Here is a 115,343-nt window from a genome sequence, read left to right as displayed (position 1 = left end):
TCCGGACTGTGTTCGACAAAACGATCTTTGAATATGTCCGCGAACAAAGAATGCAAAAAGCGGTATGGCTGCTGGAGACGAATCGGATGAGGGTATGCGATGCGGCAATGGCGGTTGGATACAGCAACCCGAGCCAATTCGCTGCCGCCTTCAGAAAGCAATATGGCTGCAATCCAAGTCAATATGGGCAGCATCTTGAACGATAAAAACGGAATCCCTTACAAACGAAACGGACATGCATCGTCAACTGATGTATGTCCGTTTTGCCGTCCTTAATGGGTTGCCGAGCGTCTTCCTTGGGTAGAGGTGAGCTATGAATATATGTGATAATCATTATCATTCACAGAAAGGAGCACATAAGGATGGGAGTTAGAAAAGGGTTTATCTTCACATTTATTGTTTTGGCCATAGTGATGCTGACTGGCTGCTCCAAGAATCGGCAGCCATCGCTTAACCAGGAAGAGGCTCGTATATTTAAGCATCCGTTAGGCGAAGTAAGGTTGACCGAAACACCAAAAAGAATCGTGGCATTGGATTTCAGTTATACGGAAGATCTGCTGGCGCTGGGGATTACGCCGGTAGGCGTAGCGGATATTGATTCTCCGACAGGCTTTAACACCATGGTGAATATACAGCCTGGGTTGGGGGCCGAGGTTGTGGATGTCGGAGGCCGGCAGGAACCTAATCTCGAAATCATTGCCGAACTTCAGCCGGATCTCATTTTAACCAATGTGTATTTTGTTCAGAAGAACTATGAGAAGCTAAATGCCATTGCGCCGACCATGGTCTTTGATCCCTATCCGCCGGAAGGGAAGGAGCAGTACGAAGAAATGACGGAAACATTCCGTGTAATTGCAGATATAGTAGGCAAAGGGGATGAAGCCGAGCAGCAACTCAAGGATTTGCAAAAGGTGTATGACGAGGCCAAAGGGAGGCTGAAAGGCGCGAATAAAGCGGGAGCGAATGTTGTGTTCGCCCAAATGACACCTGGTCAATCGGGTCCTGCCGTATGGTTGTTCACTGGAAACTCCCAAGGTGCGCGAATCATGAAAGAAATCGGATTACATCACGTCTATCAGCCTCAGATGTTTGAACAACGAGGCGTGACGGTGACAACCGTAGAAGCGTTAATGGATTATCAGGATACTTCCTTGATTTATTTAAACACGGACAGTACAGGCGGACTGCGGAATCAACTGGAAGCCAATGCGTTATGGAACGAATTGGATTTCGTCAAACAGCAGCGTGTCTATGCGATAGATCGTCGGATTTGGGCGTATGGGGGACCAATCAGCGCCAAAGTGCTGGTCGGTGAGGTTGTCAAGGCGTTGACCGGGCAATGAAAGCGAATGTGAAGGCGGTCAGTGTGATAGGAGGAAGCGCCCTGCTTCTGGCGCTGCTCTTTATGTTTCATGTAACTCAGGGACAAGTAGATATCAGCGTATCTGATGTAATGCGTTCTCTTCTACTTGCGCAAGGATCGGCTGTTGATCAGGCCATATGGGGGCTGCGTTTGCCGCGGGCGGTTGCGGGCATGCTCTGTGGAGCAGCTTTGGCTGCCAGCGGCGTGTTGCTGCAGACGGTGCTGCGCAATCCGCTCGCTTCTGCAGGCACCCTTGGCATTAATGCGGGAGCTTACTTGGCAGTCGTAGCAGGAACGGTATGGAGTCCTTTTCTGCTTCACCGGTTTCCATTTGTTTTTGCTCTTGCTGGCGGCGTTCTGGCGGCCGGCATGGCTTACGTGCTGGCCGGGGGTTATCGGGCACCACCGATTCGTCTGGTGGTGTCCGGCTTAATTGTCACCTTGTTGCTGTCTTCGTTGACGAATATGATGCAAATTTTGTATTTGGAAGATGCCAGTCACTTGTTCGTGTGGGGCTCGGGTTCCTTGATGCAAAACAATTGGCAAGGCGTTCAGGTCACATGGCACTGGATGGTCATCGGGTTGGCGATTGTTTTTCTTTTCTCCAAATCCCTTGATCTGCTGATGCTTGGTGAGGAGTCAGCGACTTCCCTGGGGCAACGTACGGTTTGGACGAAGGTGGCGTTGTCTGGAATAGCCATTACACTTGCCGCGCTCAGTGCGAGCCTCGCTGGTCCTATCGGGTATATCGGTCTGCTCGCGCCGCATATCATTCGACTGACCGGCATTCGGCGGCACCGTTTGTTGATTCCCGCAAGCGCGATGCTGGGGGCAGGGCTTTTGCTCGTTGCCGATTCGCTGACCTCCATGTTACAGGCGACTTACGGCACGCTTCCTGTCGGAGCTGTGACGGCATTGCTTGGCGGTGCTTGGTTGGTCGTATTCGTAATGCGCGCACAAAAGAAGCGTCAAGGAATTGGCGGATTCGCCGGGACACCCCCGATGTCCGCAACTTCCAGATTCAGAGCGAGTAAAGCGCGAATGTTCACGGCCTGTGTCCTGCTTGGCTTGGCTTTGCTCGGCGTCACCCTATATGGATGCTTGCGTTCAGGACATTCCATGCTGACCCTCGAACGGTTTATCCAGGGGTTATTAGGCCATGGCGAACCATCGATTCATCATCTGGTGTGGCAATTGCGCTTGCCGCGTATGGCTGCCGCCTGGCTTGGCGGCGCGGCGCTGGCGGCAGCCGGCTTATTGATTCAGAGTGCCGTGCGCAATCCGATGGCCGATCCGTCAGTCATCGGGGTTACGTCCGGCGCAGGTGCGGGGGTGCTGGCCCTGTTGGTTGTATGGCCCTATGCGCCGGGATGGCTGATGGGGATATGTGCATTTGCTGGAGCGGTTATCATCTCCATTGTTATTTTCGCGGCTGCTTGGCGAAGCGGTCTGGAGCCCGGAATGTTGCTTCTGGCGGGGATCAGCATATCCGCGGTAGGTACGGCCGTCATTCAAATCCTGGTGCTGCGGACGACAAGCTTTACGGCTGCTTTCATCTGGCTTGCGGGCAGTACGTATGCGCGAGGATGGACAGATACGATTCCATTAGTCATCGTTTCTGCTCTTCTTCTTCCGATCGCCTGGTGGTTGGGGGAGCGTGTGGAATTATTGTCCTTTACCGACGAAGTTTCGACAGGGGTTGGACAACGCGTCAAGCGAGATCGATTGCTGACGGCAAGCCTGGGAGTAGCATTAGCTGCGGTCGTTGTAGCCACCGTAGGCACCGTCGGATTTATCGGATTGCTGGCTCCGCATGCGGCAAGACTGTTGACAGGAACGGCTCATCGCAGAATGATGGGGTTCTCCATGCTGATCGGCGCTTTGCTGCTGACAACGGCCGATGTGGCGGGACGATTGGTTGCTTTGCCGAAAGAAGTTCCTTCGGGATTGATGGTGTCGCTGATTGGAGCGCCATATTTGCTTTATTTGCTGTATCGAAACGGCCGTAGAGTCGGTTAATTGTGATGAAATGTTAATGCGAAATTCAGTTGCTTCTAGATCAATCAACCCTGCATGCCTGACATCGCAACCTTCTTTTCCCTGCTATTGATAAACGAGGGAGAACCAAGTACAATCGATGAGAATGGTTATCAATTTGATTGTGAAGGAAAGCAGGGTTGACGATGACATCGAACTTTACCGTTACAAATACAACGATACATGATTACTTTGATCAACTGACAGCATGGGTAAATGGCGGTACTCGCCATAGCCATTGGGAGCAAGAACTCTTGTTGCCCGCTCGTATGGGGAGTGGCGCCATCACGCGTATGCGGATTCGGTCCGGAATGGAAATTATCATTTCCGATCTGATCTACGAACAGGATACAAAGATAAGCATTCGGGAAGCCTGCCCGATCTTCGAGTTGAACTATTGCGTCAGCGGCGACATCTACTGCGAATGGAACAAGCGGGAAATACAGACGAACGGAAAAACGGGACATATTTGTTTTTTCCGAATTTGGCGAAGTGACGGCCGCATATTCTAATAATTGGCGGATATCGTTTCGACAACTAATAGAATTCTTCTTTAGGTTGATTGCTTATAATGGTATACTGTCACAAAGATCAGCCAGAAAGGGATCGATAACTTGGATTTACTTTTCAAAACGTCCAGCCCTAATCATGAGATATCCGTTTATGACACTACAGAGTTGTACGGTGAAAAAGGCAAGTTTCGAGTGTTGGAGTTTTCCAATAAAGCCATACAAGGTGCTATGGATTTGAATGATCCGGAACGTATCCTATTTGAATATCCGCGAGCTATTATACATCTAATTGAATGTAACACCCCTTCCTTCGAAAACGTATTTATCATCGGTCACGGGATTGGGACGATTGCTGGCCATTTTCCAGAGAAACGATTTAAGGTGGCGGAGCTAGATCACAAGGTGGTGGAGTTAAGTAAGAGGTTTTTTGGATACCGAAAGGATAATGTGAGCATTGGTGATGGCCGACAAATTCTTGAAAGTGAAGATCAACAGGCTTATGATTTTATTGTTTTAGATGCCTTTACTGAAAAGGGAACGCCTCTTCATTTGATCTCTAAAGAATTCTTTGTGATTTGCAGAGAAAAGCTCGATTCTTCGGGATTGATCGTTATGAACTTGTTCGGTAAAGGTGAAAATGACCAGCTCATGAATGCTATTCATACAACGCTAAGCGAGGAATTTGCGTATATCAAAGCATTTTCTCTACCGTCAGAAGGCATCGCCGACATTCAAAATATCATTCTCGTAGGCAGAAATAAGCCGATCGGGTTCCAAGCACGCCAAATGGCAGGCTTCACAGAGATCGAACTCGGGCAAGGGTATATCATTAGGGATAGAGGTCCGCAATGAACATTTTAGTCTTACATCATCTCATTACGCTCTGAGAACTAAACTATCGGGGGACGATAGTTCAAAATAAGGGAGCAGAATGCCACGGGCCGGCAGCTGTTCCTTTTTTATTGAAGTAACGGGGAGTTTAGTTGAATTAGGAATAGATAACAATATTAAAGAAAACTCGCCAAGTTTGCGGCGATACATAGGGCTTTTCTTCATGCAAGCGGGAAATCTGCTTCAAGATTTCGTTCAAGCAACGTCCCCAATCGTTGAGCCATGAAAGAAGGAGGGTGGGGCATTTCATTCTTGAACCACCATTCCACTACCCCTACGATAGCCGCTCCTAAAAATTGAAAATCAACCTCCTCGCCGTTAGTTAAGCCTCGATTACTCCCTTGTGATAAACCATTCTCTTTATTCTTTAACTCTTGGAGGAAAAACGTAAGGAATCGATTACGAAAAAAAGGGCCCCCTTTACTCGCTAGCATCGCGGAGAAAAATAAAGAATGACGCTCAAAATACTCGAACCATAACAACCCCGCATCCACATAATCGGCGTCGTCGCCTGTCGAATCGCAGATTTCCCGCATCTGTTCAATATGTTCTTCGATGAGTTTATCCAGAAGATCAAATTTGTCCATGTAGTGAAGATAGATGGTTCTTCGGCTGACATCTGCCCTGTCGGAAATATCTTGTATCGTAATTTGATCAAATTTTTTTTCAATCATCAGTTCAACAACAGCCATTTTTATGGCTTCTTGAGATTTGCGTATCCTTCGATCCATCGTTGACACCTGAGAAACACCAGCTTTCCTGAAATTAATACATAATTTCAAAAGAATTGTGAACTAATGCACGGAACCTGACTTTTTAATCATTGTAGACTTTTTATTTCTATTTATAATTATACATAGTTGTTACCTAATATTCTAGAGTGCATTATATGCGCATATAAGAGGATGGGTTTAATCATGATCACCAGCGAAAGGAGAACATTTTAATGAAAATTGCAATTATTGGAGCAACAGGGGGAACTGGAAGGAAAGTGATGGAACGAGCACTTGAATTGGGACATGAAGTTGTAGCCGTGGCTCGTCGGCCAGAAGTCATTACCCCCGCAGAGCGGATCAGCACCCGGAAGGGGGATGTATTCGATGCGTCGAGCATGGAAAAAGCCATAGCCGGTACTGAAGCCGTAATCAGTTGCATAGGCCCGCCAAGTAACTTCTCGCCGGATAGCGCCAAGAAGTGGCTTCTGAATATCAGGGCGGCAAAGAATGTTATGGCGGCAAACTTCTCACCGGGCACCGTCATGTCGGAGGGAATCCCGAATATACTTGCGGCCTGTCAGCGAGCTGGCGTTAAGCACCTAGTCATGCAGAGTGGCATTAATTTGAGCGACGGAAAAGAACTTTCTGCTGTCAATCGGTGGGCAGTAGACTTGATGCGCCGAATCTATTGGAAGGCGATCGAGGATAAGGCGATTGCCGAGCATGCAGTAATACGGAGTGATTTGGATTGGGTAATTGTACGAGCGTCAGTGCTTAAATACGCGGATGGCAATCTGAACTATACAGCAGGTCCATGGGCTCGCATCTCTCCACTGCGGCCGCTGCCCTTTGCAGACTGTGCCGACTGCCTTGTGCGGGCGGCGACGAGTGAGCCAGCATGGATCAAGAAGATCGTTAATGTTGGACGATAACATACAGGTGAGAGATAAGAGTCGGGTGAATCTCCGTCCGTTCCATGGCCGTGTCTAAATCGCTCAAAATGTTGACACTACCCCTTTTGAGGCGTTTTTGACGATGTATCGTCGACGACTGAACAAACAAAGAAACCTCCGATCCGGAGGTTATAATAATGAGTTTGACATAATTTGTCTGCTTTAACGATTTTTAGCGTTTCGTTGGCTCTACCCTTATTTTTCTAAGAAATTAATTTAACGAGTACGAAGGCAATATCGCAATATGATGCACATGATGTGCGCTTTAGCTGGCTCCCGGCTGCTTCTAGCCCTTAGAAAACGCAAAACTCAAAAGGACTTCTTTGATCGACCATAAATTTAGAGAGTCGCCTCGGAAAGCATCCGGCGGTTTTTATTATTTAGTCAATAAAATTCTGCTCATTCAGTTCTTAGCAAACTCTAATAAACCCGGTTGAATCGTTGCCGCGCGTACTTTAACGGACATAGCGGTAAATTTTCGGATATCCTCTCTGTGTTATAGTGATCCCAGGTCAACAAAACACAGGCCATTGAGCCAACAAAGGGAGGATACACACATGAAAAAAGCCAATAAAATGATCGCGACTTTTGCTCTGGGTTTATCCGTCTTCACAGGCGGCGCTATGGCGATCACACCAACAACACATGCCGCTACGGTAACGGCACCGGCGGCCACAACTGCGAATAAGATCATCACTACAGGCGAACGCTATATGGGCACACCATATCGATTTGGTTCAGCGTCGGGAAATACTCGAACTTTTGACTGTTCCTCGTTTACGCAATTTGTGTTTAGACAATATGGTATTAATTTGCCTAGATCGTCCAGCGAGCAATCGCATGTCGGTACGTATGTACCACGTAATCAACTGCAGCCCGGTGACTTGGTATTCTTTTATTCACCGATCCATCACGTAGGTATCTACATCGGTAACGGTAAAGTTCTACAGACTTACGGCAGTCCGGGAGTTACGATCTCGGATATGAGCAAAGGTTGGTGGAGCAATCATTACGCTACGGCACGCCGTGTATTGTAAGAAATAATGAAATCAACGTCACCTTAACGGGTGGCGTTTTTTCTTTGCAGATCATCACGCATAAGAAAGAAGATCCAGAGGTATGATACTTTTAGAACGAGCAGATCCACTGCGCAGAACCGACTCCAAAGGCTAGGAACGTAAGGGACGAGGCTCGTTCTTTTTGAGTTTCCCATGATATTCCATCCCGAAGTTTTAAATATACCTACGTATTCGTCGGAGCCTTGAAGCTGGATATATAGGGGCGTGACCTAGCAGATCAGTAAGGGGTCCCGCCAACAAAACGCGGAAAACGTACGCTAAGCATTCATATTATTTAAAAAGCCTAGATTCCTGTACGTCAATCGAATCCGCATCCACGGCAGCATCTATGACTTGTCGCCATATGAATATATGGAGGCGGTGAAGCAAGGTGCCGTAAAGCCGAAGCAGATAAAGCTGTGATTGGCCGCATGGGTGAAAAATGAAGCAATTTAAAGCAATTCCTTGATTGACATCGAATAAGAGGTTTGCAGAGCTCATCTCAGGTCAATATTTTAAAAATCGAGGGAGCCGCATTCCTGTTAAAATGGTTGGGGCCTCCAAACGTCCGATAACGACAAAGGGTGGTATGACAATCAAGGGAATTTTGTGTCATTTATGTAGAGACAACATATGAGGGGGTTAATCGACTTATAGACATATGTATAAAATACGGGTTTTGTGCATATGTCTTTGCGACCTCAAAAAACGCTTTTTCTTTTCTTGTGTACTGTCCACAAATTTAGTCCGTTTCGCGACACAAATTATGGTCTGTTTTATACATAAATATCACGACACAAATTTAGTCCGTTTTGGAACAATGATGTGTCCTTCTAAAAAAAACTAAGTATTGAAAACCGTTCCTCTTTTATAAGGAACGGTTCGTTATAACCTGATAAATTTATTATCTTTTGTTTAGGTGTCATTTCTTCCAATTTTCTACAAAATGATCTACCGCTGCCTGCTCAATAGCCAGCCCTTCCGTGTAACGCTCCATAAACAAGGCAAAGCCATTCACATCTGCGCTGTCAGGATAAACCTCTTGTCCTTCTGCATCATTGAACACTTTAGTGGTAAGGTAATCAGCCAAGCCCTCGTGCTGCTCCTTATTAACCATATAGGATGCCAAAATTGCCATCCCCCATGCGCCGCCCTCACCAGCCGTAGACATGATCGAAACAGGAACATTCAGTGCTGCGGCACACATTTTTTGACCAACTAGCGGCGTTTTGAACAATCCGCCATGCGCCAAAATACGGTCAATTGTCACATGCTCCTTCTGTGTCAAAATATCCATCCCGAGCCTTAGTGCAGCAAACGCGGTAAACAGATGTACTCTCATAAAGTTAGCCAGATTGAAGCGGCTTTCTGGAGAACGAACGAACAGCGGACGACCTTTTGCAAGCCCGGTAATGTTCTCACCTGAATAGTAGCCGTAGCTTAGCAAGCCGCCGCCATCAGCGTCTGCTTCCAGCGCTTTGTTGAACAGGACGCTGAATAACTGATTCATATCGGGTTTCAGTCCCATTGCTTCATAAAATTCACGGAACAAGCCGAGCCATGCATTAATATCGCTGGAGCAGTTGTTAGCAAGAACCATGCCGACAGGGCTGCCATCAGGTGTAGTCACGATGTCAATCTCAGGGTACACGGATATATCTTTATCCAGTACAATCATGGCAAAAATCGATGTACCTACGGAAATGCTGCCGGTACGCTTTTTGACACTATTCGTAGCGACCATGCCTGTTCCGGCATCTCCTTCTGGAGGACATAGCGGAATACCTGCTTGCAGGCTGCCTGATGGATCTAATAGTCGGGCACCAGCTTCATTGAGATATCCAGCATGTTCACCAGCAGTATAAACTTTAGGTAAAATATCTTTAAGATTCCACGGGTAATCTTTATCGGCAATTAATTTGGCAAACTGCTTCACCATCTCTTCATTATATTGCAATGCAGATTCATCGATTGGGAACATGCCAGAGGCATCCCCCAAACCAAGAGCCTTGCTGCCGGTCAACAGCCAATGAATGTAACCCGACAAAGTTGTAATATAATCTATTTTAGTGACATGCTCTTCATCGTTTAAAATCGCTTGATACAAATGTGCAATGCTCCAGCGTTGAGGAATTTTAAATTGGAATTTCTCGGTTAGCTCCGATGCAGCTGTACCCGTTGTGGCATTGCGCCATGTACGGAACGGAACCAATAGCTCCCCTGCTTGATCAAGTGCAATATAGCCCTGCATCATAGCAGAACATCCAATTGAACCGATCTTTTGCAGTGTTACGCCATAATTATTTTCAACCTCTTGCTTTAATTGGCGATAGGTTTCTTGCAACCCGTTAATCATTTCATTGAGATGGTAGGTCCAATAACCGTCGATCAATTGATTTTCCCACTCATAACTGCTGGAACCGATTGTTTCAAAATTGTAATCAATCAGTATAGCCTTGATTCGTGTGGATCCAAATTCGATGCCAAGCGAGGTTTCTCCCCTGACTATCGCTTGTTTAATATTTTGATCCATGATGGCTTTGCTCCTCCATTAAAATGTGAGTATAAGTTTTGGTTATCATGGTGTGATGATAGCACTTGTATCTTAGTTTGTCAATTAAACAAACTAAGTTTTTCAAACAAAGTAGAGCAAGTGCGAGCATAGGTTCAATGGCACATCGGCAACCTTACTTTCTAATTGGATGAGCCATGTTTTACCCTCGATTGGCATCTTGTTGTTCACATACATTCGTATTTAATATTAGAATTTGCGTCTTCTAATAATTCAACAATTGTTTTAATAGGATTCTTTTGTACAATTGCATGTTTCTGGTGAAAATAAACTACCGATCTTCTCAGAATTATATTTCTTAGTTAGCCATCTTCTGGTTAATGTGTATTTTATTTTTAATTCCTTTCGCCAATTAAACAATCGATTTCTTAAATCTTCAAACTGAAATCCATATTTACAAGTAAATGCTGCACTCATTGATTTATCTGACACTTGAAATTGTTTTAATATTTTCTCTAGTTCAAAATCACCTCTCGATCGCAAAATAATACGTCGTACTTGCGCTGAGTCCAGTCACCGTAAAGCTCTGAGACGTTCCTGCTATTGCAGGGGTTGGCTCTCGGGTTGCTTGGGTCGCACTCCACCCTGCATTTCAATCGATCTTCAATACTTCCCGCGCCTCTATGCTACTTACGAGGGATAAGATATGGTGCCATTCCCATTGCAATAACTTGATGCCCCTTATCATTTGGATGGATGGGCAGTGATCCGCTCAAGGCATCCTCAATTTTTCCATTTCGATATCCATAGATAAGATTCGCTTGTTTTCCTTCGAACCATGCATGAGCGGGAGCAATACTTACATCGTAACTTTGGGCGAGCTCTTTCGTTATACGATTAAGTTTGTCTACTGACTCAACAGCAAGAGGACTGTTAGGGAATGGGTTGTACTGCGTGCAGCAGATGATGCGGGCATGGCATCCTTTTTTTATTTGGGATACAATGGCACCTATGTTGCGTATATAGTTTGCTGCAATTTGTTTTGCGGCTAATGGCTGCTGATTTCGAAGTGAACTCAATGCTGCGTTTGCTAAATCCACGCCTCCGATCCATATCGAAACAACAGCAGCCTGCCGAATAACTGAAGCCCCCCGCCATATCACTGAATCTAACAGATCATCGCTGGTCCAACCAGGCCGAGCCATAACACAACAAGTAGCTTTATGGGAGCTTGAATTTAATGTAGATACGGTCAATTGGGGATACGCATTTGCAAAAGAGGAGGCGTTTTCCCCAAATGTGATAGAATCTCCAAGAGCTGCATAGATCATAGCAATATTACCAACTCCTTAATTTATCAGACATACAACACAAATAACCAAATGAAAGAACAATGCTGCTTATTCCTGCATTTCATCAAGTGCATCTTAAAGGTATAATATTGCAATTATGCTAAGGTTGTGTGGGTATTAATAAGTATTGATTCAATTAAGAGTGATATGTACTGTAACAAAGTTCTTGTCATTAGTCGGTTCGATGACCATCGAATTCCACGTGCTGAAAAGGAATATTGGACAACTTCGAATGGCTGCTCCCGGTAAAGATCGCAACGGCAATGAGCCGCTTATCCTTATTTCGATAAGCGGCTCTCTATAAGTTCAAATAAAATGGATGCTACAAGCTATCCCATTATTTGCGCGGATAACCTAACGGGTTTGTCTGTTGAAGTTATCTGATTCAAATAAACGATTTCATTCATGCAGCTGTTAGCCCGTTCCCGTTAGACCTTTTGGGCCATTAGATGATTAAGCATGTCTTCAAGCGGGACGGTAGCCAAAGCGATGGCCGTATCCGTTACACCGTAATAGATGTGCAAAATCCCTTCATCCAATACGCAGCCTGTTGGGAAAATCACATTCGGAATCTGGTAGCCGAACTTCTCATAATAGGTTTCCGGCTCCATAATGAAGTTGGACGTTCTGGCCAGCACTTTATTCGGATTGTCCAGGTCAAGCAGCATCGCGCCTACGCGGTAGATAGTGTTCTGGTCTACGCCGTGATACAGCAGCAGCCACCCATGTTCGGTACGGATTGGCGGCGTGGAACTGCCGATTTTTTTGCCTTCCCAATCGTTCTCCGCTTTGGCCAGCAGAACAGGCTCTTCCCATTTCACCAGATCGTCGGAGTACGTGATCCAGATAGCCGCTTGGTCAGTGCCGAACGCTTCGCCAATATATTCTTCAGGTCTGCGGAGCAGGACGTATTTGCCGTTTACCTTCTCAGGGAAAAGCACGTTGTTACGGTCGTTGATTTCAAGCGGCGTTGTAGTCGTCACATATTCCCAGTCGGTCAGGTTCCGGGAGGACATCAGGATCGAGCGTGTCAGCCAGTGCCCTTCTTCTTCTCCCCAGCCGTCTGGATAGGTCGGAATCGAACGCTCCGGAATTCCGGTGCCCGTCGGATAGTAGTTCATCGCACAAGGCCGCACCGCAATCGTCATGTAGAAGGTATCATCAATTTTGACCATCCGCGGGTCTTGAACACTGCCGTATGGAAATCCTAACATATCCGGGGTTACGACTGGCTCGTCTGTGACATGCGTAAAATGTACGCCGTCTTCGCTTTCCAGCAGGCCCAGGAAGTTTTTGCACGGGGTAAGCGAACCGGCGGTCCGTTCGATCATGTAATATTTGCCGTTATCTTTGACAACGGCTGGATTAAATACGGTAGCCAATCTCCATTCATATCCACCGGGTACTACGATGGGGTTTTCAGGATGTCTTGTAATTTTCATTGATTGTGCCTCCTTGATCCAATGCATCTTGGTCATGTTGAAATGTTATTATAATATCCCGAATATGGCGTTTCAGCGGCCCGAGCCATGAATGAAAGCTATTGATGCTGTTCCTTTAATGACGTTAACGCTCCACATCTCTAACGGCGTGATCCATAGCGCGAACAACATCCTGTTCGGAAGCCATCGGCGTATCCCCAGCTACAGTGTGCGCCAGCATCCCAGCGGCCGCCGCAAAAGCAACGGTTCGCTGGGGTTCGAACCCTTCTAGCTCTCCGTGAATGATCCCACTCGCAAAAGCGTCTCCGGCCCCGATCCGGTCATACACCGGGAACGTCAGAAGATCGGAATGGACAACAGCCCCTTCTTTAAAAAGATAGCCCTTCAAGCTATGACGGTTATCGCTTTGGATGGACCGGTGCGTTCCGGCGGCCGCCTGCAGACCGTAACGTTCGGCGACAGCCGGAATCAGCTCCGCCAGTTGCTCTTCCCTCGACGTGCGGCTTGTATGCAGCCCAAGCACATGGATCGCGTCTTTTTCGTTCATGAAGACGATATCCGCGAGACGCAGCATGTCTTCATAATGCGGCCTGGCTTTGGCGTAACCCCCGTCTCCCCACAAGCCCGGCCGGTAATTGCAGTCGAAAACCACCTTGCCGCCGCGCTCTTTTACCGCCCGGGCAAAAGCCTTCATCGCCTCCCTGACGTTATCGTTCATCGCCAGTGTAATACCGCAGAAATGTGCGGCATCCAGTTCGCCTGCGATTCCCTTAAAGTCGTAGGTTCCTGCCGGAGCCGTATTGAAGCTGCTTTCCTGGCGATTGGAGTAAGTGACACGGCCAGGTCTGAGTCCGAAGCCGTTCTCCAAGAAATACATGCCGATATACGCCCCGCCTCTAAGCACACGGTTAGTGTTTAATCCGAGCTTCCGCAAATAAGCTTCGGCCGCATCCCCCAGCGGGTTGTCCGGCAGCCTGGACACCAGGCGCCCATCGTGACCGTATCGGGACAAGGCCGCCGCGACATTGACCCCGGTTCCCGAAAAGGAGTAACTGAGCGTACTGCTCTGCGTTAAAAGATCATAGCCCGGCACCGTAAGGCGCATCATAACCTCTCCAAATGCCGCTATACGTTTAGGCATAATGGTCGGCCAGATTCATCATCATTCCATGCAGCTTCTGCACATCCCGGATGATCGTCAGACCAGTAGAAGCGTCGATGATAGAAGAATAAACGTGCGGAATCACCCGAGGCACTCCGGCCTCCAGCGTAATGCGCAAAATCGCTTCAAAGTTGTCCAAATCGATGCCGCCCGTCGGTTCCAACGCAAAACCGGCCTCTGCACAAGCTTTTGCAACGGCACGCAGCTCTTCTTCCCGTTGTAATCCTTGCGTCGGGAAATATTTCAGAGCGTTGCCGCCCATATCTCTAACCAATGCAATGGCCGCCTCGACAGGCACCACTGCAAGTTCCTTCTGTGCCGCGCTGACCGGACCCGTAGAGATGTTGACATAACCAGGCCTGCCTGTCGGCGAAACAAGGCTGTTAATCCAGCTGTCTCTACCGCCCAGGTTGGCGCGGGTAGCTCCTACCGCCGGAAACACTTGATTGATATGACTGCCCGGATAATGCTTGGCGATTTCCGCAACGACAGCGGCCTGCCGGTTATCGCCGGCGCCCAGACCGATGGAAACCGCATCGTCAATTTCCAAGCCGTAAGCTTTCATCGCTTCCACGGCTTCCGGCACCGTGCCGTAATCTTTGGATAAAACACCGACCAGCACATGCCCTTCCGCAGCTTCAAACACCTCCTTGGCGTTGGAGATGTTTTTGGCCAGAACATTTAAAGCCACCCGATGTTTGTAAAATCTTTTTGCTATCTCAGGCATGGTTAGAACCTCCCGTTAACTCCCGGATTCTGGATTCGATGATCATGATGTCGTCGCCCGCCAATGGACGGGGATCGATGTCAAAGTAGCCCTGTCTTATGCCGTAATCCCGGGTATAAATGGCGATGTCGCCGTTTTGAAGCTCCTCGTTCAACCGTTTGGCGCTGATCCCCGCCACCGCTTCGTCCACCTTGACGCGGCCTCTATAAATCGCCCGGCCCGCTTCATCCTGAACGATAGTCACTTCCAGACCGGGAATCCGGCTGAGCGGCATCAAAGCCTGCAAGGAAGCTTTCTCCTGCTCGCTGTTATCTTTTTTCACGGCATATTCATCCAACGCCTGGAGCAGGCCGAAAGTGGTTTCTTTGCCCACCTTCATGCTGCGGCCGATGCCGTGCAGCTGAACTTTCAACCATTCGATATAAGACCGCTTCCCGGCTACGATGCCGGAGGTCGGGCCCTCGATCGCTTTGGAGCCGCTGTAAATCGCCAAATCCGATACTTTTACATATTGTTGCAGGTCTTCTTCTGCCGCCGCATCCACGATGAGCGGAATCCCTTTACGTTGAGCGATTTCCCATGCCTCTTCCACGGAAATCATATTTTTTTGCACGGCATGGTGGGATTTCACATAAAGGATCGCCGCCGTCTTATCCGAAACGGCATCGGCTATGTGCTCGGCCCGTCCTTCATTCGCGTACCCGACCTCAACAACCTTGCCGCCGCCGAGGTAAACCATCGTTTCAACCGGAGCGCCGTATTGCACGTTATGACCCTTCAGCATGATGATTTCATTCTGTTCAATGGGTTCCTGATGCAGACGCACGCTTGTCCGACGGTCGCCCTTCGTGACGATCGCCGCAACGGACAACACAATGCCACTGGAAGCGGAATTAACGACAACCGCGGCTTCGGAACCGACATATCGGGCTACGTAATCGCCCGCTTTATCTACCAAATCCGCTATCTCCACATAGCTTTGTCCGCCTTGTCTCATCGCTTCCATAACGGTGTCCGTCGGTGCCGAAACGCCGAGAATGCTCATCCGCCCGCTTGCGTTGATAACCCGTTTCAGCCCGTATCTAGCATTTAATGAGTTTGTCACCTATGATTGCCCCTTTCGCTTCAATTCGCCGCACCGCCGTTCTCGTTTCTCCTTCCGAATCGATCAACGCGATCGGCCGTTCCTCCAGCCCGAACAAGGTCAGGTTGGCCCGGTCGCCGACTTGGATTCGCCCGAGCTCCGGCCGTTTCAGCCACTCGGCAGCCCGTACCGTCACCCAACCGATGGTTTGCTCGAGCGTGTAACCGAGGTAGAGGAATTTGCTGAGCAGGTTGGACATGCTGTATACGGGGCCATTCAGCCGATTGCCGCGATAAATGTCCGTGCTGATCGTGTTCGGGTCTATGCCATGCCGCTTGGCGGCTTCCGCTACCCGGAACGAAAAACTCGCCGTCCCGTGCCCGACGTCCAGATGAACGCCGCGGCGGACGGCTTCCCGAAGCACTTCCAGCGGTTTGCCGACTTCGTCAAACAGATTGTTGCTTTTTCCGTTCAAGTAGTGCGTCACCACATCCCCGCCGCGCAGCAGCGGCATTACTTCGCGGATATTCGGCGGCGCCGATCCGATATGGACCATCAGCGGCAGCCCTGTCCGCTCAGACAGCTCGCGGGCAATCAGCAGCGGTTGAATGCCGCTTTCCCCAACGACGCTTCGGCTGATTCTTGCCTTCAGACCGACGATGAGATCGGGATGCTCCGATACAGCCTGAAGCAGCTTGTCCCGATCGATCCACTCCAACCGGCTTAACTCGTCGACCCGCAGCAGTCCGATACGCGAAATGTTCAGAAAAGCCAGCAGCCGGGTATCCGCTTTCCGCCCGCCGGCGGCCAGATCACCGATCCGATCGGCGCCGCAGCTTCCGGCATCGACAATCGTTGTGACCCCCTGCTTAACCCCGATTTCATCGATTTCGTCGCCATAGGGATCAAACTCCGGAAAGGCGTGTACATGCAGATCAATCCAGCCGCTGGAGACATATGTACCGGGTTGCTCCCAAATCTCGCTTTCCGAATCCGCGCCGCAAGAAGCCGCGCCTCCGGGAACAATATCCGTAATGATTCCGGCGTTAATCGCCACATCCACTTCTTCTCCGCTCACCAGGCGGACACGCCGCAGTAATAAGCTTCGATCCATCGGCTTACCTCCTGCCTCAATGAGATAAACCTCTTTCGAGGTCTTTCAAAGATGAACGACCGCGTTTAGAGGTAGGTTTGCTTGTTATCATCTTATTTGTTGCTTACTTCTATAGTAATTCAGGAAACTGCGAGAAAATATCCAATAGAATTGCGATTCTATCCGCTAAATTGTAAATGATCGTACGACGCTCAATTCGGCGGAAAGCGTATCGGTCGCGCTGCCGCCGACCTTAACCTCGATCCGGCAAGGCTCGACGGCGAACTCCATGTTCCGGTTCCAGACAGCCAGCTCTTCATGCCCCAATTCCAAAGTAACGATTCGTTCTTCGCCCGGATGCAGGTTTACTTTGCGGAAGCCTTTTAATTCGGCAATCCGACGGGTAATTCCCGATTCAAGGGCGCGGATATATAGCTGCACGGTTTCCGCCCCGCGGACGGCACCGGTGTTTTTTACCTTGACGCTGATTTGGACCGTGTATCCTGCGGCAAGCTCCGCCGAAGAAACGGCCCTTTGCGAAAGCGTCAATTCGCTGTACGCAAAACGGGTATAGCTCAAACCGTATCCGAACGGATACAGCGGAGCCGAAGGCATATCGATATAGTTGCGGAGACGGTGCGCCGCCTTCTGGTTGTAATATACCGGCAGCTGCGCCGCGGAGCGAGGCAGCGAAACCGGCAGCCTGCCGCTCGGATTCACCTGGCCGAACAGAATCTCCCCAATGGCAAGACCGCCTTCCATGCCGGGGTACCAGGCGCATAGAAGAGCGTCCGCCAGCGGCTCCAAATCCGTCAGCTCCAGCGGGCGGCCCTGAATCATCACCGCAATGACCGGCGTACCGGTAGCGGCCACCGCTTCCGCAAGCCGCTGTTGCATGCCGCCCGGCCGCAGGTCGGCCAGATCCACGCCTTCGCCGCAGTCCATTTCGGACGGACTGCCTTCGGAAATGACGGCTTCCCCGTTGCCGTCAAAATCGCCGCCGAACTGGCGGGCGCTGCTTCCGCCCAGCACCAGCACGGCAGCGTCCGCTCCGGCGGCGAGCTCTACGGCCGCAGCCAGGCCGGTGCCCGACGTATCGCGGATGCCGCAGCCGAGCGCGTGCACGACCTCAACCCCGGATGGCGCCGCTTGGCGGATGCCTTCTAGAACAGTGGTTCCCCGCCCCTTGCGCTGCACGCTGGTATAATCGCCAAGCTGATTGTACAGCCGGTCCGCATTGGGGCCAATCACGGCGATTCTCCGCTGTTTGTCCGCCTTCAGCGGCAGAATCTCGTCCTCGTTCTTCAGCAGGACGACCGATTCCCGCGCGACCTGCAAATTCAGCCGACTCATGCGGTCGCTGCCGACAACAGCCAGCGGGCGCTGCTCATCGGCATACGGCCGGTCGAACAAGCCAAGCCTGAACTTGAGCGTCAGTACCCGGACCACGGCGCGGTCAATGTCCGGCTCGGACACAAGCCCTTGGGCAGCCGCCTCCTCTAGCGTCGTAAAGGCCTTGTCCCACAGGCTTAAGTCCACGCCGGAGGTCAAGGCAATCGCCCCTGCGCCTTCATGGCTTCCGGTCAAAGCCAACAGGCGGTCAACCGCCTGACCGTCCGCCATGACGATGCCGTCAAATCCCCACTCCTCCCGCAAAATGCCGGTCAACAGCTTGTCATTGGCATGGCACGGCACGCCGTCGATTTCGTTGTAGGCGGCCATAAAACCGGCCGCGCCGGCCGCGGCACCCGCTCGGGCTGCCGGGAGATGGATTTCGCGCAGCTCGCGTTCGCCGATATCCGCGGGTCCAGCGTTTCTCCCCCCCTGACCTGCGCCCTGCGCGCAGAGATGCTTCAGTNGCGGCCATAAAACCGGCCGCGCCGGCCGCGGCACCCGCTCGGGCTGCCGGGAGATGGATTTCGCGCAGCTCGCGTTCGCCGATATCCGCGGGTCCAGCGTTTCTCCCCCCCTGACCTGCGCCCTGCGCGCAGAGATGCTTCAGTACCACAGCAATGCGATCCGGGCCGGCCAATTTCTCTGCGCCTGTCCCCTGCATGCCGCGCACCGCGGCCGCCGTGAAGGCGGCGGCCAAATAAGGGTCCTCGCTGTAGCATTCCTCGGAGCGGCCCCAGCGGGGGTCGTGAAGAATATCCAGGGCGGACACCAGCCCGATATGTGCTCCACGGCTGCGGATTTCGGCCGCCACGTGGCCGTAAGCCTCCTCGAGCAGCTCCGGATTCCAGGTCGAGCCCGCACCCAGATTGACCGGCAGCATCGTACCGTCCAGCGCCTGATGCCCGTGCGGGCACTCTTCCGTCAGCAGTACGGGAATGCCGAGCCGCGAATGCTCGATCACATAACGTTGAATTTGGTTTGCCGCAACCGCGCTTTGTTCCGCGGTAATGCCGTTGGAATAGTCGACCCCGGACCAGGGGTCGCTGCGAAACAAACCGTATAAAGCGCCCATTCCGCCATACGCTTCCACTTCTTCTTTAAATGCATCCGTAATTCGGAACTCCCCGTTTTCCATCTTGTAAGCGTCCCAGCCGTACATGCGCTGATTCAACTGTCCGACTTTTTCCTTCAATGTCATGCGGGACAATAGATCCTGAACCCGTTCCTCCAACGGCAGTCCGGCCTGTTTGTATGTCTCCACCGTCCGCTTCACCCCTTCTCGGTTTTACTTGCGCGAAGTCCTCTATATTCCTTGGGCGTCAAGCCTGTAAACGATTTAAATACCGAAACGAAATATTTGTATTCCTTGTAGCCGACCTGATCGGCAATTTCAAACACTTTGTCGTGAGTCGTCGCCAGCAGCGCTTTCGCCTGCTCAATGCGCAGCTCGTTCATATATTCCGTGAACCCTTTACCGGTACTCTGTTTGAAAATATAACTGAAATAGCTCGGCGTGATCTTGAGCCAAGCTGCAACCTCCGAAGCCTTGAGATCGCTTCGATACTGATCGTTCATATAGCTTTTGGCTTTTTCGATAATCCAGTAGGAACGGTCGATGCCGTTTTTCTCGATCAGCGCGAGCAGTTCCGACATATCCCGGTTCGCCGCTTCCTCAAGCGCATGATACGAATTGTAGAGATTCAAATCCAGTGAAGGACGGCTGCCGTCGAGTCCGGTCATGCCGCTTTTTCTGAGACGCTGGCGAAGCAGCGCGAACAACTCCTCGCAGACGGCGACAACCTCCTGCAGCAGGTAAGCTTCCTTTTTAAAGAAATGAAACATATCGGACACTTCCGCTTTCAGTTCCTGTTCGCCCTGCTTGAACAACGCGGCGACCAGATGCTGCACCCGCGCCGATACATCCAGCACTTCCGGCCTGCGGCCTCCCTGCCATTTCGCTTCATAGGCGGCATTCAGTACGGGTTCATGCTCCAGCACGTAGTATTTCAGCCTGGACGCCGCTTCCGAACAGCGCTGAGCGGTCTCGTCCAAATGTCCGTACGGTTCCGACACACCGCAGTAGAACTGCAGTTGTCCCGGCGACGGCAAGGTATCTTGCCGCAGCAGCAAATCCCACTCCCCCTCGTCCATGAACCGGTCCGACACGGCCAGCGTGATCAGCAAATTTTCATGGTCAAAGATGGAAAAGGGGCGCAGCCCGGGATTCTCCAGCCGGCGGTGGAGCGTGTGAATCCATTGCTCCTGGATACGCTCGTACTGGTCGGGCCGCACAGCCTCATAAAGCTCATAGAAGCATGCCAACTGGCTGGCCAGAATCCGGAACTGGACGCCGTGCAGAGGCGGAGGCGCCATTTTTCCGTAGGCGATGCCGCTTCGGGCCATATTCGCCAGCCACAGCTTCACGTCCTGGTCTCCGCTTGTATTCCTTCTGCTTCTGATGCTTTCCACCAATTTCTGCACGACTTTGGTCAATTCTTCTACTTCCACGGGCTTCAGCAAATAATCGTTGACCCCGAGCCGGATGGCTTGGCGGGCGTAACCAAAGTCCTCGTATCCGCTAATAATGACCATCTGCGTATCCGGGTAACGCTGCCTGAGCTGTGCGGCAAGCTCCAAGCCGTCCATACCGTCCATCCGGATGTCCGACAGCAAAAAATCGGCCTGCTCCTGCTCCATCAAACGGAGCGCCTCTTCACCGTCATAAGCCTCGCCGATGACCTCGACGCCGAGCTCCTCCCAATCGATCGTGCAGCGCAGACCCATGCAAATGATCGGCTCGTCGTCCACGATCAGCATTTTGATCCGCCGCAGCTCCGCAGCTTCCTGTTTGCCCATGAGATGCCCTCCTAGCTTTCGGGCTCCGGCCCGGGAAGTCTTAAGCGGATTCCCGTACCTTCATCCGAGTTATGAATGATCTCCAAACCGTACTGTTGTCCAAAAAAGATGGTGACCCGCTCATGAATGTTAAGAAGTGCGCCGATGCGGCCCGCCGAACGCTCCATTTGCCTGCTCGCCAAAGCATGGCTGATTTCAAAAGCCCGATCCGGCGGCATGCCTTTGCCGTTATCGGTTACATCGATCCAAATTTCGTCTTCCGACCTGTAGCCGATCACTTCAATGATGCTGAAGGGTTTCTTCTTATCGATGCCATGTTTGATGAAGTTCTCGACCAGCGGCTGAATCGAAGCTTTGAGTGCGGGAGTCTCTTCAATCCCGGGTTCCAGATAAAGCTTGTACATCAGCTTGTCGCCCAGGCGAAACTGCTGCAAAGATAAATAGGTCTGAGCAAATTCGATTTCTTTGGCAAGCGTGGTCTGATAATTTCGGTTGCCTGCGCTGGAACGAAAAAATTTGGACAGCATCTCGATCATACGGCTCGATTTGTCCGCTTTTTCCAGCCGCGCCGTCCATCGGATCATATCCAATGTATTATACAAAAAGTGAGGGTCCATCTGGTTTTGCATCAGCTTGAGCTCGGACTCCCGTTCTCTAAGCTCCAGCTTGTATTTGTGCTCGATCAGCTCTTCAATGGTCGTGACCATCTCGTTAAATTTACGATTAAGCTCGGCAATTTCATCCTGGGAATCTATGGGAACCCTGGCGCTGAAATCGCCGCCGGCTACCCGTCCCGTCTCTTTCTTCAGCCTCAGAATCGGCCGGATGATCGTCAGGTTAAAGCCGAATAAAGCGACTAAAGCCAATAGAAGGATCGCGGTCAGTATAATCATCATGATGGCCTGGACGCCGCGCAGTTGTTCGGAAATATTCGCTTCTGAGACCATGGCGATGATTTTCCAATCCGTATTTTCCATCTGGTTGTACAAGACCAAATACCGTTTCCCCTGTACCTTATAGCTGAGGAAATCTTTTTTGCCGGAAGACAGCTTCTTCAGCAGCGTTTCATCCGGAACATAACCGCCCGGCATCGCGGCCTTGGAAGATAAGATCAGATTACCTTTCGGTCCTACGATAAACACGCCCCCCGCTTCCGCCTCCAGCACGCCTTTCTCCAGCTGGGAAGCGATGCTGGCTTCATCCAGCCTGATCGTCAGTTCGCCGAGCGGCTGAGTAATCTTAATGTATGAATTTAAGATGCGGATCATGGACAGCACCCGCACCTGACCATTCCAGGAGCTCTCCAGGGTGTGGCCTTCACTCCAGAAGATGCCGCCTTTTCGCCCGATGGCTTCTTCCTTCCAGCGGCTTTCATCGCCGGTGAACGGCTCGCCCATTTTGATCTGGTTCCCGTTATACCCCGTAATTTCGATAGAGCGGATATAACCTTTGGACATCAACTGGAAGGTCAGAAAGTTTTCAATATTGTTCTTGAGATCCGCTTTGAGCTCATTATCGAGCGGCGGTCCGGTCCTTAAGTAGCTCCGCATATCGGGACTTAAAATGAGGTAGTCGGCGATATCCTCAACCATCTTTGTCTGTTCTGACAGCTGGCTCGTCACATTATCCAGGTTGCGTCGGGTAGAGCTGATAAACTGCTCGCGTAGCACCTGATTGTATTTGTACTGCACAACGACGCCGACCCCTATCGTCGGCAAAATGACGAACAGCAGGAAGATGACAAGTGCCCTGCGTTTTAAGCTTAAGCTGCTCAGACGTCGGATGTAGCTTGTCTTCATGTCATCTCTCCTTTGCTGTCAGGACGCAGATTGATCAGCCTTTAACTGCTCCTGCCGTCATGCCTGTTACCAATTGCTTTTGCAGCAGCAGATAGAAGATAATGATCGGAATCAATGCGATGGTAAGCGCAGACATTTGCAGCGTATAGCTAGCGGTTTCGATACCGACGAAATTGGACAAGCCCAACGGCAGCGTCTTCAGGGCGTTGGATGTAATCAAAACGAGTGCAAACAAATATTCGTTCCAATTGTATATAAAATTCAGAATGATCACGGTAGCCATGGCCGGACGGGTAATCGGTAAAATGATGGACCAGAAGATCCGGAAGATGCCGGCCCCATCCATAACGCCCGACTCCTCCAGGTCTTTCGGGAACCCCCGCATGAAACCTTCCAGAATAAATACCGTCAGAGACAGGTGAAATGCTGTATATGGCAAAATGAGCGACAGATATGTATCGATTAGGCTCAGCTTTTGCATGATTAGAAAGATCGGAATCAATGTGGCATGAATGGGAATCAGCATACCAAGCAGAAACAGGCTGTAGGTTAATCCGCGCAGCTTAAAGGAAAAGCGGGCCAGGAAATAAGCGGCCATCGATCCGAGCAGCACAGTCACGATCAGTGAAGCAAAGGTGATAAGCAAGCTGTTAAAGAAATAAACGTTCATGTTGGCGATTCTCCACGCTTCCGCATAATTGGAGAACTCGAAGCCGGACGGCAGCGAGAACGGATTTGCCGCATACTCTTGCTCCAACTTAAACGAGTTTATAACCATCCAAAAAATCGGTACTATATTCATAATAGCGAACAGAATCAAAAATGTGTATGCGAATATTAGGAATAACGGAGACTTTTTCTTCATTCAACGTATTCCTCCTTTCCCTCTTAATCTTTCTCACGGGTGATCCGGTTGACGAAGGAAATGACGATAAGACTGAACAGCAAAATCATAATGGAAGCCGCACTGCCGTATCCGTAGCGTAAATTCACAAAGGCGCTGTTGTACATATAAATCGTCATGACTTCCGTCTGGTGAGCCGGTCCGCCGCCCGTCAGAACCTGTATGAGATCGAATACGCGGAACGAGTTGCTTATACTGTATACGATCGTGACCATTAAGGTGCTGCGGAGCATCGGAATGGTAATGAACCGGGTCTTCTTAAAGCCTGTAGCTCCATCCAGCTCGGCGGCTTCGTTGATCTCGTCGGGAATGTTTTGCAGAGCTGCCAGGAACATAACCATGTACAAACCGCAGTTCTGCCAAATATAAGCCGCGCTGATTGATAGCATCGACCATTTGGAATCGCCAAGCCAATTCTGCTGCCAGCTATCAAGTCCGAAAAAGGCGAGCAGATTGTTAAGCAGTCCGTATTCGGTGTTGTAAACCATTCCAAAAATCAGGGATACCATGACCGAGGAAATGACGACCGGCATAAATCCGATGGTCCGGAAAAAGCCGGAGCCCTTCAACCCGCGGTTCATCAGCAGCGCCAACAGCAGTCCGAGCGGAATTTGCCCGATCAGTCCGGTGATCATAATAATAACGTTGTTCTTGACCGACAGCCAAAAGGTATCGTCCTGCAGCATTTGGATGTAATTGTCCAGTCCGATAAATTTCATGGAACCAATACCGTTCCAGTTCATGAGCGAGTAGTAAAGCGAGATGCCTATCGGAACGATCGCGATGCTGAGATAAATCACCAGCGCCGGGAACAAGCCGATAAAGATGGCGTATCTGCTTCGTTTCAAGGTTTGCATCAGCAGTTCTCCTTTCGGTCAGCTTTGACTTTGAACAAAGAAAACCCGGTATGCGGGTTTTCTTTGCATCGGATTAAGCCTGTTTAACTGAGCATTAATTCGTAATGTTGTCCATTGCTTTTTGCGCATCCGCTGCTACTTGTTCAGGGGTACCGTGTCCTACAGTCAACGCCTGCAGGCCGTTTTGAATAACGTCCACCACCTGGGTCGGAATCATGCTGTCGAATACAGGAGCTGTTCCGTTGCTGGTCAGTTTAAGCAATTGTTTCAGATAAGGGTTCGCATCCTGGGGAATCTCCACTTTCGCCGGAACAACGACGCCGTTGCTGATCAATGCTTTATACAAATCTTCACTTACGAAATACTTAAGGAATTCTTCGGCTGCCGCCTTCTTCTTCTCATCCAAGCCGCTCTTGATTGCGATGCCGTACTGTACGACACCCGCGCTTTTTTTCGGATCCCCTTTACCGCCGTCCACGCTTGGGAACAGGGCAATGCCGAATTTGCTGCCGTCTTGGTTGTTCACGCGAATTCGGGCATCAACAGTGGAAGAGGAAATGTGCATAGCGGCTTTGCCTTGAATAAGATAATCCTGTCCTTGTACGGTGTCCATATTATTGGCATCCACATTAAAAGCTTTAAGTTTGGTCAGTTCGTCGATGACGCTGATGGCTTTCACGAATTCCGGATCGGTAAACTTGGCTTCCTTGTTCACAACCTTCTGCAGAAAGTCGCTGCCTGTAAAGCGGTCGCCGATTATCGACAGATAGGAGGACTGGAGCGGCCATTTCTCTTTGTTGCCAAGCGAGATCGGCGTAATGCCGGCGTCTTTCAGCTTTTTGACCAGATCGATAAATTCGCTGTAGGTTTTAGGAAACTCATTGTAGCCAACTTTGGCCAAAAGCTCTTTGTTGTAATAGACGATGTCTACAAACGTTTGTTTGGTCGGTACGGCATACTGATTGCCTTTCACATTGAAGCCTTTCAGTGCCGCTTCCGGCAGAATGGACTTCCAGTTGTCCAACAGACCGTTAATCGGCTCAAGCAGTTTGCCCTCTACCAATGGATCCATATCCGCCCCTGGCCAAACAACGTTGATGTCCGCCAAATTGTTTGCCGCAGCCATTGTACGGATTTTTGTTTTGTATTGCGCGGAAGGAACCTCGTCCGTCTTGATCACGATGTTCGGATGTTTTTTTTCAAACTCGGCAATTCTTGCCTTGTACACGTCATTGTCGATATTGGGCGTCGTCCATGGGTGCATCATGGTCAGCGTCACTTTATCGCCTACCGCCGATGCTCCGTTTGTACTCTCCGAACTTTTATTTCCGCAAGCCGCGCTGAATAAGGCAAGCAGGGAAACTAGACTTAAAAGAGTTACTTTCTTTCTTATCTTTCTGTTCTTCATCGTCAACCCTCTTCTCTAAAGTTTTTTTGTTTGTTTTCTCCGGCTCCAGATCATTGCTACTTTGTTTAGCGATCTGTTAGATTTAATTATAGAAGGTATGTCCAGCGGGCTATATCCCATAAATGTTTGATTATATCCGTAAATATTCAGTTAATTTATAAAAGGGGCTCCTTTTTTAGAAAAAAAACAATTTTAAAAAAACAAAATTAAAAGATCCTTTTCAAAAATATTGTAAATTTGTGCAACTTTTCATCATGTCTCTCCATTTCATAAAGTTACCCGCTTTGTTACACATAAAACAAATATCATCAAATAAATTCCATCTTGCTACTCCAACTCCCTATCGGCTTTCCGGCTGCTTTTTCACCACGCTTTTAAATCGCCTCAGTAAAAGAAGGCCTCGCCCCTTTTTAGGGGCGGGCCTTCTACTTCGCAATGCCGGCGTAGGGATATCCAGTGGGACACTGAATATCGAGATTTTGGTTACCTGCCCTTTTTTCTTTTGGTGCGATAAAAAGGAAGCCGTTAAGCGGGTAACAATTCCATCGGTCGAAGGAAGAAACGTTCCTGTCACGATGGCAATTCTCATCCAGCGCCTCCTTAGATCTTGTTGAAGCGATAGCCGGCACCCCGGATTGCTGCTATCCTTCTCGATTTTCGATCTGATTCGGTTGATGTACACCGTGACGGTCGTATTGTCGCTAATATAATCGAATCCCCAGATTCGTTCGAAGAGCCTTTCCTTGGAGAAAACGATATTGGGATTTCTGGAAAGAAACAGCAGCAGCTCGAATTCCCGGAGCATGATAGGCCATTTCCTTGTTCGCGCGATTCACTCTGCCTTTGCGCATAGACCACGCCATCTCTGCGACGCCAAGTCCTCGGCTCTCTCCGGTGAAGGCATGGGATTGCTGTATGACCATGGGCTCCGTGTTGCCTTTAGAATAACCTTGACCTTACCGCCAAAACGGTTAGGATCGGACATGTACATGAGGCCATTGGTGCCAAACAGCACAAGCGTCGGCTTCTCCGGAACGATGAGTATGGAATTGGCGTCGAATAGAATTGTTTCACGACACCGTAATGTGCAGTCGGAGCGATCAGATTTACTACGATTTCAATCGAATCGTCCTCCAGTATCTCTTCCATGGAGAGCGCTCTGATGTATGCTTTTTCGAGGTCTGTTCCACCTTGTCGGGATTGCGATCGCAACAACCGGCCACATCCAATATACGAAAGCGGTTAATCATTGAACTCAAATACGCCTCGCTAATCCTCCCACAGCCCACTACTGCAACTTTAACCGGTTTCACTGTGTCCATGCCCATCTTCCCTTCTAGATATATGTAGTCGCTGCCCGGGATTGAAAGGTCATCACTACGCCCCCTTCTTTCCAGGACTTGAACGCTACTGCTTCAGCCGATATGAAACAAAAGCCAGTTTACGGCTGTCCGGCGCCCACGAATTGACATTTATCGTTCCCTGACCGCCGAACAGTCGGGCAATCGTACGCGACGGTCCGCCGCCCGCAGGCATTAGACGCAGTTCCACCTGTTTATTAGCCGGGTGTTCTCCGGGAGCCACATCACCTTTGCGGTAAACCAGATAGGATACCCATTCGCCATCCGGGGACATATGCGGAAACCAACAATTGGCTTCTTCAAATGTCATTCGCTCCGGGTTTTTCCCGTCAGAACCCATGCGCCAAATCTGCATCAATCCGCTTCGTGTCGAATTAAACCATATCCAGCGACCGCAGATCGAAAATTCAGGTCCGTCATCCAACCCGGGAAGGTCAGTAAGCTGGATCTCTTCACCACCGCTCGCCGGAATAGTAAAAATATCATATTGTCCGTTTCTTTCCGCACAGTAAGCAAGAGTCGAGCCGTCCGGAGACCAACCGTGCAAATAGCTTGGACCGTTCGGCGTCACCAGTACCGGTACCCCTCCCTCAAATGGAAGAACGTATATTCTGGACAACGCATCCTCTTCCGTAAAATGGCTAATTGCGATTTGAGCGCAGTCGGGAGAAAGTACATGATCATTATTGCAGTCGATGGCAAATCCGGTCTCGATCTGCCTTATCGTTCCGGTATCCAGCTCGTAGGTGTACATAAGGCCGTTGCTGTTATACGCCAAAAATCGGCCGTCTTTCGTCCAGTTGGGAGCCTCGATGACCTCATCGAACTCCCGCAAAACAGTCCGTTCGCCTGTTATGATATCTATCGTTTCCAGAATGCTATAGGAATCCCTTTCTTTTATTAAAGCCCGAAGGGTTTGAATATCCATTTTTCGTTCTCCTTTGTTGTTTGAATGGGCATGTACTTTACTTTTCGATATCTAAAGATCCTTTACTTCATCTAAAGCTTTTGCCCTCCCTTGGGCAAGGCGCTGCACCAAATCGAGATTGTCGGCTCGGTTGTTGATGCTAAGCTCCAGTCCAAGCTGAGATCTCGTGTCCACGTAGCTGTAAGAACCTTTGGCAAAATAGCCAATATGGTACGGGAGCTCTGCTCCGATGTCGGCCAGAGTCCGATACATGGACTTGCGGTCATCCACGTACAAGCAGAAATGGAAAACTCCTGGTCCGTGTTGATCGAGAAAGGTTCTCCAGGGACTCGGAGATTCGGCGGGCTGCATAAGTTCCAGGATCAGATTCTCCAATTCGTACTTGGCCACCTTGCATCCAATGTATTCTACTGGTTTTCCATACGTATAGTGAAGCACTCCCTCCATCTTCAGTGTCTCGACAGTTGCCTGTTGAACGCCCAGCACTTTAGCCCAATTGGCGCTTGCCTGTTCCGCATCATGGACAACAAGGCAAATCTGTGTAAGCATTGGCATCGGTTGTGTCATCGTACTTCCACTCCTCTGGTTATAAATTGGATTAGAGCATAGCAAAGAATCCGGAAAACGAACCGGGATACCTTCATAAAGACTCTGTTATTTATGTTATCGTTAACACATCACATAAGAGATATGTGTTAACGTTAACACATTGGTGAAACAAGACCCGAAATCGAATGCCGAAGGCGAATCAATTCCAAAGTTCCTGCATCGTACGCCCGACTAGTCGCCATGCCATTCCCGCACCGTATGCCGATCCATCAGAAATGGGTCTATTCCGATCGTGCGGGATGAGGCTTTCGTGTCTTCCATTCTTCGTAGAAGCAGTTGCATAGTATGATCACCGATTTCTTTGAACGGTAGTCCGACCGATGTAATCGGCGGAGAGAGCAGGGCCGACAGCGTGTTGTCGTATCCGATAAGCGACAGGTCGTCCGGCACGCGAAGACCGCGTTCATACAAAACTTGCATCACGCCGCAGGCATAGATGTCTGAGGTCATAAAAATCGCCGTCGGAGGACGCTTCGCATCCAGTAGATCGCTAGCTGCCTTCCGGCCGGCGTCCACAGAATAGTCGGGCTTAACCCTTATCCACTCCTCTTGCGGCGTTATTCCTGCCTCGTTCAGAGCATCAAGGTATCCCTGGTAACGGTCCACTTCAACCTGATGTCCCAGCTTGGCGCCGATAAAAGCGATACGTCGGTGTCCTTTATTCACCATATGACGAACGGCGCTTTGCGAACTGGCGCGATCATTAACCACAATACGATCTACCAAGGGTATTTCATAGGTCCGTTCAATCATCACAACGGGTATATTTTTTTCGATCAATCGGTTGATTAAATCCTTTGAAAAGGCACGATTCGAGGTAATGATAGCTCCGTCCACACGGTGACCGATCAAGTCGTTGACCTGTTGCTCTTCCTCACCCAAGCCATTGTGGCTCGTAAGAGTCAGCACATGATAACCGCTGTTCGAGGCAGCAACATTGATTGCAGAACTGATCTCCATAAACTGCATGTTAGCGCTAAATAGCGTCAAATGCCCAATGATTTTGCTTTGACTGCTTTTCAGCCCCTGTGCAATCTTGTTCGGAATATACCCCATCTCTTTGATGATCCGCTCGATCTCCTTGCGTTTCTCTTCAGACACGTAACCGTTATTGTGCAGAACCCTGCCGACGGTTGCAAGAGAAACGCCCGCTGCTTTTGCTACATCCGCCATCTTGACATTCATATTAGTCTCCATGATTCCATGTGTTATCGTTAACATGTTATCAAACATTCCAACTTATGGCAACATGTTTAATTTTCGTATTCCTCACGTCAAACGGATTTCTTCGCTGCTGCGAAGGAAGCCCTATTTCTTTTGCACGATCTGGATATGGATCCCGCGTTGTTATAAAAAGCCGCAATTTATGCGACTTTAAAAGGACAATGTTTGTGTCGTTCGACAATCCATTTTTGCCCGGATCATGATAAGTCTTTCTGCCGCGGCTGGAAGAGATATTTGTATTAATGGAGCGTTTGCTGTTTGTGCTAATGTCCGTTTCGTATGGACGGATCGGAACGTACATTAGTCACTAACTGGGAGGTGACTACTGCAATGCAAATATCGAAACTTCTTTTAGCAAAAGGGACTAAGTTCGAAACACCTTATTACATTATCAAGGGGAACACTGTGAGAAAAACAGTAATGATAACGGCGGGGATTCATGGGGATGAAACAGCAAACGTACTCGCGGCTAATAAACTGGTGGATTTACTACGGAAGAACATCCTCCATATCGACAAAGGAATGTTGATTATCGTTCCAATCGTCAATCAGATCGCCTATAAGAAACGTATCAGAGGTACTCCCGATTTGAATCGGACTTTCCCACGTAAACCTAACGTTGCAGCAAATCACCCGCTAACGGCCGCACTATTTCGGTTAGCGAAGCAATTTCAACCTGAATGGTACGTTGATCTGCACGAAGCCAGAGGTTTCTCAAAATTAGACCCAAGCGTATTAGGGCAGACATTGCTTACGAATCCAAATAGTGAAGCAATACCATTAATTAGACGCCTTACAAATCATATGAACCGTTCTATTTCTAATAAATCAAGGCAATTTTCAATTCGTATACGTTCTTTACCTGGGTCTGGCCGTACCGCTGCGTATCGCTTACTAAAATCAAACTCCATCACTGTGGAGACAAGCTGCAGTTTACCTAAAGCAGTTCGAGTAATGTACCAGATGAAGGTATTACGTTATCTTTTGAATAAGACTGGTTTAATCAATAAAAAACAAAGACGACATACCTCGGCAATAGTTTAAGCATCGGTCTTGGGTGAGAAATATGATCAGTTTAGGAGGAAGATCGTGTGAAAAAGGTAAAATATAAAATGGGTAAATTAGGAAAGTACAATTTCATGAAGAAATATAAAATGATACGCAAATTCTTGCCAAACACTCGAAAAGCAACTTTGTCTAACATTAAAATAATGCTGAGATTGTATGGATCAGTTTACCTAAAACCTGATGAGGGAACAGGCGGTCATGGGATATATAAATTAACTAAGGAAAAAAATAACTTTATTTTACGCACCGGATCGAATGTTCGTAATTTTAACTCATTGAATGTCTTATTTGATTCGATTCAAAGGAATCTAATTAGAGATAAATATATTGTTCAAGAAGGAATTGTATTGTTAAAACACAATAATCGTCCGTTCGATATCAGAGTTATGGTGCAAAAGAATGAAAAAGGAATATTAGATGTGACTGGGATTATTGGAAGACAATCGAAGCGTAATAAAATAGTAACAAATTATCATTCTGGTGGAACTCCCTTACCTATAGATACCTTGCTCAAGTCACATCTGAATGACGAATCAAGGAAACAGTACATTCAAATAATTGAGAGATTAGGGAAAGATGCAAGCACTGTCCTTCGTAAAAGTTATAGAAGTAAACGAGCATTCGGAGTTGATATAGCAATTGATTATAAATTGTATCCCTGGGTCTTGGAGATTAATACAGAGCCTGATATGAGCATCTTTAACACTTTGAAGAACAAAACGATGTACAAACGGATTCTAAGATACTCAAAAATAAAAGGATGAGCAGTAAGTTGGAACACCGTTCTCAATCCGGCGGCCCTCGTAAAATAAGCTTTGGACTGATCCTAAAAAAGAAGCAGCGGCCTATATAACAATACTTTCCTGTCTTTAGTTCACTTTCAATTACCGAGCAGTGTTGTGTCGATCAAATAAAAGTGGCCCTAGGAAGATTACTCCCGGGGCCCATTTCGTATTTAACTCTTGTTTGGATGAGTACATAGTGCACTTGTGGCAATTTTAGGATTAACATAAGATATCGAATACATATGCAACTTGTTATCTCTCCATTCAATATATAAATAAGCCCCAATTTTCTTGTTAAGCGCTTGTACGCTTAGAAGAGGATTTCTCGGGGTATGATCTTCACTCGCTCTCCTTGCTTGAATATGCCGTAACAAACATTGCCGAAGAAGTGTTTCAAGACGTATTTGAATTATGGCACTGCAAGTCCCGTTTATTCGTTCCCCGATAGTATCGCTGAACTGTATCAGCGCTCCGTGGCATGGAAAAAGCGGCCTATTTGCTCAAAAGCACCGATCTCAAAATTTCCGACATTAGCTCCAAGCTGGGCTTTCTGGCTCCGCCTCATTTCATCAAGATCTTTAAAAGCACTATGGATGCACACCGCAAGAATATCGATTCGATTCGTGAACCTAAAGCATCCGCCTCACGGCGGATGCTTTTCTAAGGCTGATCTAAAAAACTCGGGCCACTTCGTTCAATGCGTTCGATTTCCAGCTATCGATTTTTCTCCTCCCAATCCATATCGCCGTTTATTGATCGGCGGTAATCATGCCGTAATAACGCGCCATCCAATACGGAGCATTAAAGGCGTTCCCGTAATCCCAGGTGTTTTCATTGCCGCCGTCGTCAATCGCGAACATGCTGTCGCCGGGTCTCGTGAGCGGGCGTTCGTCAGGGGAAACCGCGATTTTCCTTGTCGGGTCGCCTTTCATCGCCGTTTGCACATGCCGGCCTTCCTGTCTTCTCGTTCTTACGACGAACAGATCGCCTTCTTTGACCGCCTGCTTGACGTATTGCCCCGTCGCCGGGTCGTATACGATCCCGTTGGCCGCTGGAACGCCGGCATCAGTGAGCAATCCGCCCCCGGAAGTCTTGTTGTTGTACCCGTCGTCGGCATTGACGATCGCTTTTGTCACGAACCACGAAATATCTTTGCGGCCGGTAAGATTGACGTAATAATCCGTCCGGTCGATCGGCGTCCGTTTCAGCACCCATGCCGCCTTGTTCAGGTCGACGACTCGCCGGTCGGGATAAGCAAGCTGGTAAATGTAATCCCACAGCGGCTCATCTTCATATTGCATGTTGGACTTATACCAGTTGTCGAGTCCGGCGCGGATCATGACGGCGATGTCGTCGTCGCCCGCCTTCTCCGGAATCGCGATCAGATTGTAGAAGGTGAACATCGCCTGCCGTTCGTCCGAATAATTGTACCAGGTGAACGGAGACGGGTCGCGATCCCTTCGGCTGGCATAATAGTAGCTCGCCCAACGTTGATTGAGCCGCTGCATGTAGCCTTGGGCAACCCCGTTTTGCGGAGGCATATTGACGCCTTTAAGCGCTTCGGCCCCGGCAAGCGGTCCAGTTCCTTTAATGCCGGCGACTACGTCGTTATAAGCATCCACGTTTTCAAATACGGACGGATAAATGTAATCCCTTGCCACCTTGCGGTATTCGTTCAGGAACATGTCGTTGCCCGAGACGTATGCCGCCGTCTTGAAGATGGTCATCAGCTCCGCCGCCCGCAGCGCCGTATCTTCACCGGCGTCTTCGGTCCGGCCGAACACATCGCCGGTGTATTTGCCATGTACGGTCGGCTGCCCGGTAATATCGGTAATCGTGTAGCCGTTGTTGATGATATGCCGAGCGAACTCTCCCGCCGCATTCGCGATCAGCCGGCCCAGCTCGTTATCCGCATTCGGTCCGGTACAGAGCGTATCGTAAGCGATTTTGTACAAATACATATGCCCGAGAATTTCGTCGGCGCTTGTATCGCCTTTGTAATACAAGTCCTTCTCGGTTGCGCCGAGATCGGTAAACAGCTTGGAAAGCCTGGCGGGAATGTCGCTTGCGGAATTGACGACCGATCCCGCGAATTCGCCCCAGCCTTTTTTCCGGACGTCATCGTTCCCTGTATTAGTTGGGTCTGCGAACGAATCGGTCGTATTGTAGGAATAGCTTTTGCCATCCACCGTCAAACCTTTTTTATAAAAGATGCCGTTCCAGCTGTCATGCTTGTCGAAGCCCGATTTGTCGATACCCATCGTCCGGCTGATAAAGCCCTGGATCGTCCGTTTTTCAGTCGCCGCCGGCCCCGAGTACACATAATCGTCCGGATTATTTTTGCGGCCCCCGGCTTTTAGATAGGAGTAGCTCATCGAACCGACATCCATCGTGCTGTACGGCAGCATTCTGACCTTGGCTTCGATCTGCCCCGCGCGTCCAGTGACGTACATAAGCATTAGATCGGCTTCCACGGATCTTGTCGCCCTTGCGCGCGCCTGTTGGGCCTGAACGCTGTTCGGATTTTTCGCTTCCTCTACTGCGGTGCGGAACAATTCGCCGGCGATGGCGTCGGCCGTCCACAACCCGTCATTATCGGTTTCATACCCTCGGCGGTTCCCCGGCGCGCCGCTGCCTTCGGAGAGGAACGGCAAGGCGATTTGGCCGTCCGGACCGCGACGCAAGTTATTGGCTTCCAGATTGTCGCTCATGATCTGGGCTTTTTTCTCATAGCCCATCCCGATCATCTCGATATGGGAAACGCCACTGACTGTTACCGCCCAAATCCCGTTATTGCTATCGGGAGCGATAAATTGAACGTCGTCGTCGGGCAAATAACGGTGCGTCGCGAACAATTGCACGACGTCGCGCGAATATGTTTCGCCGAGGTTGATGCGCACGACGCCTTTATTTGTAGCGAGCCATGTCGTATAGGTCACGTCCGTGACGCTGAATTTGACGTCTGCGGCATCAACCGGAAGGATTTCCCCGGGAAGATTCCCGTTTAATGCCGGGATCGATCGATCCGTCGGCGCCTGGATGGTGCCGTTAATATAATCCTTCACTTCCTGCGGCAGTGCGGAATCTGTTTTTGCATACTTGCTCACGATCTTTTGCAGCACTGTGTTTACGACCGCAGGCGCAATATTTTCCGGACTGACCTTTTGCGCCGTTGTCGGCCTTTTTGTAATATCGATAGGGTCCAAAGGTTCGAACTTAGCCGGATCCGGATCTACGATCACCCTTGTCCTTACCGTCACGCCGTCGACGGTTGCGGAAACGACCGTATTGCCGACCATCTTTGCAGTTACTGTACCATTCGCGTCAACCGTCGCCACTTCCGGCGACAACGAGCTCCAATTCGTGGCCGTTTTGCCCGGTGCCATGATGGAGGCAAGGTCAGCCGTATTATGGATGCCGGCGTTCAGCGTCAGCTTAACGTTATAGTTGGCCACGATCACGTTCGCTGTGTCGCTTTCGTTGCCGGCGGTCACGCGTACGGTCTCGACGCCGGGAGCCAGCGCTTTGATGGCGCGCCTGCTGCCGTGGTCGTCATCTTCCTTGATGACGCCGTTCTGCGGTATGCTCCAATTCGCCTCGGCGCCGAGCGGCGCTTTGACGTCCATCCAGGCGATTTCGTCCTTGAACAGAACGATGTCGTGTCCGCCTACGATTTTAACCGTTCCGTGGTATTGATCGTAGTTCTCGGCGACTTCTTCGGCACTCAGTGCACGCGAATACATTTTGACGCGGTTGATCGCGCCTTCGAACAGATGGATCACATCGCCGTAGCCTTCAACGTCGCCGCCGAGGATCAAATCGTTCGTTTCGTTGATTGGGAGCTTACCACTCGTTGTGTTGCTGCCGTCCAAAACGCCGTTCACGTACAGCTTGATGGAACCGCCGGCATACCCGTCTGCTGCGTCTCCGTCATACACGGCGGTGAGATAAAACACTTTTCCCTTCACGTCCGCGATGACGTCCGATTCGGCCGGATCGTTCGAATTTTGTGTGTCGAACACGAACTTCTGGTCTTTGGCGGAGTAATAGAGATAATAGCCGCCGTTCTCGTAGGTGCCGAGAATATGGTACTCATCCTTCGACAAATCGCTGTCCGGCGAAATATAGAAAGCCGCTTCGATCGTCATCGCGTCCTGCTTGAACAGGCTGCTGTTATATTTCACCCGTGCGACCGAGCTCGGCAGCCCGCGGCTTCCCGCTCCGTCAAGGACCAGCGCTTGCTTGCCAAATTTGGCATCCTGCAACACCTTGGCGTTGTGCTCAAGAACGGCATCGTTCCCGTTGATGGAGCCGTCCTTCACGATATTGCCCGCTGCGTTCGTGAAATCCATGTCCAAAATATCCGCCTGCCGCGGATCGTATCCGGCCGGAGCCGCTGCAGTCCGGAAAGCTGCGGAGATCGGCTGCGACGGTTTGCCGAAGGCGTCGACGGCTCGGATCGACACGCTGTACTCCGTATTCGGCGTTAAACCTTTAGCCGCAAAAGTATGAGCGGAAGCCTCGACGAACGGCGAGATCACTAACGGCGCGCCGATCAGCTTGTCGTTCGCGTATATTTCGTAATGATCCACGCGCGTATCGTCCAGAGCTTTAGGCCATTCGAGCAAGGCGGATACTGCGGTGACGGAAGATACCGTCAGCTTGGACCCTGCCGCGAATTCGGGATTCCGGCTATCTGCCGAATAGGCTTTGGCCGAAGCTACCGGATTTTCCAAATCGATCTTGTAAGGCTCTCCGATGATCGCGCCTTGCCGGTCGAGCTCTCTTCGTTCGATAACAATCTTGTCGCCGTACACTTTGACAAGCAATCCTTGCGATAGCTTCTTGTCCAAATAAATATCGCTGTCATTGCTGTATCCGTACGCTTGTACGAAAGAGGTCGCTCCGTCGCCCACGCGGATGAATCCGTCGTCTGCGTTAATCGTATTGGGATGCTCCAGCGTATAGTGCGTATGTCCCGTAAACATCATCGCATTCGGATGCTTCGCCATGATCGTTTTGAATTTGGCGTACTCGGCCGGGTTTTTCCAGCCGGCGCCTTCGCTGCCGTAAGTCGTGTTTCGATACGGATAATGGGTGAAAACAAACACCGGTTTGGTCGGGTCCGCCGCTTTCCCTTGCTCATCCGTGCCGATTTTCTCCTCCAGCCACTTGTACTTGGCGTCGGACATGGTGCTGCGGTCATGATCCATCACGATGAAATGGTAGCCTTTAACCCAAGTATCGAAAAATACGCCCGCGTTTTCGGTATTGCGATCTACGGCTTCCACGTTGTATCCGGCTGTATTCATGCCGGTTTTGTCATAAAACCGTTCCGCCGCTTTATACTTGTCGCCGCCGAATTCTTTGCTGGCGTAATATTCATGGTTACCGGGAACGAGGATCGACTTGGCCGCTTTTTCTTTATTGGCTTCCAGAATGGCCATGGCCTCGTCGTACTGCTCCACTTTCCCGCTGTCCACGAAATCGCCGTTAACGACGACGGCATCATATTGGGCGAGCGTGTTGTACACTTCCAGCGCTTGCTTGAATTTGGCCGCCGCGTCCTGGGAAACATCCTCGATGCCGACATGCGTATCGCTCATGACCGGAAACACAAGCGCGGGAGCAGGATCTGTCGGCGGATTGCCGCCGTTGTTCCCGCCATTGCCATTACCGCCGTTGCCGTTACCTCCGTTGTCGCCTCCATTGCCACCATTACCACCATTACCACCGTTGCCGGTGCTGCTCCCGCCGCCATTGCCGCTGCCGGAGCCTCCGGTCACTTTGCGCGGCTGCTTCTCGAACGTCGTGTTCTTCGCAAGCTCGCTTAACGTCGCTTCGTCGATGGAGCCTTGGCCAAGCACCTTCGCCAGCGAGTCGAGGATCAGCTTGGCGATGCTGGCGTCAGCCGCCACCGTCAGCGTAACCCCCTCCGCTTGCTTCTCGACCGTGAGCCGGGCTGCCGATCCGTTCGCCAATTGAACGGAAATATGCGCCGCAGCAACGGATACGCTATCGAATCGCCCGATCAGCTTCACAGCCGCGTCTTCGGCCACTTGCCCGCCGATGCCGATGCTTACGCCCGCGAACCCGCTGCCGGTCAAGTTCGCAGCTTCCTCCAGCGTGGCCGGGGATTCGACGCTGGCGTTCGCCACGCCTGTCGATCCTTCAACGACAACTCGCACGCTGCCCTTGCCTTTGCGAACGATCAGCTTCGCGAGCGTGCAGTCCGCGAAATGAACGCTGTTCGCGCCGCCGCCCAACACGATCGTATCGCCCTGAACGGTCAGCCGGCTCATATGGACGTCGCCTTCGCCGATCTCCCCGGCAAGAATCAATTTCCCGGTGATCCGCATATTGCGCAGCGTAACGCCTGCCGATCGAACTGTCACGTCGCCACTGACGACCGTGACCCGATCGGCATCCCCGTATACGCCCGGTTGGTCGTACACAGTTTGGGCCGGCTTGTCCGTCGGTTTGGCGGCTGCCATCGCTGCATCCAGCAGCATGACCGCCTCTGCGCGGGTCAGCTTCGCCTGCGGCTTGAAGCTGCCGTCGGCATAACCGGCAATCAGCTTGCTTGCAGCGAGCGCCGCAACCGACGGCTGGCTCCAGCCCGCGATCTTCTTCGCATCTATGAACTTGTCCGCGCCGCCTGCGGCCGCGTTCACGTTCAGATTCAACATCCGCGCGAGCATAACCGCCGCTTCCTCGCGGCTGACGCTGCCGTCAACGCGAATCGTGCCGTCCTCATAGCCGGTCACGTAACCTGCCTTCACCGCTTTTTGCACCTCCGGGTAAGCCCAGTCGGGCGCCGCGATGTCCGGGAAGCCGATCTCGCCCGCTGCGCTGAAGCCGAACGCACGGTTGGCAAGCGCCATCCATTCTGCGCGGGTGACTGTCCGGTCCGGCTCCGCCTTGCCGTCCGGATAACCTTGAAGCAGGTCGCTTCGCAGCCAGCGCTCCATCGTTTCCTTAGCCCAATGCCCTTCAAGATCGGGCGGGGATGCAGAAACAGGCCCGGCGGCATATGTGTTCATACCGGGGACAATCGTGACAAAAACGATGATTGCAGCAAGCCATACCCGCATAACGCGCATGGCAATGATGCCGACACTCATTTGAACTCCTCCTCATTATGTGGTTGATCAATTGCTAGTTCAAATTATAGGCGGGAGGCCGCCGGCGGGAAATGACAGGAAGTGACCGATCGCTTATCTCTTTATGCGGCATTTGCCGGATGGCGGCAGGCTTGCTTCATGAACGAATTGTAAAAAAACGGCCCCGATTTGATCGTTCGCCGCTTTTCATTTATCATGCTTCGCCGTTCGGCCGAGGAACAGCGACGGCGAAGCGCCGCGCACCTTCTTGAACATGCGGGTGAACGAGCTTAAATTCAAATAGCCGAGCTTCTCGGAAATTTCCGTCAAGCTTTTGCCGTTACGCATCATAACAATGGCAAGCTCCGTTTTTTCGAACAAAACGAATTCGGTAAAGCTCATTTGGCTTACTTCGCGGAACAGCCGGCTTAAATACGAACTGTTGAGATGGAAGGTTTCGGCGACCTCCTGAAGCGATATTTCCTGCTGCAAATGGTTTTTAATATATTGCTTGATCAGCACGATAATTTTCGTTTTGTCGTCGACCGAATTCGTCAACTCCAGTTGGCGTTCGGCTCTTTCCATATCGGCGAGCAGCAGTGAGGCGGTTTGATCGAGCTTCTGCGTCGCATACATTTGATCGACCAGGCGATGATCGGCTATCGATTTTCCAGCTGCCAGCTCCTCAGACGCAGACCACATACGAAACAAAAATTCCGTAAACATGTTTTTGACGATGTGGGGATGCAGCCGGTGGGCAAGGAGCAGCGCCTCCTTCAGCTCGTACACCTTGAGCTTGGCTTCGGCAAACTGCAGCGAACCGATCCTTTCGTACAGCTCCCTTCTCGCATGAGACACCGGCTCGGGCAGCGCTTCGCCAAGGGAAATCGCCCCTTCATACAGGCGCCCCTCCCCTTCCGGGTCATAATATTGGTGCTGCAGCAGTTCGGCCGCCCGGCGATCGTGCGTTTGCCATTCGTGCGGGTGAACGAACGGCGCACTCCGGCCAACCGAAAACACGATGCCGGTGTTGGCCTTCACTGCATCCATCCACGCGATCATGTCCGCAGCTGTGAGCCGTTCAGACACGATAAAATGCCACCTGTGCAAGTGCGTCTCTTCCACAATGCCCAGCATGTGCTCCCCATGCTCTTGAACGAGCAGCCGCCCGAGCCTTTGTCCCATGCCGCGAATATCCGCTTCCGACAACCGGATATGGACGTGCGAACGGACGTCGAGCTGCAGGACGCAAGCGATAAAACATTCGTCGTCCGGGACGGTTCGCGCCAATTGCTGCCGGATGCGCGCTGAATCGCGCAGCGATCCGCCAAGCCAGTTCCGGTAGAAGGCTTCGTCGGGCAAAATGGCGGCCTCCGGCGTTTTCGCCTGTTCCTTTGGCACGTCGCGCGCCTGCTTCAAAGCAATATTTTGCAATATATCGCACAGCTCTTTCATATCCAGCGTCGATTTTAAAATAAAATCGCTTACCTGCAGTTGGATCGCTTCGCGCATATATTTCATGTCCTGATGGCAGGTCAGCACGATAAAATGGGTGCCGCTCCGATGCGCTTTCGCAAGACGGATAAACTTCAGCCCATCCATCTTGGGGAGCTCGATGTCGACCAGCACGATGTCGGGCAGATGCAGCTTGAACAATTCGTAAGCTTCCGCGCCGTCCTTCGCCTCGCACACAAGTTCCATGCCAAGCGTCGACCACGGAATCGATTTTTTTAAACCTAGGCGCACCAAAACTTCGTCTTCCGCAATCATCACTTTCATTGCCGTCTTCCTTCTTTCTCGTCATTTATCGTTGTATAGGGAAGGGTGTCCAGCGTCGACCGTCTTGACTCTATTCTAACAAGCGGCGATGGCGACGGCTCGGCGATTGGATTAAAGTTTTTGTAAAGGAGAGCGGCAAAAAGGCTCGCTTTCGCGGCATATACCGGAAAGCAAGCCTTTTTGATGGAAGCATGAAGCTCTTGGCTTATGGCAGAATTGACCATAGTGCAATGCCGACCCTTTTGCTACTTTAGAATCATAACATAGGAAATGGGAGGAATTTCGATGTACGAGCATCATAAACGTGCTTTAAATAATCTGGTTGATACGCTGCGGCAGGATCCTACGATACTGGCCGTAATTACTGCGGGTTCCGTCGCGCAAGGAAAAGCGAAAGAAACATCGGACGTTGACGTTTACTTGGTTGTGACCGATGAATCATACGACGAACGAAAAAAGACTTATAACCTTTCGTATATCAATCATGAGAAAGAAATATGCGATTATCCCGGCGGATACATAGACGGCAAAATAATCAATCTTCGCTTCCTGGAGCTGGCAGCCGAACGCGGCAGCGAACCGACCCGGGCTTCTTTTATCGGATCCAGGGCATGGTTTTCACGTATTCCGGACCTGGATTCGCTTCTCGCCAAAATACCGGTTTTTCCAGAGGCTAATCGGGATAAAAATATCCAGGACTTTTTTGCCCAAATCTTTTTGTATGGCTTTTACTTTGCCGATGAAGCGGTAAAAAAGAGCAACCCCTACTTGCTCGCCCATTCTGCAAGCAATCTTGTGCTGTTTGGCGGCCGAATCATTCTTGCTCACAATCGCATGTTATTCCCATGCCACAAGTCTTTAATGACGGCTGTCGAAAACGCGCCCGAAAAACCGGACAACTTCATCCGACTCGCAGGCGATCTTCTGAGCAATCCGACAGCGGATAAGTGCAAAGGCTTTGCCGCGATGCTGTTTGGTTTCCGGAATCCCGGCTTCCCTCCGGAGCTTTCCACTGCAATCTTCATTGAAAACAATGAATGGAACTGGCTTGACCAGGATCCTCCTTTAAGCGACCGATAATCAAAAAAGGAGGATTCCTGGTATGCTTGTGATTCTGCCGGTCAAGAGCGTCCCGAAAACGGATAAATTCCCAAGCTGTATCGATGATGCAATCGCATCTGTTGCCAAGTGGCTGGGACGCGGAAACCATTGTATGTACGCTAATGTTTGGAGCTTTTCGCTGCGGCGGGAAGCTCCGACAACATCGCTCCTTGAACGAGTCGAATTTCCTAAGCCGAGTCTTGATTACTTAGCCGCCTATCACGGCATTCGGGTTCGATTTTTCAACAGACCCGCTGATGAAAAAGACGAACGCCAATTACTGAATCTTATTAAGCGGCAACTGGCCGCCGGCATGCCACTGCTGGTTGAAATCGATGCCTATCATTGTCCGTGGACGGAGATCTATCGGCAAATGCACGTGCTTCATTCTTGCCTTGTGCTTGGCTATGATAACGTGAAGAATGAACTCACCCTGATGGATGCGTTTTATAAGGGGCATTGCGAACCTTTCTCCTGGAATCTATTTCAGGAAATCTGCCGTGGCTATGCTGTATTCGAATTAACCCCGCGTTCTTCTTCAGCCCAAGATGTGTTTGCGATTCTCAAGGAATCGTTATGCAACGAGGAAGATCTGATGCGATTGCGGCAATCGTTTTATGATTTATGTGAGTTTACTAATCTCTATAAGGAACAGGGCCTGCCCGCTAGCTGCTCAACATTTCCGGATCAATTTATTTTGATGAAATTTCCGCTGTACCGTAGACGATATGCAGCTTTTCTCTTACATCTGCATGATGTTTGCGGCCAATCCCAACTGCTCCATCTGGCTCATCAGATGCTGCTGACAGCCGATCGCTGGGATAAAACTCGACTGCTATGGATCAAGATCGCCCTATCCGGCAATAAGCTGCAGTCCCGTATCCGGCTTACGACCCACATGCTTCAGACAATTGATTTGGAACAAACAACGTTCCGTCAACTGGAGGAATGGGTCGGACAAGCTAGGGATCGCTAAGAACTCGTTTTATGCACCTCCCCTCCTCCCGTTATCAGCAAGTCACGGCGCCGCGATTCCGTTTATCCTCCTCTTTCAATTCATGGCGAATGAAGCCTAATGTTAATATCGAGATATTCCACCTTTGTTTTGCACTATTTCTGACACTCTTCTCGCTCTGTATAATTTTATTGAAAACGAAGATGCGTTTTGTTTTGTACCACGCGCATTTTCGTTGCCTTCACCGATTCGTTATGGAAAGGAGTAACGCTGTTTTGAACATGTAACGGGGGGACACAAAGTACAATAGTCATTACAGGAGAGTGAACAATGAAACGATCTAAACAGCAATTTTCCGGATTGGCCGCTTCTATCTTACTGCTTGCTTCCTATTCGCCTGTTCTAGCAGAAGATGTTCAAACAAATAAGACCTCAGCGGCTGATAGCTTTAGCGACCTCCAAGGATTAGACCCGACAACCAAAGCAAAGTTTTCGGAAATGATTGCTGAGGGTATTTTTGAAGGATTAGAAAATGGAAAATTTGGCGTCGCCGAGAACATGAATCGTGCTCAATTCGCTAAAGTAGCTTCTTTCATTTTCAAATTGAAAGCGGATACAAAATTATCCATCTCCAACTTCACGGACGTACAGAAGGACGACCCTGCAAATGGGTATGCACTACCGTATATTGAAGCGATTGTAAAAGCAGGCATTACACAGGGATATGCACCGGGTCAGTTTAACCCTGGAGGTGTTGTTACCAAAGAACAATTGGCGGCTTTTCTGATTCGCGGCCTCGGGCAGGAGAAGGCGGCGGAGTCGGCAAGCGGTCTTGCAGACGACCCAACCGTCTCTGATTGGGCTAGAGGTTATGTGGCTTTAGCTTTACAAGAAAAGTTAATGACGAATCAGGACAACGGCCGTTTCGAAGGCGGAACGGCAGCTACCCGCAAAGATCTGGTGCTCGCTGCATATGAAACGAAACATTTCAAGAAAGCTTTCGTCGGCTCATATGGAATTACATCCTTACAAGCAACGGATGCAAACGCTTTAACGCTATCCTTAAATGGTGCTGTTACCGACACCGACGCGGTTACCTTATCCGTTTATAAAAATGGAACTGAGCAAAAAAGCGGCTTCAAGGTTACCTGGAACGACGATAAAACCGGCGCGACACTGTTATTTGATCAAAACTTCGACAGCGCTTCGTGGGCGATTCGTTTGGGAGGGCTTCCGAACATCGATGAAACGACCCGTATTGCCAAAGTAGACACGACAGAGGAACGCATCTCGAAAATCGAGTTCTTGTCGGCTGACGACCACCTGCCTCTACTCGCCTCAGGTCAAAAAGCGCGAGTCGATTTCAAAGCTACAAACCAGTATGGTAAAAAAGCTTCGATCCCTGCAAGCAGTTTTAGTATTTTCGTAAACAATGCTGACTTTACCACAGTATCAGGCGAACAAGCTATCTCTATCACCGAAAACACCGGCGTTAAAACAAATGACGGTATTTCAATCATCATATCGGATCGAAATAGCGGAATTACACTATCAAAAACATTTACGGTAGGTTTACAGCCTCTGGCCAGCAAGGTGGAGGTTGGCGAGATCAAGAATGCGTCCGGGGTAAAGCTGGATAACATCGCAGCAAAATCGTCGGCCTATTTGGAAGTCAAAGCGTATGATCAATACGGTCTTCGAATAACGGATAAAGACATTTTATATCAAGGGGTATCTGTGGTCATTGCAGATCCGGATCTGCAGAAGGGTGATGATAACTCGAATGCATTCGTTGACAACGTTGTAGGCGATGATGCCCCGGATGTCAAGCTTACTTCAGTCGCCGATAAAGAGAAAGATATTTCTCTCACTGTCTATGCGAACTATTCCGGTCAATCCGTTTCAAAACAGATCCATGTTAAGACCGCCAGTGTTCCTGCCAAGATTGAGTTTGGAGAATATAAGTATAGCCTGGCAGTCGGCGATAAAGAAAGAAATGATGATACCGCGGATGCCAATTTATTTGTGCCGATTGTCGTTAAGGACTGGCAGGGAAATCCTCTGTCTGCAGATGATATCATCAATAACGCCGATAAATTTATGATCCTTGGAACCGGCGGCATCTTGCTTGATGACAATCCGTTGAAAGCTGCCAATTCAATTGCTACAAGCGGAATCAATCGGGGCCAAATCGCTATTAAATCCGTCGTTTCGAAAGGCCCGGCTATCATTACAGTATTTTTGAAAGACAAGCCTGACGTAAAAGCGCAGTTCACAACCACGATAGGCGATGAGCGCCGTGCGGATTCCATCAAGTTTTCTTCGCAACCGCAGCCGTACAAATATTTAATGCCTTACTGGGCGACGGATCTCAAACTAAAAGTATACGATCAATATGGCAGTGAAATGAAGTATGATGACGCCAGTAATTATTATGTTCGGATGTCTTTCAAATTTAACAGCGGAAATGCATTCGGCACTTTTTTAGCCAGTAACGAAAAAGACGCAAGCGCAAATGCTTCCTATCAGAATCGGAAATATGTGTTTCAAGCGTTTCCCCAAAGTATGGGGGCTGCATTCGGACCCATTGGAACCGTATCAAACGAAGTGTATCATGATTTTGACATTCATACTGTTTTCGATAAAGGGTTCCGCCTCTATACCGGAGATTCGGGTGAATCCAGCTTTACTTTTAAAGCCGTATTGTATAAATCGGGAACCAACCAAGAGATTAATTCTCTTAGTTCTGTCGAAGAAACCTTTGATCCGAAGCTATCATCGGATTTCATGGGCGGGAATCTCGGTTATATTCCTGTTCCGTTACCTTATAATTATTTATCAACGGTTCTTGCCGCCAAAGATTATTTAGGAGATTCGGTAACCGATGCGACTTATGTTTTAAATCATTACTTACAATTCGCTAAAGAATTGAATATTATCGCTTATAAAGGGGATTATTCGCAACAAGTTTCAACGAATACGTGGACGATTAATAGCGGAGCATCGAGCAACCCCTCTGTGGCTCAAGTCGCCAAAGCAAGTAACGGGCGTTGGTATTTGGTCGGTCTAAAAGAAGGAAAAGCCACGATTCGCGTATCTTTCACAGATGCTAAAGGTGAAGGACGCACAGCGGCTTTCGATATTCAAGTTAAAAACGAAGCGCCGGCAGTGTCTTCAATTGTTCTCGATAAATCAAGAATATTCAATATTTCCAGATCGGATTTGAGCACCGGCTTATATGTATGGGATGCTAAACTTGTGAACAAAATCACCGTTACGGATCAATATTTTGATACTGTTAAAGCATTTCACGCTCCTGGGTCGCTGGACGAAGAATGGAATCCGACCGACAATTGGTTGGTCCAAGATCCCGGCGCAACCGGCACAAGCCAGAACGGCAATGATCTGTTGAATCTTATGTTCGCAATAGACAGGATCACCTACGGTTCTCCTGCTGCCGGAACACCTGATTCTGTAAGCGTTGATCCACTGAGAGGATTTATTAAGTATAGCTCCAATGGTGGGACCCCTATTTCAAGCTTCCGAGTAAAAGTTATAGCGCCTAATGGTATATCGTCGTCGTTTGATGTCATCCTGCAGCCTTAATTATGATTCACATATAATAGATATGTCAAATAGTCCCCATAAAAGGGGACTATTTGTATGTTATACTACAAATAGACGATTAATCAATTTTTTTTCTCTCAATCCATATGCCATTTATTGATCGGCGGTAATCAAACCGTAATAACTACGCGCATCCTTACGAGAATTTTACCGCTTGTTTCTCTTCTATACAGTTTCCGCGACCCGCTAACATATATCGCGCATCGATTAGACGTTCTTTTTGAAATAAGTCATCGATGGCGCGAAACTCTTCCCATGCTGTTGCAACGACAAGAATATCGCTTGATATTGCGATCTCCTCCAATGAATCCATTATCCTAATAGGAAATGAATACTGTTCGGAAAAAGATTTCATGGCAAGGGGGTCATAAGCGGCAATGTTGACACAACCATGAGACAGAAGCAATTGAATCATGCGAGCCGAAGGTGAATGTCGAACATCATCGCTTCCGGGCTTGAAGGCAAGACCTAGAATACCGATTTGCTTGTCGCGATCGCCTATACCGGCCAGAATCCGTTCGACGAACCTCTCCATGATATCATGATTAATATCTATCACAGCGTTCAGCAGCTTGGGATTGTATCCATACTCTTCCGCTACTCGCTTGAAGGCCATGGTATCTTTAGGCAAACAATATCCGCCGAATCCGCAGCCGGGGTATACGTATTTGCTCATGTCTGCCGGGAATCCGGACCACCTGCGATCCATATGAAGCAGGTTAAATGCGGCAGGCACCTCAATATCGCCAATTTGCTCCGCGATCATCGCCGCTTCATTTGCGTAGCTGATCATGGTGGCAAGCAGCGTGTTTGAAGCGAACTTCACAAATTCTGCAGTTGTTGGCGAAATGCGACAATAGGACGCTTTAAATGGCCTGTATGCCTCTTCAAGCAACGATCCGATTGTATCGTCGGCTTCACCCGCCACTATACGATCAGGAAACATGAAATCGTTCCATGCACTGCCCTCCCTTAGAAACTCGGGATTGTACGCCAAACCGACCTGCTTCCCGAGCTCAAATCCTTCAGCATGTATGGTTGGAATCAATAAGTCTCGCATTGTGCCCGGAGGAACGGTTGATTTCACGACAATTCCATAAAACTTGTCCCTGTGCAGGCAATGAAGAATATTAAGTAGTGCTCGATTGAGACTTGATAGATTCAGTTGTCCGCTCTCATCGGCGGGAGTTCCGACACAAAGAAATATCAACTCGGCATGGTTGACTGCTTGCTTAAGCGTTTCTTGCACAAAAAATTTCTGATCAAGCTGACGTTGCAGCGCTTTTTCCAAACCTGGTTCGTAAAAAGGTACCTGACCTGAACGATAGCACGCACGTTTGGCGGCGTCCTGATCAAATCCCCAAACGCGCATGCCTTTTTCCGCAAATCCGAGCGCAGCGGTTAATCCGACAAATCCGAGACCGATTACCGCCACACCTGCAGGCTTTTTCATGCCTTCACCCCGTTAAAAGTTAAATATCGTCGAATCCCTTCTTTCAACCCGATTTCCGGCTGAAATCCGAGCAGTTGTTTCGCTTTCTGAATATTCGGGCAACGCCTCTCGGGATTATGGGTCAAATAGTTATAATCCTCCGGACTGCAATAAAGGATCGACGTCCTTTTTCCGGTTAGCTCGCGGGCGCATTCTGCAAACAAAGCTGCCGTATCCGACACGCTGATTTCCGGTGCGTCCGAACCGATATTAAAAATATCAAAACGGTCATGAGTCAATACAAGCAAATATCCGACTATCGCATCCGCAATATATAAATAAGTACGTGTCGGCAAACCGCTTGAGTAAATTTCAATATCCGTACCTTTAACTATAGCTTTTGCAAAATCGGAAGTGATTCGTCGGTCATTCAAATCCAGACCGGGACCGAAATTATTAAAAGGCCGTACGATCCGAATCGGCAGCCGGTACAGCTCATGGTAGATATAGCACAATGTCTCGCCAAGCCGCTTGGATTCATCGTAGCAAGCCCTGGGTCCGGTAGTGGGTACATTGCCGTTATAAGTCTCCGGCGTTGGGATGGCATTGGAATCGGGGTTCCCGTACACCTCACTGCTGGAGAAAAATAAAATGCCTTCAGGATTTCCCGAACGGCACTCATCGAACAGCCGTTTGAGTCCGATTACATTCGCCTCCAGCGTCTCCAGGGGGAAGCGCCGGTAATGAGTTGGAGAAGCAATGGAAGCCAAATGAAAGAGAAAATCCGCTTCCTTTACGTATGGCTCGAATGAATCTTTCGTCACATCAAAATCACAGACTTTTAACGGTGGCCATCCCCCATTCTCTAAATCGAGCAGCCATTTCGGCTTCCCTCTTGTAAAGCTGTCAAGTATATAGATTTGATGAATCGGATCGGCATTATTTGATAGATACAGCAAGAACAAAGTCAGATAATATCCGATAAATCCGCCGCCACCGGTAATGACAATCGTTTTTTTCGCAAACCTTTCCGGCTTGCCGAACTTTTTCAGCATATAGATCATATCTTCTCGGATCACTTCATTTTCCCAAGGTAGGCTTTGTACATGCTTCTGTTGCTCGGATAGCAGTCCTTTCATACCTTCCATGGAGCCTCACCTCTCTCCCAAAGCCTTTCAAGCTCGCGCTTGTCATGTATCGTATCCATACAGGCCCAGAAACCCTCATGCCGGTAAGCCATCAATTGTCCCATCGCGCTTAAGTTCTCAAGAACTTCTCGCTCCAGTTCTGTCTCGTCACCATCGATGAAATTCAGGACCTCCGGTTCGAACACGAAAAAACCGCCATTGACCCATTCATCCTGCGCGTGAACTTTCTCACGAAAAGAAGTGACAACACCGTTTACGCACCGCATCATCCCAAATCTTGCTTTCGGTCGAACCGCCGTCACCGTTGCAAGTTTTCCATGACTTTGATGAAACCTCAACAAAGCGTTTATATCAATGTTTCCCAACCCGTCGCCATATGTGACCATGAATGCCTGATTATCAATACTGCGACTTACTCTTCCCAAACGGCCACCCGTCATGGTATCGCTTCCCGTGTCGACCAGTTCTATCTTCGCTTCATTTAGACTATGCCTTGCCTTCTTCTCGCCGTCGGCGAAGAAAGCTTGAAAATAGTCGGCTCTATAACCAAGAGTCAACATAAAATCATTGAATCCGAAAGAGCGATAAATCTGAAAAATGTGGCACAGAATCGGTATACCGCCAATTTCAATCATCGGTTTGGGCCGGCTATTCGTCTCCTCGGCAAATCGAGTTCCCAAGCCTCCGCATAGAATAACCGTCTTCATTGCGTTTGTTCTCCTTTCACGGATGCCGATCATATGTGTGCAAGCGATGCTGCAGAGCCATGCAAGTAAAGCACATTGCATTTGGAACAAGCCGGGGATAGCTGTTCTCCCAGTGTTCGCCTGATTTTATCATAGGCCTCTGAGTTCCAGATATCATTAAGCGATTGTTCATGCAGATTGCCGACGGAGAACTCCGAGAAAAATTTACAGGCGCTCACGTTACCGTTAGGCATAATGTCGGCTCTTGTACTGAGAGCCAAGCAAGTCGTGGCGCATCGTGAAGTCATGGCATCGCCGCCGATAAACGCTTCGATCTCGTCAAAGTCGAGTCCAGGCTGATAGCGGATGCGGGTATGCCATATTCTATCGTTGATCCGTTTTAAATCATCCATTAATCTTCCTATGTTCTCCGGCTTCATATGATATTTGAAAGCATGCCAGCTGCTTCGCCGGTTCTCCTCAAGCTGCTTCAACCAGTTAAAGTGATCCCGGAAAAAGATATCCATCTCGCTTGTCGTTTCCTGCGAAATGTACCAGGGGAAACAGAGAAGTACAAGGTCGATTCCCTTCTGCTCAAAGAACGCCATCAAATCGTACATTCTTCCGATCATACTGTCGTTGATCACCGAGTGAACCGAGATTTTTCCATGAAACAGACCTTGTTCACGAAGAGCGATTAGACGATCGATCTGATTCATTACTTTTTTGAACGATCCTTTTCCGCGAAGCAGATCGTGCTCTTTCTCAAAGCCCTCAATCGCGATAAGTAATTCGAGATTGGGCGAAATTCGGCATAAGCTTTCTTCGTATTGATCGATCAGGTAGGCGTTGGTACATATGGTTGTTTCCCGGGGGTCCTCCTCCAGAAGCTTAAGAATGTCCGAAATCTTGCGATGAAACAAAGGTTCGCCACCCCATAGATACAGCCTCGACTTGGTCTCGCGGGTTTCCTCCAGCAAGCTGCGAAATATATCGACGTCCATATCCAGATTCTGCTCATCGCGTTCCATATCGTGATGATATCCCGAGTCGTTCCATTGATAGCAGTGCTTGCATCTGAGATTGCAGCGATTGGTCAGTTTAACGGCAATAACCTCCGGCATCACTGTTTTATAACCGGAATCCATCTTTCTCTTGCGATGCGGAACAACCACATTTCGAATCGTTCGTTTCAGAATTTCGAATGATTTGCGATCCATCGCAACTTTGCTGGACGGCTGCATCGCGATCCCTCCTCGTAACATGTTGGGCTAAGCCATCATGGGTTTTTCGTTATAGAATAAGCAACAGCCTTGGCAGATTGGCAGCAGATGCTTTCGCAAATAATTGCGGTACTGGGCATACTTCTCTCCTCTCCAGATTTCATCGATACCCGTTTCATGAACGTTACCCAGCGTCAAATCATAGTAGGCGTGGCACGACGTCACGTCGCCTCTGGCATTGATCTCCGTGCTGATCCATGGGAACGGACATCTTTTCTTCACTTTCGTCATGGAAAACCAGTCGGCGCTGAAATATTTGCGTATGTTATCTTCAGTCATCACTTTAGGATAGGTGTTCAAGTATTTGCCTTCCGCCTGACAATATTCCGCGATTCGGTTGACCTGCCTGGCAATCAAGCCTGCATCAACATCCGCAAAGATCGCCGGGTCGCAGACAAAACCCTTGGCTAACGGAGCTTCCTGCACGCCAAACTCTCTGCGCAATACCCCTGCATAATCATGGTGGTCTTTCTCGGTGATGTACGCTTGAAGTTCGAGACTCATACAATCAAGCATGCTGATATCCAGCGATTCGAAGAAGAACGATTCAAGATATTTGTAATTTGTAGGCGTTATGACCGTGCTGATGCCGATCTGAGGATATTTCGAACCCGCTCGTTCCCTCAAACGCTGCAGCTTCTCGATGCCTCTTAACGCCTTCTGGAAGACTCCTTTGCCTCTTTGCGCATCATTAATATCAGGAGGGCCGTCCAGAGAAATCCATACCCTCTCGGGCGGGCAGGCGACCAACAGTTCGGCATACTTCTCCAGCAAGGTGCCGTTCGTCGGCATGTGCACCTTGCTTCCCGCTTCATGGATGGCCTCCAGTACTTCGTCAATATGCGGATAAAGCAACGGCTCGCCGCCGTATAGCTCATAGTAAGGTTGAACCGGCTTACAGGTGTTGATGATATTCTTCACCACTTCGATATCGAGCTGCCTTAATATTTTTTTCTCCCTGTAAGGTCCGTTTTCTCCCCATTCGTAACACATTTTGCAGCGCAGATTACAGCTTTCCAATAACTGCAGAAACACCCACTTCGGTAAAGATAAATCCATTGAAACAGAAGGTGTGATGACAGAACTTTGCATGCTATCCTCTCCCATCGACCAAAGTCATCCCGCTTGCCATACAGGTTGCGTAATCAGGAATTTGTGCTCTCTTGATTACGAGATTGTGTTGCAGCTTCTGCAGGACGTTCATCTCATATCCACCTTCTCTCCAGCGCTCATACCGAATACCGAACCCCTCTGATTCCCACATGTCCGCGTTTACTTTCTCATGCTGACCGAATGGCTCCAGCAATACCAGCGGGGTCGCCGAGGCTAGCGAGTCAATAAGAGCACCCGCTCCAGGTTTACTGATGACTGCTGTCGACTTGCGAATGACCCCGTACAAACCGTGATAATCCAGGCCGGGAGAATAAACGATGTTACCGGGTTGATCCACGCGTGCAAATGGCGGAAACGTATGCGACCCTCCCTCTTCCCTTATCCAAGCTCGCCAATCCGGATCGTTCATGAAATACCGTCTGCCCGCCGTATCAACGGTGATATCATCAAGGCCATACGCGACTACATCAAGCGAATATCCGGCTTGCTCCAGCTCTTGAATAGATTGGCGGAACGTGCCGATTCCCCAACCTCCTCCGTGAACGACGAGTCGTCCATTACGTTCAGGGAAAGGAACCGGATCAGTAACGTCAACATCGATTCTGAATTTGGTTTTCTTTCCGATTGGATCATAGAGACCAACCTCACGATAACATGCTGCATAATTTGGCATCTGCTTGCGCAGCTGCTTCCAGGAAGGCGATAAATCGGAATCGACGTAAAGCAAATCCGCCACAACGTCGCCGCCTGCCAGTTTACGAAATTCATCAAGGATATGGACCCAGTGGCCAGATAGACAGATGAATCGCTTCCTTCCCTCACGCAACCACCGAACAATCAGGGCTTCCACTTTATTGGAATCGAGACTCTTTCGAATATTCCCCGGAATTTTCTGCGAAGCGATAGCAAAGGCAAAGTTCGCGGCGTAAGCCTTTCGGCTCTCATCCGACATCAGCTTTTTGTCTTCCGTAAGCAGGTTTTCGAACACTTCTACATCTGTAACTTGTCCCAAACGCTTCAGCTTCTGTGCGATCAGCAGACCGGGAATGTAAAAGCCCAACCCGAATCCGGAGCAGAGAATCGTCACTACTTCCGTCATTTGTGCCCTCCTGTCTCATTAACAATAGCTTTCCGCCTTAAAGGTACCGTAATGAACCGAGATTATCATACGCGTTCCAACTGACCCAAATAATGAGTGAAAGCTTAGATCGATTCCAGATGATCGAGGTTAAACGTATCAAAATCAACTTCAACATCAAATTCTTCTTCAATGCGAAGAATAAAGCTAATAATTTGCAGGGAGTCCATTGCTGCGTCGATCATCAAGTCGGAGGAGTTGCTGAGGGTTTGGAGCAGTGTCGGATCTTCCTTGATTTCGGCGATGATTTCAATAATTTTACTGTTCATCATAAATTCCTCCTTTTTTTCTTAGCACTACAATGAGATCCGTTTGAGGAACAAACAAATTATAGTTCGTAATGTGCAGCTGCCTGCAATCAGTCACCGATTCGATCTCCAGATCGGAGGTCATGTTTTCTTCTAAGTGACGAATAAGCGACTCTCTACTGAACCGCCAAATCACCCCGTCGATTGAGGAATTGGCCATATACCCCCTTTCCGCTTGCGACCTGAATTTTGTTACAAGGACAACCGGATCGGCAATGATAATCCGTCCATCATCACGCAGCAATCGGCTGCACTCCCGAAACGCTTTCTTATGGTTTCGAATGTGATGAAAGCTGCGAGCAAAGATAATCACATCGCAGCACTTGTCCTCCAGTGGTACGGTTTTGTCAATATAAGCGTGAACATAGGAATCAAACCGCCCCAATTTAACGCCTAGCTTCAGCGCCCGCAGGTTGGGGTCCATGTTGATCCAGCGAACATAACGATTCGATCGGGCGAACTTGTTCAACAATCCAGTCCCGCAGCCGACTTGAAGGACGTCCCCCCTTAATTCCGGCAAAGCCTTGTAAACATTGCGAGGAATCGGAAAATTTTGCACTAGCATAGCGAGCTCGTAGATCATGGGATAGCGGACTTGAAGCTGGACCAACTTGCTCGTATAAAGCGGGTTGCGTCTAGTTTGCCTTTTGAAATGCCACTTATTCAGATAGTAGACAGGACTTGCCATCGCGAAAAGCACGATGAATATAGCAGTGATCAGACTGATTGACAACCCGCTCGGCGTCTTTCCTGACCCGGCTGCATGAATGAGATTTTCCGCTGTTTTTGCTATGAATCTCCCTCCATTTCCTAGGACTTGCGAGTAACTTATCATATACATAAATTTTTAAATATGGGCATTAATGACATCGTTGTGCTATAGTAAAAACATGAATAGAAGCAGATAGATTATACTAGTTTTAATGGTAAAGGGGGTTGCGTATGGGGGAATATCCTATTCTGGAGAGCCGCTACATCTTTAAATCGAATATCCCGATTCAAACATCCTGCGGCAGAGAAACACCATTTCTATTGCGGCATCAGCACGATTTTGTTGAAATTGCTTATGTAGCTGAAGGTGATGGAATTCACTATATTGAGAATGAAAAACTGTTGGTTACAAAAGGAGACCTTTTCTTTATCCCTCCCGGTATACAGCATGTCTTCCAACCGTGTGATTTAACAGGACGGCGTTCCTTGCGTATCTGGAATTGTATGTACAGGCCGGAAATCTTTATAGTCCCTTCCGAACTGGTTCAACATGAATGGAAGGAAGATTACACCTTACTCAACAACCTTCACAAAGGAGCAACCTGGCTGGCTTTCCGGGAAGTATCGGAGGAAATCGCATACTTTCTTCAAACCATGCATCGAGAGAAATACTCGCAAAATCCTTACGTTAGAATAAAGCTTTTTGCGTTGCTTCTCAATCTGTTATCCTCTTTGTCTTCCTCAACCAGCACTGTGGATTTCAATAAATCCAGTGAAGCGGATTACCCTATACACATTGCTGTGGAGTATATGGCTTCTCATTACAAAAGGCCCATGTCAGTTAGCGAGATCAGTCATGCAGTTGCTATGAGTCCGCGACATTTCCAGCGCTTGTTCAAGATCGCCACAGGTCGTTCCTTTATCAAAATGCTTCAAGATATACGAATCGTCAATAGCATCTGGCTTCTTTTATTAACGGATCGTAGCGTTCAATCTATTGCAGAGGATGTGGGGATTTACGACATGAAGCACTTCTACCGTCTGTTCCAGGATCGCAATGGGATGACACCGGCGGCATTGCGGTTTCAGAACTATAACCAGTACTCTGTTACGGAATGGGGATCCGGTAACGACAAAGCATCTTTTCAATCCGTTTTGTCTATTTGGCGGCAATAGCCATAGACCGCTTGCGGTGAGCATGTTCCGCCCCACATCATCCCTTATTGCTTTCAGTTCCATGATGACCTTCGCATTGACGTCCCCCCTAACAATACACCCTCCAATTCCGCATTTGAATAGAGTCTCACATTCTATCAAGATGAAAGAAACGGATGTAATGGTAATCTGCGCCATTATTTCCTTTAAATCGTCGTTAATGGGCAAATCCAAATTACAGTGCGAAACAATCAATTGAAATATTAACATAGACAGGTAATAATTATCATCATATAGAGACCTTTCATTTGAAACTGAAAGGAGAGCAGTATTTGGAATGACCCACCTTCCTGTATACATCACCGGCAGCGGGAGAACAGGCGTGGTCGAACAGCTTTCGTCCATTAACGATAGATCGGATTATACTTTACTCCAATGCGAAAGCGGAGCCGGGCAGATTATCCTTTCCGATCGAACGATCCAGCTTGAGGAAGGCATGCTGCTGCTCTACCCGCCGCGGACTGCGCTGCGAATCGAAACATTGCGAAACTCCTGGCAGAGCAAATGGTTCTCATTCAATGGATTTGAATTATCCGGCATCATGAAAACGCTTCAGCTCGAAGAGGCATTCGTCTTGCCTTTACAAGACGGGATCATCAAGATTCTGTTTGATGAAATTATACTGAACCTGAATTCGCAATGGCAGGATCTGAAATTCGAGAACTCCGCGCTGCTGTACACGTTGCTGGTTAAAGTATGGAAGAGCCGCTCTCTTCCTAAGCCCGAACGGCGGGGGAACAAGGAGAACAAGCTCGAAACCGCAGTTCTGCTGATGTATGACAGATATTCCGAGAATTTGCCGCTGTCTGAGCTGGCTGAGTATATTGAAACGAGCGAGCAGCATTTGAACAGACTGTTTCGCAAGAGGTATGGCATGACCGCCACTCATTTTCTGACCAGACTTCGCCTCCTGAAGGCCAAGGAAATTCTCGCCTCGAAAGCGAAAATGACCTGCAACGAAGTAGCCGCGGCGGTCGGTTTTAACAGCCCCAGTTATTTCGGCGCCATATTCAAAAAATATGAAGCATGCACCCCGCAGCAATACCGGGAGCGCATGCTTCAAATGAACTTATGCTGAATCCGGCCGCTTGCCGGACAGCGCGGTAAAATCAAACGACAACAGCGAATCGAGCCGCTGCTCGCAAGTGTCGAAGAGCAGTTCGCGCGTCACATCGTTCGGCACGATCATGCAACGAATTCCCGCCGCATTGGCGGCTTTCAGGCCATTCGGCGAATCCTCGAAGGCAATGGCTTCGGCCGCTGCCGCACCAAGCTTCGCCAGTGCCGTCACATACAGCTCGGGGTCGGGCTTTACGCGTGTGACGTCGTCTGAAGTGACGACCGCATCGAAAAATTGCAGCAGGCCGAACTCCTGCAAGTAGCCCTGCACCCATTTTCGCGTCGAGCTCGATGCGACGGCTGTTTTGAGCCCGCGCGCCTTCGCCTCGCGCAATATTTCAGTGACGCCCGGACGAAGCTGCGCATTTTGCATATGCACCGCGTATTTTTGTTCGGACCTTTGCTCGATCAGCCCGCGGTCGATCTGCCGCCCTGCATGAGTTTCAAGATAGTCGAACGGGTTGAACTCATCAAAGGAGGTTCCGACATTTTTGCTCCACAGTGTTAAAGGGAGATCGAGCCCGTGCTCTTCGTAAATTTCTTTAAAGGCGTAGTACCAAGGCGTTTCGGTATCCAGCAGCAATCCGTCGAAGTCAAATATGGCCGCTTTCATGTCCAGTCCCTCCACTCAGCTTCATATCGGCACATCTAAAAGCGGCTGTCCGCGTTAGGCGTCGTTACGTGCAAATAGTCAAAATGGACCCGGCAGCCTGTTCCCTTCGGGGATTGCGCCACGACGCCCGCCACGATGTCGGAAGGCAAATTCATCCCGAAATACCGGATCAGCCTCCACTCCTCCCCGTCCGGCGAATAATGGAAAGAGATGCACGACCCCGCTTTCGTAATGCGCAAATAAGGGTTATCGACCGTAACACGCTCCGAATTGCAATCATCCGAGGAGCCGTCCCGCGTGACGACAGAAACAATCGTGGGATACTCGCCGTTGAATTCGAAGCAAAGCTTGGCCCAATTGGCATGATCCGCCATCAGCATTAAGCAGCCCGAATCATACATATGCCGCATGTCTACCTGAAGCCGCGTTGTCAGTTCGAATGACGATCCGACCGGGAAATGCAGATACGGCGCTGAGCTTACTACATGTTTGCCGGCCGGGTCCTGAAAGAAATCCGCCGAAGGCGGGGCTTCGACCATCAATCTCCCTTCTTCGGTGTACGCCCAATGCTCGGGCGGATTCATCCAGGTCAATGACTTCCTGGCCTCGGCATGAAACAGATTGTTGTTCATATTCATCTCCATTTAAGTTTGTATTTTATTGCCTGTGTATGGATTCGTTTTCCATCTTGAATTTTCCTGCCGCCGTCTTAAAATGAGCCGATGACAAAAAGAAAGCGGTCACGAGCAGCAGTAGATACAAAACGAAAATACAAACAAATAACAGCGTCGGTTTGTAGTTATAGAGAAGCCCGGAAAAATAACCCCATGGTATGGCAATCAGCGACATGACCGTCTGTACAGCGGAGAACATGTCCGCCTTGTCGTGCGAACCGAGCCGATTCATCAGCAATGCGTCCCTGTAAGTTTGCAGCATGAAGGTTCCCGCAGCCAGAATCATGATGACGATGAACAGCATCGGCATACTGCCTGCAGGAATGAACAGAAACAGCAGAGAACCCGCCGTGCAGAGCACAATAGAAAACGAAAGATGGGATTCTTGAGAGCGTTCCTTCATTTTGGGGATCAGCACCGCATACAGGACAATAATCGTCAATGCCGTAATAAACGGTATGAGCGATATCGGCCGGTTGCCGAAACCAAGCTGTTCCTGCAGATAAATCACCTGAAAAAAGTTTAGCTGCAAAATAATGTTGGAAACGATCGTAATCACAACAATCGGGAACAGCCTCCGGCTGCGGAACGATTTGCCGAACAGATGCAAGCTGTCTTTCAGTCCGCCCCAGATGGACATTCGGCTGTGCGCCTCCATTAACGCCCTGCCCGCTTCCGTCTCGTGGGTCAGGCGGTTTCGCACGAAGAACAGGACGGTCATGCTGATGCCGCCGGCGATATATACGATTCTGAGCGTCGGCATAATGCCGTAGCTGGCTATGATGGCGCCCGCAATCGGAGTCAGCACCCCGGCTGCGGTTATAATCATATTCATAATGCCAAACACGAGCGGACGCTGCTTCTCCTCCAAATCTTCAATGATGAGACAATTGAAGGAAACCGTAACGAACTTGGATGTGGCATTAAGCAAATAAGCGATCATAAACATCCAGAAATCGTTGGAAAAAGCCCAAATAAACATGGGAACGCTCCACGACAGCAAATCGAATACGAGTGTCGTGCGCTTCCTGCCCATCTTGTTGGTCACCGTTCCGGCCAGCAGTTGGAAGATGAAAGCGAAATACAAGTTGATGGAGTTAATGATGCCGATCTCGATCTCGTTTAAGCCCGCCCCCTTCATATAAAGGGGGGCGTAGAACAGCACAATCGTACCGGGAATCGCCCATAAAGGCTCCAGCCAGATCGAAACTCGCGGGTTATCGGGAAGCTGACGGAATTGGGAAAATTTCATAGATCCCTGCCTAGCACAGGAGAACGGTTTTGACCGAGCTCATGGGGCGAGGCTCTCCCGTATGCAGATCGTAACCGATCGTTTCATTAAATGCCTGCTCGTAATTGTCAAGTTTCTCTTTGGCCGTTACCATCCGTTCAAGCTCCGGCATACTACGGGCAAACTGCAGGGCCATACTGATAATTTGATGATTGGCCACATTGCCGATCACATTGATGCCGTTATTAATGAAATCCGTCGGCTTGATCGCGACTTCATACCCGTCATCGTAACCCATAGGTATAATACGTCCCCCCTTGCCTATATATTCCAGCGCCATGTGCAGCTGATTGCCAACTGCATCCACGACAATATCGAATTTGCGGTTATTGTTCATGGCCAGCACCTTCTCGACGGTCAGTTCATCGGGAGCGAACACATGGTCCGCAATGGTGCGCGCGAACCGGCGGCGGTATTCGTTCGGTTCCGTCCCTACTGTCAGACGCGCCAACCGCTTGCTGACAAGCTGGCAGAGCGAGCCGATCGCGCCCGATCCGAGCACCAGCACGGCGTCATCCGGCTTGATGCCGGCTTTGAGGAACGTATTGAGCACGCATCCGAGCGGTTCGATCAACATGGCCGTTTCCCAGCTCATGGAATCGGGAATTTTGTATGCATATTTTTCATCACCGACATAGTACTCCGCGAACGTGCCGTGAGTCGTCATCCCTACCTGATGATCCTCAAAATTTTCGCAATAGCAGTGCTGGCCTTGGCGGCAGTAGGAGCAAATGCCGCAGGATTGGGTCGGATCGACGAGGACCCGATCGCCGACACGCAGACTGCGGACCCGGTCGCCGACTTCCACGACTGTGCCTACGCCTTCATGGCCGATAATCGTACCGGTATTGGCGAAAATTTTACCTTTTACGACGTTTAAGTCCGTGCCGCATATGCCGGAACCGAAAATTTTAATTTTTACTTGCGTAGGAGATTGAATGACGGGCTCGTCCATTTCCATCAATTTGACCTTCTTATGATCCGCATAAACGATCGCTTTCATTAGGATTAAACCTCCATTATAAGATAAGCTGACTTTCATTCTTGCTCCATGCATGAAGCGCTTCCACTGCCGACCGCTCAATATAGGAAAGCTCCTCTTCCGTGTGGCTGTCGGAAAAGATAAAATAGCCTTTCGTAAAGATGCCTGCTCCGGCAAGCGATTTGACCAGAAATTCGCGGAACGGATCGCGGTAAAAATCGTCCGAGCGTTTATGACGTATGCAAAAACTCGCGTAAGTTCCTTTCAATTCCAGCTGGTCTTCAAGCCCGGCTTCGATCAGACTCGTCCGCATGCGCCCCATCATCTGCACGGCACGTTCCCGCCAGCTCGGCCATACCGGAACCTGCTCCATTAATTGCTCGCACGCTATAGCCGCAGCCAATGCAATCGTCTCGCCGGCATGCGCTGTACTGAACTTGACTTGCGTGCTGAGATCGAGCAGCTCTCTACTGCCCAAAAGAGCGGAGAGCGGCAGTCCGTTCGCCATCCCTTTGGATATGCAGAGCAGATCGGGCCACACATCAAATTCCCCTGCGGTCGCCTGCTTGCCCATGCGAATGCCGGACGTCACCTCGTCGAAAATAACGATGATTCCGCGCGCCTTGCTAACCTGCACAATTTCCCGCAGCGGCTCCGGCTCCCATTCGTTAGGACAAAGGACGATGCAGGCCATGTCCTCCTCATACCCCTTCAATTGCTCGACGATTTGCGCCGAGCTGCAGCCGCCGGCCCACACGGTGGTGTCCTCGACGGAAGCCGGAATGCCGAGCTTCCCGGCCTGCCGATCGTAGTAGCCGTAGGCCGACCAATCATGCCAACCGTGATACGCAGTCGTCATCACTTTCGCCCGGCCTGTATGGGCTCTGGCGATGCGGGCGGCGCCGCTAACCGCGTCTGCGCCGTTTTTGCCGAACCGGAGCGCGTCGTATCGGCCGCCGAATCGCCGAAGAATGAGCTTCGCAGCCGTCAGCTCCAGGTCCGCCGCTGTAGAAAAGCTTGTCCCTTTGCTCAATTGGCGCATCACGGCAACGTTAATTTCCTGCCGGGCATGCCCCCACGAGGCTGTTCCCATCGCCATTTCGCAATCAAGCCATTCGTTGCCGTCTATATCGACGAACCGGGAGCCCTTTGCTTCGGCGCAGCATATCGCGGTATGGCCGGGAAACAGCCGCTGCGGCGTCTTGGCCAGCGTGCTGGTACCGCCTGGAATGATCGCCGATACCTCTTCAAGCCACTGCAGGCTCTTGTGAAACTTTGCATGCTTAACATGAGTTTCCATATGTTTCACCACCCGCTTCTAGCGAACTTTCGTTCCGGGCCAGCAGCTTTGATAGATCCGATCAACCGAGACTACGTTGCCGTACAAATCCACGATCAGATCGTCTCCGCGATTGGCATGGCGCATTTCAATCCAGTACCTGTTTTCCAGCAGTCTCGTAAAATTGTCGACAAGATACATGAATTTTGCCGGGGAATGAACCAAATCCCTGCCCAGCACCTGCGGCAGCCAGATCGCTCCGTTAGAGTTGAACCGATTGGAATAGTCGTGAACTTCGGAAAGGGCGAACAGATTCGCTTCTCTCAGCTGTTCCCAGAACGTCTCGGCATCGCTTCGCACTTCAGCCAAATCGATGCCAACATAAGCAATATTTGATCTGGGGCCGACCGCTCCGAGAACATGTTCTTTCAATTTGGCAAAGGTGTAGTCCCACAGATCGGTTTCAATGTGATTACCCCATTTTTTCCAGAAACGGGCCAGGTTGTTTTTGCGGTTGAAATTGCGGTGAATGCCGCTGCTACGCTCCCAATGATAGGCATGAACGGCCGGATTAATGACGGTGCTGTAGCCCGCTGCCCGCGCTCTCATTTGGTAGTCGAAATCCTCGTAGCCGTTGAAAAACTTCTCGTCCAGAAACCCGACTTTCTCATAGACTTCCCTTTTCATCGAAAACATCGCAAATACGACAAGCTGAACCGGGAAAGTTTCCCGCGGAATGTCCTCTATAGTGGCGTTCAAGAACAGGTGACGTCCGATCGTGTCGGCAAACGTGATCCCGCAATGTTGAATGCCGCCGGTTTGAGGATAAAGCAGCACACCGCCGGCCATTCCGATCGAAGGGCTGCTGTTCAACGTCTCCTCAAGCATGTCCTGCCAGCTGCGGTTCAAAATAATGTCCGAATCCAGAAAATGAATGAAGGAACCTTCAACGATCCTCAAAGCTTCATTGATCGAATAGGCGCATCCCTTCGGATGGTCATGGCGAATAATTTCAATCTTTACGGAAGCCGGCGCTTCGTTTTGCAGTTTTTCCAGATGCTGCTGGACATTTTGCCCGGAGCCGTCATTAATAAAAATAATTTGGGTTTCCGGAACAACGGTTCTCATCAAAGAATCGGTAAACAAGTTCAAAATGTTATAGTCCTGGTTAACGGGCACAACGACAGAATGCTTCATCATGAATTTCCTCCTTTATTTTGGGCGTACCGGAACTGATACCGACTGACAGCTGTCCGATGTGATGTCACTGCTTCGCGATCTTTCCACCTTCCTCTCAGCAATCCATCCAACTCTATCGACCTGAAGATGGTTACGAATAGGTCAGTTGGAATCTATTACCATTCTATTTTTTCGTCCCCCCCTTGTAAATCTCAACATCTGAACCTTATCAAAATATGAACCTTTCGCTGGTTCCGGAAACAAAAAAGAAAGCCGCAGCTGATGCGCGGCTTTCGATGTGCGTTTGGATGCTAGAAATGGAAATCGATGGTCTGGCTCATATTCACGGCGTTGTCTGACAGATCAAACTCTTCCAGTTTGGAATGCGGATTTTCAACGAGCATGTGCAGCAGCGCTGTAAAGTCCTTCATCATGCGGTCAATCGTCGTTGGCTTATACAATTTCGCGTTGTACTCGAGGTGGCAGCACAGATATTCTTCTTTTTCAACCGCATATAGGCAAAGATCGCACACGGCGAGGTTATGCGCTGCAGAATGGATTTCATAGGAAAATGGCGGCTTCATTTGTTCATATTTCCGCCGCACAAACATGGCTTGTATAAGCGGAATGAGGCTTTCTTCGGAAATGACCCCAAGCTTTTCCGCAAGCACTTCAAAAGGGATGTCCTGATGCAAAGAAGCATTCAAATTCGACTCTTTTACCTCCTGCAAGTAGGCAAAAAACGGTTTGTGATCCTCCGGAAAATGGCGCAGCGCTCGTGTGTTTTCCCGATGAACCGCCGGTTTGCGGTCCGGGAACGGCGCGGCTTCGACAGGCATGCCGATTATAATGTCCGATTGTCCGCTATATTGAGACAGCAGGATCGTATAGGCAGCAAGAAGAACCGTGTGCACGGTGTTGCCGCTTTGCCCGGCCAAAATCCTGAGTCCCTCTGTCAATGAAGGCTCGATCATAAATTCGGCGGCATCCCTCCCCTTTTCTGCCAGAGGCGCGACGGACCGGGGATAACCCAGCGGCAGATCCAATACGGGCCACTCGCCGGCCAATCTATCCAACCAGAATTTCTCCTGCTTTCTCCAGGAGCTTCGATGCGGATGATGCAGATCATCGATGCGGATATGAGGATTTTCCGAAATTCGCTGCAAAATTTGAATGAAGGCATCGTTCAACGTTTCTACAGCTTCTTTACCATAAACCGCAGCATTGTAGTTATACTCCAGGGTCAATGAATGCGCAGGCGAAATGATCAGGACAAAGTCATATTTGACCTCTTCGCTAAAACGGGCGTTGTCGAAATTCCATTCGCGCTGCTCGCCCTTCATCCCTTCCCATTGCGAAGCAGGGAAATTGATGAAATTGATGATATGAGTGATTAGCGGTTGATTGGGAACACTTCTCGCCTGAATTTCGTAAAGCGGGTACGTTTCGAATTCGCCGGATGCCAGCGCGAGCTGCTGGGTACGCTTCATCGCATCGCTAAAGCGCTCGTCCCCATCGCAGGCGAAGCGTACGGGAATCGTATTGATAAACATGCCGAGCATGGAATCGATTCCTTTGACTTCCGCCGATCTTCCGGATACGACGGAGCCGAATACGACATCCCGGCAAAAGTTATGATTTTGCAGCAGAACGCCCCAAGCGGTTTGGATCAATGAATGAACGGTGACTTGATGCTGCTTGGCTGTATCGTGAAGCGAATCGCTCAGTTCTGTTTGCAGCGCGCAGACCAGGTTTTCGGCCTGATACTCTTTCACAGTTCCCGGCGGGTTCGCTTTCATCGGCATCGTCCGGGAATGGAACCCTTTCAAATAGTCGGTCCAATAATTCGCGGCCGCCTCAACGTCCTGTCGTTCCAGCCAGGCCATATATTCGCTGTAGGGCGCCGCAGGAGGCAAGGCCGGCTGCCGGCCGCTCGCCAGCTCGCGATAGCTGTCGAACACTTCGTTCGTCATCATGGGAAAACACCAGCCGTCCAAGACGATATGGTGGAAGCTCCAGATAAAGCGGTAAGCCTGGTCCTCCGTTTGCAAAATCGCAACCCGCATGAACGAATCCCGGTAAAAGTTAAAATCCCGCGCTTTATCTTTTTGTCTGAATGCCTCCATATAAGCAATTTGCTCCGCCCGGCTCCGATCCCGCAAATCCTCGTAGTGGAACTCGCAGGATTTCTTCTTGAATACGACTTGCAGATGCTCGTCCTTCCAACCATTATACAGATTTGTCCGCAGAGCCTGATGCCGCTGCATAAGCAAATTCAAGCTCTTTTGAAAAAGTGGAACATCAAGGTCCTGAAGCAGATCAAAGGTAGCTTGTTGAAAATACGCCCGGGACTCGGGGACCAGCAGACATTGAAATAATATCCCTTTTTGCATGGAGGTCAGCCCGAAAACATGTTCAATCTCCCCGATGTCTGACGTGCTCGCTGCAAGCTGTTCCAGGTCTTCCAGCTCCATGCCCTTAACAAGTACATCGCTTGGCGTAAGCACTGTCCGCTTCTGAGCGATGCAATGGGCAATAATTTGCTGCAAACTCGATTTGATTCGTTCGGCGAACAGCTCCATCGTGCTTTGGCGGTAAGCCTTGCCGTTAAAATCGACGGCAATCTTCAGTACATCGCCGGAGACAAAACAATGGATGCCGATCAGATGGTTCAGCTTCGCACTGCCGCTTATGTTTTCGCCGCCGGATAGAGGCGATAGCTGCAACAGTTCGTTTTTTTCCAGCTCCATTTGGCCCGAATAGGAAAAGACGATTTCCGGATCGGTCTGAAAACGGCCTGCATCCGTCTGCTTTGCCTTTGCCAAATATCTGGAAAGCCCGTAACCGATTCCTTCATGCGGAATATGCCGCCTGCTTTCTTTCACGTTAATGATTTGCCGGGATATCGGCATATCCGACCCGGTTTGCAGCAAATACGGATGCATACTTGTCAACCAGCCTACCGTAAGCGTAACATCCAGATCCGGTTGAACCGGTTTCCTGCCGTGGCTTTCCAGGCCGACGAGCACCTGCTTCATGCCTGTCCACTCGCCCATAGCCATACCGAGCGCGGCGAGCAGCAAATCCTGCATTTCCGTATTGTAAGCGTGATGCGCCTGTTTCAGCAGCTGCTCGGTTTCCCGCTCCGGCAATATCGCCGTCACCGTGCGGATTTCTGCAACCTTCATCCCGGTTTCTTCAGGATGATCTTTTGGCAGCGCCTGCACTTCCGCTTGTTCGATTTGCTGCCAATAAGGCCATTCTTTTTCGATTGCGGGACTGTTGGCATATTGGGCCAATGCTTCGGTCCATCGGAGAAACGAATTTGTTTTGGCGGGCAGGCGGATGGGCAGATTTTTTGCCGCTTGTTCGTAAGCCATCGCAAAATGAGCCAAAAGAATGCGCCAAGACGTTCCATCTACCGCCAGATGATGAATGCATATGAACAAATGATCGCCATCCGGACAGCGGAATAAAGCTGATTTTATGAAAGGGCCGTCGGACAGATCGAAGCTTCTTTGGATTTCGCGGGTCTTCGCCTCAACCTCTGCCTGAAAGTCCTGGACCGAAGTGAAATCATACATACTCAGACTCAGCAGTTCTTCCGTTTCTTTCATACTGCGATTATATAAAGACAATCCATTCCCGGTGGGGCGCAGCACCAATCGCAAAGCGTCATGATGCTCGACAAGCTTGCTAAACGTCTGCCGAAGCGCCGTTTGATCAAAGCCGTGCGGTTGGTAAAGCATGACGGTTTGATTGAAATGATGCGGCTCCGCCAGGCCAAGCTCCAAAAACCAGTGCTGGATGGGCGTCAGCCCGCATTCCCCTGTCACTTCCCCCTGCTCCGCCATGTGACTGGCCGTTTGAACGTACGGGCTTAATGAAGCGATAGTCGGGTTTTGAAACAGATCCTTCATCTCCACCTTGTATCCTGCATGGAAAAGCTTGGAGAACAGCTGAATGGCTTTGATGGAGTCTCCACCCAAATCAAAAAAGCTGTCGTAAATCCCGACCGTTCGGGCGGCGAGAACCTCTTGCCAGATGGAGACAAGCGCCTGCTCCAAAACCGTACGAGGACCGGCATACCGCGTCTCGGGACGGTGGCTGGCTTCCGGCGCCGGCAAAGCTTTGCGGTCGATTTTGCCGCTTGGACCCAGCGGCATCCGCTCCAACTGCATGAAGTGGGCCGGCACCATGTAGTTGGGCAGCGCCTGCGACAACGCGGTTCTCAGCTCGCTTGCGCTGATCTCCTTATCCGCCACGAAGTAGGCGCACAGCCGCTTTTGTCCCGCGGCGTCCTCGCAAGCCGTCACAGCCGCTTCCCGCACAGCGTCGACCTTCAAAAGCTGCGCCTCCACTTCGCCCAGCTCGATCCGGTACCCGCGAATTTTAACCTGGTGATCGAGCCGTCCCAGAAACTCGATACTGCCGTCCGGCAGCCATCGCGCCAGATCGCCCGTTCGGTACATTCGCTTGCCTGGCGCAAAGGGACAAAGAACGAACTTCTCGGCGGTTAGCTCAGGCCGGTTGAAATAGCCCCTGGCCACCCCTTCTCCCGAGATGCACAGTTCGCCGGGCACGCCGATCGGCTGCAATCGCAATGAACGGTCTACGATCCATGCCTGCAAGCCGTCAAACGGTTTGCCGATCGGAACGGAAGCCGATGTGCCTTGTCCCGCTCCGGTAGCGTACCGTGTTGCATATACCGTCGTTTCGGTAGGCCCGTATATATTTTCCAATTTAACATTCCATGGCAGCTTGTGATGTTCGTCCGCCAATGCAGGAGGCAAAGCTTCACCGCAAGAGAAAATGTACTTTAACGCCCGGAATCTGGAACAATCGGTCATTTGCAGCACTTTCAAAACCGGACTATACATGGAAGGGACGAAATTTACATGCGTGATGTTCTCCTCCTCAAGCACCTTGAGCAAAGAAACCGGGTCCTTCTCCTGACCTTGCGGCAAAATAACAAGCTTGCCATTGCCAAAAAACCATCCGAACAGCTCCGACACCGAAACATCGAACGTATACGTCGTTTTGAAGAGAATAGCATCCTCCGCCAAAAGCGGGTATTCCCGCTCCATCCGGGTTAACAGGTGAACAACAGATCGGTGCTCGACCATAACGCCTTTCGGTTTCCCGGTCGATCCCGACGTATAAATCAAATAAGCAACATCGTTTGGCGCAGCTGTCTGCTCCAGATCGGACGCTTCCTGATCGAACAATGCGGGATCGTTCAGATTCAACAGCTGACCGTCAAAGGCGGCGCGATCCTGCAAACGCTCCTGGATCAGCAGCAGCCTCGCCCCGGAGTCTTCCAAAATAAAACGGATGCGCTCCTGCGGATACTCCGGATCGATCGGCACGTACGCGCCGCCGGCTTTCAGAATGGCGTAAATGCCGATCACCATTTCCAGGGAGCGTTCCGCCATAACCGCTACCCTCTCCCCGGGGCCGGTCCCTTTGGCCCGAAGCGTTCGGGCAAGACGATTGGCTCGTTCGTTTAATTCCCGGTACGTCAGCTCGCCCCCTTCAAAGCGAATGGCCGTCCGATCGGGCATCCGTGCCGCTTGTTCCTCAAACTTGCGATGAAGGCAGGCGTTTGTCAAATCGCAAGGGTCGCTTGCCGCGTTCCACTCGACCGCGATTTGCCTGTACTCCTCATCTGTCAACATCGTCAACTCGGACAGCGTTTGATGGGGATTTTCCGCGATGCTGCCAAGCAATTGATACCAATGGCCGGCCATACGCTCCATCGTATCACGGCGAAAAAGTTCTGTCGGATATTCAAGAAAGCCGGTCAAGCCTTTCGCAGTTTCTGCAACTCCAATCGTAATATCGTACTTGGCGGTTCCTCCATCGATATCCTCTTGCTCCACCTCCATCCCCGCGATAGCGGATGTGCCGGTTTTTTCATTCGGCGTATCGACATACACGAAAACGGCTTGCACCAGCGGATTGCGGCTGGGGTCATGGGGAATGCGCAGCTCGTCAAGCAGCAATCCGACAGGCAGCTCCTGATGATTGAAAACTTCCTTCAGCGTTTCCCTCACCTGATGCAGCAATTCCATGACCGTCATGTCGTCGGACATGTTGGCGCGAAGCGTTCCCATGGTCAAAAAATAGCCCATCACTCTTTCCAGCTCGGGAAGATTGCGGTTCGCAATAGGGGTTCCGACCAAAAGATCGGACTGTCCCGTATAACGGTATAACAGGATGTAAAATGCGGTCAAAATGATCATAAAGTTAGTCGCCTGTTCTTGCTGAGCAATCGCCTTCAGACGATCGAACACTTCGGTTGGCGTATGAATGAACACCCGCTCTCCCAGATAGTTCATGGCCGGAGGTCTCGGATAGTCCGTTTGAATGTCCAAAATGTACGAGCAGTCCTTCAGTTGTTCTTTCCAAAACTGCAGCAGCTTTTCTTTCTTCGTTCCTTGCAAATCTTTCCGCTGCCATTCCGCATAATCCGCATATTGAATCGGCGGTTCTGGAAGGCTGACGCGTTCTCCTCTCACATAAGCCGAATAATGAACAGCCATTTCTTCGAAAAATATCGAAAGCGTAATCAAATCGTTCACAATATGATGAACCGTCAATACCAGCTTTGCTTCCGTATCCGATAAGTAGAACAACTTAAAACGAACCAGCGGTCCTTCGTCCAGAACGAATACGCGCTGTACTTCTTCTCTCATCAGCTTTTGCACAACGGATTCTTTCAAATGCTCCGGCGTCTCCCGCAAGTCCACGATCGGCACCGTTAAACGCAGTTCAGGCATCACATATTGCAGCGGTTCCACGGGATCGAAAATAGTTCTCCACCCTTCGTGCCTGGCAAGAACCGCATTGATCGCTTCCACCAGCCATTCATAATGGATCGTTCCGGTTATTCGCCCTACTCCGTAAACGTTGTACGTATACGAATCCGGATGGAGCCGGTTCATAAACCACAGCCGCTCCTGGTCGTACGACAACGGACTCGCCCCTGTATGATTTCTTCTCGGAATGGTAGAACCTATCATACTGTTCAGTATGGAATCCATCTGCCTCGCCTTCAGCTTCTTTTCGAGCAAAGCCCGCTGTTCAGGCGTTAACAAATGAATGCGATCCGTTAAGCTTTTCATCTCATCGGCTCCTTTGTTTGAACAAATGTTTGCCGCAGCTCGGTTATATGCTGCATCGTCCTCATCACGATTTCCCGGCTAACGCCAAAGTCCATCAGACAGGCAATCTCCTGCACATCCATATCCCTGTAAATCCGCAAAAGATTCTCGCACTTTTCCTTCGTGCCAAGAAGCGCGCTGAAATGAAAATAAGATTCGAACGCTTGCTTGACGATGGCATCCAGATCCGCAGCAGTCATCGTATCGTACAATGCCGAGATGTTCTTTTGCTGCCGCAAAAACGTCTTCAAATATTCCTTTAACGGTTGTTCCACCAGCCGCCGCACTTCCTCGTTGCTTTCACCGAGGCAAGTATGCAGCATCACCGCCACTTTACGGGAGCCGGGATCGTATCCGTTCGCTGCAAGCATCTCGCGGTATTTCGCAATTTTTTCCTCCAGCTCCCCAAAGTTATTGCCCATAAATCCCGTTAAAATGTTAGCTCCTATTTCAGCCGCGTGCCGATAAGATTCCTCGCTTCCGTTGGTGGCAATCCATATCGTCAGCTCCTTTTGGATCGGGCGAGGCAGGGTTCGAATTTCCCGGATGGTTCCGAACATGTCCGTAAACGGAGCGGCGTCTCCTCTCCACAAAGCTTGTACCGTTCGAATCGACCGGAACATTTCATCTTTACGCTGCTCGTAATAGTCGGGCGATTGTACGGGGGCAAGCAAAAAATCGGCCGGGTGCCAGCCGGATGCGAAGGAAACCGCTGCACGCCCGTTGGACAAGTTGTCTACAACCGACCACTCCTCCGCAAATCTGATCGGATGATGCAGCGGAAGCACGACGCTTCCCGCCCTCAACTCGATCCGTTCGGTCACTGCTGCCAGAGCGGCGCTAAGAACGGACGGATTCGGGTACAATCCCCCGAAATCCTCGAAATGCCGCTCAGGCGTCCACACCGCCGGGAAGCCGTGCCGGTCCGCAAACTTGGCGCATTCCATCAGCATGCCGTATTTGTCCGGTTCTACCGTCGAGCCGTCGCCGGAGAAAAAGAAAATGCTGAAATCCATCGTTGCTCCTTCTCTGCGGCGCTTCGGTACAAAAGGAACCGCATGGTCTGCCGATTGCGATACCCGTTCGTTTGCCTGATCGGCATTGGCATTGTCCGTAGCCAAAAACGTTTCAAGCTCTTTTCCCTGAATCTTCATCCGCTGTTCCAGCAGTTTTCGCTGCTGAGGGGTCAAGGCTTCCAGCCTTTGCCGCAGTTCGCTCATCCCGGATTTCTCCTCTCTGTTATGCATTGCTGCCGAGAAGTTGGATCAGCTCATCGGGGTGCAGCTCCTCAACTTCGCTCAGCAACCGTTCAAATTCATCCAGCTCCTCTTGACTCACCTGCCTGGCTTCAATGGATTGTGCGAGCTGTTCTATCGTCGGCGCTTCGAAGAGGACATCCATCGGAATGTCACCGTGAAATGTTTGACGAAGACGCGCGACCAGTTGAATGGAGACAAGAGAGTTGCCTCCCAAATCAAAGAAGCTTTGCCGGATGCCGATGTTCGTCAGACCGAACAATGTTTCCCAAATGTCCGCAATCTTCTTTTCCGTTTCGGTGCGGGGCGCCGCATATTCAGCGCCGCTCTCCGTCCCGGCAGCTTGAGGCATACCCGACGGAGATGCCAACCATTCCTGCCGGATGTCCGTTACATTTTGCTTGGACACAATCACTTGACTGAAATCTCCCGCTGCGATTTGTTTCACGGCATCGATGCCTTCCGCTATGGAAAAGCCATGTTCCTGAAGCATCCGTTGAAGCTGTTCCTTGAATATATCAGGCAAATTCCCCTGTTTTTCGAGCCAGCCGTCCTCTTGCCACATGTTCCAATTAATCGAGGCGGCTTGTACCCCTTGTTGGGTCAAATAGGTCGCGAACAAATCCGTCAGTTGATTCGCCGCACACCCATTCATCTGGCCAACCCCGCCCGTAAGCGACATTCCGCTCGAAAACAGCAGCACCCAATCGAGATTCCGCCGCTCCGGCAAGATGGACGCCAAACGAAACAGGCTCATCGCCGGCGGAAGGAGAAGACGGCCTGACGTTTCTCTGTTTTGCAATTGAATGAGACCCGGTTCAACAACGTCGGGAATGAACAGCACGCCTCTAATTGAGCCCAAAGTTTGCTCTTCCTGCCGGATCCGCTCTTTTAGGGCGGCTTCGTTGCACCAATCCACGCCTATGTATCGCAGCTTGGAGCGGCCATGCCGTTCCATCTCGCGAATCCGCCTGAACGCGACCGGTGTCTCTGCTTCGATTTCCCCCATAACGATAAAAGCCGCATTCGTCGACTGCATCAATGCCTCGCACATGCTCAGGCCAAGGCCGCTCGTTGCCCCTGCGATCACATAGACGCCTTCCTCATGGAACATCTGCGGTGATGCATCGCTTTGCGGAAGGGCTATGCTTTCAATCCCTTGAACAAATCGGCTGTTTCCGCGGTAGACCACGTTGAATTCGGACGATTCGTGCGCGATTTCACGCGACAGCCGCTCGATCAGCCGTTTGCTGCGCGCAGGACTGAGGTCGCTCTGGTCCACATCGATGATCCGCGTGTTGAGCTGTCCGTATTCCAGCGGGATTACGCGCAAAATGCCGAGCACCGCAGCCCGTTCGGGCATCCGTATTTGCTCATGGGCGACGCTGTACAGGTTGCCGGTTAAAACGATGATTTCGATCGGTTCTGCGGCTGCCGCCATGCCGATTCCTTGTACGATATGCATCAAACTGTAGAGCCCCATCTGCTGGGCGGTTTCAAATTGCTCCGCATCCCACTCGCCGCTGCCGGCTTCCCGTACATCCAGATTCCAAAAATGAATCAGCTTCCGCGGGAGTTTCCCTTCGGATGACAGTTCCGCAAAGAGCTTCTCGTAAGCAAGACGGTCCTTGGGATCTATGGCAAACATGTCATCTTCGATTCGCCTATACGTATCTCCCTGCAGCACGGTGATCACCGTATGCCCTTCTGCCTTAAGATGCAGCCGGAATTGCTCGGCAATGCCTTGAAGATCGTGAAACAATAGATAGGTATGGAGGCTGCCGTTATGATTTTGCGGCCGTTCGGGCAAGGAAGGAATGACGGACTGCTTCCACATCGGAGCGTAAAACCAGCCCGCCGAATGTGTCCCGGCTTCCTGCGATACGGAAGTCCTGGATGAGGAATGATCCCGCATGTCGTTTGCCAGCAGCGTTTTGCGGTCGAAGGCATAAGTAGGAAGCGGGATAACCCGATGAGAGAGCCCGCCATACAGCAAAGTCATATCGATCTGGGCTCCATGCCGCCACAGCTCACCCATTGCCCGCAGTGCGCTGGCAAAGGCGCACGAATCCGATCCCGCGGTCGGCAGCGTATTGACCGCAGCCATTCGAGACAGCCGCCCGGAGGCGAAATGCTGCCTGACCAGCGTAGTCAGCGCCTGACCCGGACCTGCCTCCACAAAAACGGCAGCGCCTTTTTGTTGAAGCATCAGGTCGATTCCGTCGCTGAAACGGACGGTTTTCCGAATATGATTCACCCAGTATAGCGGGTCTTTTGCTTGCTCGGCCGTAATCCAAGTTCCGCTAACATTGGATACATACGGAATCAGCGGCTCGCGCAGGCGGATGCGGCGCACAACAGCCTCGAAGCGGGCCAGCATCGGCTCCATCATGGCAGAGTGATAAGCGTTGGAGGTGACCAACTTTTTGCTTGATATGGTTTTCAACGCTAACGCTTTTTCGAACGCTTCGATGTCTTCAAACGAGCCTGAAACGACGCAGGAACCGGGACTGTTCACGGCTGCAACGTCAAGATTCCATGCATGATCCGCCAAGCTCGCGCGCAGTTCCGCTTCGGGCAGACTCACTGCCAGCATGGCTCCGGGGGGCATCTCTTGCATGAGCATTCCCCGCACTGCGACAAGGTGCAAAGCGTCCTCAAGCGACAGGACTCCAGCCAGGCATGCCGCCACATACTCGCCGACGCTGTGGCCGATCATCGCCTGCGGACGAACGCCCCAAGCCTCCATCTGCTTCGCCATCGCATACTCGGTGACGAACAATGCGGGTTGTGCCATCGCTGTCCGGCTCAGGCTGGCGCTTGCTTCTTCCGGCTTGCCGCCGTCCGCGGGATAGAGCAGCTGCCGGAGATCCAAGCCAAGCTGAGGCTCCAGGAGCTCGGCGCATCGATCGACCGTTTCCCGAAAAACTTGCGCTTTTCCGTTCGGAACCTCCTGATCGTACAACATTTTTCCCATATTTACATACTGCGACCCTTGCCCCGAAAACATGAAGAAAACCGCCGGCGGCTGAGAAGAAGCGGGATCCGGGAACGGCTCGTGCAGCGCCTCTTCAAAATGACGAACCGCCTCTTCCGCCGTATTGGCGGACACCGCCAAACGGAGAGCAAAAGGCTCTTTGCGAGCAAGCGTATACGCGATATCGGATAAGGATGCTTCAGGAGCGGATTGAAGGTAGTCCATGAGGTTTACCGTATTCCGTTTCAATGAGACTGCGGATTTGGCGGAGATGGCGAGAAGCTGCGGAGCACCCGTCCGCTCGCCGGGAAGTTCCGCATGCCTTGAAGCCGCGGCAAGGGGCGCCTCTTCAACAATGACATGAGCGTTCGTTCCCCCGATGCCGAAAGAGCTTACACCGGCGCGGCGCGGGTGTTCTTTTAGAGGCCATGCGGAGAGTTCGCTATTAACGAAAAACGGACTATCGTCGAAATCGATTTTCGGATTCGGCATCGTATAATGTACATTCGGCGGGATTAGTCCATGCTGGACGGACAGCACGGCTTTGATCAATCCGGCAATTCCTGCGCCGCTGTCGAGATGGCCGATATTCGTTTTGACGGACCCGAGCGCACAATATTGTTTTTTCTTTGTGTAGGCGCGGTAGGCATCGGTCAAGGCGGCCACTTCAATCGGGTCTCCGAGCGGCGTTCCCGTGCCGTGGGCTTCCACATAACCGATCGTTTCCGGGTCGATGTCGGAGACGGCAAGCGCATCCATGATCACTTCGGCTTGTCTTGTCACGCTCGGTGCCGTGAAACCGATTTTATCGCCGCCGTCATTGTTGACGGCACTTCCCAGAATGACAGCGAGGATAGGATCGCCCTCTTTCACCGCATCCGCCAGCCGCTTTAGCAGCACGACACCGCCGCCGTTGCCGATGACCGTTCCTTCCGCAGCCGCGTCGAAAGCCCGGCAATGACCGTCCGGAGAATGAATGCCGCCTTCCTGGTAATAGGTGCCCTCTGTCTGCTCCGCCCGAATCGACAAACCTCCTGCAAGCGCCATATCGCACTCATAAGTAAGCAGCGCCTGACAAGCCATGTGGACAGCTACAAGGGAACTGGAGCAAGCCGTTTGCACCGTAACGCTGGGGCCGTTCAAATTTAATTTATAGGAAACCCGAGTGGCAAAAAATTCGGTCGAATTCCCAAGCATGATCGGAAATTGTCCAAGATGCTCGACCAGATTTCCATCGCTCATAACATGATGAATGTACTCCGATTGGCTGCATCCGGCATAGACGCCTACCCGGGCAGGAACGGATGCCGGCCGGTAGCCTGCGGATTCCAGAGCTTCGTATGCGCATTCCAAAAAAATGCGCTGCTGCGGGTCGGTAATCTCGGCTTCCCGGGGCGTCATCCCGAAAAAGTCCGCATCGAAATCGGCATAATCCGCGACGATCCCGGCGGCGTTGACCCGACTCGGCTCCGGCTCCTTGAAAAAAGTAATCGATTCCGTTCCGTTTCGCAAATTGTTCCAATAGCTCTTGAGGTCCGACGCTCCGGGAAATCTTCCGGCCATCCCGATCACCGCAACGCCCCGGTAATTCGTATCCTCCTGATTGGTTGTCATGATCATTTACCTTCCTTTCGTTCTAAGGTTCTTTTGCCGCATCATTTCTTCCCTTCGATGATGGATGTTTACGGATGATTTTTGGCTAGCCTCCTCTCCCAAAAGCTCTGCATTCAAGTAGCGAGCCAGCGACCTGATCGTGGGAAACCGGAACAAATCCGTCATGGTCACGGATTCATGAACGTGCTGGCGGATCAAATAATGAAGCCGGAACATCCCTATCGAATCCCCGCCGGCTTCAAAAAAGCCGACATCCGGCAAAATATCGTGTCTGCCGGTCACTTCTTTCCATAAATCCGCGATCCGCCGTTCCGTTTCGGTCAGACCGTTTTCTTGCGGCAGCGAAACGGGAGAGTGAAGCTCCGACAACATTTTGCGGTCAATTTTGCCGTTCGGCGTAAGCGGCATCTGCTCCAACTGGACGAATCGAGCCGGGATCATATAGTTCGGCAGCGTCTCGGACAAGGAAATTCGCAGCTCGTTTGCATGCAGCTCCCGATCCGCCACGAAGTACGCCCACAGCTGATGCAGGCCGAATTCGTCCGCATTGGCCATTGCCACGGCTTCCTTCACGCCGTCGACCTGCAGCAGCTGCGCTTCCACTTCGCCCGGTTCGATCCGGTAGCTGCGAATTTTCACCTGGTGATCGATTCGACCCAAATACTCGATTTTGCCGTCCGGCAGCCATCTTGCCAAATCTCCCGTCCGGTAAATCCGCTCTCCGCCGAAGCGGCTTGTCACAAATTTCGCCGCTGTTAGCTCCAGACGATTGAGGTAGCCCCGCGCCAGCCCGAGGCCTGCTGCGCATAGCTCGCCGGGCACGCCCACCGGCGCCAGATGGCCAAACGCGTCGGTTATATAGACGCGATGGTTCGGAACGGGACGGCCGATCGACACTGGCCGATCCTCTTGCGGGTCGCCGGAGGCCGCCCAGACTGCCGTTGCGATCGAGTTTTCCGTCGGGCCGTACCCGTTGTAGTACTTCACTTTGTCCTTCCACTTTTCCACCAATTTCAGCGACGCGGCCGAGCCGGCCGTAAACAAAATTCGCAGGTTCGGCATATGATCCGGCTCCAAATAAATCGCATACGCCGGCGGCAGCGTCGCCATCGTAATGCTGTGGTCCGCCAAATAGGACTCGAGCAATTGGTAGTTCAATATTGTCGCTGAAGCCGGAACATACAACGTCGCGCCGCAAAAAATCGCCGCATAAATTTCCCAATATGCCGCATCGAACGAAAGGCTCGCAAACTGCAGCACACGATCCGCCGGGGTCAGCTTCAACTCCCGGTCGAAATATACCATCAGGTTCGTGAGGCCGCGATGCTCCACCATCACTCCCTTCGGCTCGCCGGTCGTCCCTGACGTATAGATGATGTACGCCAGATCGTCCGCATTTGCCGCCGCCGGGTCCAAGTTCGAGCCGTCGACGTCGTAAACCGTCTCGTTATCCAGATCAAGGATTGCGGCTTTCGACTGCAGCTCTGCGTTCAAGCGTTTCCGGGCTAGCAGCAGCTTCGCGCCGGAATCTTCCAGCATGTACTTGATCCTGCCTTCCGGAACTTCCGGATCGATCGGCACATAGGCTCCGCCTGCCTTTAAAATGGCAAATATGGCTGCGTACACAGGCAGAGAACGCTCCGCCATCAGGCCGACAAGCGTATCTTTGCCGACGCCAAGTTCACGCAGCGTCCGCGCCAGACGGTTCGCCCGCTCGTTGAGTTCCCGGTACGTCAGCGTCTGCCCTTCAACATACAGCGCCGGCCGGTCCGGCGTTCGCTCGGCCTGCTGCTCAAGCAGGCTGTGAATCGTTTGCCGATGCGGCGAATCCATCGCCGTGTCGTTAAACGGCCCGAAGATTTGCGCTTTCTCAATCTCCGTCACAACTTCCAGATCGCACACTTTTATGCCCGGATCCGTCACCACCCGCTCCAGCATATGCACCAGGTGCCCGTAAATCCGCTCTATCCACTCCGCGTCGTACATGAGCGTGTTGTAGCAGAAGCTGACCTCAATCTCTTTAGCGGGCAGTATGCGAATGATGAAGTCATAGAGCGCCGGCTCCTTAAGCAAGCGGCCTGTTTCTGCTTCTGCCTTTGCTTCTGCCTCGCTGGCTTGCCTGACCGGCCGTTCAATCGGATCGTTTTCAAAGATCATCAGATGGCCGATCAAATGCTGCTTCTGCCCCGCTGCATGCTGAATGTCATTACTGTAAGCGTGTGAAGTGAGGCTCCGCTCGTGCTTTCTCTGCATGACATCGGCAAAGCTCGTTTCCCCTTCACACTGAATCCGCACCGGTATCGTGCTGCCATTGTCGGACATTCCGCTGACTTGTCCCGTGTACGGGATGTTTGTTGGCCGCACCCGCACAATGCTGCCGAATACAACGTCATTGCTATTGTTGTATCGCTGCAGCAGCAGGCCCCACGCTGTTTGCATCAGCGCAATGACCGCTACATGGTGCTGTTCTGCGACCCGTCCGATCCCTTTGCCAAGCGTTTCGTTCACACGGTAATAAAGCGTGTTGGCTTCATAGCCGTTGACTTTGCCATGCGGCTTGCCGGACGGCACCAGCGTTTGCTCTTCGTAGCCGGCTAAATAGCCCTTCCAATACGCAGTCGCCGCATCTTGATCCTGATTTTCAAGCTGTCCGATCTGCTCCCTCACTTTGTACGTACACTCCTTTCGGGAACCCAAATTATTACAATTTCAATATGGGAACGAAGCAAAATGTTTCGTTTTGTTTTGCCGCCAAAGACGGCGCATTTGTTCGTATAACGGCTCGGCAGCGTGCAAAACCTGCGAAAGTGCAGGCTTTTTCGATAGGATCGGTACGTTTCGGGGAAAAACCTGCAAAAGTACAGGAATTATCCCTCATGAGCAGGCCGAACCCTATGTACCCGCAGAAAAGCCTGCGCATTTGCAGGAATAATCCGAAACAAGCGTATGAAGCAGCAAAAAGATGTATGTTTGCAGGTTTTCTGTTCATTGACAGTGATGCATTGGTCCCATATTTTTGCACACCCCTCCTTTTCAACATGATCCTCGGCTGTTTTGCATAAATATTCCAAATATTATTAAATTCTATTATTTTATTCAAAATTCCTTTCTCTAAAAAACACTATTTTTGTCGCAATTTGGAATCCGTGACCGAAATTAGACTGACGAAGGGATTTAACCTGATCAGGCCAACAGGAAATGTCGCATCTTATGCGGCGTCAGATTTTGAACAAGACCGGCTTCTTCCGAATATTTGGCCAAAATCTTTCGTCCCCCCCGATCAGTATTCTTTAAATGACTGAGGAAACGGAACGATACGATCCTTTCCGCCTTTTCCGTTATTAATGCGAACCTGACAGTAATCACAATCAATATCTGTCAGTCTAATATTGATTAGTTCGCTGACGCGGATGCCTTGGGAACCTCGATTTCAAGCTCCGCTCTCAAGTGCTGGAATAAGCTTTTCAAGTACGCGTAGTCTGGCCGCTCGCCGCGCAAATACTTTGCCGGTTCCCGAGCCTTCTTTTTGGACGATGTACGTTTTTCCGTCACGCTAGTTCCCCTTCCAAGGATAATCGTTCGCTCATGTTGAGGCGGAATGTGCCATAAGGATCGAGTTCTCCTAATGCTTGATAAGTTGGATGCTTCAAATTAATCCGGGTAAACCGTTTCAAGATGGCTTCTGTCTCTGCGGTACCGAGCCGTAGTGCGGTGGCGTACTTCATCATCTGATCGTACTGCTGTCGGATCAGTTCCCAGTTAATCGGTCTCGCAAGCACAGGCTGAAGATTCGGGAAGGCGTCCGTCATACCAGAATCGGGACGATACAGAACGAGAAGTTTTGCGACAAAACACAGCATGTACAACATAAAACAAACACTAGCCCTCAACAGCGCGGTTCCTCTTAGGCCGCGTTTTTTGCATGTATTCCCTCCATAACGAACGAGAAAATACATTTTACCCGGGTAATATTGATTTTTTATTTTTATCCGGGTATAATTGGTGAGGCAATCAGAGAGGAGGTCAGCATGAGTAATGCCCTAACGCGCTTTTACTGCACGGCATTTTTGGGTGTGGGAGTCGTCGCCAGTGGTTCGTTACAGCATGTTGTTACTACAGTGAAGGATGCTCTGGATGACAGAGACCTCACACAGCTGCTTATATTTGACGATTCCACGGGGAAGCCAGTAGATGTTGATTTTCGTGGGAAGACAGATGATGTGCTCAAACGATTAGGAGAACAGTTTGGTGACTTACCCGGTACGGAAGTGAATCACCAGCCTACACGGCGGGTCGGTCGACCCAAGCTGGGGGTTGTATCCGGTGAGGTTACGTTATTGCCACGGCAATGGGAATGGCTCAAGAGTCAACCTGGAGGTGCGTCGGTAACATTACGAAAACTCATTGATGAGGCTCGCCGTGCTGGAGAAAAACAGAGCAATATCCGAGAGTCACAAGAAGCAACATATCACTTTATGACAGCTATGGCCGGGAACTTCCATCAATACGAAGAAGCTCTGCGGGCACTGTATGCTGGTGATTTGGATCGTTTTTACCACTTCATCGATGACTGGGCACCTGATATCAGAAACCATGTCAAAAGATTAGCCGCTAATGCATTCCCTGAAGGGAACCTATGAATGAAAGCATGTGGAGATTTGGAATGAAAAAAGGAACTACGAAAGGAGCCGCTATGACGGAGTTTGGATCTATTCGTTACATCGAACCATCGCAACGCGCTGGCATGAGGTTCATGCAGCGAGGCATTGAGGGCAGCATCGTCATGTTGAACCTGCTGCGTTTTCGTGATATTGCCGATTACACAGCCAATCCTGAACTAACACCGGAGGACCCAATCAGCGGTGCCGAAGCTTTCAACCGCTATATTGAGCACACCCTCCCATTTCTCCGTGAAAGCGGAGGTGAAATCATGTTTCTTGGCGATGGCGGAGAGTTTCTTATCGGACCCGAAGACGAAAGATGGGATCTTGTCATGCTGGTCCGCCAGAGCAGCGCGCAGTCGTTTCTTGCTTTTTCAAGTCATCAAGACTACCTGGCCGGTATCGGGCATCGGACTGCAGCGATCGAAGATTCCCGCCTTCTGCCAATGGCAGAACTTCCGATACCGAATTAATGAATTGGAGGAGAACATGATCATGAACATTCTGAAAGTCAACGGCGTTGATTTGGCCTATGACAGTTTCGGTAACGAAAATGACGAGGCTATTATCCTAATCGCCGGGCTTGGAACCCAGATGATTCGATGGACGGTTCCGTTTTGTCGGATATTAGCAGCGCGGGGCTTTCGCGTAATCCGCTTTGACAATCGCGACGCAGGTTGCTCGACACACTTTAGCCATTATCGGGCGCTGGATTTTGACGCACTGGCGACTGCTCTCATGTCAGGACAGCGACCGGACATCCCTTACACTCTCGATGACATGGCAGGCGACGCTATCGGACTGCTCGACGCCCTTTCAATTGACCGGGCACATGTCGTTGGCAGGTCGATGGGCGGAATGATCGCCCAGATTGCAGCCAGTGAGTACCCTGAACGGGTTTTATCACTCACCTCCATTATGTCCAGTTCCGGTAATCCCACCCTTCCGCAAGCTTCCCCGGATGTCATGGCGATGATGACTAAACCGGCGCCGAACCCCTTTGAGGATGAAGCAGGATTTTTGGCGCACAGCCTCTCTTTTGCCAAACGCATCGCCGGCACTGGCTATCCGTTTGAAGAAGACGCTTATCGGGCGCTCATTCTGGAGGAAGTCCAGCGAGCCTACGATCCAGGCAGTGTCGGACGACAAATTGCTGCGATCGCTGTCTCCGGTGACCGTCGTCCGCGGCTGGCGACCATAAAAGTACCAGCACTTGTCATTCATGGGGTGGACGATCCCCTGTTCGTCCCGGCGTGTGGCGAGGACACGGCTTCTGCCATCCCGGGCGCCGAGCTAATGTTGGTTGACGGCATGGGACACGACCTGCCGCACCAACTGTACAAAGTAACCGCTGACGGCATAGAGCGAACGGCTCGTCGCAATTGACACGCGTAGCAACCAGCCGGAGTCCCGCGGTGCCCAACGGGGCTTCCTAACAGAGACTCCATTTGATCGTATATGTGGAATCGATCGAATAAGCGCCGGTTTCATGATAACATCGTGAGCCGGCGCTTTTTCTGTGGGGATTTTTCCAAACTGACGATGGTCAGATTCAGAAACGAATTATTCAAGTAACGAGCATCCCCCCGGTTTCAAGCAGCGTTTTCAAACCCGAAAGCACAATCGGCAGACCGTTTTCAAGAATCCGCGCCGTAGCTGCAGCCTGCTCGAATTCATCATGCACGACGGTTACGAGGGTTACGCCCTGGAGCTCGGCATGCGATCCGATCTCCCATGTAATGCGCGACGGAGTATCGTTTTCCGTACCCGGAAACGAGATGAACCGCCAACCCATAACGAGCTTGTTCGGAGGATCCATCTCAAGAATGGTCCCTTCCGCCTTCTTTTCATCCCCGTTCCATAATTCGAAGGGAGAATCGACTTCCCAGTTGGACCGGATGGCGCAGTTGAACCAAAACTTCGACGTTTTGTCCGGATCCGTTATCGCTTTCCATACCTGCTCAGGCTTCGCTTTTATCGCAATCCGGTTGACATGACGGGGTTTGTTGTTCATGTTCGTTTCACGCTCCAATTCGTTTTGTAGAGATGTTAATTCGATCGCCCAGGGTTCGGCGTATTTGCTTACCCACCGGTCGTAAATTTGGCGTATGGGTACGGCATTCAAATAATGCAGCTTTTCCCGGCCTGCTTTTCTCGTGGTAATGAGCCCGGCTTCCTCCAATATATTCAAATGCTTCATGACGCCAAACCTGGACATGTCGAGCGGGGCGCAGAGATCGTTTAGCGTTCGTCCATCCGAGGCGTGAAGCATATCCAGAAGCGTACGGCGACTGGGATCGGCAAGCGCTTTGAATATGTCATTATCCAATCGGAGCACCTCCTTTTTGACATTCAGAAAAAAATGGAATGAAGTCACTTGACATGTTACCATATAGTAACGTATGATGAAAATATCAATAGTGACCTTACAGTCACATATTATCACAAACGGATTTGTTTGTCAGCCGGCGGCATGTAAATCCCTCCCTCTAACCACAACCAACCATTTGAAAATGAAAGGTGATGTTGAAGATGAAAGTAACTTTGATCGCAGGCAGTAACCGCGCAAACGCAAGCAGTACCAACCTTCTCCGGTACATGGAAAGTCTTTTGAAAGCCCAGCATATTGCGGTCCATTTCGTTGATTTATCGGCGCTGCCGCTGCCGCTCTTTTCGCCGGACAACTGGGATTTCCACCCGAACGTCCAGCGAATGCTGGAAGCAATCGCAGCCGGCGACGGTTTGATTCTAGCGACTCCGGAATATCACGGCTCCATATCCGGCGCACTCAAAAACGCTTTGGACTATGTAAACGCCAAGCAAGTTGCAGGCAAGCCTGTGCTCTCGGTGAGCTCCGCCGGCGGCCCGCTCGGAGTAAGCTCGCTGACCCACCTGCAGACTATTGTACGCAATTTGCACGGGGTTAGCTGTTCAGAGTGGATTTCTATCGGGTATGGTTCGAATGAATTTGGTCCGGATGGCGCTCCTTTAGACGAGGGTATGAGAGACAGAGTTCAGGGTGCAGTCCAAACTTTCGTGGAGCTGACCCGGAAGCTTGTGACAACCGCCGCGGCATCAAATTAACAACGCAGTCTCTTTTTTTTCGCCAACATGTTACCTTTTGGTAACGTAATGACGTTGGAATAGCGATCATCTTCATCCCAGTATCCCATTATGCCTGTTCGTGGGTAAATTTGCTTCAGTAGAACGGGCTTTACTAAACCTTACTTAAGGAGATGTTTTTTATGAAACCGATAGAACAAAAAAATGCAGAAGCAGTGACCGCATTTATCGAGGATATTGCGAATCAAAACATTCTGGAAAGGACGGATCAGTTCTTTGTCAAGCAATTCCTGGAGGCATTTACGGATCGTCAGTATACCGTGGATGAAATTCTGGCCCAAGAAGAAAAAGTCATCGCAAGAATCCTCATGACGGCTGTGCATTCAGGTCATTTTGCGGGAAATGCACCTACAGGCAAAACCGTGAAGGCAACTCAATTCCGCGAATTCCGCGTCATCGATGGGAAAATCGCCGAACACCTCGGCTGGTTCGATACAGGCACACTTTTGCCTCAAATCCAGGCTCAATAATTGCAAATAAACCTATAAGGAGATGGCGGACATGAAAACGACGGAACAGAGAAATGTGGAAACGGTAAATGAATTTATAAAAGCATTTTGGAACCAAAATGAATTGGATTGCGTGGATCGTTATCTGTCAGCCGATTATCAAGAGCTTTCTTACCATTCCAAAGAAGGCCTCAAAAAATTTGCCGCAACAATCTTGGAGGCATTTCCCGATAAAAGCTACACTGTCGAAGAGATCATCGGCCAAGGGGATACGGTGCTCGTCAGAATGACAGTAAAAGGCACGCATCAAGGCATATTCTTTGGTACTGCGCCTACGGGCAATACGATTGATGTCACTCTGTACCGCAGATATCGCGTTGCGGACGGCAAAATTGCCGAGCATCGCGGCTGGATCGACATGGTGACTATGTGGAGTCAAATTCGCGGCAACTGAACGGATTCCTCCCTTATACACTGTGCTTCAAAGCGTTCATGCGGCCTTTCCCTTCATATGCTCCAAACGCAAACAACCGAGCCTCATATAGGATCGGTTGTTTGGTCTTATGCCGCCAATTGGGATACTGCTATGAAACTCCCGTATTTCGCAAGCCATACTATCGCGAATATTCTGATATCAATTTATCGACATAATAATTATTATGTAATCTTTTATCTATTCATCGTGTATATAGTAAAAAAAATTTCTGGTTTAACAAGGGAATTTTGTATTTTTATACTATTCGTTTTTGTGAGACTGTTGTATGATAGTTTTATTTAGATTGAAAAAATTGTAAACATGAGAGGAGCTATCGCACATGAAAAAGAAATGGCTGATCACTCTGACCGGCGTCACCCTGACCGTATCCGCCCTGTCCGCCCCGTTCATACCATTGAACACGGGGTACGTGCTCGCAGCGGCTGGGCAGCAATCGGAGAGCAAACCGTCCTATCCGACGCGCGCCGACATTCCGTCGGCCTATAAGTGGAAAACGGAAGACATCTATGCCGGCAAAGCAGCCTGGGACGCCGATGTGAAAAAAGTCCGCGATTTGGCGGAGGCTTTCACTGCCAAGTATCAAAACAAGCTGGGATCCTCCGCTTCCGTGCTGAAATCGGCTCTGGACGATTACACCGAACTGAACCGCCTCTTCGACAAAACGTATGTGTTCGCACACCTGAGCCTGGATGTTAACTCCGGCAATCCGGACATGCAGACGCTCTCCGACGGCGCTGACAAGCTTAGCTCCGATACGGCTTCGAAACTGGCCTGGTTCACCGTGGAGCTGAACCAAATTCCGGACGACCAGCTCGCAGCGCTGCTGAGCGCCCCCGAACTGAAGCCGTTCAAACATTTTGTCGAAGATAAGGTCCGCACGAAAGCGCATACTCTTTCCAAGGAAATGGAAGAAGCGTTAGCCAAAACCTCCCCCCTCTCCAGCAATCCGGAAGACACCTTCTCCATGCTCATCAAAGATATCAAATTTCCGACGATCAAGGACGAGAACGGCAAGGAAGTCCAGCTTACGCGCTCCAACTTTATCACTTACATGGAAAGCAAAAACCGGGACGTCCGCAAAGCGGCTTTCGAAGCTTACTACGGTACACTGGCCAAGTTTCAGGACACCTTTTCGAAAACGCTCGGCGGCGAAGTGCAGGCTAACAACATCAACTCCGAATTGCACAAATACGGATCGGCTCTGGAAGGCGCGCTGACGCCGAATAACGTCCCTGTCCAGGTCTATGACGAGTTGGTCAATACGGTGAACAAAAACTTGTCGCCCCTGCACCGTTATATGGAAGTGAAGAAAAAGCTGCTCGGCGTCGACCAGCTTCACATGTACGACATTTACACCCCTGTCGTCGAATACGAGGAACGTTACATACCGTATGAGGAAGGCAAGCAGATGGTGCTCGACGGGCTGAAACCGATGGGCGACGCGTATGAGAACGTCCTCAAGGGAGCTTTTGACCAAGGCTGGATCGACGTCTATCCGACCGATGACAAACGGAGCGGCGGCTACCAGTGGGGTACCTTTGACACGCATCCTTACATACTGCTGAACTACGAGGGAACTTATGACTCCGTGAGCACGCTCGGGCATGAGCTGGGTCACGCCATGCAGTCCTATTACACGAACAAAACGCAAAATTACTTGAACTCAAGCTACCCGATCTTCACGGCGGAAGTCGCTTCCACCATGAACGAAACGCTGATGTTCAAATCTTTTTACGCCAAAGCCAAATCCAAACAGGAAAAGCTCTATCTGCTGAATCAATACCTTGAAAATTTCCGCACCACCCTATTCCGCCAAACGCAGTTTGCCGAATTCGAGCGCGCGATTCATGAAAAAGCGCAAAAAGGCGAGTCCCTCAATGCGGAAACGCTGAAAAAACTGTATCTCGACATTAACAAAAAATACTACGGCCCTGCGATCGTGTCCGATGACGAAATCGCCATGGAATGGGCGCGCATCCCGCACTTCTATTACGGCTACTATGTGTATCAGTACGCGACTTCCTTTGCGGCGTCCGCGGCGCTGGCCGATCAGGTGCTCACCGAAGGTCCGACGGCCGTGAACCGCATTCGCGACAACTTCCTTGCGGCAGGCAATTCCGCATCGCCGATCGACGTTCTGAAAGCAGCCGGCGTTGACATGTCGACGGCCAAACCGATCGAAGAAGCGCTCAAGGTGTTTGAATCGACGCTTGCCGAATTCGAGAAGCTTGCAGCCGAGGTGGAAAACGAAGGCTCGGTAACGGTTAAAGTGACAATTAACGGCAAACAACAGCAGTTCGAGCAAGCTCCGCTCAACGTCGACGGCAGCATCCTCGTCCCTGCCCGCGGTGTGTTCGAAGCCTTGGGTGCGAAGGTAGCCTGGAACGAGGAGCAAAAGGCGATCACAGTGACAAAAGGCGGCAAAACGATCGTCCTGACGCTCGACTCCAAAACCGCAACGGTCGACGGCAGCAGCGTGACTCTGGAGCAGGAAGCGCGGCTCGCAAACGGCTTCACCGTAGTTCCGGCCCGATTCATCGCAGAAGCGCTGGGCGCAAAAGTGACTTGGAACAGCGACGACCAAACGGTTGTTATTACGGAATAAGTGAAACAGGTTGCCCAATCAGGTTGATTCATCCGTCTAGCGGCAGACAGGCATGGCGATGTTCGGCGGGCGCATACGGGCCGGCGTTCCCGATCTCCAATCGTGCTGCGCCGGGTGGAAGATGTAACTGGTTGCCGGAGGACGGCCTATTGCAGTCCCTTTTGCCCTTTTCTGTTTAATTTTTCGCATACAAAAGTCATCTTTATCGCTGTTTGGCACGATTCTGTTCGGTTTTTCATATTTATTTTTCGTTTTTCACGAAATCAGTACAATTTCTGTGTGAAATTTCGAATAGATTTCCACGATTCGCAAGTGGCAGCGGTTGGCAGACCGGCTCCTCTCTTATTCATTCGAGTTGAACCCCCAGTCAAACCTGGGGGTTTACGTATACAACAAAAACCTCCGCTCCCAGTTTCGGGGCGGAGGTTTCACTTTATTTCATGCCTGAAATATTGTAATTCTCGATAATGTGCTTCTGGAAGAAGAAGAAAATAATCATAATCGGAATGACCATGAACGCCGCGCCCGCCATCTGCAGCGCGAAGTTGGTGCCATGCTGGCCTTTCAGCAGCTGCAGGCCGACCGACAGCGTGTACAGCTTCTCGTCGTTGGCGATGATGAGCGGCCAAAGGAAGCTGTTCCAGCCGCCGATGAACGTCAGGATCGCCTGCACGGCGAGAATCGGTTTGGACATCGGCAGTACGATTTGTGCGAAAAGCCGGTACTCGCTTGCTCCGTCCAACCGTGTCGCCTCCATAATCTCATCCGGCAGCGTCAGCATGAACTGGCGGAACAGGAAAATGCCGAAGGCGCTCGTGAAGCTCGGCAGCACGACGCCAAGCATCGTGTTCGTCAAATTGACGCTGTTCAGGATGAGGTACACCGGGATCATCGTGACCTGCCCGGGAATCATCATCGTGGCGAGCACGAGCAGGAACATTTTTTCCCGGCCCTTGAATTTATACTTGGCAAAGCCGAAGCCGGCCATCGCATTCAGCAGCAGTCCGACGAAGGAGAGCAGCGTAATCAGCAGCGTATTAAACAAATACGTGCTGAAATCCATCTCCGTGAAAAGTTTGCTGAAGTTGTCAAACGTGAACATTTCCGGCCACAGCGTCGGCGGCATGCGCTTGATCTCCCCTTCCGTCTTGAAGGCGGAGAGCAGCATCCAGATGAACGGCAAAATCATCGCCACGCCAAATACGGTCAAAACAAGGCCGGCGATCCACTGCTGCAGCTTTCCGCGCGAGCTTTCGGTCCGGCCAGACGTTTTAATCGCGGATGATGACATACATGTTCGCCTCCTATTCCTCGGCTTGCTTCCGCTGGAGTCTCAGCTGGAGCATGGTGACGGCAATAATAATAAAGAAGAGTATGAACGATCCCGCTGCCGCATAACCGAAGTGGCTGAACTGGAAGCCGTTCTGGTAAATAAACAGCGATGCGGATACGGTGCCGTTAAGCGGTCCGCCCTGAGTCATGACAAAGGGCTCTTCAAAAAACTGCAGCCAGCCGATCATCGTCGTCACGCTGACAAAGAAGATCGCAAAACGCATCATCGGAATCGTAATCCGCGTCAGCTGCTGCCAATTGCTTGCCCCGTCGAGCTGCGCAGCCTCATAGTACGACCGGTCGATCCCCTGAAGCGCGGCGATGAAGATGATCATATTCAGCCCGATGCTTCGCCAGAGCGCCAGCATAATGAGCGACAGCTTGGCAACGGTCGGCTCGGTCAGCCATGGCACCGGGTCTGCGCCGAGCGACGTCAGGATGTAGTTGAACAGGCCGATGCGGGGATTGTACAGATAGCTCCAGACAACGGCCACGGCCACTACGTTGGTGACCGACGGCAGGTAGTACACGCCGCGGAATATTTTGAACACGCGCGAGCGGCCGAAGTTGATCAGCAGCGCAACGCCGAGCGAGCACACGATGACCAGCGGCACGCCGACGATGACATAGAACAGCGTGTTTCGCAGCGCCAGCAGGAAGACGGGATCGCCCAGCACATCGTCGTAGTTTTTGAGCCCGACAAAATGAATGGTCGAATAATTGGCAAGACCCGCGAGACCCATGTCGGTCAGGCTGATGTATACCGCAACGAGAATGGGCAGCAGGGAAAACACAGCAAGCAGAATAAGGGTCGGCCCGATAAAGACGTATGGCGCAGCCTTTGAAGGTCCTTTCATGATCTCACTTCCTTTGCACTTGGCCGATTAATCAGTTTTACTTGTTCAGCAGCTGCTGGGATTGCGCGTTGAAGTCTTTCAACTGGGCATCGATGTCCGCCTTGGCACGGTAAATCTGTTCAAAGGTTTTCAGGTAGTTCTGGGAAATATTATCCCACGATTTGACGAGCGGCATCGGCTCGGCGGTTTTCAACTGCTCGCCGACAACGCTCATATTGGCATCCCCTTTCAGCTGCGGATCTTCCCACGCCTTCATATTCGCCGGCAGCTCGCCGGTTTGTTTCATCCAGGCCAGCTGGTTTTCCGGCTTGCTCAGGAACGAGATGAACTTCATCGATTCGGCTTTATGCTCGGTAAAGTTGAAAACGGCCAAGTTGGAGCCGCCGAGGGAGCTCATATTGTTTTGCTTCGACGGCAGCACGGCTGTGGCCCATTTGCCGTCGACATTTTGAACTTGATCCTTGACAGTTTTGATCATCCAAGGACCGCTGATGAACATCGGAACCATGCCGTCTCCGCCGAACGTCTGGGAAATGTCCAGGCCGAGATCGACCGGAGCGTAGCCGTTTTGGAAAAAGCTACTCAGATACGCCACCGTATCGCGGAACGCCGGCTGGTCGAACTGGGCCTTGTTGTCCGTAATCAGCTTGGCGCCGTTTTGACGGGCGAACATGAAGCTCAGCGTAGGTTCCTTCGGATCCAGGCCGATGCCGTATTTGTCCTTGCCGCGCTCGGTCAGCTTTTTGGAAGCGTCGAGCAGTTCATCCCAAGTTTTTGGCGCATGATCGTACCCGACCGATTTCAACACATCGGTGCGATAAAATAATATTCTTGTCTCGGCAAGCCAAGGCACGCCGAAAGTTTTGCCGTCGAACTGATTGGAGGTTACAGTGCCTTTGAAAAAGTTGCCGGCGGCGAGCTCCGGATATTTGGCCAGGTCCCCTGTCAGATCGGCCAGCGCGCCCGCCGATGCGAATTCCGGCATCCAGGTGGTACCCATCTGCAGCACATCCGGTCCTTTTTTGGAAGCAACTGCTGTCAGCAGCTTGTCATGGGCACTCCCCCACGGAATCGCTTGTACCTTTATCGTAATATCCGGGTTCTCTTTGGCGAAGGCCTCTGCCATCTGCTCCATCGGCTTGCTGCTGTCGCCCATCGCCCAGACGGAGAGCGTGACTTTGCCGCTTTCTCCGGATTTGTTACCGCTTGACGAGCAGCCCGCGAGTACAGTTCCTACGAGTATAACTGTCGCGATGGCCGCGCTTGCAGTTTTCTTTTTCATCTGTTTTTCCTCCCCTGATTAAGTTGCTCCAAACTTTATAGAAACGTTTCGATATGAATTATAGATCAAATTGAAATCGTATTCAAGGTTTTTTTGTTGAACAATTTCCCCTTCATATATAGCCGGAAATGGACAATTTCCGTACAGCATGCGCGAACACACAAAAATATTTAACGTTTGACTTCATTTCACTACTTTGTTTATACTCTTTTTAACTGTTATAGAAACGTTTCTATTACCCATTTTCCGTTGTAAGAAGGTTTTACCCATCAGAGGAGGTACTGCACGATGTCGACTCAACAACCCGCTCCGCACCCGGCCGTCTGGCGGCTGGAAGCCGGAGCTTTAGCCTTCACCTTTCATCCGTCGGGAGACCTGTATGAGGCTCTAGGCGGCGGAATTATGCTGAATCAGCTGCTGAGCAGCCCGCCGGACGGCTCGCTGAACAACCTATATTTGAGGATCGCCCGGCCTGAGGGCTACTCGGTCCATCCGCTGCTCGGCGTCCGCTCGGCAAGCCGCGTCAGCCGCGGAGAACACCGCATCACCTGGAGCGGCATCGCCGACGAGATTCGTTATGAGGTCTCTTTTCTGCTATCATCGCGCAATATATGGTTTTGGGAAGTCAACCTTCATTCGGAAGGCGCTTCCGTCCGGGCGGATATCGTCTACGGCCAGGATATCGGCCTCGGCGCTCCCGCCGCCGTGCGCAGCAACGAAGCCTACTGCTCGCAGTATATCGATCATGCGGCCTTCCGTACTGAAGATTTGGGCTGGGTCGTCTGCTCCCGTCAAAATCAGCCGCAGGCTGGACGCTTCCCTTATTTGCAGCAGGGCTGCCTGACGGGCGCCGCTTCCTTTTCCACCGACGGCTTCCAATTTTTCGGCCTCAGCTTCAAAGATACCCATCAGCCCGAGGCGCTTTCTCGAGATCAACTGCCAAGCAAGGTATACCAGTACGAGTTCGCCTATACAGCGCTCCAGTCCCAATCGATGGATGCGGCGGAAGGAGCCCGAGCCGTCTTTTACGGCATGTTCCGCGAGGATCATCCCGAGGCGGTCGCGTCAGCCGAATTCGCCCATGAGCTTGCGGCAGCTTGGCAAGAGGCGGAGTCCTTGCCTGCCGCCGAAGGACCTGCCCATCCGGTGCCGCTCAAGTCGCCGGATCTCGGAGCCCCGCTCAAGGTCCGACCGCTGACGGCCGCCGAGCTGCAAGCGCGCTATCCTTCCCGTCTGGAGGAGGAATGGGCGGATGGCGAACTGCTCTCCTTTTTCACTCCGACTTACGAGCACGTAGTGCTGAAAAGCAAGGAGATGCGCATCGAGCGGCCGCACGGCCATATTTTGATGAGCGGCGCACCCGACCGGGCGGGCGTCGAAATGCTGACTTCGACCGCTTATATGTACGGGGTTTTTCACTCCCATCTCGTCGTCGGCAATACTTCTTTCAACAAGCTGCTGAGCAATACGCGAAATGCGCTAGGCGCCACCCATGCCTCCGGGCTTCGATTATACGCCCGGGTCGGCGGCAGCTTCCGGCTGCTCGCCATGCCGAGCCTGTTCGAGATCGGCTTCAACTATTGCCGCTGGATCTACCGGCTGGACGGGGATACGCTCGAAATTACGAGCTATACGAGCGCAGACTCCCCTGACGCGGTGCTGGAAGTGAGGTCCGAAAGCGGTCGGCCCCGCGAGTATTTGATCACCGCACAGATCACTATGGGCGACCGCGAGTACGAGGCTCTTTATGAACTGACAGAGCGCGAAGGCTGCCTGCTCATTGCCGCGGCCGAAGGCTCGCCGATCCGCGAGGCGTATCCCGGGCTCCGCTACCGGATCTGTGCCGAAGGCACCGGGCTGCGCAGAACCGATGAGCGCAGGCTGATGCCGTCGCTTGTCCCAGGGCCGGCCCCGCTGCTTGTGCTGGAGACGGATGCCGCGGCTTCCTGGCGCCTCCTCATCGGCGGCCGCCTTGCCGGCTTCGGCGCCGATGCGCCCGCAGCGCCCTCTCCCGCTTTTGAAAGCGAGAAGCTGAAATACCGCGAGGATATGGCCAAGTTGATGAACGGCTTCGCCATGGAGCACCCGCAGGGCAGCGAAGCCGTGCAGCGCCTGAACATGCTGGCGTGGTGGTACACGCATAACATGCGGGTTCATTTTGCGGTTCCTCACGGGCTGGAGCAATACGGCGGAGCCGCTTGGGGTACACGCGACGTATGCCAAGGGCCTGCGGAGTACTTTCTTGCGGTTCAGCATTACGAGGCGGTCCGCGATATTATTTTGACGGTATATGAACATCAATACGATTCCGGCGGCGGCTGGCCGCAATGGTTCATGTTCGACCGCTATCGCCGCGTCCAGCAGGAAGAGAGCCACGGAGATATCATCGTGTGGCCGCTCAAGCTGCTCGGCGACTACATCGCCGCAACGGGCGATACCTCCATTTTGGAATCTGAGCTATCCTATACGGATCAGCACACCTTCGAGCTGACAGAGAAAAAACAGGCGCTGTTTCATCATGTGCTGAAGCAGATGGACTACATCCGCGCCCGCTTCCTGCACGGCACCCGTCTTTCCGCTTACGGCGACGGCGACTGGGACGACACGCTGCAGCCGGCCAGCGCGGAGCTGCGCACCTATATGATCAGCAGTTGGACCGTGGCGCTGACGTATCAAGCCGTGCGGCAGCTCGGCACCCTGCTAGCTTCCGCTCCCGCCGCGGGCGGCGCCTCCGAAGAGCACCGGGCATTCGGCGCGGAACTGCTGCAGCTGGCGGACGGCATCTCTGCGGATTTCCGCCGCTACATGAATCCGGACGAAGTCATTCCCGGCTTCCTGTATATGAAGGACCCGGAGCAGCCGGACAAATGGCTCCATCCGACCGACACGCGCACCGGCATCCAATACCGGCTGCTGCCGATGACGCGCAGCATGATTGCCGGGCTGCTCACGCCGGAACAGGCCGAACAGCATTACCGGCTGATCAAGCGCGAGCTGAGCTTCCCGGACGGCGTGCGGCTGATGAACCGGACGGCTTCTTATGAAGGCGGCGTCAGCACCCGCTTTAAGCGCGCGGAGCAGGCGGCCAACTTCGGCCGCGAAATCGGGCTGCAGTATGTGCATGCCCATATCCGCTTCATCGAAGCGATGGCGGGGCTTGGCAAGCCCGAGGAAGCGTGGCTGGCGCTGCAGGTCATTAACCCGATCGGCATTCGCAAAGCTGTGCCGAACGCGGAATTGCGGCAGAGCAATACGTATTTCAGCAGCTCCGACGGCAAGTTCGCAAGCCGCTATGAGGCTGCGGAGCGCTTCGGCGAGCTGCGCAGCGGCTCGGCTCCCGTCAAGGGCGGCTGGCGCATCTATTCCAGCGGCCCCGGCATCTACATGAACCAGCTGATCTCGAACGTGCTTGGCATTCGCCTAGCCGCAGGCCGTCTTCAGCTGGATCCGGTGCTTCCGGCCGAGCTGGACGGACTGAGCGTGCGCTTTGCGGCAGCCGGCCGGCCGGTGCGCATCACCTACACGCTCTCCGGCAGCGGGAGCGCTATCCGCCGGATTACCGTCAACGGACGCGAGGCCTCCTTCAGCAGGCTCATCGGTCCTTACCGCAGCACCGGCGCGGAATTGTCCCTGGAGGAGCTGGAGCCCCTCTGGCTGCCGGAAGCCGAACAGCTGAATGAAATTGCGATTGAAGCCTGATTATGAAAAAATCGTCTTCCGGATAACGCTTACGAAAGAGAAAGTTGTGGTATATTTGAAAAACAAGCAGTCTTTAGGAGGGAACCCGATGGTCAACATCAAGGATATTGCCAAGCAGGCCGGAGTGTCGATCTCGACGGTCTCCTACGCCCTGAACGGCAGTCCTAAGGTTACACCCGAAACAAGCACCAAAATCCTTGCCATCGCCAAGGAATTGAATTATATTCCCAATGCTGCGGCCCGCCAGCTCAAAAAGCAGGAATCCCGCATTATCGGGGCGTTCCTGACCGACTTTACCGGCGCTTTCTGGGGCGACCTGCTCCAAGGTATGAAAGAAGTACTGAATCGCAAGGGCTACGACCTGATCGTCTGCAGCGGCATGCAGTCCCACCGGCTGCTCCCGGAGCGTATGATTGACGGGGCCATCATTCTTGACTTGACCTTCTCCGACGAGGAGCTGCTGGATTACGCGGAGCGCGGCCACAAGCTCGTCGTCCTGGACCGAGAGCTCAATCATCCGGCCGTGAACCAGGTGCTGCTGGACAATAAGGCCGGCGCTAATCTGGCGATGGACTATCTTATCGATACCGGGCACCGCAAGCTATATGTTGTGACGGGACCGCCGGATACGTTCGACGCCCGGCAGCGGATGTTCGCCGTCCGACAGACGCTGGCCCGCCATCCCGATATCGAGGCGGTCATAATCGAAGGCGACTTCAATAAAGGCTCAGGCGAAGAGGCCGGCCGCATCATTCTGGATTCGTATGACGGCCCGGTCGGCGTGTTCTGCATGAACGACGAGATGGCGATCGGCCTGCATAACTATGCGGCCCGCCGAGGCTTTCGGGTAGGCGAGGACTTCTCGCTCATCGGGTTTGACAACATTGATCTGACCCACTATCTTCAGCCGCGCCTCTCCACCATCGAGTATTCCAAGTACCGTTGGGGCGCTATGGCCTCCGAGCAGCTCCTCCGCCTCATCGCAGGCGAGGAAGTGGAACATGAGCGGATATATGTCTCTCTCATTAAGGGAGCTTCAGTGAAGCTTCGGAATGACGGGTAATCCGATGCGAATGGACTGACAAACAAATAGAGGCAGCTTTTCAGGAGCTGCCTCAGGCCGCCCGAGAAAGTCGCGACACTCAGTTAGGGTTAGGGCTATGGGAAACAGTGAGCCCTTAATTTGAAGGACAGCCGTTTTTTCCGGGTGCGCACCTCTCCTTGTGAGGTCGCGGTACTGAACAAAATGGGTAGGAAACATCGTGGTAGGGAAAAAGCCTGCGAAATGGCGCAGGTATTTTCTATGAAATCGGCTTGTTTTGGCGAAAATCCTGCAAAAGTGCAGGATTTTTCGCTGAAAGTGAACCTGAGCCCATGTCCCCGTTGAAAAGCCTGCACAATTGCAGGAATTTGTCGTAGCCAGCGATCAAGGACGCAAATTCATGTATTTTTGCAGGTTTTCTTCGTGCAGCAGGCAGGTTGGGGTTATCCCCTTTAACGTAGGGTTTTTTCAACAGCCAGTGGCAGCTTTTCAGGGGCTGCCTTCCGGTATGAGCAAATTCCGTTAAAATCTGCTTTATGATTATTGGTGTTATTGCCGGGCCGGCGGGATGCTCTGTGGAAAATTGAACATATTATTCGGGTCGTAACGGGCTTTAACTCGTGTCAGTCTGTCGAAATTACTACCGTAGTAGGCCTGCTGCCAGTGTTTGATTTGGAGGTCCGGCGTATTGACGTAAACACCGCGGGTAAAGGGGAGCATCGCCCTGCGGAAGCTCTCTACCCAGCGAATTCCCCGCCTCGCCTCCGCTTGTGTGTTCCAGGTGGCAGTGGGAGTTACATTATACAAGGCCCGGCGGTAGAAATAAGCTGTAGCCCGATTCGGCACCTTGGCCACCGCGCCGCCTAAACCGTGAAATAAGATAGAGACCGCAGAGGTAGGCGGCGATTCAATGAAACGCCGTATAGTGGCGATGGCAGCCTCGGGCAGCCGATGATAGACGTAGGGTCCGACGCTTTTAAAAGGATAAGGAGCTGTTGGCGTCGTCTTCGCTGCCAGCTCAACAGACTCAATCCACGGTATTTCCTCAATAACTACCTTCCGCGGCGACCCGGACCGAAGCAATGGCTGCAGCAATTGGCGGAGCTTTTGGGCCGATCCGAGGAAGACTCCTTGCATCAATATAGGGTAACTCTCCGAAGACTGCCGTCCGTTAGCTATCCCAAGGGTAACGGTGAGCTGCTCATTCGCGCCTGGAACAGTATAATCCTGCCAAGTCCGAAGCACTGGTTCAAGATCACGCAGGTCCCAACCGATTTCAGCAAAGCCGACCGTTTCAATCGGGTGAGTCCGAAAGCGGAAGTTCGTGCAGATTCCGAAGTTGCCTCCTCCCCCTCCCCGCAATGCCCAGAACAGATCGGCGTTTTGGCTGGCATTGGCGTGAATCGTGCGTCCGTCGGCGTTGACCATTTCGACATCGACTAAATGGTCGATCGTGAGACCGTAGGGTCGAGATAGAATACTGTGACCGCCTCCAAGAGAGACTCCGGCAATGCCTGTGGTTGGGCAAAGCCCGACCGGCACCACCAACCTTTCTTTCCAGAGTGCCGAGTTCAAGGCGCCTCCCCTAATGCCTGTCTGTACTGCGGTGATGCCGTGCCTGCGGTTCACATCCACCTGATGCATGTCGCTCACGTCAATCACGATTCCTCCGTTGACGACCGACAAGCCCTCGTAACTGTGACGGCCGGAACGCATGCGGATCGGTACGTTATGATAGCGGGCCCAACGTATGGCGTTGACTACATCCTGAGTTTTCTGAGCAAATACGATGACTCGCGGGAATTTGTTAAAGAAGGTGTTGAATTCCCGACGAGCCGAGTTATACTCACGATTCCCCGGTTCAACGATACGTCCGGTCAGTTCAGGTTCCTTGCCGCGTCTTAATATTCGAGGAGCGTATCGTTTGTCGATCAGTAATCCCGGCAACTTGTTTTTGGCCCACTTCTTTTTCAAGTTTCGCAGCACAGTATTACATACCTTCACTTTACGGGCTGGCTTTTTCACATTCAACCTTTTCACATCCCTTCCCAGCTCTCGAATACATAGGATGTTGACCTGAAAAAATTTGCTTGGATGAATGTGGAAAAGTAAAAGAAGGCCAAGAAAATCCACGAATAGCAGCAGCCATTCGCGGGGCGCCGCCACCGGCTCCCGCTCCATCATCAGTTGTGTTTCAAAGGCGGACGCTCCGCTCCTCCACCCCACACCTGACTCCCTCCGTTCTACTCTGTGCTTTGTGCTGCTCTTTACTCCCTATCCGGTCTGAAAGCCGGAATACGAAGTGATCCCAATGTTGGTTTTCATCGGTAACGATAGTTGAAAAACAGAAAAAAAGCAGGCCAAGACTGTAAGGTTCCAGTTTTGGCCTGCTTTTTTTATAAACCCGCCCAGACATCTTTCGCATAGCTTCCATTCGACTGAAGATTTGCCAACCATTTTTCCGCATCTTGTTTTTCAGCCCCATGGACAAGCTGATAAGCTTTCTGCAATGCGTTCTCTACATCCGGAGTCATTTTGCTGCCATCTCCGCATACGTAAATTCGCCCTCCGCCATCAAGAATGCGGATTATTTCCGCTGCATTTTCCGCCATCAAATGTTGTACGTAAGTTTTAGGTACGCCTTCCTTGCGGGAGAAAGCAGTATGAATCGTTACTAATCCGTCTTTTTCAAATTGTTCAAGTTCTTCGCGGTAAATATAATCGGCTTCGTTCCTGCATCCAAAGTAAAGATGAGCCTCGCCCAGCGATTTTCCTGCTTGCTTCATCATAGCACGACCCTGCAGAAAACCGCGGAAAGGCGCTACTCCGGTCCCGGGGCCCACCATAATTAAAGGTGTCTGCGGATCTTCAGGGAGCTGGAATCCGGATTCCGGTGTACGGACGAACATGACCATGTTTTCCCCGGGCTTGCGTTCAGCCAAATAATTCGAAGCAACCCCGCGATACTCGCCTTGTCCGCTCCAAGCAGCGCTCCGCACCACCCCTACTGTAATACCGGCACGTTCAGCGTTCATCCGCGGGGAACTTGATATCGAATAATATCGCGGTTTTAATGGAAGCAGCAGCTCCAAAAACTTCTCAAACGGAATTTCGCACGCTTCGTATTTTTCAACAAGATCAAGCATCGTAATCCGTTTCTTCAATATCTGTTCTTCGTATGTTCCCTCCTCTAACAAAGCTTCAAGCTCGCGCTTATGCGGAGGGCAAGCCGTAAAAGCGGCAACTTCGCGTATTTGGGCGCGGGAAGCGGCTTCCTGCACCTCTACACTATGGCTGAGCAGGTCACAAAGAGATACAGGCCGATCTAAAGGCAGATGGGAGCTGCTAACTCCGCTTGCCGTCAAAATCACTTGATCGTTTTCGCTCAAACGAAATCGCCGTAGAATACGGTTGACATTCTCTTTACTGTTGCTTGGGAAAACTCCGAGGTGATCGCCCTCCTGATACGTAACCCCGTTCGGCAATTCGATCTCGATGTGCCGTGTGCTTCGTTCGCTGCCGGACTGCTGAAGCTCGCGATTTTCCGCGACTATCCCGCGAACCGCTTCGTACGATTGAGCGAGAGGAGTTTCTGCCAAGCCGCTGACAAACTGAATGTTCAGCGTACTCCGTTCTTTTTCCGCATTTTCGTTCAGCTTTAAATCGAACGTCTTCATCGCATCGGTCCACATTTGTTTTTTCCATGTTTCAAACTGCTTTTCGAAGTCTCCGCTTGCATCGGCCTCTCCGCGAAGGGAGAATCTGGACGCTCCTGCTTCGGCAAGCTTCCGGTCGATGAATCTGGGTACCTCTTGATACGTAGAAGCCCAGTTGCGATCCCCGCAGCCAAATACGGAATAATGAACTCCTTTAAGCTCCCCCGCTTCAACCTGTTCCAACCATTGAACGAATTGTCGCGCATTGCCCGGTGGTTTACCGTTATAAGAAGAGGTGATGATTAATAAGGCGCCTTCCTTCGGCAAATTGCCTAACCGCTCATTAAGGGGGGCGGTTTCGCTTCGAATGCCGTGCAATCGGGCAATGTCCGCCAGTTCTTTTGCAATACGCTCTGCCGTTCCCATATTCGAACCGTAAAGAACGAGCAGCGGCCTGTTATTCACTCCGATGATGGAAGCTTTCTTCACTTGGTTATCAAGTTTTGGAGCATCGGCAACGGCATCATCAGGCTTGATTGCATGCGTATTAGTGACTTTCTTATCTCGCAATTGAACGCGTATCTTAAAATCTCCCGGTTTCAGCGTCAGCGTTTGCTTTATTTTCAACTGATAGTTCATATGATCAATCAATTGAAATTGTTGAAGGATCATGCCGATAACTAAAGCCGCTTCGTGCAGCGCGAACTGCATACCGATACAAGCCCGTTGACCGTTCCCAAAAGGTTTATACGCATGGTTTGGAACATTGGTCGGGTCTTCAAACCGTTCAGGGCGGAATTGTTCCGCATCATTTCCCCAAGCTCCCTTATCCCGATGAAGTTGGGGCAAAAGAACGGACAAAGACTCCCCTTTTTTAATGAGGTATTTTCCCCCGATCGTCGTATCTTCTCTAGCGTTTAGTCTAAATACAGGGGCTGTCGGCCATAAACGCAAAGATTCGCTTAAAATCATCCGAATATATTTAAGCTTTAGCACTTGTTCATAAGTCGGCACTGAGTCTGTTAGTACTTCATCCACTTCTGCGTAAGCCTTTTTTAAAACTTCAGGGTGCTTCAATAAGTAGTAGGTCGTAAAAGACAACAATCCGCTCGTCGTCTCATGACCGGCTATCAAAAATGTAATAATTTGATAACGAATATTTTCATCACTCAGCAGTTCCCCGGTTTCGGGATCTTTAACATTCAACATTCGGGCGAGCAAATCGGTTTCCCCGTGATCTCCGCTTGCTTTACGATCTGCAATGATTTTATCTACCAAGGCGAACATCGATTGAATATCGCGCTCGAACTGGTGTTTTGTTTTTAACATCAGTTTGTTTTGTATCGGCAGCCTGGTGCCATAATGCATGGCTTCATCCAGAGATCGAACCATGCTAACGATAAAAGGGTTTGGCGTTTCTCTGTAAAAACTATTGAAACGATAGCTAAATCCGCACAAGCCGATGGTGTCCAGCGTAAGCCGTGTCATATCTTCAGGAACATCGATGCTTTCGTCCGGGTTCAATCGCGCCCATTTTTGAACAAGCTGCGAAGCGATGTCGAGCATCATGCCGTGATACCCTTTCATCGCTTGTTGGCTAAATGAAGGCATCAGAATTTGATGCGCTTTCCTCCAATTGGGTTCCTCCGACAGACTTGTGAACAGTCCGTCTCCGGAAAATTCACGTACTTTACGCAGGTGATCGATGCCTTTGTCAAAACGCGACTCGTCACATACTTCGGCCACTAAGTCGGGCCCGGAGAGGACATACACATATTTTGTAAATCCCTCGAATTTAAAAATAGGACCGAACTCGTCGGCGATTTTACATAAAGATAATACCGGCAAATCCTTATCGATCAAGGGTACATTCCCGAGTGCGCCATATCTTTTCGGCTGGGGGATCGGCATTAATTTTTCCATAGAAAAACCCCTTTTCCATATTTCACTTTATATTATCCAACTTGGACGCAATGCCATACATGAATGTTAATTGCGCTTGAAAGGTCGATCCTTAAATTCGGTAATAAATGATTCAACATCGTCGAAAAGTTTTTTTAGTTTAAAAAAATCGCTATTTCTAATATCCAAATAATAATAATTCATTGTACCTTCTCGTCTAACGCCAATTAATTTTGCATCTTTCAACATTTTAAGGTGATGGGATACTGCCGGACGGGACAAATGAGTCTTTTTTGTAATCTCGCCGACCCGAATGCCTCGTCCGCTGTCACTTTCGCTTTCGATTAGCGCAATAATAATGGATTGACGCGTTTCATCCCCAATCGCAATTAATGCTTTTTGACATTCACTGAACTCTTTGGTCAACCGTTTCAAGCGTTCTTGTCTATCCATGTTCAGCCTCTCAGTTTAATGGTTTAATCTTATAAACTATAGTAGCACAAAATATAATGAAACATTCATTGGGAAAGAAAATCGAGACGTAAAAAAAGAACGCCCCCGCGCTTTCGCCTGGGTTGCGTTCTCCTTATTGCTTAGCTCAGTAACCCCCGTGCAAGCATCGATTCGGCGAGCAGGACGGCTCCTTTTCCGGCGCCCATCTTCGTATTGTGGGAGACCAACACGTATTTCGTGATAAATGAAAATCGCGATTGACATACTAGGGAAATGAATCAGATCATTCGGTGAGTATTTCGATGCCCAAGATTGGAGTTTAACGAAATGATGAATAAAATCATGGATTTTATCAAATACAAAGGGGTTGTATGGAAAATCCCTTTAGCCGCCGGGCTGTCATGGGAGCTTGCGGAGTGGGCCGGATCCAAGCATCCTTACCTCGCTCCTCTGACGGCCATATTGTCCATTCAATTAACCGTTGACAAGTCGATCCAATTCGCATGGCAGCGCATCGCGGGAACGATTGCCGGCGTCCTTTTCACCGTATCGTTAACACCTTATGTCGGTTTGAACGGCTGGAGCATCGGGCTCCTGCTTCTTATCGGGGCTTTCATCGTAAATTGGCTGAAATTGGATCATGCGATCCTGATTCAGGTTGCTCTCAGCATTTTATTGGTGTTGTATTTTCAGAGCAAGATGCCCGCCTACTCCCTGGATCGGATACGCGATACCGTTATCGGCGCGATCGTTGCCATCTTGATCCTTATTGCGGTATTTCCTCCCGATACGTTGAACATAGCCAAAAAAAAGATGCTCCATTTCGCGGACCATCTATCCAATCATTTTATTAACACCGCACTTTGGGTACAAGAGGGCTGTTCCGCTAATGAAGCGCAACATTTGCAAACTCGCTTGCAAACTTTATTTCAGGAGCTGCATCAAGCGACAACCGAGCTGGATAAAGCGGAGCAAAGTTTACGCTACAATCCTTTAGGTCAACAAAAACGCAATATTTTGAAACAATTAAACCGGCAAATGAACCGTCTTCGATCCGGCTATGCCAATCTTGCAGACATGATACGGGTTCTTGTGATATGGTCCGAAAGCGGCAATTTTACGAATGCGGATCATCGAATGTGGGCCGATTATTTGAACACGTTGGCGGATCTTGTACAGCAATGGAAACGTGTGTTGGACGATCCGGCGGCATCCGGCTCGGCATCCAATGAATCAGCCCTGCCAATAAAAGCGCCGGCCCATATGGCAAATTACCAGTACCCGCTTGCGTTATATACGAACGCTGAACAAGTCATTCAAGATTTCCGCCGATGATTTTTTCCAACAAAATCCTGTAATCGTCAGCCGTATCGACATCCATGAACAGATCCGGAGCTGTGAAATCGATGCAAATTCCCGATTTTTCCTTGCGGATAAGCTGTCTGGCTCCCTGATCGTTTTGCAATCGCAGGAGATCCGGAAACATCCGCTGCGCAAAAATGACCGGCGGCCTGGCCAAACCGCCATAGCTTGAGGCCACGAAACCGGTACTGCTGGCCGCCCGATGCGTTTGAAAGCATGCAAGCAGTTCATCGATCATCTCTTGTGCAACTAAAGGTTGATCCGCCAGTAATACCATGACGGCTGCCGCTTCCATCGCAACCGCAGCCTGTACGCCGCACCGCAGGGAGTGCGCTTGCCCCAAATGCGCTTCAGGGCAGTAAATAACGGACCATTTCCGACTGATCGGCTCCCGGTAAAAGGTGTGATCCACCCATTCCGCCTTAGGGCTGTTGGAGATGACCGCAACATGATCCAAACCGGAGCCCAAAGCAGCAGCCAGCGCGTAATTTCCCAAAGTCATAGAACCTGCCGGAAGCCGAAGCTTATCCGCACCCATTCGGGTGCTTTGGCCCGCCGCCAAATAGATGCCGATGATACGATTTCGCTTCATTGGATAACAACTTCATAGGCTCTTTTTTTCCTGAACGTACGTATGATTTCTGCGACAATGCTCACGGCGATTTCCTCCGGCCCCTCTGCCCCGATCGCAAGCCCGACGGGAGAATGAATTTCCATCTGAACCGGCACATCGATGAGCAGCCGTTTTGTTCTATTTTTCGATCCCAAGATGCCTAGATAGCAAAGCCCACGGTCGGAAAGAAGCCGAACCAGCTGCTGATCCCTCCTAAAATTATGAGTCATTACAACGGCGTAATCATAAGGCGTAACATGAATCATCCCTACCGTTTCCTCCGGAAACCCCAACAACATGCATTCAGCATTCGGAAAATAACGCCGCTCGCAATAATCGGGCCTCCAATCGGAGACGATGACGGCAAAACCGACGGCTGCCGCAAAAGCGGCAAGCGGCCTGGCGTCCGGTCCCGCACCAAAGATGAGCAGGCGGGGTTTGGGATAATACGTATGAACGAAAACTTCCGACTGCATGGATGAGACGAACTTCATTCCGCTCTTCCGCGAAGCCTCGGACCCGGATGCCAAATCCAACAATTCCGGCGGAATATCGCCCCGCCACTCCCCGAATAGGTGACGATCTCCGGTAACGAAACTATAATCGATGACAGAACCGTCCGGGCCGAACTTTTTCATGAGTATGACCTCGATTCGCTGATCCAGGTAATTTTTCAAGACACGTAGATGATCGGCGAACACACCTTGTACCGGTTCCATCGTGACATGGACAACACCGCCGCAGCCCGGCGATTCCCCCCAGGACAGCGGGTCTGCTGATTGCATGTCGAAGGCGAAGCTGCGGGAAACGCCTGTTTCCAACATATCCGGCACACAAGCCGAAAGATTCGCCTCCAAACAACCGGCGCTTAATACCCCGATCTGCGAGCCGTCTTCAAGAAACAGCATCGATGTCCCTTCTTTGCGGTATGCGCTCCCTTCCACTCGGGTAATCGTCGCAAGCACGCTTCTTTGACCGGTATGGTGAAGGGTCTCCAAAATACGGTGAATTTCTTCCAAACTTCCCCCCTCCTCAGCTCCCAGAGGATTCATGTTTCAGTGTAAAAATGGCCTGTACAGCCTTATGAATTTCTTCATAGGACGTACACCTGCATATGTTGGATTCCAGCCATACCCTGATTGTTTCTTCGTTCGCATGGGGATCGGCATTCCGCAAGCCCTCGCAGTTTACGATAAAGCCGGGAGTGCAATAACCGCATTGGAATGCCTGATTTTGAATAAAAGCTTGCAGTACCGGCGAGTTCGTCAAGCCCTCGATCGTTATCACTTCTTTTCCGCCGGCTTCCACGGTGAGCATCATGCACGATTTTATAGGCGTACCGTTTACCAAAATCGTACACGTACCGCAGTCTCCGTTGTCGCAGCCGGACTTACTTCCCGTGAGGCCGAGGTTGTCCCGAAGCGTGTATAAGAGTATATCCGCGGCTCTTACTCGAACTGTACGCTTTTCGCCGTTAACTGTAAATTCTACCGGATACATCATAGGATCGCTGGCTGACATGCTTCACCTTCTTTCCAATATATGCACCGCGTCGGCTATCGTTTGCCGAAGCACAAATTTCCGGTAAGGGGCGGATCCTTCCGCATTATCCAGCAATGGAGCGGGAAGTTCGCCGATCGCCTGTTCAATTCTGGCTGCCGGCGGCATCGAGGAGTCGTTCAACGACCGCTCGATTTCGACGGAGCGAAACGGGAATGCGCAAACGCCGCTGAATGCGATCCGAATCTGCCTGTTTTTCTTAAGAGCAGCCGCGGTTACGAGAGGATAGCCGACATTGCCGATCTGCCTTTTTTTGAAATGAACGAACGGCAGCGACACATAGTCTCGGTCTGTTAAAGTTTGTACAAGAAACTCTCCTTGCTGCAATCTCAACTTCCCTAAAAAAACGTGGTGAATCGGAACCTCTCTTATTCCTTGTATTCCTGCTATGATCATCCGGCTGTTTGCCAACAGAAGCGGGAGCACAGACTCCCGATAATGAATGTTGCCGCAAATGTTTCCCCCGAGCGTGATTTGATTCCGGGCTGTTTGGTCGGCGATTCCTTGCGCCGTTTGACTGAGCAGCGGGAACGGATTCGCCTCGGACAAAGCTGATAACGTGACGCAAGCTCCGATTACGAGCTTATCCTTATGCATTTCCATAACGCTGCACTCCGGAATGGATTTCAAATCGATCACAGCTCCCGGATGAATGGAGTTAGTTCGAGACCATGTGATAATTTCCGTCCCTCCGGCGTAATATAGCGGCTTCTTCCCTTGTTTGTGCAGCAGCTGAAACCGCTCAACTGCCTTCTGCATGGAGGAAGGTCTGTAGTATTCGAAATCAAACGGAATCATGGATTGTCCTCCAGATCGTCTCGGGCGTCAGAGGCAAACGATTAAGCTCTACTCCGGCGGCAGCGGCCAGGCTATTCGCTAATGCTGCGGGCATGCCGATCAACCCATGCTCTCCAATCCCCCGCAATCCGTAAGGCGCTTCCAAATGAGGCGTCTCGACGAATTCAACGAAGTACGCCGGCTGCTCGCCATAACGTATCAATTTGTAGGTTCGAAATTGCGGATTGAGGATGGCGCCTTGATCATTGAATAGAAAAGCCTCCCGGCTGGCAAGGCTTAAGCCAATACTCATAGCGCCCGTAATTTGGCCGCGGGCTAATTCCGGATTGATCACCCTGCCGGCATCGATGACCGTCGCCGCCTTAACGATTTTGTACGTGTAATCTCTTGTATTCCATTCCACTTCTACCGCTTGGGCGCCTACCGTCCACTCCGGGCCTGGATTTCCTTTGCCCGTCTCTGGGTCCAACATGGTTAAATTTCGCATCGCATAGCTCCCGCGGCCGATGACTTGACCGCCGATCGTATTCCCGTTTGGGAATGTGTATCCGTTCGCGATTTTTTCGATTTCGATCCCGATTTGGGGGCGATCTTTACGGTAAACTTTACCTCCTCCGACATCCAGGTCTGTCGGCAAGCATTGCAGTACGACCGAGGCAATGTTTTTTAACCCGGCGATCGCGTCGTCGGCCGCCTTCAGAGCTGCATTGCCGACTAGAAAAGTGCTGCGGCTTGCCACCGTTTTCCAATGGTGAGGATCGGATTCGGTATTTACATCCGTCGAAATATGGATCATCCGGTCATCCATACGCAGCCGTTCGGCCAACAATTGCGTAAGCGCCGTCCTCGTGCCCTGCCCGATCTCTACTGCACCGCACAGCAAATTAACGCTTCCGTCGGGATTAAACACAACAATAGCTCCCGCACCGGCGTCCGTCGGGGTACTCGAATTTTTCCAGAAACAGCATACCCCTTTCGCCTTGATGAGATGGCCGTCGGTTTCGGGCAGGGACCGGTCGTCCCAGCGGATTAATGATTTCAGTTTTGCAATGCACATGGGCAAATTGCCGACATTGCTTCTATTCAGCAAGGTTTGTGTCGGGGATGTATCCCCCGGTCCTATCGCATTATAAAACCGGAATTCCAAAGGATCCATTCCCAAACGGCCCGCCAATACATCCATCGCGCGTTCCATGGCGAACGTCATTTCCGGATGGCCGAATCCGCGGAACGAGGTGGAATAGGGGCGATTGGTGTACATGCATAAGGAATCGCAATGTACGTTATCGATGCGATAAGGCCCGGTGCTGTCGGCAGCTCCCGCCCTGCTCATGACCGCACCTCGATCCGAATAAGCACCGCCGTCATACAGATGCAAAATTTCCGCGGCCATTAATTTTCCCTCACGGGTACAGCCAAGTTTGATGATGGCATCCAATCCGATATGGACCGGAGAAGAGATCATGTCCTGCTCTCTGGAGTTAACCAATTTAACAGTTTTTCCACCGACTGCACGGGATGCCAAAAAAGCAAGAAATTCCATCTGAATCGCCGCTTTGCCCCCAAAACTGCCTCCGACCAGAGGCGTGTGGACGACGACTTTGTGAAGCGGAATTTGAAACGACTGGCTGATTGCTCTTTGGATAATATAGGGCGATTGCGAAGCGGAATGAATGATCACTTTTCCGTCGGGGAAAATCTCTGCCGTACTGCACCGCAATTCCAATGCAGCGTGATCCGATTGCGGTAAACTGACCCGGACTTCAATCATATGATCGCTTTTTTGCCATCCTGCTTCCATATTCCCCTTGCGTATTTTGGTTCGGTTCGCAATGTTGGTTCCCGGTTCCGGGTAAACCTCTTCGCGCCGCTTGTACGCGGCAAGGTGCTCATGTATGAGCGGAGCATCTTTCTTATAAGCTTCGGTTGGAGAAAGTACGGCCGGTAAAAGCTCATAATCCACTTTGATTTTGAGTGCCGCCATCTCTGCCATATATTCTTGTTCCGCGACAACAAGGGCGACGGGTTCACCGTAATACCTCACTTTGTCAATCGCGATCGGCGGCCGATCGGCCAGTGGCGACCCGGTCAAAATCGGGTAATCGTTTCCCGTGATAACCGCTTTTACACCAGGGATTTTCATGGCTTCGGACGAATCAATCGATTTTATTTTCGCGTGAGCATGGGCGCTGATCGCTATTTTGGCATGTAAAAGTCCCGGTCTCGGATTATCGTTCACATATCTCGTTGTTCCTGTAACTTTCTCCCAAGTTTCCTTTCTGGGAATGCTTTTCCCAACCGATTGAACGATCTCAGCCCCCTCCTTTTCCAAGTTCTCCATATCTCATATATATACAGGATTTGTTGTCCGTATTATCGTTGCTGGCTTTGTATATTTTTCGGAATTTTTTCCAATCGGTTAGGGCAAGATATGTTTCGGGACTACGCTGGCAAAAAGAAGCATGTCCCATCACATTAACGAGGAGTGAGACAGAATGGCTGAAAAAAACGATCGCGATGCTGAGCGCAGCACGAACGATGTGGCCGGCGTTGACGCCGGAGAAGCTGTAGGAACCGTGAGCGGCGGTGTCGCTGGCGCCGTCGTGGGTTCTCTTTTGGGACCTGTCGGCACTGTTGCAGGCGGCATCGCAGGGGCGGCATTGGGCAACAAAGCCGGTGAAGGCGCAGGAGATAATGACGATAAGGATTCAGAATAAACGGCATCTGCATTAAAGCAAAGCAGGGTACCGGGGAAACCCCTGTACCCTGCTTTGCTTTATAAACGGGGTGGTACCAGCTCACACCCAGCCTTGTTGATGAGAAATCGACTTTTTCAGGACCTCTCTAAAACTCATTGGGGGTCGACCGATCAAATTAGCTAGAGCAGGATCGACTTGCGCGAAATCGCCCTGACGGCTCGCTAGAAACATCCCCATCCGCATATTTACACTCGCTTCCGGCACACCTTGAGACATCATGCGGTCCCGAAACTCTTCGTCCGACACAACGATTCGACGGATGGTCCGCCCCAAGACCTCGGAAGCGATTGCCGCAATCCCTTCCATGTCAATTGCTTCGGATGCCGTAAGATTGGGAGTCATGCCATCTAATTTCTGCTCGCTTATGATCGCCGCCGTAGCTTCGGCCAAGTCGGAGTGGGTTGTCCAGGCAACCGGACCGTCCTCAGGAGCGATCAATTCCCCAGTTTTTATTGCTCCGCCGATCAACATTAGTACCGATGCGGCGTAGTAGCCGTTACGGAGCGACGTGAAGGCAATACCTGAAGCTTTCAGCAGTTTTTCGGTAGCTGCATGGTGAATCATAGGAGCGAAGTGTGATGTCGGGGAAGAACCCATGTGACTTGTGTACAGCACCCGACTAGCCCCTGCTTTCTTTGCCGTGTCAATCGCTGTTTGATGCTGCCGGATACCATGCGGGATATCAGCCTCACCCAGGATGCCGGACGAAACGATGAAAACCTGCGACGCCCCCTTGAAGGCGTGGTGCAAACTTTCGGCATCGCCGAAATCGCCCCGACGGACACGAACTCCACGTTCCTGAAGCTCTTGTGCCTGATTCGGATCGCGGACGCTGACACCGATCTGCTCGGCAGGTACGCGCTTAAGTAACTGCTCTACCACAGCCCGACCCAATTTCCCGTTGGCTCCGGTAACGATAATCATGACAATAACATCCTTTCATTTTGTATATAGTGTTTATCCACGAACAGTCTTACCGTTTCTAAATTGCATATTAGGGAAAGAAGCGCCGGCTATCTCATTTTCGGGTATCGCTTCTTCAATTTTCTTAATATCGTCTTCAGTCAGACGAATATCAAGCGACTGCAAAGCCTCTTGAATATGAGCCGGTGATACGGTTCCAATGAGCGGTATGATGTCTTCACCCTTGGATAATATCCATGCAAGCGCCAGTTGGGATACCGTCATTTGTTTATTTGCGGCGATCTCACCCAGCTTCTTGGCCAGAGCAACATTTTTTTCTATATTTTCTTCAAAAAATAACGGGACGTAGCCGCCTTTGCTCTTTTGGATTCGCTCCTCTGTCCAATTGCCGGCAAGAAGCCCATGAGCCACCGCCCCAAAAGCGACAACACCGACCCCCAATTCCCTTGCTATTGGCAAAATATCTTTTTCTATTCTTCGGTTAAAAAGCGAGTATTCGACTTCCACCAAGCTGATCGGATGTGTTGCATGCGCTCTTCTCAATGTCTCTGCATCGATCTGGCTGACCCCGATATGCTTGACATAGCCGGCCTGAACCAGTTCGGAAATGGCACCGATCGTTTCTTCAACAGGGATACCCAGATCGATCCTTGCAGGCTGATAGAGATCGATATAGTCAAGATGGAGTCGTTTGAGCGAATAGGTAAGATAGTTCTTAACATGATGGGGGGAGACATCCAGTCCGTACAGGGATCCGTCAGGCGCATTCAATACCCCAAACTTCAGCGAGATAAAATATTGATCTCTTTTATACCCCTTCAACGCTTCGCCAATGACCATCTCGCTTCGGCCTGCACCATAGAAATCCCCCGTATTAAGATGATTGATTCCACTCTCCAATGCGGCATGAATGGCGGCAATGCCGGTGCCTTTAACGGCTTCATCGGCATTTGACATGTGACCGCAACCGAGTCCGATTCTGGATAGATCCAGTCCGTTTTTTTGACAATTCATCATGATAACCTCCTAAATTATATTTTGTAAAATAAGTAGCCACCTACATAATTATTTAAAAAAATAAACGAATACATAGCAAATTCATAGCTTTGGCAGCTGCTTTTCAACGTTTTCAAAAGCACGGGTCAGCAGAGAAACAAACATGGCTTTTTCGGCATCTGACATACCTTTGGGTGACCAATTCTTCAGATTTCGATAAGGCACCACTCCTCACGCCCGTCGGCAGGGTTACTATTGCGCGTGATATATCCGGATTTCCCCAGACCGTTCATGTCGAAAACACTTTGCATAGGTTTCTCCTTGGGTTTGTGTAGATGTCTACACTATATATTCAGTTTTTAGTTTTGTCAATGATAAGTTTCAGATGTGTCGTTGTGCTGTTGACGATGTTACCTCATGGTGTCACCTAAAAGATATGACACAGGAGAAGATGATGACATTGATTCGGATACCGGTCATCATTATTTGCCGATATCCGAAGTGGTGAATGCGATTTTTCGCGTTCGGATGCAAGAGATTTGGGGCAATGCCACGACATCCTGTGCATCGGATTCTAAAAAATTCGGCGCATGGGATCAAAATCTTATGACGGAATGGCATATCCGGTACCGCGGCCGCGGCGTTATGATTTTTTGACACGTTGAGAAGAACTCGGCAGTCGTTGGAAGTCTATTCAAAACTTGCAACTACCGATGCCCAGCAGGAACTGTCGTTATCGGAGGGGTCCTTAGCAGTAAAGGCGGCCATGAAATTGGCGGTCTTATCCATCTGCTGTTCAAAAAAAATCGACAGGTCATCATCGATTACGTCACGCAACATCACGATTTCCATTTTACGTATTCTCCCGTTTGTTCAGTAAGAAAAAGCTGATCGGCGAAGATTAGTATTTGTCTCCGTTACAGTGAACAGGCAAGAAGTGATCAACATATTTTTCTTGTTCAGCGTCAAATAGTTACCGATTGCATCATCCAATTTGGGTGTACCAATTCCGGAATTCCAGAGCAAGTTCAGCTCTGCTCAATCGGGCAATCCATTCGGGTTCCAGTGCATGTGTGGTGTCCGATACGGCAAATACCAATACCCCCGATTCGTTCATATCAAGGAAAAAACCTTCCTTATTCAGCGAATCAAGCGCTGCCACACAGCACTCGTATACTTTCTCTTTAAATTGCTCGTGGCGTTCCGCCGATTTCATGCCCTTCACTTCGTTATACAATAGATTGGATATTTCCGAAAAACATTCGGCTCCTTCAAATTCATGATCCCATTCCCCCGGACTCCAGCGATAGTAAACGGCATCATCAGGGTCGCCGGCAATCATTTTGTTCAAGTGATCGGTTGAGTTTACCGCCGGACAAACGGTGATTGCGTCTGAGTCGGAATACAAGGCGTAACCGCAAAAACGCTGTCCTGGATATTTGTTTCTGACCCGTTCGAACGCCTCCTTGGCGGCCGCCTCGATTTTTGATTGCAGCACTTGAAAATCCATGTTTCTCTCCTTTGTTCTTGTTTAGTTTGCATAGTACACTTTACCGATTCTCCAAACTTCAAGCGAAGTCCTTCCCCCTGAAAAACCGAATTTAGTTTGTTGCATTTTTTTCCATAGATGTGAGGGTTGCAACCAGTACAGTTGCGTAAAACGTTGTTTCTTATGTTTTCACCCAATCCAATCTCAAGGAGGACATTTTATGAAATTTAAAAATGTATTCGCATTTATGAGCGCGTTGGTATTATTTTTCTCGATTTCGGTAAGCGCATTTGCAGCTACTACCTCTATTGCAATTCCTGCTAATAATGTAACTGGAACACTTGGTTCCGTAAGTGATTCGCAAAACTATACATTTACAACGCCTACTGGATCCAAAAAGCATTTTTATTACAAAATAGATGGACCTTCTGACCAGATTTATAAAGTTTCTGTTTACAAAACAAACGGTTCCACAGCATCCGGCTCTGTCATTCAAGGTGTACAAGGGTACGCATTATTAGATGCTAATACAAGCTACAAACTGGTTGTACAAGTGTACGGTCAGAATTATGTGCTAGCTCAGATCATACGTTTTACATTACTGCTTACTACGGCAACTAGTAAAGCATAACAGGATCGAGAGACCCTCACCTCTTGACGCTGTTAAACAGAAAGAACCCCGCGAACCATTTATCTTTGGAGATCGAGTTATCGATACAAAGATTAAATGAGGAGTAGGGTTCTTTTTTTGTAAATCAAGACAGAAATCACCACCTATTTAGTCAACAATAGTAAACCCAGGAATTCTCTGCAAAAGCGCGCGTATTTCGCTCAAAGGCAAACCGCTCTTCTTAGCCAACACACTGGCATCGCCAATTACAGCGACACATTCCCGATCCTGATCCGTATAAATATCCAAAATCAAGCCGATCTTGTTCGGCCATTGTTGCGAGATTACAAAATCCCGCGCTTCCGCCGGATTCAACAGGCAAAAGCATGGCCATTTGGGAATAAGAATCCCGCTCATGTCACAGTTCAACATTCGGCATTCGTGCATGCGGGCGGATGAAAAATCGCACTCTGACACGGATGATCTGTCCATATCTTCCCAATCGCCAAAATCACAGCCGGAATAATTGCCCAAGAACTTGACGCGCAAGAAATGTACGCCCTGAAAATGAAAGTCCTTCAAGGCTTTCTTTTGATCGAAAACTCCTCCATACATCCTCACTCCGGCAAAAGTCATCCCTCGCGTATCAGCCTCCGAAATTACGGCGCAATCATGCAGCTCCATGTTCGGGCCCAAAATAGTTACCTGATCCCGCTTAAGCTCAATCGTTTGGCTGGAAAGCACTTGAATATTCATCTTTTCTCCTTTGTCTTGCACCATTTATGTTGATAAATCAATATCTCCAGTATATTCTATCGTATACCAATTAACGGAAATTAGGAAGGTAAGACTCTCGTCAGAAATGAAATACTCCATACCATGACTATTTTCCATCAATAGGGAAATATTTTTTGCGTCATCAACTATCACAACATCGCACTTATTTATAAAGTTTTGCTCGAAAAATAGGAATGCAGGGGCGCTTTTCATGAATAAGGAAAAGGAAAATTCGTTCGCGTCTGCGGACACTTTATTTGCACTTTCACCGATGGAAAGGTGCCCTTCCGTCTTCCAAGGCTTATATTTTTCGAGTACCGCGAAAATATATTCGCAGCCCTGCTCCTTCGGAAGCAAGGCCGCTTTTATGGACATCAGCTCCGCGACGCGCATCAACTCTTTCGCATGACTAAATTTATGCAAATCCATGGCTTATCACCTCAGATATGATTTTTGCCGCCGCTTGCCCAGACCTGCAATTCTAATTCTTGCTTTATGCCCATTTCCATTCTCGTTCTTAATTGCACATACTTTTCCATCATCGGATGATCGTATCCAAAGAAAGTGCTGATTCTGCCTGTCAACGTGTCATCCTCATGCTCATTACCCCACTGAAACAACTCCTGGTAGAGGTCGATTACAGACTCTTGATTGAGCGGAGAAAACCTTACAGGGTGCGGAACATCAGCCAATTTGAATTCCAACAGATCGTGCAAAACATGAAGCCAGTGTTCCATCGTTCGTTTATCAGGGGTGTGGGCTTTGAGATCCGAGATGAGTTCACTGAACGTTAGCTCGACCATTTGCATGGACATGTAGCCCCACCAATGGCTCCCCGTTCCATTGCCGTACATTTCCCAAAACGGCTCCATTAATATAGATTTAATTTGCTTTTTCTGCGTACTGCCAAACATGGAGATGCCAAGGATCAGCCCCGCATTGCAATCCGTTGATGCCTGTTCTCCCCACGCAAGCAGCCTGGGAACGATTTGTTCATTAGCGAATTTAAAGCTCAGAGCGGGTAAAAGTTCAGGGAAAAGCGGCTGCCCGTATACCTTTTCCAACTCGCTCTCCAACCGTTCCCGATGCGATTCACAAGGAAGGTGCAGCAGCCCGAGACAAGCATCTGTACAAAGATGCCATTCGTTAACACCGATGCAATCCACCATATAATCGATATATTTCTCATACCCCAAATACCCCATCACATGAAGAACCTCGCTGGGCATTCCTTCCTTAAGCCGCCCCTGCTCAAAGCAAAAACGATCGATCTCCTCCGCCATGGCCAAGTCTCCGCATCTCATAACAGGGTCAAGCAGCAGCGTGTACCTGTAATCGGAAGGCTGCTCTGCGAACATTTGAAATAAAGCCGCTGCATCCTCCCGGGCTCCATACTTAGAGGTTATGCGGCAATAGGATGCAAGAACGCCTGCATCTATCTTTTGACCGGATCTCAACAGTTGAATAAGCTTTTCTGTGTTTGGAATCATCGCTACACTCCTGTTTATATGTATGACCTACCAGAATCGGCGCTCTTCCAGCGGTACCTCCCAAACGATTTCGTCGAGCCATGCCTCGTACCACTGCAAAAAGGACATATGGCCAAGATCTTCGCCTGAGAGTGTTTCAGGGAATACTCCGCCAAAATCTCCCCGGTAGTCGCTCCACACTTTTCCATATTCGCTACCTTTTACAACAAGTAGGCCCAGGCCACCGCCGCCCCAATCGCATACACGGATAGCACCGGCTATCCGGTCGACCGAAAAGTAATATTCCATCAAATCGTCTTTATCCGGGGAACCCTCCTCCATTGCGCGTCTTAGCGGCTCATAGTTCCAAGCCGATACATACGCGAAATCTTTTCCAGTATGAATGGTATCATGATTTCCTGCGGGTATCCGCGGGTCTATGATCGTTTCCGCGCTAAGCGGAACGATTCCACGGCCGGGACCAAACCCTCCATTCCCTATTTCGGACAAAAAACACTTGAAATCATCGGGAATTTTAATATTCAATTTTTTCTCAAATAAAGAGATTTCATCAGCGTTGAGCG

86 protein-coding genes and 4 pseudogenes (2 of these 90 cut by a window edge) are annotated in these 115,343 nt (G+C 50.5%); 28 read left to right on the top strand and 62 right to left on the bottom strand.

The window, feature by feature from the left end:
- From AC0LWT_RS09700 to AC0LWT_RS09680, 5 genes are all read left to right on the top strand, one after another.
- Positions 1 to 206: the 3' portion of a helix-turn-helix domain-containing protein gene (locus tag AC0LWT_RS09700; protein WP_474681019.1), read on the top strand. 745 nt of this gene lie to the left of the window's left edge; 206 of the gene's 951 nt are visible here — the last part of the coding sequence; its start codon lies beyond the left edge, outside the window; its stop codon occupies positions 204 to 206.
- 156 nt (positions 207 to 362) lie between these two features.
- A complete protein-coding gene (locus AC0LWT_RS09695) occupies positions 363 to 1,343 on the top strand; it encodes an ABC transporter substrate-binding protein (protein ID WP_474681018.1) in 981 nt (326 codons plus the stop codon).
- Positions 1,340 to 3,382 (top strand): iron ABC transporter permease, encoded by a 2,043-nt coding sequence (locus AC0LWT_RS09690; protein WP_474681017.1) that lies wholly within the window; start codon positions 1,340 to 1,342, stop codon positions 3,380 to 3,382. Before AC0LWT_RS09695 ends, AC0LWT_RS09690 begins: the two co-directional genes overlap by 4 nt.
- Positions 3,383 to 3,546: 164 nt before the next feature.
- Positions 3,547 to 3,912 carry a hypothetical protein gene (locus tag AC0LWT_RS09685; RefSeq protein ID WP_474681016.1) on the top strand — a complete coding sequence of 122 codons (366 nt, stop codon included), beginning with the start codon at positions 3,547 to 3,549 and terminating at the stop codon, positions 3,910 to 3,912.
- Positions 3,913 to 4,014: 102 nt separating this feature from the next.
- The gene (locus AC0LWT_RS09680) at positions 4,015 to 4,764 is read left to right on the top strand and encodes a spermidine synthase (protein ID WP_474681015.1); all 750 of its coding nucleotides are present in this window, start codon (positions 4,015 to 4,017) and stop codon (positions 4,762 to 4,764) included.
- Positions 4,765 to 4,964: 200 nt separating this feature from the next.
- On the opposite strand, the gene AC0LWT_RS09675 is transcribed toward AC0LWT_RS09680, so the two are convergent.
- Positions 4,965 to 5,543: a TetR/AcrR family transcriptional regulator gene (locus AC0LWT_RS09675; protein WP_474681014.1), complete on the bottom strand. Its 579-nt coding sequence runs from the start codon at positions 5,541 to 5,543 to the stop codon at positions 4,965 to 4,967.
- Positions 5,544 to 5,749: 206 nt separating this feature from the next.
- On the opposite strand from AC0LWT_RS09675, the gene AC0LWT_RS09670 reads away from it, so the two are divergent.
- Together AC0LWT_RS09670 and AC0LWT_RS09665 are read left to right on the top strand one after the other, a co-directional pair.
- Positions 5,750 to 6,451 carry an NAD(P)-dependent oxidoreductase gene (locus AC0LWT_RS09670; RefSeq protein WP_474681013.1) on the top strand — a complete coding sequence of 234 codons (702 nt, stop codon included), beginning with the start codon at positions 5,750 to 5,752 and terminating at the stop codon, positions 6,449 to 6,451.
- A 578-nt stretch (positions 6,452 to 7,029) separates the two neighbouring features.
- Positions 7,030 to 7,509: a C40 family peptidase gene (locus AC0LWT_RS09665; RefSeq protein ID WP_474681012.1), complete on the top strand. Its 480-nt coding sequence runs from the start codon at positions 7,030 to 7,032 to the stop codon at positions 7,507 to 7,509.
- 943 nt (positions 7,510 to 8,452) lie between these two features.
- On the opposite strand, the gene AC0LWT_RS09660 is transcribed toward AC0LWT_RS09665, so the two are convergent.
- The 18 genes and pseudogenes from AC0LWT_RS09660 to AC0LWT_RS09575 form a co-directional block, all read right to left on the bottom strand.
- Complete coding sequence (locus AC0LWT_RS09660; protein WP_474681011.1) at positions 8,453 to 10,063, bottom strand: xylulokinase; 1,611 nt, start codon at positions 10,061 to 10,063, stop codon at positions 8,453 to 8,455.
- 665 nt (positions 10,064 to 10,728) lie between these two features.
- Positions 10,729 to 11,373 (bottom strand): SGNH/GDSL hydrolase family protein, encoded by a 645-nt coding sequence (locus tag AC0LWT_RS09655; RefSeq protein WP_474681010.1) that lies wholly within the window; start codon positions 11,371 to 11,373, stop codon positions 10,729 to 10,731.
- Between the two features lie 449 nt (positions 11,374 to 11,822).
- Positions 11,823 to 12,836 carry a glycoside hydrolase family 130 protein gene (locus tag AC0LWT_RS09650; RefSeq protein ID WP_474681009.1) on the bottom strand — a complete coding sequence of 338 codons (1,014 nt, stop codon included), beginning with the start codon at positions 12,834 to 12,836 and terminating at the stop codon, positions 11,823 to 11,825.
- A 124-nt stretch (positions 12,837 to 12,960) separates the two neighbouring features.
- Complete coding sequence (locus tag AC0LWT_RS09645) at positions 12,961 to 13,977, bottom strand: sugar kinase (protein ID WP_474681008.1); 1,017 nt, start codon at positions 13,975 to 13,977, stop codon at positions 12,961 to 12,963.
- Entirely contained in the window at positions 13,970 to 14,725 is a 756-nt protein-coding gene (gene dagF, locus AC0LWT_RS09640) for a 2-dehydro-3-deoxy-phosphogluconate aldolase (RefSeq protein WP_474681007.1), read from the bottom strand. The genes AC0LWT_RS09645 and dagF overlap by 8 nt, the downstream gene beginning before the upstream one ends.
- Positions 14,718 to 15,830 (bottom strand): DgaE family pyridoxal phosphate-dependent ammonia lyase, encoded by a 1,113-nt coding sequence (locus tag AC0LWT_RS09635; protein ID WP_474681006.1) that lies wholly within the window; start codon positions 15,828 to 15,830, stop codon positions 14,718 to 14,720. The genes dagF and AC0LWT_RS09635 overlap by 8 nt, the downstream gene beginning before the upstream one ends.
- Complete coding sequence (locus AC0LWT_RS09630) at positions 15,808 to 16,923, bottom strand: amidohydrolase/deacetylase family metallohydrolase (RefSeq protein WP_474681005.1); 1,116 nt, start codon at positions 16,921 to 16,923, stop codon at positions 15,808 to 15,810. The genes AC0LWT_RS09635 and AC0LWT_RS09630 overlap by 23 nt, the downstream gene beginning before the upstream one ends.
- A gap of 165 nt (positions 16,924 to 17,088) precedes the next feature.
- Positions 17,089 to 19,558, bottom strand: a pseudogene (locus tag AC0LWT_RS09625) (glycoside hydrolase family 3 N-terminal domain-containing protein).
- Positions 19,559 to 19,566: 8 nt separating this feature from the next.
- Complete coding sequence (locus AC0LWT_RS09620) at positions 19,567 to 21,153, bottom strand: response regulator transcription factor (protein WP_474681004.1); 1,587 nt, start codon at positions 21,151 to 21,153, stop codon at positions 19,567 to 19,569.
- An 11-nt stretch (positions 21,154 to 21,164) separates the two neighbouring features.
- A complete protein-coding gene (locus AC0LWT_RS09615) occupies positions 21,165 to 22,952 on the bottom strand; it encodes a sensor histidine kinase (RefSeq protein ID WP_474681003.1) in 1,788 nt (595 codons plus the stop codon).
- Positions 22,953 to 22,986: 34 nt separating this feature from the next.
- Positions 22,987 to 23,817 carry a carbohydrate ABC transporter permease gene (locus tag AC0LWT_RS09610; RefSeq protein ID WP_474681002.1) on the bottom strand — a complete coding sequence of 277 codons (831 nt, stop codon included), beginning with the start codon at positions 23,815 to 23,817 and terminating at the stop codon, positions 22,987 to 22,989.
- Positions 23,818 to 23,840: 23 nt separating this feature from the next.
- Positions 23,841 to 24,713, bottom strand: a complete 873-nt coding sequence (locus AC0LWT_RS09605; RefSeq protein ID WP_474681001.1) for a carbohydrate ABC transporter permease — start codon at positions 24,711 to 24,713, stop codon at positions 23,841 to 23,843.
- Between the two features lie 94 nt (positions 24,714 to 24,807).
- Entirely contained in the window at positions 24,808 to 26,121 is a 1,314-nt protein-coding gene (locus tag AC0LWT_RS09600) for an extracellular solute-binding protein (protein WP_474681000.1), read from the bottom strand.
- 340 nt (positions 26,122 to 26,461) lie between these two features.
- Positions 26,462 to 26,710, bottom strand: a complete 249-nt coding sequence (locus AC0LWT_RS09595; RefSeq protein ID WP_474681051.1) for a hypothetical protein — start codon at positions 26,708 to 26,710, stop codon at positions 26,462 to 26,464.
- Positions 26,711 to 26,764: 54 nt separating this feature from the next.
- Positions 26,765 to 26,926: pseudogene (locus tag AC0LWT_RS09590) on the bottom strand (winged helix-turn-helix domain-containing protein); the annotation flags it as partial.
- Positions 26,927 to 27,528: 602 nt separating this feature from the next.
- A complete protein-coding gene (locus AC0LWT_RS09585; protein WP_474680999.1) occupies positions 27,529 to 28,410 on the bottom strand; it encodes a TolB family protein in 882 nt (293 codons plus the stop codon).
- 51 nt (positions 28,411 to 28,461) lie between these two features.
- Positions 28,462 to 28,977 (bottom strand): VOC family protein, encoded by a 516-nt coding sequence (locus AC0LWT_RS09580; RefSeq protein WP_474680998.1) that lies wholly within the window; start codon positions 28,975 to 28,977, stop codon positions 28,462 to 28,464.
- A gap of 213 nt (positions 28,978 to 29,190) precedes the next feature.
- Positions 29,191 to 30,204: a LacI family DNA-binding transcriptional regulator gene (locus AC0LWT_RS09575; protein ID WP_474680997.1), complete on the bottom strand. Its 1,014-nt coding sequence runs from the start codon at positions 30,202 to 30,204 to the stop codon at positions 29,191 to 29,193.
- Positions 30,205 to 30,573: 369 nt separating this feature from the next.
- Between AC0LWT_RS09575 and AC0LWT_RS09570 the strand changes: the two genes are divergently transcribed.
- From AC0LWT_RS09570 to AC0LWT_RS09560, 3 genes are all read left to right on the top strand, one after another.
- Positions 30,574 to 31,287 (top strand): deacylase, encoded by a 714-nt coding sequence (locus AC0LWT_RS09570; protein ID WP_474680996.1) that lies wholly within the window; start codon positions 30,574 to 30,576, stop codon positions 31,285 to 31,287.
- A 47-nt stretch (positions 31,288 to 31,334) separates the two neighbouring features.
- Positions 31,335 to 32,075, top strand: a complete 741-nt coding sequence (locus AC0LWT_RS09565) for a YheC/YheD family protein (protein WP_474680995.1) — start codon at positions 31,335 to 31,337, stop codon at positions 32,073 to 32,075.
- 499 nt (positions 32,076 to 32,574) lie between these two features.
- The gene (locus AC0LWT_RS09560) at positions 32,575 to 32,760 is read left to right on the top strand and encodes a helix-turn-helix transcriptional regulator (protein WP_474680994.1); all 186 of its coding nucleotides are present in this window, start codon (positions 32,575 to 32,577) and stop codon (positions 32,758 to 32,760) included.
- Positions 32,761 to 32,845: 85 nt separating this feature from the next.
- Here AC0LWT_RS09560 and AC0LWT_RS09555 read toward each other — a convergent pair whose 3' ends face one another.
- Entirely contained in the window at positions 32,846 to 39,220 is a 6,375-nt protein-coding gene (locus tag AC0LWT_RS09555) for an S-layer homology domain-containing protein (protein ID WP_474680993.1), read from the bottom strand.
- Positions 39,221 to 39,406: 186 nt separating this feature from the next.
- Positions 39,407 to 40,978, bottom strand: coding sequence for a response regulator transcription factor (locus tag AC0LWT_RS09550; RefSeq protein ID WP_474680992.1), 1,572 nt, complete (start codon positions 40,976 to 40,978; stop codon positions 39,407 to 39,409).
- Positions 40,979 to 41,263: 285 nt separating this feature from the next.
- Between AC0LWT_RS09550 and AC0LWT_RS09545 the strand changes: the two genes are divergently transcribed.
- The 3 genes from AC0LWT_RS09545 (at position 41,264) to AC0LWT_RS09535 (ending at position 46,640) form a co-directional block, all read left to right on the top strand.
- The gene (locus AC0LWT_RS09545; RefSeq protein WP_474680991.1) at positions 41,264 to 42,058 is read left to right on the top strand and encodes a nucleotidyltransferase domain-containing protein; all 795 of its coding nucleotides are present in this window, start codon (positions 41,264 to 41,266) and stop codon (positions 42,056 to 42,058) included.
- A gap of 22 nt (positions 42,059 to 42,080) precedes the next feature.
- On the top strand, positions 42,081 to 43,055 hold the full coding sequence (locus AC0LWT_RS09540; RefSeq protein WP_474680990.1) for a hypothetical protein: 975 nt from the start codon (positions 42,081 to 42,083) through the stop codon (positions 43,053 to 43,055).
- A 309-nt stretch (positions 43,056 to 43,364) separates the two neighbouring features.
- Entirely contained in the window at positions 43,365 to 46,640 is a 3,276-nt protein-coding gene (locus AC0LWT_RS09535) for an S-layer homology domain-containing protein (RefSeq protein WP_474680989.1), read from the top strand.
- A 157-nt stretch (positions 46,641 to 46,797) separates the two neighbouring features.
- Here AC0LWT_RS09535 and AC0LWT_RS09530 read toward each other — a convergent pair whose 3' ends face one another.
- The 8 genes from AC0LWT_RS09530 to AC0LWT_RS09495 all read right to left on the bottom strand — a co-directional run bounded on the left by AC0LWT_RS09530 (position 46,798) and on the right by AC0LWT_RS09495 (position 54,328).
- Positions 46,798 to 48,114 carry a UDP-glucose dehydrogenase family protein gene (locus AC0LWT_RS09530; protein ID WP_474680988.1) on the bottom strand — a complete coding sequence of 439 codons (1,317 nt, stop codon included), beginning with the start codon at positions 48,112 to 48,114 and terminating at the stop codon, positions 46,798 to 46,800.
- Complete coding sequence (locus AC0LWT_RS09525; RefSeq protein WP_474680987.1) at positions 48,111 to 49,241, bottom strand: NAD-dependent epimerase/dehydratase family protein; 1,131 nt, start codon at positions 49,239 to 49,241, stop codon at positions 48,111 to 48,113. The genes AC0LWT_RS09530 and AC0LWT_RS09525 overlap by 4 nt, the downstream gene beginning before the upstream one ends.
- The gene (locus tag AC0LWT_RS09520; protein WP_474680986.1) at positions 49,229 to 49,948 is read right to left on the bottom strand and encodes a sugar phosphate nucleotidyltransferase; all 720 of its coding nucleotides are present in this window, start codon (positions 49,946 to 49,948) and stop codon (positions 49,229 to 49,231) included. The genes AC0LWT_RS09525 and AC0LWT_RS09520 overlap by 13 nt, the downstream gene beginning before the upstream one ends.
- A gap of 29 nt (positions 49,949 to 49,977) precedes the next feature.
- Positions 49,978 to 51,171, bottom strand: coding sequence for a radical SAM protein (locus tag AC0LWT_RS09515; protein ID WP_474680985.1), 1,194 nt, complete (start codon positions 51,169 to 51,171; stop codon positions 49,978 to 49,980).
- 27 nt (positions 51,172 to 51,198) lie between these two features.
- The gene (locus tag AC0LWT_RS09510; RefSeq protein WP_474680984.1) at positions 51,199 to 52,302 is read right to left on the bottom strand and encodes a radical SAM/SPASM domain-containing protein; all 1,104 of its coding nucleotides are present in this window, start codon (positions 52,300 to 52,302) and stop codon (positions 51,199 to 51,201) included.
- A 1-nt stretch (position 52,303) separates the two neighbouring features.
- Entirely contained in the window at positions 52,304 to 53,422 is a 1,119-nt protein-coding gene (locus tag AC0LWT_RS09505; protein ID WP_474680983.1) for a UDP-glucuronosyltransferase, read from the bottom strand.
- 104 nt (positions 53,423 to 53,526) lie between these two features.
- Positions 53,527 to 53,733: a phosphopantetheine-binding protein gene (locus AC0LWT_RS09500; RefSeq protein WP_474680982.1), complete on the bottom strand. Its 207-nt coding sequence runs from the start codon at positions 53,731 to 53,733 to the stop codon at positions 53,527 to 53,529.
- Entirely contained in the window at positions 53,720 to 54,328 is a 609-nt protein-coding gene (locus AC0LWT_RS09495) for a class I SAM-dependent methyltransferase (RefSeq protein ID WP_474680981.1), read from the bottom strand. The genes AC0LWT_RS09500 and AC0LWT_RS09495 overlap by 14 nt, the downstream gene beginning before the upstream one ends.
- Positions 54,329 to 54,711: 383 nt before the next feature.
- Here AC0LWT_RS09495 and AC0LWT_RS09490 point away from each other — a divergent pair, with 383 nt between their 5' ends.
- Positions 54,712 to 55,656 carry a helix-turn-helix domain-containing protein gene (locus AC0LWT_RS09490; protein WP_474680980.1) on the top strand — a complete coding sequence of 315 codons (945 nt, stop codon included), beginning with the start codon at positions 54,712 to 54,714 and terminating at the stop codon, positions 55,654 to 55,656.
- 316 nt (positions 55,657 to 55,972) lie between these two features.
- Positions 55,973 to 56,773, top strand: coding sequence for a helix-turn-helix domain-containing protein (locus AC0LWT_RS09485; RefSeq protein ID WP_474680979.1), 801 nt, complete (start codon positions 55,973 to 55,975; stop codon positions 56,771 to 56,773).
- Here AC0LWT_RS09485 and AC0LWT_RS09480 read toward each other — a convergent pair.
- From AC0LWT_RS09480 to AC0LWT_RS09420, 13 genes and pseudogenes are all read right to left on the bottom strand, one after another.
- Positions 56,765 to 57,427, bottom strand: a complete 663-nt coding sequence (locus AC0LWT_RS09480) for an HAD family hydrolase (protein ID WP_474680978.1) — start codon at positions 57,425 to 57,427, stop codon at positions 56,765 to 56,767. The two genes, AC0LWT_RS09485 and AC0LWT_RS09480, sit on opposite strands and share 9 nt — an antisense overlap.
- Positions 57,428 to 57,462: 35 nt before the next feature.
- Complete coding sequence (locus tag AC0LWT_RS09475; protein WP_474680977.1) at positions 57,463 to 58,059, bottom strand: DUF1349 domain-containing protein; 597 nt, start codon at positions 58,057 to 58,059, stop codon at positions 57,463 to 57,465.
- A 25-nt stretch (positions 58,060 to 58,084) separates the two neighbouring features.
- Complete coding sequence (locus AC0LWT_RS09470) at positions 58,085 to 59,353, bottom strand: MFS transporter (protein WP_474680976.1); 1,269 nt, start codon at positions 59,351 to 59,353, stop codon at positions 58,085 to 58,087.
- Positions 59,354 to 59,363: 10 nt separating this feature from the next.
- Positions 59,364 to 60,395 (bottom strand): zinc-dependent alcohol dehydrogenase, encoded by a 1,032-nt coding sequence (locus AC0LWT_RS09465; RefSeq protein ID WP_474680975.1) that lies wholly within the window; start codon positions 60,393 to 60,395, stop codon positions 59,364 to 59,366.
- A gap of 16 nt (positions 60,396 to 60,411) precedes the next feature.
- Positions 60,412 to 61,674: an aminotransferase class III-fold pyridoxal phosphate-dependent enzyme gene (locus AC0LWT_RS09460; protein WP_474680974.1), complete on the bottom strand. Its 1,263-nt coding sequence runs from the start codon at positions 61,672 to 61,674 to the stop codon at positions 60,412 to 60,414.
- An 18-nt stretch (positions 61,675 to 61,692) separates the two neighbouring features.
- A complete protein-coding gene (locus tag AC0LWT_RS09455; protein WP_474680973.1) occupies positions 61,693 to 62,853 on the bottom strand; it encodes a glycosyltransferase family 2 protein in 1,161 nt (386 codons plus the stop codon).
- A 290-nt stretch (positions 62,854 to 63,143) separates the two neighbouring features.
- The gene (locus AC0LWT_RS09450) at positions 63,144 to 69,959 is read right to left on the bottom strand and encodes an amino acid adenylation domain-containing protein (protein WP_474680972.1); all 6,816 of its coding nucleotides are present in this window, start codon (positions 69,957 to 69,959) and stop codon (positions 63,144 to 63,146) included.
- On the bottom strand, positions 69,956 to 71,218 hold the full coding sequence (locus AC0LWT_RS09445; RefSeq protein ID WP_474680971.1) for a MupA/Atu3671 family FMN-dependent luciferase-like monooxygenase: 1,263 nt from the start codon (positions 71,216 to 71,218) through the stop codon (positions 69,956 to 69,958). Before AC0LWT_RS09445 ends, AC0LWT_RS09450 begins: the two co-directional genes overlap by 4 nt.
- Before the next feature lie 19 nt (positions 71,219 to 71,237).
- Positions 71,238 to 75,845 (bottom strand): type I polyketide synthase, encoded by a 4,608-nt coding sequence (locus AC0LWT_RS09440; protein WP_474680970.1) that lies wholly within the window; start codon positions 75,843 to 75,845, stop codon positions 71,238 to 71,240.
- Between the two features lie 6 nt (positions 75,846 to 75,851).
- Positions 75,852 to 78,512, bottom strand: a complete 2,661-nt coding sequence (locus tag AC0LWT_RS09435; protein WP_474680969.1) for a non-ribosomal peptide synthetase — start codon at positions 78,510 to 78,512, stop codon at positions 75,852 to 75,854.
- A gap of 613 nt (positions 78,513 to 79,125) precedes the next feature.
- Positions 79,126 to 79,218: a hypothetical protein gene (locus AC0LWT_RS09430; RefSeq protein ID WP_474681047.1), complete on the bottom strand. Its 93-nt coding sequence runs from the start codon at positions 79,216 to 79,218 to the stop codon at positions 79,126 to 79,128.
- Positions 79,219 to 79,238: 20 nt separating this feature from the next.
- Positions 79,239 to 79,397: a hypothetical protein gene (locus AC0LWT_RS09425; protein WP_474680968.1), complete on the bottom strand. Its 159-nt coding sequence runs from the start codon at positions 79,395 to 79,397 to the stop codon at positions 79,239 to 79,241.
- 62 nt (positions 79,398 to 79,459) lie between these two features.
- Positions 79,460 to 79,675 (bottom strand): annotated as a pseudogene (locus AC0LWT_RS09420) (Tn3 family transposase); the annotation flags it as partial.
- Between the two features lie 198 nt (positions 79,676 to 79,873).
- On the opposite strand from AC0LWT_RS09420, the gene AC0LWT_RS09415 reads away from it, so the two are divergent.
- Genes AC0LWT_RS09415 through AC0LWT_RS09405 form a run of 3 tightly spaced genes read left to right on the top strand, consistent with a single transcriptional unit; the run spans position 79,874 to position 81,892 of the window.
- The gene (locus AC0LWT_RS09415; RefSeq protein ID WP_474680967.1) at positions 79,874 to 80,485 is read left to right on the top strand and encodes a DUF2239 family protein; all 612 of its coding nucleotides are present in this window, start codon (positions 79,874 to 79,876) and stop codon (positions 80,483 to 80,485) included.
- A 23-nt stretch (positions 80,486 to 80,508) separates the two neighbouring features.
- Positions 80,509 to 80,979 carry a DUF1330 domain-containing protein gene (locus AC0LWT_RS09410; protein ID WP_474680966.1) on the top strand — a complete coding sequence of 157 codons (471 nt, stop codon included), beginning with the start codon at positions 80,509 to 80,511 and terminating at the stop codon, positions 80,977 to 80,979.
- A gap of 22 nt (positions 80,980 to 81,001) precedes the next feature.
- Positions 81,002 to 81,892 (top strand): alpha/beta fold hydrolase, encoded by an 891-nt coding sequence (locus AC0LWT_RS09405; protein WP_474680965.1) that lies wholly within the window; start codon positions 81,002 to 81,004, stop codon positions 81,890 to 81,892.
- A gap of 181 nt (positions 81,893 to 82,073) precedes the next feature.
- Here the strand turns inward: AC0LWT_RS09405 and AC0LWT_RS09400 are convergent, their stop codons facing one another.
- The gene (locus AC0LWT_RS09400) at positions 82,074 to 82,835 is read right to left on the bottom strand and encodes an ArsR/SmtB family transcription factor (RefSeq protein WP_474680964.1); all 762 of its coding nucleotides are present in this window, start codon (positions 82,833 to 82,835) and stop codon (positions 82,074 to 82,076) included.
- A gap of 203 nt (positions 82,836 to 83,038) precedes the next feature.
- On the opposite strand from AC0LWT_RS09400, the gene AC0LWT_RS09395 reads away from it, so the two are divergent.
- The 4 genes from AC0LWT_RS09395 (at position 83,039) to pepF (ending at position 87,179) form a co-directional block, all read left to right on the top strand.
- Positions 83,039 to 83,590 (top strand): NADPH-dependent FMN reductase, encoded by a 552-nt coding sequence (locus AC0LWT_RS09395; RefSeq protein ID WP_474680963.1) that lies wholly within the window; start codon positions 83,039 to 83,041, stop codon positions 83,588 to 83,590.
- 161 nt (positions 83,591 to 83,751) lie between these two features.
- Complete coding sequence (locus AC0LWT_RS09390; RefSeq protein WP_474680962.1) at positions 83,752 to 84,099, top strand: ester cyclase; 348 nt, start codon at positions 83,752 to 83,754, stop codon at positions 84,097 to 84,099.
- 31 nt (positions 84,100 to 84,130) lie between these two features.
- Positions 84,131 to 84,532 (top strand): ester cyclase, encoded by a 402-nt coding sequence (locus AC0LWT_RS09385; protein WP_474680961.1) that lies wholly within the window; start codon positions 84,131 to 84,133, stop codon positions 84,530 to 84,532.
- A gap of 361 nt (positions 84,533 to 84,893) precedes the next feature.
- Entirely contained in the window at positions 84,894 to 87,179 is a 2,286-nt protein-coding gene (pepF, locus tag AC0LWT_RS09380; protein ID WP_474680960.1) for an oligoendopeptidase F, read from the top strand.
- Positions 87,180 to 87,612: 433 nt separating this feature from the next.
- Here pepF and AC0LWT_RS09375 read toward each other — a convergent pair whose 3' ends face one another.
- The 3 genes from AC0LWT_RS09375 to AC0LWT_RS09365 are packed head-to-tail and all read right to left on the bottom strand — an operon-like array spanning position 87,613 to position 90,650.
- A complete protein-coding gene (locus tag AC0LWT_RS09375) occupies positions 87,613 to 88,470 on the bottom strand; it encodes a carbohydrate ABC transporter permease (protein ID WP_474680959.1) in 858 nt (285 codons plus the stop codon).
- A 13-nt stretch (positions 88,471 to 88,483) separates the two neighbouring features.
- Positions 88,484 to 89,368: a carbohydrate ABC transporter permease gene (locus AC0LWT_RS09370; protein ID WP_474680958.1), complete on the bottom strand. Its 885-nt coding sequence runs from the start codon at positions 89,366 to 89,368 to the stop codon at positions 88,484 to 88,486.
- 37 nt (positions 89,369 to 89,405) lie between these two features.
- On the bottom strand, positions 89,406 to 90,650 hold the full coding sequence (locus AC0LWT_RS09365; protein WP_474680957.1) for a sugar ABC transporter substrate-binding protein: 1,245 nt from the start codon (positions 90,648 to 90,650) through the stop codon (positions 89,406 to 89,408).
- Between the two features lie 288 nt (positions 90,651 to 90,938).
- On the opposite strand from AC0LWT_RS09365, the gene AC0LWT_RS09360 reads away from it, so the two are divergent.
- Both AC0LWT_RS09360 and AC0LWT_RS09355 read left to right on the top strand, forming a co-directional pair.
- Positions 90,939 to 94,349 carry a GH36-type glycosyl hydrolase domain-containing protein gene (locus AC0LWT_RS09360; protein WP_474680956.1) on the top strand — a complete coding sequence of 1,137 codons (3,411 nt, stop codon included), beginning with the start codon at positions 90,939 to 90,941 and terminating at the stop codon, positions 94,347 to 94,349.
- Positions 94,350 to 94,437: 88 nt separating this feature from the next.
- Positions 94,438 to 95,412, top strand: coding sequence for a LacI family DNA-binding transcriptional regulator (locus tag AC0LWT_RS09355; protein ID WP_474681046.1), 975 nt, complete (start codon positions 94,438 to 94,440; stop codon positions 95,410 to 95,412).
- A gap of 528 nt (positions 95,413 to 95,940) precedes the next feature.
- Here AC0LWT_RS09355 and AC0LWT_RS09350 read toward each other — a convergent pair.
- From AC0LWT_RS09350 to AC0LWT_RS09340, 3 genes are all read right to left on the bottom strand, one after another.
- Positions 95,941 to 97,617, bottom strand: coding sequence for an FAD-binding oxidoreductase (locus tag AC0LWT_RS09350; RefSeq protein ID WP_474680955.1), 1,677 nt, complete (start codon positions 97,615 to 97,617; stop codon positions 95,941 to 95,943).
- Positions 97,618 to 97,787: 170 nt separating this feature from the next.
- Positions 97,788 to 100,970 (bottom strand): bifunctional cytochrome P450/NADPH--P450 reductase, encoded by a 3,183-nt coding sequence (locus AC0LWT_RS09345; RefSeq protein WP_474680954.1) that lies wholly within the window; start codon positions 100,968 to 100,970, stop codon positions 97,788 to 97,790.
- Between the two features lie 66 nt (positions 100,971 to 101,036).
- Positions 101,037 to 101,402, bottom strand: a complete 366-nt coding sequence (locus AC0LWT_RS09340; RefSeq protein WP_474680953.1) for an ArsR/SmtB family transcription factor — start codon at positions 101,400 to 101,402, stop codon at positions 101,037 to 101,039.
- A gap of 327 nt (positions 101,403 to 101,729) precedes the next feature.
- Between AC0LWT_RS09340 and AC0LWT_RS09335 the strand changes: the two genes are divergently transcribed.
- Positions 101,730 to 102,737: an FUSC family protein gene (locus AC0LWT_RS09335; RefSeq protein ID WP_474680952.1), complete on the top strand. Its 1,008-nt coding sequence runs from the start codon at positions 101,730 to 101,732 to the stop codon at positions 102,735 to 102,737.
- On the opposite strand, the gene AC0LWT_RS09330 is transcribed toward AC0LWT_RS09335, so the two are convergent.
- The 5 genes from AC0LWT_RS09330 to AC0LWT_RS09310 are packed head-to-tail and all read right to left on the bottom strand — an operon-like array spanning position 102,715 to position 108,076.
- Positions 102,715 to 103,356, bottom strand: a complete 642-nt coding sequence (locus AC0LWT_RS09330) for a nucleotidyltransferase family protein (protein WP_474680951.1) — start codon at positions 103,354 to 103,356, stop codon at positions 102,715 to 102,717. The two genes, AC0LWT_RS09335 and AC0LWT_RS09330, sit on opposite strands and share 23 nt — an antisense overlap.
- A complete protein-coding gene (locus AC0LWT_RS09325; RefSeq protein WP_474680950.1) occupies positions 103,353 to 104,396 on the bottom strand; it encodes an XdhC family protein in 1,044 nt (347 codons plus the stop codon). The genes AC0LWT_RS09330 and AC0LWT_RS09325 overlap by 4 nt, the downstream gene beginning before the upstream one ends.
- Before the next feature lie 13 nt (positions 104,397 to 104,409).
- Entirely contained in the window at positions 104,410 to 104,880 is a 471-nt protein-coding gene (locus AC0LWT_RS09320; RefSeq protein ID WP_474681045.1) for a (2Fe-2S)-binding protein, read from the bottom strand.
- A 21-nt stretch (positions 104,881 to 104,901) separates the two neighbouring features.
- Positions 104,902 to 105,735, bottom strand: a complete 834-nt coding sequence (locus AC0LWT_RS09315) for an FAD binding domain-containing protein (protein ID WP_474680949.1) — start codon at positions 105,733 to 105,735, stop codon at positions 104,902 to 104,904.
- The gene (locus tag AC0LWT_RS09310; protein ID WP_474680948.1) at positions 105,722 to 108,076 is read right to left on the bottom strand and encodes a xanthine dehydrogenase family protein molybdopterin-binding subunit; all 2,355 of its coding nucleotides are present in this window, start codon (positions 108,074 to 108,076) and stop codon (positions 105,722 to 105,724) included. The genes AC0LWT_RS09315 and AC0LWT_RS09310 overlap by 14 nt, the downstream gene beginning before the upstream one ends.
- Positions 108,077 to 108,230: 154 nt before the next feature.
- Between AC0LWT_RS09310 and AC0LWT_RS09305 the strand changes: the two genes are divergently transcribed.
- The gene (locus AC0LWT_RS09305; RefSeq protein WP_474680947.1) at positions 108,231 to 108,452 is read left to right on the top strand and encodes a hypothetical protein; all 222 of its coding nucleotides are present in this window, start codon (positions 108,231 to 108,233) and stop codon (positions 108,450 to 108,452) included.
- 81 nt (positions 108,453 to 108,533) lie between these two features.
- On the opposite strand, the gene AC0LWT_RS09300 is transcribed toward AC0LWT_RS09305, so the two are convergent.
- Both AC0LWT_RS09300 and AC0LWT_RS09295 read right to left on the bottom strand, forming a co-directional pair.
- A complete protein-coding gene (locus tag AC0LWT_RS09300; protein ID WP_474680946.1) occupies positions 108,534 to 109,418 on the bottom strand; it encodes an SDR family oxidoreductase in 885 nt (294 codons plus the stop codon).
- A gap of 33 nt (positions 109,419 to 109,451) precedes the next feature.
- Complete coding sequence (locus tag AC0LWT_RS09295; RefSeq protein WP_474680945.1) at positions 109,452 to 110,435, bottom strand: aldo/keto reductase; 984 nt, start codon at positions 110,433 to 110,435, stop codon at positions 109,452 to 109,454.
- Positions 110,436 to 110,906: 471 nt separating this feature from the next.
- Here AC0LWT_RS09295 and AC0LWT_RS09290 point away from each other — a divergent pair.
- Positions 110,907 to 111,068, top strand: a pseudogene (locus tag AC0LWT_RS09290) (Tn3 family transposase); the annotation flags it as partial.
- 36 nt (positions 111,069 to 111,104) lie between these two features.
- Here AC0LWT_RS09290 and AC0LWT_RS09285 read toward each other — a convergent pair.
- Together AC0LWT_RS09285 and AC0LWT_RS09280 are read right to left on the bottom strand one after the other, a co-directional pair.
- Complete coding sequence (locus tag AC0LWT_RS09285; protein ID WP_474680944.1) at positions 111,105 to 111,266, bottom strand: hypothetical protein; 162 nt, start codon at positions 111,264 to 111,266, stop codon at positions 111,105 to 111,107.
- 133 nt (positions 111,267 to 111,399) lie between these two features.
- On the bottom strand, positions 111,400 to 111,924 hold the full coding sequence (locus AC0LWT_RS09280; RefSeq protein WP_474680943.1) for a DUF4303 domain-containing protein: 525 nt from the start codon (positions 111,922 to 111,924) through the stop codon (positions 111,400 to 111,402).
- Between the two features lie 199 nt (positions 111,925 to 112,123).
- Here AC0LWT_RS09280 and AC0LWT_RS09275 point away from each other — a divergent pair, with 199 nt between their 5' ends.
- Positions 112,124 to 112,534 (top strand): hypothetical protein, encoded by a 411-nt coding sequence (locus AC0LWT_RS09275; protein WP_474680942.1) that lies wholly within the window; start codon positions 112,124 to 112,126, stop codon positions 112,532 to 112,534.
- 147 nt (positions 112,535 to 112,681) lie between these two features.
- Here the strand turns inward: AC0LWT_RS09275 and AC0LWT_RS09270 are convergent, their stop codons facing one another.
- From AC0LWT_RS09270 to AC0LWT_RS09255, 4 genes are all read right to left on the bottom strand, one after another.
- A complete protein-coding gene (locus AC0LWT_RS09270; RefSeq protein ID WP_474680941.1) occupies positions 112,682 to 113,197 on the bottom strand; it encodes a pentapeptide repeat-containing protein in 516 nt (171 codons plus the stop codon).
- A gap of 96 nt (positions 113,198 to 113,293) precedes the next feature.
- Positions 113,294 to 113,719, bottom strand: a complete 426-nt coding sequence (locus AC0LWT_RS09265) for a hypothetical protein (protein WP_474680940.1) — start codon at positions 113,717 to 113,719, stop codon at positions 113,294 to 113,296.
- Positions 113,720 to 113,730: 11 nt separating this feature from the next.
- On the bottom strand, positions 113,731 to 114,780 hold the full coding sequence (locus tag AC0LWT_RS09260) for a hypothetical protein (protein ID WP_474680939.1): 1,050 nt from the start codon (positions 114,778 to 114,780) through the stop codon (positions 113,731 to 113,733).
- A gap of 27 nt (positions 114,781 to 114,807) precedes the next feature.
- Positions 114,808 to 115,343 carry the 3' portion of an SMI1/KNR4 family protein gene (locus AC0LWT_RS09255; protein WP_474681044.1) on the bottom strand. 97 nt of this gene lie beyond the right edge of the window, so the window shows 536 of its 633 coding nt (coding positions 98-633); its start codon lies off the right edge, out of view; it ends in the stop codon at positions 114,808 to 114,810.

Source organism: Paenibacillus sp. sgz302164, from assembly GCF_056120505.1.
This window is presented reverse-complemented; position numbering and strand designations above follow the sequence as displayed.

Coding starts and splice junctions, on each gene's coding strand:
- AC0LWT_RS09445 (WP_474680971.1), bottom strand. CDS start 71,218: ATGAGCGAACTGCGGCAAAGGCTGGAAGCCTTGACCCCTCAGCAGCGA.
- AC0LWT_RS09480 (WP_474680978.1), bottom strand. CDS start 57,427: ATGAAAGCGGCCATATTTGACTTCGACGGATTGCTGCTGGATACCGAA.
- AC0LWT_RS09470 (WP_474680976.1), bottom strand. CDS start 59,353: ATGAAATTTTCCCAATTCCGTCAGCTTCCCGATAACCCGCGAGTTTCG.
- AC0LWT_RS09540 (WP_474680990.1), top strand. CDS start 42,081: ATGCTTGTGATTCTGCCGGTCAAGAGCGTCCCGAAAACGGATAAATTC.
- AC0LWT_RS09665 (WP_474681012.1), top strand. CDS start 7,030: ATGAAAAAAGCCAATAAAATGATCGCGACTTTTGCTCTGGGTTTATCC.
- AC0LWT_RS09485 (WP_474680979.1), top strand. CDS start 55,973: ATGACCCACCTTCCTGTATACATCACCGGCAGCGGGAGAACAGGCGTG.
- AC0LWT_RS09570 (WP_474680996.1), top strand. CDS start 30,574: ATGCAAATATCGAAACTTCTTTTAGCAAAAGGGACTAAGTTCGAAACA.
- AC0LWT_RS09500 (WP_474680982.1), bottom strand. CDS start 53,733: ATGATGAACAGTAAAATTATTGAAATCATCGCCGAAATCAAGGAAGAT.
- AC0LWT_RS09615 (WP_474681003.1), bottom strand. CDS start 22,952: ATGAAGACAAGCTACATCCGACGTCTGAGCAGCTTAAGCTTAAAACGC.
- AC0LWT_RS09345 (WP_474680954.1), bottom strand. CDS start 100,970: ATGGAAAAATTAATGCCGATCCCCCAGCCGAAAAGATATGGCGCACTC.
- AC0LWT_RS09620 (WP_474681004.1), bottom strand. CDS start 21,153: ATGGGCAAACAGGAAGCTGCGGAGCTGCGGCGGATCAAAATGCTGATC.
- AC0LWT_RS09585 (WP_474680999.1), bottom strand. CDS start 28,410: ATGGATATTCAAACCCTTCGGGCTTTAATAAAAGAAAGGGATTCCTAT.
- AC0LWT_RS09395 (WP_474680963.1), top strand. CDS start 83,039: ATGAAAGTAACTTTGATCGCAGGCAGTAACCGCGCAAACGCAAGCAGT.
- AC0LWT_RS09515 (WP_474680985.1), bottom strand. CDS start 51,171: ATGCAGCCGTCCAGCAAAGTTGCGATGGATCGCAAATCATTCGAAATT.
- AC0LWT_RS09690 (WP_474681017.1), top strand. CDS start 1,340: ATGAAAGCGAATGTGAAGGCGGTCAGTGTGATAGGAGGAAGCGCCCTG.
- AC0LWT_RS09610 (WP_474681002.1), bottom strand. CDS start 23,817: ATGAAGAAAAAGTCTCCGTTATTCCTAATATTCGCATACACATTTTTG.
- AC0LWT_RS09535 (WP_474680989.1), top strand. CDS start 43,365: ATGAAACGATCTAAACAGCAATTTTCCGGATTGGCCGCTTCTATCTTA.
- AC0LWT_RS09270 (WP_474680941.1), bottom strand. CDS start 113,197: ATGGAGCTGCATGATTGCGCCGTAATTTCGGAGGCTGATACGCGAGGG.
- AC0LWT_RS09525 (WP_474680987.1), bottom strand. CDS start 49,241: ATGGAAGGTATGAAAGGACTGCTATCCGAGCAACAGAAGCATGTACAA.
- AC0LWT_RS09315 (WP_474680949.1), bottom strand. CDS start 105,735: ATGATTCCGTTTGATTTCGAATACTACAGACCTTCCTCCATGCAGAAG.
- AC0LWT_RS09655 (WP_474681010.1), bottom strand. CDS start 11,373: ATGATCTATGCAGCTCTTGGAGATTCTATCACATTTGGGGAAAACGCC.
- AC0LWT_RS09415 (WP_474680967.1), top strand. CDS start 79,874: ATGAGTAATGCCCTAACGCGCTTTTACTGCACGGCATTTTTGGGTGTG.
- AC0LWT_RS09475 (WP_474680977.1), bottom strand. CDS start 58,059: ATGAACAACAATCTGTTTCATGCCGAGGCCAGGAAGTCATTGACCTGG.
- pepF (WP_474680960.1), top strand. CDS start 84,894: ATGAAAAAGAAATGGCTGATCACTCTGACCGGCGTCACCCTGACCGTA.
- AC0LWT_RS09645 (WP_474681008.1), bottom strand. CDS start 13,977: ATGCCTAAACGTATAGCGGCATTTGGAGAGGTTATGATGCGCCTTACG.
- AC0LWT_RS09560 (WP_474680994.1), top strand. CDS start 32,575: ATGGAAAAAGCGGCCTATTTGCTCAAAAGCACCGATCTCAAAATTTCC.
- AC0LWT_RS09330 (WP_474680951.1), bottom strand. CDS start 103,356: ATGAAGCGAAATCGTATCATCGGCATCTATTTGGCGGCGGGCCAAAGC.
- AC0LWT_RS09685 (WP_474681016.1), top strand. CDS start 3,547: ATGACATCGAACTTTACCGTTACAAATACAACGATACATGATTACTTT.
- AC0LWT_RS09450 (WP_474680972.1), bottom strand. CDS start 69,959: ATGAAAAGCTTAACGGATCGCATTCATTTGTTAACGCCTGAACAGCGG.
- AC0LWT_RS09335 (WP_474680952.1), top strand. CDS start 101,730: ATGATGAATAAAATCATGGATTTTATCAAATACAAAGGGGTTGTATGG.
- AC0LWT_RS09355 (WP_474681046.1), top strand. CDS start 94,438: ATGGTCAACATCAAGGATATTGCCAAGCAGGCCGGAGTGTCGATCTCG.
- AC0LWT_RS09465 (WP_474680975.1), bottom strand. CDS start 60,395: ATGAAAGCGATCGTTTATGCGGATCATAAGAAGGTCAAATTGATGGAA.
- AC0LWT_RS09595 (WP_474681051.1), bottom strand. CDS start 26,710: ATGAGAATTGCCATCGTGACAGGAACGTTTCTTCCTTCGACCGATGGA.
- AC0LWT_RS09670 (WP_474681013.1), top strand. CDS start 5,750: ATGAAAATTGCAATTATTGGAGCAACAGGGGGAACTGGAAGGAAAGTG.
- AC0LWT_RS09545 (WP_474680991.1), top strand. CDS start 41,264: ATGTACGAGCATCATAAACGTGCTTTAAATAATCTGGTTGATACGCTG.
- AC0LWT_RS09575 (WP_474680997.1), bottom strand. CDS start 30,204: ATGAATGTCAAGATGGCGGATGTAGCAAAAGCAGCGGGCGTTTCTCTT.
- AC0LWT_RS09405 (WP_474680965.1), top strand. CDS start 81,002: ATGAACATTCTGAAAGTCAACGGCGTTGATTTGGCCTATGACAGTTTC.
- AC0LWT_RS09320 (WP_474681045.1), bottom strand. CDS start 104,880: ATGATGTATCCGGTAGAATTTACAGTTAACGGCGAAAAGCGTACAGTT.
- AC0LWT_RS09550 (WP_474680992.1), bottom strand. CDS start 40,978: ATGAAAGTGATGATTGCGGAAGACGAAGTTTTGGTGCGCCTAGGTTTA.
- AC0LWT_RS09490 (WP_474680980.1), top strand. CDS start 54,712: ATGGGGGAATATCCTATTCTGGAGAGCCGCTACATCTTTAAATCGAAT.
- AC0LWT_RS09455 (WP_474680973.1), bottom strand. CDS start 62,853: ATGATGAAGCATTCTGTCGTTGTGCCCGTTAACCAGGACTATAACATT.
- AC0LWT_RS09505 (WP_474680983.1), bottom strand. CDS start 53,422: ATGACGGAAGTAGTGACGATTCTCTGCTCCGGATTCGGGTTGGGCTTT.
- AC0LWT_RS09630 (WP_474681005.1), bottom strand. CDS start 16,923: ATGGATCGAAGCTTATTACTGCGGCGTGTCCGCCTGGTGAGCGGAGAA.
- AC0LWT_RS09660 (WP_474681011.1), bottom strand. CDS start 10,063: ATGGATCAAAATATTAAACAAGCGATAGTCAGGGGAGAAACCTCGCTT.
- AC0LWT_RS09305 (WP_474680947.1), top strand. CDS start 108,231: ATGGCTGAAAAAAACGATCGCGATGCTGAGCGCAGCACGAACGATGTG.
- AC0LWT_RS09555 (WP_474680993.1), bottom strand. CDS start 39,220: ATGAGTGTCGGCATCATTGCCATGCGCGTTATGCGGGTATGGCTTGCT.
- AC0LWT_RS09260 (WP_474680939.1), bottom strand. CDS start 114,780: ATGATTCCAAACACAGAAAAGCTTATTCAACTGTTGAGATCCGGTCAA.
- AC0LWT_RS09285 (WP_474680944.1), bottom strand. CDS start 111,266: ATGGAAATCGTGATGTTGCGTGACGTAATCGATGATGACCTGTCGATT.
- dagF (WP_474681007.1), bottom strand. CDS start 14,725: ATGCCTGAGATAGCAAAAAGATTTTACAAACATCGGGTGGCTTTAAAT.
- AC0LWT_RS09300 (WP_474680946.1), bottom strand. CDS start 109,418: ATGATTATCGTTACCGGAGCCAACGGGAAATTGGGTCGGGCTGTGGTA.
- AC0LWT_RS09385 (WP_474680961.1), top strand. CDS start 84,131: ATGAAAACGACGGAACAGAGAAATGTGGAAACGGTAAATGAATTTATA.
- AC0LWT_RS09460 (WP_474680974.1), bottom strand. CDS start 61,674: ATGGAAACTCATGTTAAGCATGCAAAGTTTCACAAGAGCCTGCAGTGG.
- AC0LWT_RS09510 (WP_474680984.1), bottom strand. CDS start 52,302: ATGCAAAGTTCTGTCATCACACCTTCTGTTTCAATGGATTTATCTTTA.
- AC0LWT_RS09390 (WP_474680962.1), top strand. CDS start 83,752: ATGAAACCGATAGAACAAAAAAATGCAGAAGCAGTGACCGCATTTATC.
- AC0LWT_RS09605 (WP_474681001.1), bottom strand. CDS start 24,713: ATGCAAACCTTGAAACGAAGCAGATACGCCATCTTTATCGGCTTGTTC.
- AC0LWT_RS09520 (WP_474680986.1), bottom strand. CDS start 49,948: ATGAAGACGGTTATTCTATGCGGAGGCTTGGGAACTCGATTTGCCGAG.
- AC0LWT_RS09600 (WP_474681000.1), bottom strand. CDS start 26,121: ATGAAGAACAGAAAGATAAGAAAGAAAGTAACTCTTTTAAGTCTAGTT.
- AC0LWT_RS09265 (WP_474680940.1), bottom strand. CDS start 113,719: ATGGATTTGCATAAATTTAGTCATGCGAAAGAGTTGATGCGCGTCGCG.
- AC0LWT_RS09295 (WP_474680945.1), bottom strand. CDS start 110,435: ATGATGAATTGTCAAAAAAACGGACTGGATCTATCCAGAATCGGACTC.
- AC0LWT_RS09580 (WP_474680998.1), bottom strand. CDS start 28,977: ATGACACAACCGATGCCAATGCTTACACAGATTTGCCTTGTTGTCCAT.
- AC0LWT_RS09530 (WP_474680988.1), bottom strand. CDS start 48,114: ATGAAAAAGCCTGCAGGTGTGGCGGTAATCGGTCTCGGATTTGTCGGA.
- AC0LWT_RS09695 (WP_474681018.1), top strand. CDS start 363: ATGGGAGTTAGAAAAGGGTTTATCTTCACATTTATTGTTTTGGCCATA.
- AC0LWT_RS09440 (WP_474680970.1), bottom strand. CDS start 75,845: ATGACAACCAATCAGGAGGATACGAATTACCGGGGCGTTGCGGTGATC.
- AC0LWT_RS09275 (WP_474680942.1), top strand. CDS start 112,124: ATGAAATTTAAAAATGTATTCGCATTTATGAGCGCGTTGGTATTATTT.
- AC0LWT_RS09280 (WP_474680943.1), bottom strand. CDS start 111,924: ATGGATTTTCAAGTGCTGCAATCAAAAATCGAGGCGGCCGCCAAGGAG.
- AC0LWT_RS09340 (WP_474680953.1), bottom strand. CDS start 101,402: ATGGATAGACAAGAACGCTTGAAACGGTTGACCAAAGAGTTCAGTGAA.
- AC0LWT_RS09375 (WP_474680959.1), bottom strand. CDS start 88,470: ATGTCATCATCCGCGATTAAAACGTCTGGCCGGACCGAAAGCTCGCGC.
- AC0LWT_RS09410 (WP_474680966.1), top strand. CDS start 80,509: ATGAAAAAAGGAACTACGAAAGGAGCCGCTATGACGGAGTTTGGATCT.
- AC0LWT_RS09365 (WP_474680957.1), bottom strand. CDS start 90,650: ATGAAAAAGAAAACTGCAAGCGCGGCCATCGCGACAGTTATACTCGTA.
- AC0LWT_RS09310 (WP_474680948.1), bottom strand. CDS start 108,076: ATGGAGAACTTGGAAAAGGAGGGGGCTGAGATCGTTCAATCGGTTGGG.
- AC0LWT_RS09360 (WP_474680956.1), top strand. CDS start 90,939: ATGTCGACTCAACAACCCGCTCCGCACCCGGCCGTCTGGCGGCTGGAA.
- AC0LWT_RS09650 (WP_474681009.1), bottom strand. CDS start 12,836: ATGAAAATTACAAGACATCCTGAAAACCCCATCGTAGTACCCGGTGGA.
- AC0LWT_RS09370 (WP_474680958.1), bottom strand. CDS start 89,368: ATGAAAGGACCTTCAAAGGCTGCGCCATACGTCTTTATCGGGCCGACC.